Source organism: Bacillus sp. BB51/4, assembly GCF_008368845.1.
GTDB classification, from domain to species: Bacteria; Bacillota; Bacilli; order Bacillales; family Bacillaceae_G; genus Bacillus_A; species Bacillus_A wiedmannii.
Window position 1 is genome coordinate 1 of the sequence record NZ_QOSC01000005.1, and the last position, 113,402, is coordinate 113,402.

The 113,402-nt window shown below is 36.9% G+C and carries 125 protein-coding genes, 7 pseudogenes and 1 other annotated feature (1 of these 133 running past the window's edge); of the genes and pseudogenes, 83 read left to right on the forward strand and 49 right to left on the reverse strand.

Annotation, left to right across the window (positions count from 1 at the left end; genetic code table 11):
• Positions 1 to 420: hypothetical protein (locus DN392_RS02180; RefSeq protein ID WP_179955917.1), on the forward strand; the 420-nt coding region annotated here is incomplete at its 5' end.
• Between the two features lie 44 nt (positions 421 to 464).
• Here the strand turns inward: DN392_RS02180 and DN392_RS02185 are convergent.
• The 5 genes from DN392_RS02185 to DN392_RS02205 form a co-directional block, all read right to left on the reverse strand.
• Complete coding sequence (locus DN392_RS02185) at positions 465 to 887, reverse strand: pyrophosphohydrolase domain-containing protein (RefSeq protein ID WP_048565795.1); 423 nt, start codon at positions 885 to 887, stop codon at positions 465 to 467.
• Positions 888 to 1,077: 190 nt separating this feature from the next.
• Positions 1,078 to 1,263, reverse strand: a complete 186-nt coding sequence (locus DN392_RS02190) for a hypothetical protein (RefSeq protein ID WP_000038782.1) — start codon at positions 1,261 to 1,263, stop codon at positions 1,078 to 1,080.
• Positions 1,264 to 1,353: 90 nt separating this feature from the next.
• A complete protein-coding gene (locus DN392_RS02195) occupies positions 1,354 to 2,433 on the reverse strand; it encodes a Ger(x)C family spore germination protein (protein ID WP_064449033.1) in 1,080 nt (359 codons plus the stop codon).
• A complete protein-coding gene (locus DN392_RS02200) occupies positions 2,409 to 3,503 on the reverse strand; it encodes a spore germination protein (protein ID WP_048562052.1) in 1,095 nt (364 codons plus the stop codon). The genes DN392_RS02195 and DN392_RS02200 overlap by 25 nt, the downstream gene beginning before the upstream one ends.
• A 16-nt stretch (positions 3,504 to 3,519) precedes the next feature.
• A complete protein-coding gene (locus tag DN392_RS02205; protein WP_081257483.1) occupies positions 3,520 to 5,640 on the reverse strand; it encodes a spore germination protein in 2,121 nt (706 codons plus the stop codon).
• A gap of 155 nt (positions 5,641 to 5,795) precedes the next feature.
• On the opposite strand from DN392_RS02205, the gene DN392_RS02210 reads away from it, so the two are divergent.
• Complete coding sequence (locus DN392_RS02210; protein WP_001160996.1) at positions 5,796 to 6,920, forward strand: homoserine O-acetyltransferase family protein; 1,125 nt, start codon at positions 5,796 to 5,798, stop codon at positions 6,918 to 6,920.
• Positions 6,921 to 6,969: 49 nt separating this feature from the next.
• On the opposite strand, the gene DN392_RS02215 is transcribed toward DN392_RS02210, so the two are convergent.
• Positions 6,970 to 7,152 (reverse strand): hypothetical protein, encoded by a 183-nt coding sequence (locus DN392_RS02215; protein WP_000171896.1) that lies wholly within the window; start codon positions 7,150 to 7,152, stop codon positions 6,970 to 6,972.
• A gap of 199 nt (positions 7,153 to 7,351) precedes the next feature.
• Between DN392_RS02215 and DN392_RS02220 the strand changes: the two genes are divergently transcribed.
• The 6 genes from DN392_RS02220 to DN392_RS02245 all read left to right on the forward strand — a co-directional run bounded on the left by DN392_RS02220 (position 7,352) and on the right by DN392_RS02245 (position 13,507).
• Positions 7,352 to 7,657 (forward strand): rhodanese-like domain-containing protein, encoded by a 306-nt coding sequence (locus tag DN392_RS02220; protein WP_000141212.1) that lies wholly within the window; start codon positions 7,352 to 7,354, stop codon positions 7,655 to 7,657.
• A gap of 77 nt (positions 7,658 to 7,734) precedes the next feature.
• Entirely contained in the window at positions 7,735 to 7,959 is a 225-nt protein-coding gene (locus tag DN392_RS02225) for a spore germination protein (RefSeq protein WP_000512464.1), read from the forward strand.
• A gap of 20 nt (positions 7,960 to 7,979) precedes the next feature.
• Positions 7,980 to 8,303, forward strand: a complete 324-nt coding sequence (locus tag DN392_RS02230) for a hypothetical protein (protein ID WP_001110866.1) — start codon at positions 7,980 to 7,982, stop codon at positions 8,301 to 8,303.
• 122 nt (positions 8,304 to 8,425) lie between these two features.
• Positions 8,426 to 11,290 carry a BclA-related collagen-like exosporium protein gene (locus DN392_RS02235; protein WP_071742870.1) on the forward strand — a complete coding sequence of 955 codons (2,865 nt, stop codon included), beginning with the start codon at positions 8,426 to 8,428 and terminating at the stop codon, positions 11,288 to 11,290.
• A gap of 173 nt (positions 11,291 to 11,463) precedes the next feature.
• Positions 11,464 to 12,477 (forward strand): GTP 3',8-cyclase MoaA, encoded by a 1,014-nt coding sequence (gene moaA, locus DN392_RS02240; RefSeq protein ID WP_001157140.1) that lies wholly within the window; start codon positions 11,464 to 11,466, stop codon positions 12,475 to 12,477.
• Between the two features lie 16 nt (positions 12,478 to 12,493).
• Positions 12,494 to 13,507, forward strand: a complete 1,014-nt coding sequence (locus DN392_RS02245; RefSeq protein ID WP_048540776.1) for a molybdopterin-synthase adenylyltransferase MoeB — start codon at positions 12,494 to 12,496, stop codon at positions 13,505 to 13,507.
• 37 nt (positions 13,508 to 13,544) lie between these two features.
• Here DN392_RS02245 and moaC read toward each other — a convergent pair whose 3' ends face one another.
• Positions 13,545 to 14,030 carry a cyclic pyranopterin monophosphate synthase MoaC gene (moaC, locus tag DN392_RS02250; protein ID WP_000094144.1) on the reverse strand — a complete coding sequence of 162 codons (486 nt, stop codon included), beginning with the start codon at positions 14,028 to 14,030 and terminating at the stop codon, positions 13,545 to 13,547.
• Positions 14,031 to 14,113: 83 nt separating this feature from the next.
• On the opposite strand from moaC, the gene moeA reads away from it, so the two are divergent.
• From moeA to DN392_RS02285, 7 genes are all read left to right on the forward strand, one after another.
• Positions 14,114 to 15,403 (forward strand): molybdopterin molybdotransferase MoeA, encoded by a 1,290-nt coding sequence (gene moeA / locus DN392_RS02255; protein WP_064449031.1) that lies wholly within the window; start codon positions 14,114 to 14,116, stop codon positions 15,401 to 15,403.
• Positions 15,373 to 15,888: a molybdopterin-guanine dinucleotide biosynthesis protein B gene (gene mobB / locus DN392_RS02260; protein WP_048565791.1), complete on the forward strand. Its 516-nt coding sequence runs from the start codon at positions 15,373 to 15,375 to the stop codon at positions 15,886 to 15,888. The genes moeA and mobB overlap by 31 nt, the downstream gene beginning before the upstream one ends.
• Positions 15,885 to 16,349 (forward strand): molybdopterin synthase catalytic subunit MoaE, encoded by a 465-nt coding sequence (moaE, locus tag DN392_RS02265; RefSeq protein WP_000185929.1) that lies wholly within the window; start codon positions 15,885 to 15,887, stop codon positions 16,347 to 16,349. The genes mobB and moaE overlap by 4 nt, the downstream gene beginning before the upstream one ends.
• A gap of 2 nt (positions 16,350 to 16,351) precedes the next feature.
• Positions 16,352 to 16,585 carry a molybdopterin converting factor subunit 1 gene (moaD, locus tag DN392_RS02270; RefSeq protein WP_048565790.1) on the forward strand — a complete coding sequence of 78 codons (234 nt, stop codon included), beginning with the start codon at positions 16,352 to 16,354 and terminating at the stop codon, positions 16,583 to 16,585.
• Positions 16,586 to 16,677: 92 nt separating this feature from the next.
• A complete protein-coding gene (locus DN392_RS02275) occupies positions 16,678 to 17,097 on the forward strand; it encodes a DUF3888 domain-containing protein (protein ID WP_000717674.1) in 420 nt (139 codons plus the stop codon).
• Positions 17,098 to 17,133: 36 nt separating this feature from the next.
• A complete protein-coding gene (gene glcU / locus DN392_RS02280) occupies positions 17,134 to 17,991 on the forward strand; it encodes a glucose uptake protein GlcU (RefSeq protein ID WP_000353526.1) in 858 nt (285 codons plus the stop codon).
• A gap of 13 nt (positions 17,992 to 18,004) precedes the next feature.
• Positions 18,005 to 18,790, forward strand: a complete 786-nt coding sequence (locus DN392_RS02285) for a glucose 1-dehydrogenase (protein WP_048565789.1) — start codon at positions 18,005 to 18,007, stop codon at positions 18,788 to 18,790.
• A gap of 72 nt (positions 18,791 to 18,862) precedes the next feature.
• Here DN392_RS02285 and DN392_RS02290 read toward each other — a convergent pair whose 3' ends face one another.
• Positions 18,863 to 19,357: a CarD family transcriptional regulator gene (locus DN392_RS02290; protein ID WP_000451450.1), complete on the reverse strand. Its 495-nt coding sequence runs from the start codon at positions 19,355 to 19,357 to the stop codon at positions 18,863 to 18,865.
• Between the two features lie 252 nt (positions 19,358 to 19,609).
• Here DN392_RS02290 and DN392_RS02295 point away from each other — a divergent pair, with 252 nt between their 5' ends.
• The gene (locus tag DN392_RS02295; protein WP_000533808.1) at positions 19,610 to 19,846 is read left to right on the forward strand and encodes a DUF2553 family protein; all 237 of its coding nucleotides are present in this window, start codon (positions 19,610 to 19,612) and stop codon (positions 19,844 to 19,846) included.
• Position 19,847: 1 nt separating this feature from the next.
• Positions 19,848 to 20,030 (forward strand): sporulation protein Cse60, encoded by a 183-nt coding sequence (locus tag DN392_RS02300; protein ID WP_000621747.1) that lies wholly within the window; start codon positions 19,848 to 19,850, stop codon positions 20,028 to 20,030.
• Positions 20,031 to 20,055: 25 nt separating this feature from the next.
• On the opposite strand, the gene DN392_RS02305 is transcribed toward DN392_RS02300, so the two are convergent.
• Positions 20,056 to 20,283 carry a DUF3973 domain-containing protein gene (locus DN392_RS02305; RefSeq protein ID WP_000498993.1) on the reverse strand — a complete coding sequence of 76 codons (228 nt, stop codon included), beginning with the start codon at positions 20,281 to 20,283 and terminating at the stop codon, positions 20,056 to 20,058.
• A 425-nt stretch (positions 20,284 to 20,708) separates the two neighbouring features.
• On the opposite strand from DN392_RS02305, the gene DN392_RS02315 reads away from it, so the two are divergent.
• On the forward strand, positions 20,709 to 21,140 hold the full coding sequence (locus DN392_RS02315; RefSeq protein WP_000437780.1) for an SRPBCC family protein: 432 nt from the start codon (positions 20,709 to 20,711) through the stop codon (positions 21,138 to 21,140).
• Positions 21,141 to 21,464 carry an ArsR/SmtB family transcription factor gene (locus DN392_RS02320; RefSeq protein WP_000098837.1) on the forward strand — a complete coding sequence of 108 codons (324 nt, stop codon included), beginning with the start codon at positions 21,141 to 21,143 and terminating at the stop codon, positions 21,462 to 21,464.
• 32 nt (positions 21,465 to 21,496) lie between these two features.
• Here the strand turns inward: DN392_RS02320 and DN392_RS02325 are convergent, their stop codons facing one another.
• Both DN392_RS02325 and DN392_RS02330 read right to left on the reverse strand, forming a co-directional pair.
• On the reverse strand, positions 21,497 to 22,933 hold the full coding sequence (locus DN392_RS02325; protein ID WP_001227997.1) for an MDR family MFS transporter: 1,437 nt from the start codon (positions 22,931 to 22,933) through the stop codon (positions 21,497 to 21,499).
• A gap of 223 nt (positions 22,934 to 23,156) precedes the next feature.
• Positions 23,157 to 24,428, reverse strand: coding sequence for a BaiN/RdsA family NAD(P)/FAD-dependent oxidoreductase (locus tag DN392_RS02330; RefSeq protein ID WP_000558876.1), 1,272 nt, complete (start codon positions 24,426 to 24,428; stop codon positions 23,157 to 23,159).
• A gap of 294 nt (positions 24,429 to 24,722) precedes the next feature.
• Here DN392_RS02330 and DN392_RS02335 point away from each other — a divergent pair, with 294 nt between their 5' ends.
• Both DN392_RS02335 and DN392_RS02340 read left to right on the forward strand, forming a co-directional pair.
• Entirely contained in the window at positions 24,723 to 26,375 is a 1,653-nt protein-coding gene (locus tag DN392_RS02335; protein WP_001284033.1) for a putative polysaccharide biosynthesis protein, read from the forward strand.
• A gap of 41 nt (positions 26,376 to 26,416) precedes the next feature.
• Positions 26,417 to 27,145, forward strand: a complete 729-nt coding sequence (locus DN392_RS02340; RefSeq protein ID WP_001234944.1) for a pseudouridine synthase — start codon at positions 26,417 to 26,419, stop codon at positions 27,143 to 27,145.
• Between the two features lie 81 nt (positions 27,146 to 27,226).
• On the opposite strand, the gene DN392_RS02345 is transcribed toward DN392_RS02340, so the two are convergent.
• The gene (locus DN392_RS02345) at positions 27,227 to 27,448 is read right to left on the reverse strand and encodes a DeoR family transcriptional regulator (protein WP_000805512.1); all 222 of its coding nucleotides are present in this window, start codon (positions 27,446 to 27,448) and stop codon (positions 27,227 to 27,229) included.
• A 357-nt stretch (positions 27,449 to 27,805) separates the two neighbouring features.
• On the opposite strand from DN392_RS02345, the gene pepV reads away from it, so the two are divergent.
• The 4 genes from pepV (at position 27,806) to DN392_RS02365 (ending at position 33,451) form a co-directional block, all read left to right on the forward strand.
• Complete coding sequence (gene pepV, locus DN392_RS02350; protein WP_061673047.1) at positions 27,806 to 29,212, forward strand: dipeptidase PepV; 1,407 nt, start codon at positions 27,806 to 27,808, stop codon at positions 29,210 to 29,212.
• Positions 29,213 to 29,601: 389 nt separating this feature from the next.
• Positions 29,602 to 30,147 carry an RNA 2',3'-cyclic phosphodiesterase gene (thpR, locus tag DN392_RS02355; RefSeq protein WP_000433229.1) on the forward strand — a complete coding sequence of 182 codons (546 nt, stop codon included), beginning with the start codon at positions 29,602 to 29,604 and terminating at the stop codon, positions 30,145 to 30,147.
• A 137-nt stretch (positions 30,148 to 30,284) separates the two neighbouring features.
• A complete protein-coding gene (gene pulA, locus DN392_RS02360) occupies positions 30,285 to 32,426 on the forward strand; it encodes a type I pullulanase (RefSeq protein ID WP_088321489.1) in 2,142 nt (713 codons plus the stop codon).
• A 227-nt stretch (positions 32,427 to 32,653) separates the two neighbouring features.
• Positions 32,654 to 33,451 (forward strand): phosphotransferase family protein, encoded by a 798-nt coding sequence (locus DN392_RS02365; protein ID WP_002096266.1) that lies wholly within the window; start codon positions 32,654 to 32,656, stop codon positions 33,449 to 33,451.
• A gap of 3 nt (positions 33,452 to 33,454) precedes the next feature.
• On the opposite strand, the gene DN392_RS02370 is transcribed toward DN392_RS02365, so the two are convergent.
• Positions 33,455 to 33,733 (reverse strand): YtzH-like family protein, encoded by a 279-nt coding sequence (locus tag DN392_RS02370; RefSeq protein ID WP_001122236.1) that lies wholly within the window; start codon positions 33,731 to 33,733, stop codon positions 33,455 to 33,457.
• A 228-nt stretch (positions 33,734 to 33,961) separates the two neighbouring features.
• Between DN392_RS02370 and trmB the strand changes: the two genes are divergently transcribed.
• A complete protein-coding gene (trmB, locus tag DN392_RS02375) occupies positions 33,962 to 34,615 on the forward strand; it encodes a tRNA (guanosine(46)-N7)-methyltransferase TrmB (protein WP_001239384.1) in 654 nt (217 codons plus the stop codon).
• A 69-nt stretch (positions 34,616 to 34,684) separates the two neighbouring features.
• Positions 34,685 to 35,539 (forward strand): YtnP family quorum-quenching lactonase, encoded by an 855-nt coding sequence (locus tag DN392_RS02380; RefSeq protein ID WP_000436874.1) that lies wholly within the window; start codon positions 34,685 to 34,687, stop codon positions 35,537 to 35,539.
• 149 nt (positions 35,540 to 35,688) lie between these two features.
• Here DN392_RS02380 and DN392_RS02385 read toward each other — a convergent pair whose 3' ends face one another.
• Positions 35,689 to 36,000 (reverse strand): PepSY domain-containing protein, encoded by a 312-nt coding sequence (locus DN392_RS02385; protein ID WP_000118541.1) that lies wholly within the window; start codon positions 35,998 to 36,000, stop codon positions 35,689 to 35,691.
• A 148-nt stretch (positions 36,001 to 36,148) separates the two neighbouring features.
• Between DN392_RS02385 and DN392_RS02390 the strand changes: the two genes are divergently transcribed.
• The 10 genes and pseudogenes from DN392_RS02390 to murC all read left to right on the forward strand — a co-directional run bounded on the left by DN392_RS02390 (position 36,149) and on the right by murC (position 48,067).
• Entirely contained in the window at positions 36,149 to 37,222 is a 1,074-nt protein-coding gene (locus tag DN392_RS02390) for a M42 family metallopeptidase (RefSeq protein WP_001031515.1), read from the forward strand.
• A gap of 286 nt (positions 37,223 to 37,508) precedes the next feature.
• Entirely contained in the window at positions 37,509 to 38,018 is a 510-nt protein-coding gene (locus tag DN392_RS02395) for a DUF84 family protein (protein WP_000869958.1), read from the forward strand.
• Positions 38,019 to 38,101: 83 nt separating this feature from the next.
• Positions 38,102 to 38,416 (forward strand): thioredoxin family protein, encoded by a 315-nt coding sequence (locus DN392_RS02400; RefSeq protein WP_000838193.1) that lies wholly within the window; start codon positions 38,102 to 38,104, stop codon positions 38,414 to 38,416.
• Positions 38,417 to 38,494: 78 nt separating this feature from the next.
• Positions 38,495 to 39,307 (forward strand): DUF1444 domain-containing protein, encoded by an 813-nt coding sequence (locus DN392_RS02405; protein ID WP_061673045.1) that lies wholly within the window; start codon positions 38,495 to 38,497, stop codon positions 39,305 to 39,307.
• On the forward strand, positions 39,304 to 39,918 hold the full coding sequence (gene ytpR / locus DN392_RS02410; protein WP_001006767.1) for a YtpR family tRNA-binding protein: 615 nt from the start codon (positions 39,304 to 39,306) through the stop codon (positions 39,916 to 39,918). The genes DN392_RS02405 and ytpR overlap by 4 nt, the downstream gene beginning before the upstream one ends.
• A gap of 311 nt (positions 39,919 to 40,229) precedes the next feature.
• Positions 40,230 to 40,574: a hypothetical protein gene (locus DN392_RS02420; protein WP_000744398.1), complete on the forward strand. Its 345-nt coding sequence runs from the start codon at positions 40,230 to 40,232 to the stop codon at positions 40,572 to 40,574.
• 40 nt (positions 40,575 to 40,614) lie between these two features.
• Positions 40,615 to 41,571: an N-acetylmuramoyl-L-alanine amidase gene (locus tag DN392_RS02425; protein ID WP_000874062.1), complete on the forward strand. Its 957-nt coding sequence runs from the start codon at positions 40,615 to 40,617 to the stop codon at positions 41,569 to 41,571.
• Positions 41,572 to 41,726: 155 nt separating this feature from the next.
• Positions 41,727 to 45,325 (forward strand): annotated as a pseudogene (locus DN392_RS02430) (DNA translocase FtsK).
• A 61-nt stretch (positions 45,326 to 45,386) separates the two neighbouring features.
• The gene (locus tag DN392_RS02435) at positions 45,387 to 46,505 is read left to right on the forward strand and encodes a nicotinate phosphoribosyltransferase (protein ID WP_000658382.1); all 1,119 of its coding nucleotides are present in this window, start codon (positions 45,387 to 45,389) and stop codon (positions 46,503 to 46,505) included.
• A 251-nt stretch (positions 46,506 to 46,756) separates the two neighbouring features.
• Entirely contained in the window at positions 46,757 to 48,067 is a 1,311-nt protein-coding gene (gene murC, locus DN392_RS02440) for a UDP-N-acetylmuramate--L-alanine ligase (RefSeq protein WP_000219463.1), read from the forward strand.
• Between the two features lie 55 nt (positions 48,068 to 48,122).
• Here murC and DN392_RS02445 read toward each other — a convergent pair whose 3' ends face one another.
• Together DN392_RS02445 and DN392_RS02450 are read right to left on the reverse strand one after the other, a co-directional pair.
• A complete protein-coding gene (locus DN392_RS02445) occupies positions 48,123 to 48,785 on the reverse strand; it encodes an HAAS signaling domain-containing protein (protein WP_048565788.1) in 663 nt (220 codons plus the stop codon).
• Positions 48,782 to 49,126: a PadR family transcriptional regulator gene (locus tag DN392_RS02450; protein ID WP_043935380.1), complete on the reverse strand. Its 345-nt coding sequence runs from the start codon at positions 49,124 to 49,126 to the stop codon at positions 48,782 to 48,784. The genes DN392_RS02445 and DN392_RS02450 overlap by 4 nt, the downstream gene beginning before the upstream one ends.
• A gap of 145 nt (positions 49,127 to 49,271) precedes the next feature.
• On the opposite strand from DN392_RS02450, the gene DN392_RS02455 reads away from it, so the two are divergent.
• From DN392_RS02455 to DN392_RS02475, 5 genes are all read left to right on the forward strand, one after another.
• Complete coding sequence (locus DN392_RS02455; RefSeq protein ID WP_000494655.1) at positions 49,272 to 49,820, forward strand: GNAT family N-acetyltransferase; 549 nt, start codon at positions 49,272 to 49,274, stop codon at positions 49,818 to 49,820.
• The gene (locus DN392_RS02460; protein ID WP_064449025.1) at positions 49,817 to 50,308 is read left to right on the forward strand and encodes a GNAT family N-acetyltransferase; all 492 of its coding nucleotides are present in this window, start codon (positions 49,817 to 49,819) and stop codon (positions 50,306 to 50,308) included. Before DN392_RS02455 ends, DN392_RS02460 begins: the two co-directional genes overlap by 4 nt.
• 77 nt (positions 50,309 to 50,385) lie before the next feature.
• Positions 50,386 to 50,790: a PH domain-containing protein gene (locus DN392_RS02465; RefSeq protein WP_000347189.1), complete on the forward strand. Its 405-nt coding sequence runs from the start codon at positions 50,386 to 50,388 to the stop codon at positions 50,788 to 50,790.
• Positions 50,787 to 50,969, forward strand: a complete 183-nt coding sequence (locus DN392_RS02470; RefSeq protein ID WP_000878349.1) for a hypothetical protein — start codon at positions 50,787 to 50,789, stop codon at positions 50,967 to 50,969. Before DN392_RS02465 ends, DN392_RS02470 begins: the two co-directional genes overlap by 4 nt.
• A 15-nt stretch (positions 50,970 to 50,984) precedes the next feature.
• Positions 50,985 to 51,419 (forward strand): hypothetical protein, encoded by a 435-nt coding sequence (locus DN392_RS02475; RefSeq protein WP_088321490.1) that lies wholly within the window; start codon positions 50,985 to 50,987, stop codon positions 51,417 to 51,419.
• 39 nt (positions 51,420 to 51,458) lie between these two features.
• Here DN392_RS02475 and DN392_RS02480 read toward each other — a convergent pair whose 3' ends face one another.
• Positions 51,459 to 52,574, reverse strand: coding sequence for an aminopeptidase (locus DN392_RS02480; RefSeq protein WP_000654737.1), 1,116 nt, complete (start codon positions 52,572 to 52,574; stop codon positions 51,459 to 51,461).
• A 187-nt stretch (positions 52,575 to 52,761) separates the two neighbouring features.
• Here DN392_RS02480 and DN392_RS02485 point away from each other — a divergent pair, with 187 nt between their 5' ends.
• The 6 genes and pseudogenes from DN392_RS02485 to ccpA all read left to right on the forward strand — a co-directional run bounded on the left by DN392_RS02485 (position 52,762) and on the right by ccpA (position 56,930).
• Positions 52,762 to 53,274 (forward strand): DUF948 domain-containing protein, encoded by a 513-nt coding sequence (locus DN392_RS02485; RefSeq protein ID WP_001197725.1) that lies wholly within the window; start codon positions 52,762 to 52,764, stop codon positions 53,272 to 53,274.
• Positions 53,274 to 53,600 carry a bacillithiol system redox-active protein YtxJ gene (gene ytxJ, locus DN392_RS02490; RefSeq protein ID WP_061673038.1) on the forward strand — a complete coding sequence of 109 codons (327 nt, stop codon included), beginning with the start codon at positions 53,274 to 53,276 and terminating at the stop codon, positions 53,598 to 53,600. Before DN392_RS02485 ends, ytxJ begins: the two co-directional genes overlap by 1 nt.
• Positions 53,601 to 53,717: 117 nt before the next feature.
• A complete protein-coding gene (locus tag DN392_RS02495) occupies positions 53,718 to 54,734 on the forward strand; it encodes a CamS family sex pheromone protein (protein WP_000738034.1) in 1,017 nt (338 codons plus the stop codon).
• A gap of 93 nt (positions 54,735 to 54,827) precedes the next feature.
• Positions 54,828 to 55,310, forward strand: coding sequence for a DUF2247 family protein (locus DN392_RS02500; protein ID WP_088321491.1), 483 nt, complete (start codon positions 54,828 to 54,830; stop codon positions 55,308 to 55,310).
• Between the two features lie 55 nt (positions 55,311 to 55,365).
• Positions 55,366 to 55,608: pseudogene (locus DN392_RS02505) on the forward strand (hypothetical protein); the annotation flags it as partial.
• 323 nt (positions 55,609 to 55,931) lie between these two features.
• Positions 55,932 to 56,930: a catabolite control protein A gene (gene ccpA, locus DN392_RS02515; protein ID WP_001103309.1), complete on the forward strand. Its 999-nt coding sequence runs from the start codon at positions 55,932 to 55,934 to the stop codon at positions 56,928 to 56,930.
• Between the two features lie 34 nt (positions 56,931 to 56,964).
• On the opposite strand, the gene DN392_RS02520 is transcribed toward ccpA, so the two are convergent.
• The 3 genes and pseudogenes from DN392_RS02520 to dhp61 all read right to left on the reverse strand — a co-directional run bounded on the left by DN392_RS02520 (position 56,965) and on the right by dhp61 (position 57,938).
• Entirely contained in the window at positions 56,965 to 57,327 is a 363-nt protein-coding gene (locus DN392_RS02520) for a DUF4288 domain-containing protein (RefSeq protein ID WP_064472977.1), read from the reverse strand.
• A gap of 1 nt (position 57,328) precedes the next feature.
• On the reverse strand, positions 57,329 to 57,556 hold the full coding sequence (locus tag DN392_RS02525; RefSeq protein ID WP_000637889.1) for a DUF3949 domain-containing protein: 228 nt from the start codon (positions 57,554 to 57,556) through the stop codon (positions 57,329 to 57,331).
• Positions 57,557 to 57,639: 83 nt separating this feature from the next.
• Positions 57,640 to 57,938 (reverse strand): annotated as a pseudogene (dhp61, locus tag DN392_RS02530) (protein Dhp61).
• Between the two features lie 147 nt (positions 57,939 to 58,085).
• Between dhp61 and DN392_RS02535 the strand changes: the two are divergent.
• Complete coding sequence (locus DN392_RS02535; protein ID WP_000636592.1) at positions 58,086 to 58,358, forward strand: DUF3917 domain-containing protein; 273 nt, start codon at positions 58,086 to 58,088, stop codon at positions 58,356 to 58,358.
• A 48-nt stretch (positions 58,359 to 58,406) separates the two neighbouring features.
• Here the strand turns inward: DN392_RS02535 and mscL are convergent, their stop codons facing one another.
• The 3 genes from mscL to DN392_RS02550 form a co-directional block, all read right to left on the reverse strand.
• The gene (gene mscL / locus DN392_RS02540) at positions 58,407 to 58,805 is read right to left on the reverse strand and encodes a large conductance mechanosensitive channel protein MscL (protein ID WP_000267021.1); all 399 of its coding nucleotides are present in this window, start codon (positions 58,803 to 58,805) and stop codon (positions 58,407 to 58,409) included.
• Positions 58,806 to 58,933: 128 nt separating this feature from the next.
• The gene (locus DN392_RS02545; protein WP_001039876.1) at positions 58,934 to 59,860 is read right to left on the reverse strand and encodes a Gfo/Idh/MocA family protein; all 927 of its coding nucleotides are present in this window, start codon (positions 59,858 to 59,860) and stop codon (positions 58,934 to 58,936) included.
• A 79-nt stretch (positions 59,861 to 59,939) separates the two neighbouring features.
• Positions 59,940 to 60,620 (reverse strand): ankyrin repeat domain-containing protein, encoded by a 681-nt coding sequence (locus DN392_RS02550; RefSeq protein WP_061673036.1) that lies wholly within the window; start codon positions 60,618 to 60,620, stop codon positions 59,940 to 59,942.
• 149 nt (positions 60,621 to 60,769) lie between these two features.
• Here DN392_RS02550 and DN392_RS02555 point away from each other — a divergent pair, with 149 nt between their 5' ends.
• The 3 genes from DN392_RS02555 (at position 60,770) to DN392_RS02565 (ending at position 63,277) form a co-directional block, all read left to right on the forward strand.
• A complete protein-coding gene (locus DN392_RS02555) occupies positions 60,770 to 62,224 on the forward strand; it encodes a sensor histidine kinase (RefSeq protein ID WP_088321492.1) in 1,455 nt (484 codons plus the stop codon).
• A gap of 1 nt (position 62,225) precedes the next feature.
• Entirely contained in the window at positions 62,226 to 62,915 is a 690-nt protein-coding gene (locus DN392_RS02560; RefSeq protein WP_000821763.1) for a response regulator transcription factor, read from the forward strand.
• 113 nt (positions 62,916 to 63,028) lie between these two features.
• Positions 63,029 to 63,277: a hypothetical protein gene (locus tag DN392_RS02565; RefSeq protein WP_002096278.1), complete on the forward strand. Its 249-nt coding sequence runs from the start codon at positions 63,029 to 63,031 to the stop codon at positions 63,275 to 63,277.
• Positions 63,278 to 63,342: 65 nt separating this feature from the next.
• Here the strand turns inward: DN392_RS02565 and DN392_RS02570 are convergent, their stop codons facing one another.
• The 4 genes from DN392_RS02570 to acuA form a co-directional block, all read right to left on the reverse strand.
• Positions 63,343 to 64,203, reverse strand: a complete 861-nt coding sequence (locus DN392_RS02570) for an alpha/beta fold hydrolase (protein ID WP_142292466.1) — start codon at positions 64,201 to 64,203, stop codon at positions 63,343 to 63,345.
• A 142-nt stretch (positions 64,204 to 64,345) separates the two neighbouring features.
• A complete protein-coding gene (acuC, locus tag DN392_RS02575; protein WP_000092820.1) occupies positions 64,346 to 65,512 on the reverse strand; it encodes an acetoin utilization protein AcuC in 1,167 nt (388 codons plus the stop codon).
• A complete protein-coding gene (locus DN392_RS02580) occupies positions 65,509 to 66,153 on the reverse strand; it encodes an acetoin utilization AcuB family protein (RefSeq protein ID WP_000634565.1) in 645 nt (214 codons plus the stop codon). Before DN392_RS02580 ends, acuC begins: the two co-directional genes overlap by 4 nt.
• A gap of 18 nt (positions 66,154 to 66,171) precedes the next feature.
• On the reverse strand, positions 66,172 to 66,804 hold the full coding sequence (acuA, locus tag DN392_RS02585; RefSeq protein WP_000581390.1) for an acetoin utilization protein acetyltransferase AcuA: 633 nt from the start codon (positions 66,802 to 66,804) through the stop codon (positions 66,172 to 66,174).
• Positions 66,805 to 66,980: 176 nt separating this feature from the next.
• On the opposite strand from acuA, the gene acsA reads away from it, so the two are divergent.
• From acsA to tyrS, 6 genes are all read left to right on the forward strand, one after another.
• Positions 66,981 to 68,699, forward strand: a complete 1,719-nt coding sequence (gene acsA / locus DN392_RS02590) for an acetate--CoA ligase (RefSeq protein WP_061673033.1) — start codon at positions 66,981 to 66,983, stop codon at positions 68,697 to 68,699.
• An 86-nt stretch (positions 68,700 to 68,785) separates the two neighbouring features.
• Positions 68,786 to 69,346, forward strand: a complete 561-nt coding sequence (locus DN392_RS02595; protein ID WP_002107575.1) for a maltose acetyltransferase domain-containing protein — start codon at positions 68,786 to 68,788, stop codon at positions 69,344 to 69,346.
• 66 nt (positions 69,347 to 69,412) lie between these two features.
• Positions 69,413 to 69,868 (forward strand): hypothetical protein, encoded by a 456-nt coding sequence (locus DN392_RS02600; protein ID WP_000066436.1) that lies wholly within the window; start codon positions 69,413 to 69,415, stop codon positions 69,866 to 69,868.
• Positions 69,849 to 70,394, forward strand: a complete 546-nt coding sequence (locus DN392_RS02605) for an RNA polymerase sigma factor (protein WP_000057187.1) — start codon at positions 69,849 to 69,851, stop codon at positions 70,392 to 70,394. Before DN392_RS02600 ends, DN392_RS02605 begins: the two co-directional genes overlap by 20 nt.
• Positions 70,375 to 70,620: a hypothetical protein gene (locus tag DN392_RS02610; protein ID WP_001293781.1), complete on the forward strand. Its 246-nt coding sequence runs from the start codon at positions 70,375 to 70,377 to the stop codon at positions 70,618 to 70,620. The genes DN392_RS02605 and DN392_RS02610 overlap by 20 nt, the downstream gene beginning before the upstream one ends.
• 77 nt (positions 70,621 to 70,697) lie before the next feature.
• Positions 70,698 to 70,927: a binding site (T-box leader), on the forward strand.
• A gap of 70 nt (positions 70,928 to 70,997) precedes the next feature.
• The gene (gene tyrS / locus DN392_RS02615; RefSeq protein ID WP_000512081.1) at positions 70,998 to 72,254 is read left to right on the forward strand and encodes a tyrosine--tRNA ligase; all 1,257 of its coding nucleotides are present in this window, start codon (positions 70,998 to 71,000) and stop codon (positions 72,252 to 72,254) included.
• A 78-nt stretch (positions 72,255 to 72,332) separates the two neighbouring features.
• Here the strand turns inward: tyrS and DN392_RS02620 are convergent, their stop codons facing one another.
• Positions 72,333 to 72,635, reverse strand: coding sequence for a YjdJ family protein (locus tag DN392_RS02620; RefSeq protein WP_048562103.1), 303 nt, complete (start codon positions 72,633 to 72,635; stop codon positions 72,333 to 72,335).
• Between the two features lie 150 nt (positions 72,636 to 72,785).
• Between DN392_RS02620 and DN392_RS02625 the strand changes: the two genes are divergently transcribed.
• Entirely contained in the window at positions 72,786 to 72,914 is a 129-nt protein-coding gene (locus tag DN392_RS02625; protein ID WP_064056626.1) for a hypothetical protein, read from the forward strand.
• Positions 72,915 to 72,980: 66 nt separating this feature from the next.
• On the opposite strand, the gene DN392_RS02630 is transcribed toward DN392_RS02625, so the two are convergent.
• The 9 genes and pseudogenes from DN392_RS02630 to DN392_RS02675 form a co-directional block, all read right to left on the reverse strand.
• On the reverse strand, positions 72,981 to 73,445 hold the full coding sequence (locus tag DN392_RS02630) for a hypothetical protein (RefSeq protein WP_064056625.1): 465 nt from the start codon (positions 73,443 to 73,445) through the stop codon (positions 72,981 to 72,983).
• A 137-nt stretch (positions 73,446 to 73,582) separates the two neighbouring features.
• Positions 73,583 to 74,056, reverse strand: coding sequence for a hypothetical protein (locus DN392_RS02635; protein ID WP_064056624.1), 474 nt, complete (start codon positions 74,054 to 74,056; stop codon positions 73,583 to 73,585).
• A gap of 71 nt (positions 74,057 to 74,127) precedes the next feature.
• Positions 74,128 to 74,592, reverse strand: a complete 465-nt coding sequence (locus tag DN392_RS02640; RefSeq protein WP_064056623.1) for a hypothetical protein — start codon at positions 74,590 to 74,592, stop codon at positions 74,128 to 74,130.
• A 164-nt stretch (positions 74,593 to 74,756) separates the two neighbouring features.
• Positions 74,757 to 75,437 carry a hypothetical protein gene (locus DN392_RS02645; protein ID WP_064056622.1) on the reverse strand — a complete coding sequence of 227 codons (681 nt, stop codon included), beginning with the start codon at positions 75,435 to 75,437 and terminating at the stop codon, positions 74,757 to 74,759.
• 15 nt (positions 75,438 to 75,452) lie between these two features.
• A pseudogene (locus DN392_RS02650) lies at positions 75,453 to 75,563 on the reverse strand (HNH/endonuclease VII fold putative polymorphic toxin); the annotation flags it as partial.
• Between the two features lie 161 nt (positions 75,564 to 75,724).
• Positions 75,725 to 76,190 (reverse strand): annotated as a pseudogene (locus DN392_RS30650) (hypothetical protein).
• Between the two features lie 255 nt (positions 76,191 to 76,445).
• Positions 76,446 to 76,991: a hypothetical protein gene (locus DN392_RS02665; protein ID WP_000932710.1), complete on the reverse strand. Its 546-nt coding sequence runs from the start codon at positions 76,989 to 76,991 to the stop codon at positions 76,446 to 76,448.
• Positions 76,981 to 78,024: pseudogene (locus tag DN392_RS02670) on the reverse strand (T7SS effector LXG polymorphic toxin); the annotation flags it as partial. The pseudogene DN392_RS02670 and the gene DN392_RS02665, both read right to left, overlap by 11 nt.
• A gap of 413 nt (positions 78,025 to 78,437) precedes the next feature.
• On the reverse strand, positions 78,438 to 79,625 hold the full coding sequence (locus tag DN392_RS02675; RefSeq protein ID WP_003193623.1) for an MFS transporter: 1,188 nt from the start codon (positions 79,623 to 79,625) through the stop codon (positions 78,438 to 78,440).
• Between the two features lie 91 nt (positions 79,626 to 79,716).
• On the opposite strand from DN392_RS02675, the gene DN392_RS02680 reads away from it, so the two are divergent.
• Positions 79,717 to 80,586: a LysR family transcriptional regulator gene (locus tag DN392_RS02680; protein ID WP_088321495.1), complete on the forward strand. Its 870-nt coding sequence runs from the start codon at positions 79,717 to 79,719 to the stop codon at positions 80,584 to 80,586.
• Between the two features lie 577 nt (positions 80,587 to 81,163).
• Here the strand turns inward: DN392_RS02680 and DN392_RS02690 are convergent.
• Together DN392_RS02690 and rpsD are read right to left on the reverse strand one after the other, a co-directional pair.
• Positions 81,164 to 81,523 (reverse strand): annotated as a pseudogene (locus DN392_RS02690) (T7SS effector LXG polymorphic toxin); the annotation flags it as partial.
• A 477-nt stretch (positions 81,524 to 82,000) separates the two neighbouring features.
• Positions 82,001 to 82,603, reverse strand: a complete 603-nt coding sequence (gene rpsD, locus DN392_RS02695) for a 30S ribosomal protein S4 (RefSeq protein WP_000135322.1) — start codon at positions 82,601 to 82,603, stop codon at positions 82,001 to 82,003.
• Between the two features lie 399 nt (positions 82,604 to 83,002).
• On the opposite strand from rpsD, the gene megL reads away from it, so the two are divergent.
• Positions 83,003 to 84,181: a methionine gamma-lyase gene (gene megL / locus DN392_RS02700; protein WP_000726592.1), complete on the forward strand. Its 1,179-nt coding sequence runs from the start codon at positions 83,003 to 83,005 to the stop codon at positions 84,179 to 84,181.
• 62 nt (positions 84,182 to 84,243) lie between these two features.
• Here the strand turns inward: megL and DN392_RS02705 are convergent, their stop codons facing one another.
• Entirely contained in the window at positions 84,244 to 84,723 is a 480-nt protein-coding gene (locus DN392_RS02705; RefSeq protein WP_061673030.1) for a GAF domain-containing protein, read from the reverse strand.
• Between the two features lie 147 nt (positions 84,724 to 84,870).
• Between DN392_RS02705 and refZ the strand changes: the two genes are divergently transcribed.
• On the forward strand, positions 84,871 to 85,509 hold the full coding sequence (refZ, locus tag DN392_RS02710; RefSeq protein ID WP_000814937.1) for a forespore capture DNA-binding protein RefZ: 639 nt from the start codon (positions 84,871 to 84,873) through the stop codon (positions 85,507 to 85,509).
• An 11-nt stretch (positions 85,510 to 85,520) separates the two neighbouring features.
• On the opposite strand, the gene DN392_RS02715 is transcribed toward refZ, so the two are convergent.
• Positions 85,521 to 86,465: a DMT family transporter gene (locus DN392_RS02715; RefSeq protein ID WP_000358806.1), complete on the reverse strand. Its 945-nt coding sequence runs from the start codon at positions 86,463 to 86,465 to the stop codon at positions 85,521 to 85,523.
• A 124-nt stretch (positions 86,466 to 86,589) separates the two neighbouring features.
• Here DN392_RS02715 and DN392_RS02720 point away from each other — a divergent pair, with 124 nt between their 5' ends.
• From DN392_RS02720 to DN392_RS02755, 8 genes are all read left to right on the forward strand, one after another.
• Positions 86,590 to 87,432: a LysR family transcriptional regulator gene (locus DN392_RS02720; RefSeq protein ID WP_088321496.1), complete on the forward strand. Its 843-nt coding sequence runs from the start codon at positions 86,590 to 86,592 to the stop codon at positions 87,430 to 87,432.
• Positions 87,433 to 87,639: 207 nt separating this feature from the next.
• On the forward strand, positions 87,640 to 89,352 hold the full coding sequence (ezrA, locus tag DN392_RS02725; RefSeq protein ID WP_048562111.1) for a septation ring formation regulator EzrA: 1,713 nt from the start codon (positions 87,640 to 87,642) through the stop codon (positions 89,350 to 89,352).
• A gap of 227 nt (positions 89,353 to 89,579) precedes the next feature.
• Positions 89,580 to 90,722, forward strand: coding sequence for a cysteine desulfurase family protein (locus DN392_RS02730; RefSeq protein WP_048562112.1), 1,143 nt, complete (start codon positions 89,580 to 89,582; stop codon positions 90,720 to 90,722).
• 6 nt (positions 90,723 to 90,728) lie between these two features.
• Positions 90,729 to 91,943, forward strand: coding sequence for a tRNA uracil 4-sulfurtransferase ThiI (thiI, locus tag DN392_RS02735; RefSeq protein ID WP_000989273.1), 1,215 nt, complete (start codon positions 90,729 to 90,731; stop codon positions 91,941 to 91,943).
• An 80-nt stretch (positions 91,944 to 92,023) separates the two neighbouring features.
• On the forward strand, positions 92,024 to 92,221 hold the full coding sequence (locus tag DN392_RS02740) for an alpha/beta-type small acid-soluble spore protein (RefSeq protein WP_000091639.1): 198 nt from the start codon (positions 92,024 to 92,026) through the stop codon (positions 92,219 to 92,221).
• A gap of 176 nt (positions 92,222 to 92,397) precedes the next feature.
• Positions 92,398 to 93,984 carry an acyl-CoA synthetase MbcS gene (mbcS, locus tag DN392_RS02745; RefSeq protein ID WP_061673027.1) on the forward strand — a complete coding sequence of 529 codons (1,587 nt, stop codon included), beginning with the start codon at positions 92,398 to 92,400 and terminating at the stop codon, positions 93,982 to 93,984.
• Positions 93,985 to 94,086: 102 nt separating this feature from the next.
• Positions 94,087 to 94,518, forward strand: coding sequence for a VOC family protein (locus DN392_RS02750; protein WP_000600353.1), 432 nt, complete (start codon positions 94,087 to 94,089; stop codon positions 94,516 to 94,518).
• Between the two features lie 86 nt (positions 94,519 to 94,604).
• On the forward strand, positions 94,605 to 96,173 hold the full coding sequence (locus DN392_RS02755; protein ID WP_061673026.1) for an amidohydrolase: 1,569 nt from the start codon (positions 94,605 to 94,607) through the stop codon (positions 96,171 to 96,173).
• A gap of 315 nt (positions 96,174 to 96,488) precedes the next feature.
• Here the strand turns inward: DN392_RS02755 and DN392_RS02760 are convergent, their stop codons facing one another.
• A complete protein-coding gene (locus DN392_RS02760) occupies positions 96,489 to 97,292 on the reverse strand; it encodes an NAD kinase (protein ID WP_000785181.1) in 804 nt (267 codons plus the stop codon).
• 205 nt (positions 97,293 to 97,497) lie between these two features.
• Here DN392_RS02760 and DN392_RS02765 point away from each other — a divergent pair, with 205 nt between their 5' ends.
• From DN392_RS02765 to ackA, 5 genes are all read left to right on the forward strand, one after another.
• A complete protein-coding gene (locus tag DN392_RS02765; RefSeq protein ID WP_002107586.1) occupies positions 97,498 to 98,136 on the forward strand; it encodes a DUF2953 domain-containing protein in 639 nt (212 codons plus the stop codon).
• Positions 98,137 to 98,148: 12 nt separating this feature from the next.
• A complete protein-coding gene (ytfJ, locus tag DN392_RS02770) occupies positions 98,149 to 98,544 on the forward strand; it encodes a GerW family sporulation protein (protein ID WP_000350005.1) in 396 nt (131 codons plus the stop codon).
• 134 nt (positions 98,545 to 98,678) lie between these two features.
• Positions 98,679 to 99,179 (forward strand): thiol peroxidase, encoded by a 501-nt coding sequence (gene tpx, locus DN392_RS02775; RefSeq protein WP_000024522.1) that lies wholly within the window; start codon positions 98,679 to 98,681, stop codon positions 99,177 to 99,179.
• Between the two features lie 199 nt (positions 99,180 to 99,378).
• The gene (locus DN392_RS02780) at positions 99,379 to 100,365 is read left to right on the forward strand and encodes a class I SAM-dependent methyltransferase (RefSeq protein WP_000084362.1); all 987 of its coding nucleotides are present in this window, start codon (positions 99,379 to 99,381) and stop codon (positions 100,363 to 100,365) included.
• 299 nt (positions 100,366 to 100,664) lie between these two features.
• A complete protein-coding gene (gene ackA, locus DN392_RS02785) occupies positions 100,665 to 101,858 on the forward strand; it encodes an acetate kinase (RefSeq protein ID WP_000034572.1) in 1,194 nt (397 codons plus the stop codon).
• A gap of 28 nt (positions 101,859 to 101,886) precedes the next feature.
• Here the strand turns inward: ackA and DN392_RS02790 are convergent, their stop codons facing one another.
• Both DN392_RS02790 and DN392_RS02795 read right to left on the reverse strand, forming a co-directional pair.
• Positions 101,887 to 102,321: an NUDIX hydrolase gene (locus tag DN392_RS02790; protein ID WP_048565770.1), complete on the reverse strand. Its 435-nt coding sequence runs from the start codon at positions 102,319 to 102,321 to the stop codon at positions 101,887 to 101,889.
• 71 nt (positions 102,322 to 102,392) lie between these two features.
• Complete coding sequence (locus DN392_RS02795; RefSeq protein ID WP_061673025.1) at positions 102,393 to 103,028, reverse strand: DUF1796 family putative cysteine peptidase; 636 nt, start codon at positions 103,026 to 103,028, stop codon at positions 102,393 to 102,395.
• 137 nt (positions 103,029 to 103,165) lie between these two features.
• Between DN392_RS02795 and DN392_RS02800 the strand changes: the two genes are divergently transcribed.
• Positions 103,166 to 103,999, forward strand: a complete 834-nt coding sequence (locus DN392_RS02800; protein ID WP_001256866.1) for an EcsC family protein — start codon at positions 103,166 to 103,168, stop codon at positions 103,997 to 103,999.
• Positions 104,000 to 104,030: 31 nt separating this feature from the next.
• On the opposite strand, the gene DN392_RS02805 is transcribed toward DN392_RS02800, so the two are convergent.
• Positions 104,031 to 104,693, reverse strand: coding sequence for a YitT family protein (locus tag DN392_RS02805; RefSeq protein ID WP_001244522.1), 663 nt, complete (start codon positions 104,691 to 104,693; stop codon positions 104,031 to 104,033).
• 855 nt (positions 104,694 to 105,548) lie between these two features.
• On the opposite strand from DN392_RS02805, the gene DN392_RS02815 reads away from it, so the two are divergent.
• Complete coding sequence (locus tag DN392_RS02815) at positions 105,549 to 105,743, forward strand: hypothetical protein (protein WP_000910278.1); 195 nt, start codon at positions 105,549 to 105,551, stop codon at positions 105,741 to 105,743.
• A 28-nt stretch (positions 105,744 to 105,771) separates the two neighbouring features.
• On the opposite strand, the gene DN392_RS02820 is transcribed toward DN392_RS02815, so the two are convergent.
• Complete coding sequence (locus DN392_RS02820) at positions 105,772 to 106,089, reverse strand: hypothetical protein (RefSeq protein ID WP_000417209.1); 318 nt, start codon at positions 106,087 to 106,089, stop codon at positions 105,772 to 105,774.
• A gap of 166 nt (positions 106,090 to 106,255) precedes the next feature.
• Here DN392_RS02820 and DN392_RS02825 point away from each other — a divergent pair, with 166 nt between their 5' ends.
• Positions 106,256 to 107,461, forward strand: coding sequence for an argininosuccinate synthase (locus tag DN392_RS02825; RefSeq protein WP_064449018.1), 1,206 nt, complete (start codon positions 106,256 to 106,258; stop codon positions 107,459 to 107,461).
• On the forward strand, positions 107,458 to 108,849 hold the full coding sequence (gene argH, locus DN392_RS02830) for an argininosuccinate lyase (protein WP_000041249.1): 1,392 nt from the start codon (positions 107,458 to 107,460) through the stop codon (positions 108,847 to 108,849). The genes DN392_RS02825 and argH overlap by 4 nt, the downstream gene beginning before the upstream one ends.
• Before the next feature lie 77 nt (positions 108,850 to 108,926).
• Here the strand turns inward: argH and DN392_RS02835 are convergent, their stop codons facing one another.
• Positions 108,927 to 109,457: a DinB family protein gene (locus tag DN392_RS02835; protein WP_000834355.1), complete on the reverse strand. Its 531-nt coding sequence runs from the start codon at positions 109,455 to 109,457 to the stop codon at positions 108,927 to 108,929.
• 101 nt (positions 109,458 to 109,558) lie between these two features.
• Positions 109,559 to 109,738 carry a hypothetical protein gene (locus DN392_RS02840; RefSeq protein WP_000502807.1) on the reverse strand — a complete coding sequence of 60 codons (180 nt, stop codon included), beginning with the start codon at positions 109,736 to 109,738 and terminating at the stop codon, positions 109,559 to 109,561.
• A 95-nt stretch (positions 109,739 to 109,833) separates the two neighbouring features.
• Here DN392_RS02840 and DN392_RS02845 point away from each other — a divergent pair, with 95 nt between their 5' ends.
• Together DN392_RS02845 and DN392_RS02850 are read left to right on the forward strand one after the other, a co-directional pair.
• Complete coding sequence (locus DN392_RS02845; RefSeq protein WP_001252908.1) at positions 109,834 to 110,529, forward strand: hypothetical protein; 696 nt, start codon at positions 109,834 to 109,836, stop codon at positions 110,527 to 110,529.
• Positions 110,530 to 110,612: 83 nt separating this feature from the next.
• Positions 110,613 to 111,284, forward strand: coding sequence for a hypothetical protein (locus DN392_RS02850; protein WP_000522932.1), 672 nt, complete (start codon positions 110,613 to 110,615; stop codon positions 111,282 to 111,284).
• Between the two features lie 56 nt (positions 111,285 to 111,340).
• Here the strand turns inward: DN392_RS02850 and DN392_RS02855 are convergent, their stop codons facing one another.
• Positions 111,341 to 111,799, reverse strand: a complete 459-nt coding sequence (locus DN392_RS02855; RefSeq protein WP_001066681.1) for a universal stress protein — start codon at positions 111,797 to 111,799, stop codon at positions 111,341 to 111,343.
• 147 nt (positions 111,800 to 111,946) lie between these two features.
• Here DN392_RS02855 and DN392_RS02860 point away from each other — a divergent pair, with 147 nt between their 5' ends.
• Together DN392_RS02860 and ald are read left to right on the forward strand one after the other, a co-directional pair.
• Positions 111,947 to 112,738 carry an SDR family oxidoreductase gene (locus DN392_RS02860; protein ID WP_033657720.1) on the forward strand — a complete coding sequence of 264 codons (792 nt, stop codon included), beginning with the start codon at positions 111,947 to 111,949 and terminating at the stop codon, positions 112,736 to 112,738.
• Positions 112,739 to 112,951: 213 nt separating this feature from the next.
• Positions 112,952 to 113,402: the 5' portion of an alanine dehydrogenase gene (ald, locus tag DN392_RS02865; RefSeq protein WP_001219405.1), read on the forward strand. The gene runs 683 nt beyond the window's last position; 451 of the gene's 1,134 nt are visible here — the first part of the coding sequence; its start codon is at positions 112,952 to 112,954; its stop codon lies off the right edge, out of view.

Genomic DNA, 113,402 nt, shown 5'->3' on the forward strand with positions numbered 1-113,402 from the left:
CACCACCATCAAGGTCAACACGGCCATCATGGACACCATCATCACCAAGGCCAACACGGCCAACATGGTCATCAACAACAAGTACATCACTACGGTCACCACCATATTCATCCGCAAGCTGTTCTTTATCAAACGCATCAAGGTCATCAAGGTCACCAAGGCCACCACGGTCACCAAGGCCACCACGGTCATCAAGGCCACCACGGTCATCAAGGTCACCACGGTCATCAAGGGCAACACGGTCACCAAGGGCAACACGGTCACCAAGGCCAACATGGTCAACAGCACCAACAATATCAACAATACCAACAACAATCTTCTCCTTGGACAGGTGGAATTGGAGCGGGAGGAGCAGGGGCAGCGGCAGGAGCGGCTAGCATTGGTGGAGCAGCAGGGCACGCTGGACACGTGGGTCATTAATGAATTGCAGGAAAAAAGACATAATAAAAAACTGCTAGGAAATCCTAGCAGTTTTTTTCAGCTTCTTTGCGCTGGCGTTCGATTTCAGCACGAAGTTGTGGTTCTGGTGCTTGCCAGCCTTCTGGTTTTAGAATTTTGCCGTCACCTTCACGGAATCGAGGTTTTCCATCAGGGAATAGTTTTGCCATGTTTGCGTTATTTACAATTTCGAATCCTTTATCAGGACGTACGCCCATTTCCGCAAACGTGCCGAATGCAAAGTAAATAAGGTCAATTAGTGCATCATATTGATCTTCAACAGTCGTTGCTTCTAAAAATTCTTCTAGCTCTTCTTGCATAAAGCTAGCACGAATTTTTGTACGTTCTTCTGTTAATTTCGTTGGAGTATTTGTCACAGGGTGTCCGAACTCTTCATGCATTTTTGCAACAAGTTCGTATCCTTTATCTAAACCTTTTTCGTTTGTCATGTTGTTTCATCCTTTCTCGCTTTGTGCCGAATCTCATTGTAACATAAGGTGATTATGAAATGAAAAGGGACTGTTCAAAAGTTTCATCTTTTAGTTAAGTTAGTGATAGTGAAAGATTATATCGACTTAACGACAAAAACTGTTAATAAAAGAAAGCCATCCCGGAATACTTTTAGGACGGCCTTGCTCGTTATTTTTCTTCTTTTATTAAAATGGATAAAATAAGATCGATGCCAAACATACCAACGAGCAACATTGGAATAACGACAAGTAAATAACGTGTGAAGGAAACATTTTTTAAGTATGTATGAGCAAATAAAAAGACGCCGAGAAATAAAATACCATTTAAAATAGGCTTTACTAATTTTTTAGACATAAGCTCCCCCATAAATATCTTCTCTCTCTATCTAAAATAAAAACTCCTCTTTCCGTTGTATCATGCTGGAGAGAGGAGTTCAATCATTTCTCATTCAATTACACCAGAATTTGTAATATTTACGGTGTATTTTATAGTAACTGGAACATCTTTGTACATTTGTCTCCACTCTTCTAATTTGAATGGGCGATAATGTTGTCTATATTTTGCTCCAAGTCCAAGGGGATCAACATTTAGAGATTTAAACTGTTTAATTAGTTTTGTAGCTTTCGCATCTAATTGTTTTTCGACCGACTTAGCTATTTTTGTTGTATTTTTTTTGTTTTCTAAATTAAATTTTCTAGAGAGCTCCTGAATACGAGCTTCCACCTTTACATGAATATAGAAAGAAGGTTTCCCATTTTTTATGTTTACCTCGTAGGTAGGAACGGAACGAATGTTATTAATCATTGCATAGCCAGGATTGGTTTTAAATTCATGTGAGTCCAAGCGGTGCTTTTCTAGCAGTCCTTTGAAAACAAACATATCGTGGTACTTAATTGTTCCGACTAACTTATCCTTTTTCAAGAGACCGATACCAGTAATCTTTATTTTATCTCCATGTTTTTTTAGGATAGGCATATAGGAATCTTGTCCTTCACGGTAGTACCTGAAGGCGCCTAAATACAAATTGTCAGTTGGCAAAGGGCCAGTGTCCATATTATGTTCTAACATTTTTTTTATATAAATCGCAACATTGTAAGATGTACTATATTTTCCTTTAAACAGTTCAGTACCATTGCCTTCTAATAGTCCAACATACAGCGAGTTACCAATATTCACATCACGAATTAATGTGTCAAAGGAGTTGGATAATCCTTTTTTAGCAATTTTTGTTGTGAATAAGGCAACACGCATTTGACCGCTTGCGAACGGTTGCGAAGATTCTAAAGATGTATCTGCCTTTACTTGTTTTACTGCGTTTCCTGTGCCCTCATAAACTTGAACTTTATTTCCCTTTTTTTGTATGGGGCAAACGAATGTAACCTTTACTTTATTATCTTTTGCTGTATCGAAGACAGTTCCTTGAATGAGTTGAACATCATCAATAATATTTTTTTGTAAGCAACCAGTTAGACTGAAGATACTGATGCAAACAAGAAGTATTAATTTTCTTTTGGTTTTTTCCATTTTCTTTTCACCCACACAATAATAAATAGAATTGGGATGTATACATATATAAGCCAAAAACTAACTTTAGATATATTGCTAATAAAATCATTAATATCATGCCTGTTCGTTAAAAGTTGTGAAACAACTAAAGTGATAAGCATAAATGCGATCAAAATACCTCGTTGTTTCACACGAAAGATTTCATGGGTTCCTCGAGTAGCGGCCCATAAAGGTAGAATAAAGCTTGTAATAATAACGAGAGCATAACCGGAAATAGCAATATACTCAAGTCGCTCGATAAAAGGAAGCTTAATAACTTGTGTCATGGACAGCTGAGACCAAATAGTTTTGAGTAATTGTTTTTCGCTAAAGAATGTAAAAGCGAGAATGGTACTAAACAAATATAGAATATTGGAAAATAATGCCCCATATTGCGCAAATTTATGGGATTTCTCTGGTTCTTTAACAAATGGATAAATCATAAGGAAAATTTCAAATCCTGTCATGCTATAAATAGATAGTTGAGCTGCTTTCAAAATATCTGTAAAAGAATGTGAAAATATTGGAAGTAAGTTATCCCAATGTGAGAATTTCAAAATGAAAAGACTTAGAAAAAGATAACCTAGTGTTCCACCAACGGAAATAACACAAATTCCTGCAATGACGCGGAATCCTGATGAAATAATGTAATAACTTATTAAACAAATAAAGAATGTGAGCATCCAGGTGGATGCACTAGGAAACATCCATACTTGAATAATTTCGACATATGTTCTAACAACAGAAATACTTACAATAAAAAAATAAGCCATAAAAATGATATTAATACCATTTCCGATCCATTTTCCAAAAAGTTGTTTGTGTAAATCAATTAAGTTTCCCTCTACATTTTTTAATGAATAATACATCATCCAGATGAGAATATGAATGATGATTCCTGTGAGGAGAACTCCTATCCAGCCGTCGTATCCAGCAGATTTTGCAATAATCCGAGCGAAACCGAGAACCCCGGCACCAAACTGTGCACTGTGAATTAAGAAGAAAACAAAGATAGGAGATATTTGATATTTCTCTTGAACTTTACTCATCAATGCACCTCATTCCTTATTCATCAAAATCCGATCGATGTTTTGTTGAAATCCCTTTTGCTGACTTCTTAACATGCTGTGGACGTGCTTGTACATCTCTTGTATCAATCATTGTTAAGGGAAAACGAATCCAAGAATCTTTAACAGATTGTTGCCTTGTCGGATAAAACAAAGCGTACGGCTTACGTAAAGAAGTAAGTCTAAATAGATGGGTAAATAAAAAGATAAATCCAAGAGAGATGCCGAAGAGTCCTCCTATTTCTGCGAATGCTAGGAATGGGAAACGTAGTAATCGAACGGCATTACCCATTTTATAAATAGGTGTAATAAAGGAAGCGAGTGCTGATAATGCAACGATAATTAATAAAATATTACTCGTTAAACCAGCTTGTACAGATGCTTGCCCGATTACGATACCGCCTACAATACCGAGCGTTTGACCAACTTTCATCGGTAACCTCGCGCCAGCTTCTCTTAATAAGTCGATTGCAAGTTCTAAAAATAGTGCTTCAATTAAAGGTGGGAACGGTACTTGTGCCCTTGATAAAATCAAAGTTTCAAGTAAATCACTCGGAATGAGTTCATAATGATAATTTAAAACTGCAACATATAAAGGTGTAGCACAGATTGAAAATAGAACAGCGATAAGGCGTAAAATACGTGAAAATGTAGCGTATAGCCAAGAGACGTTATAGTCTTCTGGTGAAATGAAAAAATCGAAATAGGATACAGGTGTTAGTAGAACACTTGGAGAACCATCCACGAAAATAGCGATTTTCCCATCAATGAGTGCTTTTGTAACTCTATCAGTACGTTCTGTATTGATATAGAGAGGGAAAATCGACTTTTCACCCATTAGTTCTTGTATATAAGCACTATCATTAATTTGATCATATTCAAGAGCACGTAATGACTCCTCGAGAAAATCTACATTTTCTTTTTCAGCGAGGTTGTCTAAATACATCATGACAACTTTTGTTTTGGAAAACTCGCCGACAATCATTTCCTTTGTTTGTAAATCTAAAACAGGAAGACGTTTTCGAACTAAATTAATATTTGTATCAATATCCTCTACGAAACCTTCTTGAGGACCGATAACAGTCGATTCGTTTAAAGGAGGGCTTGGTGCCCGATACGTATCAATTGCAATGTTTGCAAGCATACACTTTTGGTCTTGCTGATTCAATTGAATAATCGCATGTCCCTTTAACACCATGTCCTCAATTTTTTGTAAATCGTTCGTAATTGTAATACCGCTCATTGGAATATGTTCTTTTAGCTCTTCTAGTGAAGCGTTAGGTCGTTCTAAAAGAGTAGGCATTAAATATTTTTGTAATTTCTCTCCATCAAGCGAAGGGCGATAGTAAGAAATCCAATAAGGCATCGTTTCATCGTTAGATGTGTGATAATTAACAAAATCGCTAGATTTTTTGAGTTTTTCTATTAAATCTTGTAGAGAATGAATCCGGTCTTTTTCTGGTTTCGTAAAATCATAAATACTATTATTTCCAGAGTTTTGCTGCTGATCTTGATCCGAGTTACCTTGTTTAGAATGTTGTTGCTGATTCTGATTCGAGTCGTTTTGTTTAGAGTTTTGTTGTTGGTTCTGATTCGAGTTGTCTTGTTTAGAGTTTTGTTGTTGATTCTGATTCGAGTCGTTTTGTTTAGAGTTTTGTTGTTGATTCTGATTCGAGTTGTCTTGTTTAGAATGTTGTTGTTGATTCTGATCTGAGTCGTTTTGTTTAGAATGTTGTTGATTCTGATCCGAGTCGTTTTGTTTAGAGTTTTGTTGTTGATTCTGATTCGAGTTGTCTTGTTTAGAATGTTGTTGATTCTGATCCGAGTTGTCTTGTTTAGAATGTTGTTGTTGATTCTGATCTGAGTCGTTTTGTTTAGAGTTTTGTTGTTGATTCTGATCTGAGTCGTTTTGTTTAGAATGTTGTTGCTGCTGATCCTGAGAAGGCTCTTTGTGTTCCTCTTTTTTTTGCTCGCTATTGCTATCTTTATTATGTTTCATACTTCTAGTCTGTTTTTGGTTATCATCCTCTTGATTGTTAGGTTGTTGCTCCGAATTATCTGTTTCGTTTTTCTCTGTCGTATTTGATTTTTTTTTCTTACGTAGCCAATTCCAAATCATATGTATGCCCTCTTTGATTGTGTAATATAATGCTATTTTGTGGCTAATTTTGTATATTATTCATTTATTTATGAAAAGAAGGAGGAGATTAGTTTGCATAGAAAAAATCCTTTAGTAAGCAGCAGTTCATACTATGACGGGAAGAGGGCGAGTCTGTGCAATTTGTAAAAAAGGAAAAGTTTGTTTTAAGAGAGTTTACGTTTGAAAATGGTAGGGGAATTCCTATTCAAATGGGGTATGAGACGTATGGTACTTTAAATAGAGAAAGGTCAAATGCGATTTTGGTATGCCATTATTTTAGTGCAACGAGTCACGCGGCAGGAAAATATACAGCGCATGATGAGGAGTCTGGTTGGTGGGATGGTTTAATTGGACCGGGAAAAGCAATTGATACAAATAAATACTTTGTTATATGCACTGATAATCTTTGTAATGTGCAGGTGAAGAACCCTTATGTGTTTACAACGGGACCGAAATCGATTGATCCGAAAACTGGAGATGAATATGCGATGGATTTTCCAGTTTTTACATTTCTTCATGTAGCTCGTATGCAATATGAGTTAATAAAAGATATGGGAATCGCAAGGCTACATGCTGTAATGGGACCGTCAGCTGGCGGGATGATTGCGCAGCAATGGGCTGTTCATTATCCTCATATGGTAGAGCGGATGATTGGTGTTATTACGAACCCGCAAAATCCAATTATTACGTCGGTAAATGTAGCACAAAATGCAATTGAGGCTATTCAACTGGATCCAAGTTGGAAGGGCGGAAAATATGGAGAAGAGCAGCCAATGAAGGGACTTCATTTAGCAAATAGAATGATGTTTATGAACGCATTTGATGAGCATTTTTATGAAACAACATTCCCTCGTAATAGTATAAAAGTAGAACCTTATGAAAAGCTTTCGATATTAACATCATTTGAGAAAGAAATAAATAAAGTGACATATAGAAGTATAGGGTTAGTAGATGCAAATTCGTGGATATACACTGCGAAAGCAGTTTTATTACATGATATTGCGCATGGATTTTCGTCTTTAGAAGAGGCGCTTTCTAACATAGAAGCAAATGTACTTATGATTCCGTGTAAACAAGATTTGCTTCAGCCGTCACGTTATAATTATAAAATGGTAGACATTTTGCAAAAACAAGGGAAGTATGCGGAAGTGTATGAGATAGAAAGTATAAATGGGCATATGGCAGGAGCATTTGATATTCATTTATTTGAAAAGAAAGTTTATGAATTTTTAAATCGGAAAGTATCTAGTTTGGTGTAGAAAATAAACGGTGTGAAAAAGGTGCGATGTATGTAGTAGGCACCTTTTTTTACATGATTTGTAGACGGAAAATATATGTGGCAATTGCTATACCGAAGAATGCGATACTAAGCAATAGAAATAAGAATGACATTTCTTGTGGTGATTTTATCTTTTTATTATTCTTCATACTAAGTGCAATAATTGCGGCGATTAAGAAAATGATGCCCGTAATGAAAAGAAAAAGTGTCATTTTCATTGGCTCCTTTCATAAAACAAGTATATTGAGGATACAATGCACGAGTTATGTTTGTAAAGAATAAGTTTTGCGGGGAAATTGAGAAATAAAATTTCCATTCTTTGCGTTCTTTCTTTCGCATGCTAAAATTGACTAGATATGCTTGTTTAAGGAAGAGACTAAAGGTTTTATTGTATATAAGGAGGAACGACATATGACAGAAGTTAAAACAATTACTACAGAAGAAGTGCAAGAGCGTTTAGAAAATGGAGAAACGTTATTTTTAGTAGACGTAAGGGAAGATGAAGAAGTAGCGGCAGGGAAAATTCCAGAAGCTGTACATATTAAAATGGGTGATATCCCAAATAAAGTAGATTTCTTTGATAAAGAGAATGAATATATCTTTATTTGTCGTTCGGGAATGCGCAGTGAAAATGTATGTCATTATTTAAATGAGCAAGGCTTTAAAACAGTGAACATGGTTGGCGGCATGCTTCAATATGAAGGTGAAACGAAATAAGTAGCTAAAAAAACTTGAAACGAGTCTGTTTCAAGTTTTTTTCTTTTGCATACAGTGTACAAAAGGGGGATAGGTAAATGGGGATTAACTTGCGGAAAGTAAAAATTATAAATAATACAGGGGCTGTTAATGTTGGTGACTGTTATGATATCTCACCTTTAGCTGTAGCAAAAGTATATGCGGGTGCTGGAGGATCGAGTGCGGCTATTTTTTTAAATGGGAAAAGACAGTCAGAAGCGGTGATTAGAACATCAGTGTTTCTTCCGCCATTAGCAACGAGTACACGTACATTAGGTTCATAGAGGAAAGGTAGAGTGTAATTATGCCTGCTCATATAAAAGAATTTGTTATTGTGAATAACACTGGGAATATATTTACCGGTGATAATTTGAGTGATACGTCATTTACTGCTACGAAATCGTATAGTGGTTCAATGGGGTGCACTTGGATCGACGTTGTTACAGTAATAGGGACGGAGACGAAGCTTTGTTTACAGCCAGGAGATTCTGTGACGACAACATATACAAGGGGCACTCCTGCTGGTACTGTAACAGGAACAAACATGGGGCAAAGTGTAAATACATCGGGTATAGTGCAAGCTGTCCCGAATACAGATAATATGGATTCAACTGCGGGACTCCCTTAAGGAATTAAGGGAGTTTTTATGTATTTAAAATAAAAATAGTCTTTGAGTTTGTTTTTGTAAATACATATTAAGAAGAAGAGGTTTGTTTAATGTAAAAAAGATGGTGTGCAGGTGGTGAAAGTGTGAGAGAGCGCGATAAAAAACATTCATTAAACTCTAATTTCAGAATTTCACCAAATCTTATTGGTCCTACCTTTCCACCCGTTCCAACGGGATTTACTGGCATTGGGATTACTGGCCCAACCGGTCCCCAAGGTCCGACTGGCCCTCAAGGACCAAGAGGATTACAAGGTCCGATGGGGGAGATGGGCCCGACAGGACCTCAAGGTGTGCAAGGGATACAAGGACCAGTTGGACCAATAGGTGCAACGGGACCAGAAGGACAGCAGGGGCCGCAAGGATTGAGGGGACCACAGGGAGCAACAGGAGCGACAGGCCCTCAAGGAGTGCAAGGATTACAAGGTCCGATTGGTCCAACCGGAGCGACTGGGGCACAAGGTATACAGGGGATACAGGGGGTACAAGGTCCGATTGGGGCTACTGGACCTGAGGGACCTCAAGGAATTCAAGGAGTGCAAGGGGTACCGGGTTCAACTGGTTCACAAGGTATACAAGGACCTCAAGGGATACAAGGCCCACAAGGACCGAGTGGAAATACGGGAGAAACAGGAGCAACTGGTCAAGGGGTTACAGGCCCAACTGGAATAACAGGTCCTACAGGGATAACGGGTCCATCTGGAGGACCACCAGGTCCGACGGGGGCAACTGGTGCGACAGGCCCGGGTGGTGGACCGAGTGGAAGTACAGGTGCGACGGGAGCAACGGGAAATACAGGGGTAACAGGAAGTACAGGTGTAACTGGAGTAACGGGAAATACAGGACCGACTGGAAGTACAGGAGAAACAGGAGCACAGGGATTGCAAGGAATACAAGGGGTTCAAGGGCCAATTGGACCAACAGGTCCAGAAGGTCCGCAAGGTATTCAAGGTATTCCGGGTCCGACGGGCGTAACTGGTGAACAAGGAATACAAGGAGTTCAGGGAATTCAAGGGATAACAGGATCAACAGGAGATCAAGGTCCACAAGGTATACAGGGAGCTATAGGGCCTCAAGGTGTAACAGGAGCAACAGGAGATCAAGGTCCACAAGGTATTCAAGGTATTCCGGGTCCAACAGGAGAAACGGGACCACAAGGAGTTCAAGGAATACAAGGTACGATGGGTGAGATCGGACCAACAGGACCAGAAGGCCCAGAAGGACTTCAAGGTCCGCAAGGAATACAAGGGGTGCCAGGACCAGCTGGAGCAACAGGTCCAGAGGGCCCACAAGGAATACAAGGAATACAAGGGCCAGTAGGAACAACAGGACCCGAAGGCCCACAAGGAATACAGGGAATACAAGGGATTCAAGGTGTAACAGGAGCAACAGGAGCACAAGGAGCAACTGGAATTCAAGGTGTACAAGGGAATATAGGTGCAACAGGTCCAGAGGGCCCGCAAGGAGTGCAAGGTACTCAAGGGGAAATAGGCCCAACAGGTCCAATGGGAGCACAGGGCGTGCAAGGTATTCAAGGAATTCAAGGTCCAACGGGTGCGCAAGGAGTGCAGGGGCCACAGGGAATTCAAGGGGGCCAAGGTCCAACCGGAGTAACAGGAGATACGGGTGTAACCGGAGCGACAGGGGAAGGAACTACAGGCCCGACAGGAGTAACCGGTCCAACAGGGGTAACTGGTCCTTCTGGAGGACCAGCAGGACCGAGTGGTCCAACGGGGCCATCAGGTCCGACTGGAGTGACAGGTCCATCCGGTGGACCACCTGGACCGACAGGAGCAACCGGTGTGACAGGAGCAACTGGAGATACCGGGGCGACAGGCTCAACTGGAGTGACAGGAGCGACAGGAGAAACGGGAGCAACCGGAGTTACGGGGTTGCAAGGCCCACAAGGAATTCAAGGAGTACAAGGTGATATAGGTCCAACCGGTCCGCAAGGTGTTCAAGGTCCTCAAGGGATACAAGGAGTAACGGGAGCAACGGGAGATCAAGGCTCACAAGGAATCCAAGGCCCGCAAGGAATCCAAGGCCCAACCGGTCCACAAGGAGTACAAGGGGATCAAGGCCCACAAGGGATTCAAGGTGTGACAGGAGAAACAGGAGCACAAGGTCCACAGGGAATTCAAGGAATCCAAGGAGTGCAGGGGCCGACCGGTCCACAAGGCCCAACAGGAATTCAAGGTGTTCAAGGCGACATAGGTCCAACCGGTCCGCAAGGCGTGCAAGGGTTGCAAGGTCCACAAGGCCCGACAGGGGATACTGGGGCAACCGGAGCACAAGGTCCCCAAGGTCCCCAAGGAATTCAAGGTCCCCAAGGCCCGACGGGATCAACTGGAGAAACCGGAGCGACAGGTCCTCAAGGGATTCAAGGTCCCCAAGGAATCCAAGGTCCAACGGGAGTAACAGGCTCCCAAGGCCCAACAGGGTCCACTGGTCCAACCGGTTCGCAAGGAATTCAAGGTCCAACAGGCCCAACTGGAGCGGGAGCAACCGGATCCACTGGAGCAACGGGTGTGACCGGAGTTAGTACAACTGCAACGTACTCATTTGCAAATAATACATCAGGAAGTGCTATTTCTGTTTTGTTAGGTGGTACAAATGTACCATTACCGAACAATCAAAATATTGGACCAGGAATTACGGTTAGCGGAGGAAATACGGTATTTACGGTTGCGAATGCGGGGAATTACTATATAGCTTATACAATAAATTTAACAGCCTCTTTACTTGTAAGTTCTCGTATAACTGTAAATGGCAGTCCGCTTGCAGGAACAATAAATTCACCAGCAATAGCTACAGGTTCATTTAATGCGACAATCATTGCTAATTTGCCTGCTGGAGCTGCTGTTAGTCTGCAGTTATTTGGATTAGTTGCAATAGCTACATTATCTACGACAACGCCAGGAGCTACGCTAACTATTATTAGGTTAAGTTAATAGGGAGAAAACCTTGGGGCTTTTATGCTTCAAGGTTTTTTATCCCGTTATAAGTAGGTAGTCTAATTGGTTAGGAAAGTTTCACTTTATTCACTTGAGCAAAAACATCGCAGTTCGAAAATATATTATAATAGAATGAAAAGAGAGAAATTTGACAGAAAGGGAGGGTGGCGATGCAGGAGATGGTTACAGATTTTTTTGGACGCCCACTTCAAGATTTGCGCATATCTGTCATTGATCGTTGCAATTTTAGATGTACATATTGTATGCCAGCGGAAGTTTTTGGGCCAGATTATGCTTTTTTGAAAGATGAGTTTTTACTGACGTTTGATGAAATTGAACGTTTGGCAAAACTATTTGTTAGCATCGGTGTACGAAAAATTAGGCTTACTGGTGGTGAGCCACTGCTGCGTAAAGATTTAACAAAACTTATTGCACGTCTCGTGAAAATTGAAGGGTTAGTAGATATAGGGTTAACGACAAATGCAATTCATTTAACGAAACAAGCAAAAGCATTAAAAGAAGCTGGATTACATAGAGTAAATGTTAGTTTGGATGCAATAGATGACGATGTATTTAAGGACATAAATGGCCGGAATATCAATACGAAACCTGTTATAAAGGGAATTATGGCTGCAAAAGAGGCCGGGCTTGATGTAAAGGTAAATATGGTTGTGAAAAAAGGGATGAATGACCATCAAGTACTTCCGATGGCTGCTTATTTTAAAGAGCAAGGAATCACACTTAGGTTTATTGAGTTTATGGATGTTGGTAGTACAAATGGATGGAACTTTGACCAAGTCGTTACAAAGCAAGAATTAATTGAAATGATTCATAGTGTGTATCCACTTGAGCCAGCTGAAGCGCATTATTTCGGTGAAGTTGCGAAACGATATCGTTACGTTGGGACAAATGTCGAAGTCGGTTTTATTACTTCTGTTTCAGAGTCATTTTGTTCCTCTTGTACGAGAGCAAGAATTTCGGCAGATGGAAAGTTTTATACTTGCTTATTTGCGACAGAAGGATTGGATGTAAGGGAACTTCTTAGAGGAAATCTTTCAGATGATGAGTTAGTAAGCGTTATACAAAATGTATGGATGAATAGAAAAGACAGGTATTCGGATGAACGGACAGAAGAAAGTGCAAAGAATCGTCCGAAAATTGAAATGTCTTATATAGGAGGATAAGAAAGGGGGCTATCGTATGCAGGAGCGATATTCAAGACAAATATTATTTTCTGGTGTTGGAGAAGAAGGACAGAGAAAAATTAGAGAGAAGCATGTGCTTATTATCGGCGCTGGTGCTCTCGGTGCAGCGAATGCAGAAGCAATTGTTAGAGCAGGTGTTGGCAAAATAACAATTGCGGATCGTGATTATGTAGAATGGAGTAATTTACAAAGGCAACAATTATATACAGAAGAAGATGCAAAGCAATATAAACCAAAGGCGGTAGCAGCAGCAGAGCATTTACAAGCGATTAATTCTGAGGTGAAAATAAATCCGGTTGTGACTGATGTAACAGTGCAAGAAATGGAAGAGCTAGTGAATGATGTAGATTTAATATTAGATGCGACAGATAATTTTGAAACGCGTCTTCTTATTAATGATATTTCACAAAAGTATAATATTCCGTGGATATATGGTGGTTGTGTCGGAAGCTACGGAGTAACGTATACAATTTTACCAGGAAAAACACCGTGTTTCCGCTGTTTAATGGAACATCCAGCAAGTGGGGCAACATGTGATACGGCTGGTATTATACAGCCGGCAGTACAATTAGTAGTTGCGCATCAAATAACGGAAGCGCTGAAAATATTAGTAGAAGACTATGGGGCACTTCGCGAAACGATGTTATCGTTTGATCTTTGGAATAATCAACAGATGGCATTTAAAGTGAATAGGCAGAAAAAAGACACATGTTTATCTTGCGGAAGATTACGTACATATCCGAGTTTAACATTTGAAGCACAAACGAAAACAGAAGTGTTATGTGGCCGAAATACAGTACAAATCCGTCCAGGTGTGCGGAATGAATTTAATTTAGAAGAAATTAAAAAGCGCTTACAAAGAAGTGTGGATGTAAAAGCTACTCCGTATTTATTATCATTTCCGGTGGAGGAATTTCGTTTTGTTTTATTTACAGATGGCAGGGCGTTCATTCATGGAACGAATGATATAAATATAGCAAAACGCTTATATGCAAGATATATAGGTTGAACCTAAAGGGAGCCCTTTAGGTTCAATGGAAAGAAGATTAAGACTTTCTCGTATAATCTCCACTTTTTCCACCTGTTTTTTCAAATAAGTAAGTTTCGCCAATAATCATACCTTTATCAACAGCTTTGCACATATCGTACACAGTAAGAGCTGTAGCGGAAGCGGCTGTTAAAGCTTCCATTTCAACACCGGTGCTACCTTCTGTTTTAACTTTTACTTCAATAAGTAATCGATATTGTTCTTCGGATTGTTTCCAATCGAAAGAAACGTCAACACCTTTTAATAATAAAGGATGGCACATTGGGATAATATCAGAAGTGCGTTTCGCAGCCATAATACCTGCGATTTGTGCAACTGCTAATACGTCACCTTTCCCAATTTCATTGTGAGAGATTTTATCGTAAATTTCTTTTGTAACGACAATGCTAGAGCACGCAATTGCTGTTCGGACGGTTGCTTTTTTGTCACTTATATCAACCATCTTCGCGCGTCCTTGGTCATTAAAGTGTGTGAATGAAGACATGGAATTCCTCCTTGAAGTAATTTCTATTTAATATATAAAGTTTAATCGAGATAAAAAAAATTGCAAATATGAGGTGAGAAACGATGATAGAAAAACGAATTCCAATTCAAGTTGCTGAGGCAGTAGAGAGAGTAATGGAATATGCGAAAAATGGTGAAGTAGAAGAGGTTTCTATTACGGAAAGTTACGGGAGAATTCTTGGGGAGGATGTTATCTCTGATCATGACGTTCCTCATTTCGATCGTTCTCCTTACGATGGTTTCGCGATTCGAGCAGAAGATACGAAAGAAGCAAATCAAGAGAATGCGATTGAGTTTGAAGTAATAGGAGAAATCGGGGCAGGATCTGTTTTTACAGAAGAAGTAGGACCTTTTCAGGCGGTTCGTATTATGACAGGAGCAGCTATTCCAGAGGGTTGTAATGCAGTCGTAATGCTAGAGCTGACGGAAGGTTTTGAGAAGAATGGAAAAACATATATGAAGGTAAAGCGTCCTTTTCATAGTGGTGACAATGTGTCATTTAAAGGGGAAGATATAAAACAAAATCAAGTTCTCGTTAAGAAAGGCGTTGCAATCAATCCAGGTGTTGCTGCCTTATTAGCGACGTTTGGATATAGTACTGTGAAAGTTGTAAAACAGCCTGTTGTTGGTATCGTGACGACAGGAAGTGAATTGTTAGAAGTACATGAGTCGTTACAGCCGGGGAAAATTAGAAATAGTAACTCGTATATGATTGCAGCTCAAATTATGAAAGCCGGAGGGAAAGTGCGTTATTATGGTCAACTTGCCGACGAGTTAGATGCATGTTTTGCAGCTGTTCAATCGGCGATGGATGAGGTTGATATTTTAATTACGACAGGCGGTGTGTCGGTAGGAGATTATGACTACTTGCCAGCTATTTATGAAAGATTACAGGCGAATGTACTCTTTAATAAAATAGCGATGAGACCAGGAAGTGTAACGACAGTAGCTGAAGTTGACGGAAAGTTACTTTTCGGTTTATCAGGGAATCCGTCAGCTTGTTACGTAGGATTTGAGCTATTTGTGCATCCGATTATAAAAACATACTTGTATGCAAAGGAGCCTCATGTATATAGAGCAGATGCTATTTTACAAAAAGACTTTCCGAAGCCAAATCCGTTTACTCGTTTTGTAAGAGCGAAGGTGTCAATCATGGACGGAGCATTACAAGCGATGCCGGTCGGTTTAGATAAATCGAGTGCGGTCTCTTCACTCGCCGATGCGAATGCCTTTATTGTGCTGCCTGGAGGAACGAGAGGATTTGAGGCAGGGATGAAAGTATCTGTATTATTGCTAGAGCACACCGAGGGATGTGATTGGCCATGGGCAAAGCCACTTCAATCTTACAAATAGTAGGATATCAAAATAGCGGAAAAACAACACTTGTGGAGAAAATCGTGCATACGTTAGCTGAACAGAAAATGAAAGTTGCTACAATTAAACATCACGGGCACGGAGGTTTTCCAGAAGTAGCGCAAAAAGATAGTGAAAGGCACCGAAAGGCTGGGGCTGTTGTCAGTAGTGTAGAAGGCGCTGGATTACTTTCACTGTCGTCATTAAGAGAGGAATGGTCCTTGCAAGAAATTATTCGCTTATATGAGTTTTTTGAAGTGGATACAATTTTAATAGAGGGCTATAAAAAAGAGAGCTATCCGAAAGTAGTATTACTTCGTTCTGCGGAAGACGTTGAACTTTTACATAAAGTAGAAAATATAGTAGCGGTTATTACGTGGCATGATGCACTTGCAAACTTACGAGAAGAATATAAAGTATTTCATATAACAGAAGAAGAGTTGTATATAGACTGGTTTATACAAACGGTAAGGAGTACGAAATGACAAATACGTATTATGAAGTAATTGATACAGAAATCTCGATTGAAGAGGTAGCAAAGAAGGTTATTCGCCGCGAATGCGGTGCTGTTACAACATTTATTGGAACGGTTAGGGAGTTTACGAAAGGGCGTCGTACATTATACTTAGAATATGTCGCTTATAAAACGATGGCAGAAAAGATGCTAGAGAAAATTGGCTCAGAAGTGAAAGAGAAGTGGCCAGGTACACACGTTGCGATTACACATCGCATCGGTACACTGCAAATTTCTGATATCGCGGTTGTTGTTGCTGTTTCAACACCGCATCGTAAAGCGGCCTATGAGGCGAATGAATACATTATGGAACGCATAAAACAAATTGTTCCGATTTGGAAAAAGGAGTTTTGGGAAGATGGAGACTCATGGATTGGTGATCAATTAGAAAAAACGCCATATCCGGCAGGGGAGCCTGGGAAGGAGCTGTAAGTATGATTCGAGTATTATTATTTGCGCACTTGCAAGAGGAAGCAGGAACAAGTGAATTACAAATAGAGAAAGAAAATATTACGGTTGCAGAGTTAAAAGCTGTTGTTGCTAAAGAATATAATGTACCAGTGACAGCATCAACTATGGTTGCGATTAATGAAGAATACGCAAATGAAGATGACACGATCCGAGATGGTGATGTTGTTGCACTAATCCCACCAGTGAGCGGTGGTTAATATTGGATTCATTAAAACGACTTTCCTACATAGGGAAGTCGTTTTTTTATGGAAGTTTTGCGAACACTAACTTATAGAACAAGGAGGGTGTTATGAAAAAAATATGTGTAGTTATTACAATGCTATGTGCAATCTTTTTCTCTTCTCCAAGTGATTCTTTTGCAAAAGAATCGAGGGAGCAGCTGTTAGAGAGTGCATTATCAAATAGGTACTATTCAGTTATTAGACAAGTGACAGAAGATCAGTATGAATGTGCTTCCTTTATAAATATAAAACGTCTCGGTAAGAACGGTGAGTTCGTTCCTAGATTTGAAATTACGCTACAATTTCTTACGTTCCAAGGTGCACATAATCCGCCGAATGATAAAGTTACACTTATTTTGGAAGATTATTTAGATCACGTAAAAATAAAGAAGGTGGAGCGAGAAAAGAATGTTTCTGGTGCTATTGCAGAAAAAGTTTGTGAACGGGAAAAAGAAAAAATAAAAGCTCACTCTAATGATTCAGAGTGATAACTTATGACATTTAGTAAAGAAAGGTAATGAGCGATGGACATACTTTTAGCGATTTTACCGGCTATATTTTGGGGAAGTATTGTGCTATTTAACGTGAAACTGGGCGGGGGACCGTATAGTCAAACGCTCGGTACAACGTTTGGGGCACTTATTTTCTCGATTGTTGTTTATATTTTTATGAAGCCAGTATTAACTCCTACTGTTATTGGAGTTGGAATTGTGTCAGGTTTATTTTGGGCACTTGGTCAGGCGAATCAATTAAAAAGTATTGATTTAATGGGCGTTTCGAAAACGATGCCCATTTCAACAGGACTGCAATTAGTTGCGACGACTTTATTTGGAGTCATCGTATTTCATGAGTGGTCCACGACTATATCAGTCGTCCTTGGTGTTTTGGCTCTCGTTTGTATTATTATCGGTGTTATTTTAACGTCACTTCAAAGTGAAGAAGAAAAGAATGCAGAGCAAGCAGGGAATTTTAAAAGAGGCATTATCATTTTATTAATTTCAACAGTCGGTTATTTAGTTTACGTAGTAGTGATTAGGCTATTTAACGTAGATGGTTGGTCAGCTTTATTGCCACAAGCAGTTGGTATGGTGTTAGGGGGCGTTTTGCTTACGTTTAAACATCATCCATTTAATAAATATGCACTACGAAATATTATCCCAGGATTAATTTGGGCAGCTGGAAATATGTTTTTATTCATTTCGCAGCCGCGTGTCGGAGTGGCAACAAGTTTTTCGCTATCGCAAATGGGAATTATTATTTCAACGCTTGGCGGGATTGTTATATTAGGTGAAAGAAAAACGAAACGCCAATTAACGGGGATTGTTGTCGGTATCGTTTTTATTATCGCAGCCGGAATAATGTTAGGTGTTGCAAAAAGTTAAAGGGGGTATTGAAATGTATAGTGATTTAGCGGGAAAAGTTGTCGTTATTACAGGATCAGCAACTGGTCTTGGAAGAGCGATGGGAGTACGGTTTGCTAAGGAGAAAGCAAAAGTAGTAATTAACTATCGCTCACGAGAGTCAGAAGCGCATGATGTATTAGAAGAAATTAAAAAAGTAGGCGGAGAAGCGATTGCTGTAAAAGGAGATGTCACGAGTGAATCGGATGTTGCGAATCTCATTCAATCTGCTGTAAAAGAGTTTGGTACGCTCGACGTTATGATTAATAATGCGGGAATAGAAAACGCGGTACCATCTCATGAAATGCCGCTAGAGGATTGGAATAAAGTAATTCATACAAATTTAACAGGTGCTTTTTTAGGAAGCCGTGAAGCGATTAAATATTTTGTGGAAAACGATATTAAAGGATCTGTCATTAATATGTCTAGCGTTCATGAAAAGATTCCGTGGCCCTTATTTGTGCACTATGCAGCAAGTAAGGGTGGCATTAAACTGATGACAGAAACGTTAGCGTTAGAATACGCACCGAAAGGTATTCGAGTAAATAATATTGGGCCAGGTGCAATAAATACGCCGATCAATGCAGAAAAGTTTGCTGATCCTAAAAAACGTGCTGACGTAGAAAGTATGATACCGATGGGTTACATTGGAAAACCGGAAGAAATTGCAGCAGTCGCAACGTGGCTCGCCTCATCAGAAGCGAGTTACGTAACTGGAATTACGTTATTTGCAGATGGTGGAATGACTCTATACCCGTCGTTTCAAGCAGGTCGCGGGTAATATAAAAGGACAAAGAGGTTTATCTCTTTGTCCTTTTTTCTGCAAAAAAAATAGCGGTCGGCTATTTTAAATTTAATGATTAATTGTATCTTGAAGAAATTCTGTTGCTTGATGTTCAGAAACATTTTGCACAAGTGCAACTTCGCTAATCATCATTTTGCGTGCATTATCTAGCATTTGTTTTTCGCTCGCATTTAATGCTCTCTCTTTATTACGGCGAAGTAAATCGCGAACAACTTCTGCACTATCTTGCAGATTGCCGTTTTTCATTTTTTCCATATTCATTGTATATCTCTGTTTCCAGGAAAGTGATGTGTCTGATTCCCCGTTTTGAAATTCAAGAAGTATAACATCTAACGTACCTTTATCTACGATATAACGAATACCTGATTTTTGTAATTGATCCATAGGAAGCATTATTTGCATGTCTTTACTAATGATACGTATCACACAATATTGACGTGTTGTTCCTAATATTTCTTTCTCTTCAATGGCTTCGATGACTCCTGCGCCGTTCATTGGATAAACGATTTTATCGCCAATTTGAAACAAATCATCCACCTCCATATGTGGTAACCACTTTTAATGATAGCACAAGTAAACAAAAATGTCAAATTTTATATAATACCATAATGTTAATGTTATAGTCAATAAGTAAAAGCTCTTTTATATATATTTTTTTTGCTCTTACTTATTGATGATTTTTTGAAAAATAGTACAGGCGAAGAAAGAAGGCATATCCACTTATTTTTAAGCATAAAATGTAAAATCGCTAATACAATATACCTAAATCCGTTCTTTGCAAGGGAGGGAGAGAAGGTGGGGCGCACAATAAGAATTGATATTACAAATAAAGTTGTAGCTAAATTTAGACCGGATTATTTGGAATTATATACGAGTAAATTTATGATAGGTAAGTTTTATGTCTATACTGAAGGTAAACAATATGTGTTAGAAGACGGATATATATATGAAGACGGAAAATTTTATCGCATCATAGATACGCACCGTGGCAATAATCAAGCGGCGGAGGGCTGCGATCTAGGATGGTGTTAACATGATTCGTGTGAAAGTGTTTGATGAAAGTCACGAAAAAGACTTAGAAGACGCTGTAAATGTTTTTTTGAAAAAGATTGATGATAATAATTTTGTAGATATTAAGTACCAAGTCGGTGTTTCCATTAATGATGATGAAAACCAAATTTATTGTTTTTCAGCAATGATCGTTTATAAAGCATAAAAAAGAGCTAGCTCTTTTTTATGCTTTATGTTGGGACAACATGTGTCGGTAATACGTTCATAATAGATTGAGTTGTGCCTAATTTCTTTTTCGCTAAAAGAGGCTCCTCTGTTTCATGGTTTTGGGCATCTGTACACATACCAAGGTGATAACGATCACCTAAAAATGGATCGATATAAAAACCGTTTTTGAATACTTTATCATTCGGATGTTTTTCATGGTGAATGTCAGAGCAATTAATGCAATAGAACATAGCTTTCATCCCCTTTTTATTTTTGTTTGAAAAAAGTGAGTTGGTAGTCATTTCGCTCCTAAGGAAATGTTGAGGAGAAGAGAAATAACTACCTACTCAAATGGTGGGCATATTCCTTCTGATTTTTCATATCTCGCGTAGTGTCCCTGAGGGAAGGAGGAGAGACGAAATACGCATGATATACGTAAGGCACTTCTTTCAAGATGAATGATGGAGTTTCATGTTGAGAGAAGTTTTTTATTTTTTGTTGCCTTTGTGAGTATATTATGAGGGAATGCTCAGAGGGTGTTTGTCCTGTTGAAAAAATGTTGAGAATTTCTCAACAATAAAAAATAACTAGCGTTGACATGAAACTAAAAGGCGTTATATTATCAAAGTGTAACCAAAAGGTGTTATATTTAATTGCCGAATAAAGGAGAATGAAAATGGAACAACAAAATACATTAACTGATATTAAACAAACGATCGTTTTTAACGCGTCTATTCAAAAAGTATGGAATGTAGTATCAACTGCAGAAGGGATTTCGTCATGGTTTATGCCAAATGATTTTGTATTAGAGGTAGGACATGAATTTCATGTACAATCACCATTTGGTCCATCACCATGTAAAGTGTTAGAAATTGATGAACCAAACCATCTATCTTTTTCATGGGATACAGATGGCTGGATTGTTTCATTTAATCTGAAAGACCTAGGAGATAATAAAACAGAATTTACGTTAATTCACGGCGGCTGGAAACATCCTGATGAAATTCTTCCGAAAGCGAATGCGAAGAGCTCTATTATTCGCGATAGAATGAGCGGTGGATGGGTAGCAATTGTAAATGAAAAACTGAAAAAGGTTGTCGAAGGCTAAGTGTCCTCATCAGCAGCGAAATATGATGTATTTCAAGCAATTGCTGATCCAACCCGCCGAGAAGTAATACGGTTATTAAGTGACAAAGAGTTACCGATTTCAAAAATAACGGATCATTTTCCGATGAGTCGTACTGCGGTTGTAAAGCATCTTCATATTCTTTCGGAAGCGAATTTAGTAAGCGGAAGAAAAAGCGGAAGAGAGAAAATATATCGTTTGCATCCAGAACCATTAGAGGAATTACAACAGTGGCTCTCGTATTATGAACGTTTTTGGGATAATAAATTGTCCATGCTGAAACATATTGTGGAGAATGAGGAGTAAAAAGAGGATGACCGAAATGGTCATCCTCTTTACTATTGCTCACTTGTTTGTGTAGCTGGCTTTAATAAAATCCAAGCGATAATTAATGTAAATACTGCTAATACGAAAGTACTCATATAAATGACGTGTACACTTGATGCTAATGCCTCTTGCGATTCGGTTGCTACATTTGCTGTAGTTCCGCCGTGTCCGCTAGATACAAGGTCAAGGTTTTTAATGCCGCGTGCATGAATCATCGTATTGAAGATTGTTCCAAAGATTGCAGCACCTAATGTTTGACTAAATGTATTAATAAATGTGTTTAAACCTACGGCTGTTCCGCGTGTATGTGCTGGTACGGCTGCTTGAATTGTTACCATGTAAATCGGTGTTACAAGCCCCATTCCTAATCCGAATAATCCGACTGCTACATAAATAAGGAACGATGGTGAATGTGTTGATAATGTAAATAATAAGAAGGTAGCAACTGATAAAATGCTAGCTCCAAGTAAAATGATTTGTTTCGTTTTTAATTTGCCAACTAAGTTACCAGAGAAAATAGCGCCAAATGTCCACATAACAGGAATTGGCATTAAAATAAGTCCAGCTTCAGTTGCATTTTTTCCTAATACACCTTGGCTCCAAATTGGAAGGTACATTGTAATACTAATAATCATTGCACCAGCAATAAGAGTTAGTATGTTTATCGTAGATAATGTACGATTAGAGAAAAGTGCTAGCGGAATTAATGGTTCCGGAGATTTTTTCTCGATGAATAAGAAAATAATGAATGAAACGACGGCAAAGATTAATAGACCGATAATTGTAATGTCTCCCCAGTTTTGCTTACTGCTACCTGTTAATAGTGCGTATAGTAGAGCGATCGTACTTAATGAGAAGACTGTTGCACCAAGATAGTCGATATGATGCTTAGCAGGCTTAATAGATTCTTTGTAGTAAATGCCAATCATTAAGCAAGCGATAATTCCGAATGGAACGTTTAAGAAGAAAATATAACGCCAAGATAGAGAATCAACTAAAAATCCACCTACTAACGGCCCGATAACACCAGATACACCCCAAACGGCACTCATCCAGCCCTGTGCTTTCGCGCGGTCTTTCGCTTCGCTATATAGGTCTCCAATAATCGTCATTGTGATCGGCATAACAGCACCAGCGCCTATACCTTGAAGAGCACGGAAGAAGATTAATTGTTCCATTGATGTAACGACTCCGCAAAGTGCAGAACCGATTAAGAAGATTGCTGCTCCAATGAGCAAAACTTTTTTACGGCCGAATAAATCAGCCAATTTTCCGTATATTGGAGTCGAAACAGCTGTTGCAAGCATATAAATTGCATATACCCAACTAACAAGTTCGACGCCTGACAAATCACTCGTTATACGAGGGATCGCTGTACTAACAATCGTTCCTTCTACCGCAGAAAGAAACGTCATTAGCATTAAAGACATCATGACTTTTTTTCTCATTTGTTTTCCCCTTACCCTTTTTCAATTATTCAACAATATAAAATATAAAGGTACTAAGGTATATAAAGCAACAAAAAAGCAATGGGAAGTCAGGAGGAGCGTATATTTGTCGTTCCTTGTCGGTAAGTCGATATATTTAAGAAATCGCCGATATATGTTGTAGAAACGCCGATATAATTTCATATACCTATAAAAAAAGAAACAGAAAGCCCTGTTTCTTTTTTTAATATTGCATTTTTGCATTTTCTCCAGCTGTTGTTCCGGCAATTCTACCAGTAACAAGAGCAGATGTAATGTTATAGCCGCCAGTATAACCGTGAATATCAAGAACTTCTCCGCAGAAATATACGCCGTTCGTGAATTTAGAAGACATTTCTTTCGGGTTAATTTCTTTAACGGATACACCACCGCCGGTAACGAATGCTTTTTCAATTGACTGCGTACCATTTACATTCACAGTAAATTCTTTAAAGTCTTTCACAAGCGCACGAATCTTCTCGTGAGAAACTTGTCCAGCTTGTTCGCTGCCATCAATTTCATTTTTTTCTAATAAGAATAGGAAGTAACGTTCAGGTACATAACCTTTTAAAACGTTTTTAATTCCTTTTTTCGGATCTTCTTTCATTTGTTTCAGCATGCGCTGGAATAGTTGTTCACTATTTTCTTCTGGCAATGCATCGATGCTCATTTGAATCGTGTTCGTTTTAAACTTTTTCAGTGCTTTCACGACGAATTGGCTACAACGGAGAGCGGCAGGACCAGATAGGCCGAAATGAGTGAAGAGCATGTCCATTTTGTGAGAAATGATAGCTTTTCCTTTCGGGTTTAATACGCTTAAGTTAACATCGCGTAAAGCAAGACCTTGTAAGGAGCGATCACGAATAAATGGTTCGTTTGAAAGGATTGGTACTTCTGTTGGGAATAGCTCTGTAATTGTATGCCCAGCTTTTTCAGCCCACGCGTATCCGTCTCCAGTAGAGCCAGTTTGAGGAACGGATTTTCCGCCAACAGCGATAACGACATGATTCGTTTCTAACACTTCGCCAGTTTGCAGTACGACTGCTTTCGTTTGACCGTTCTCATATTCAATTGTTTCAACGGGTGTATTCGTACGGATTTTTACACCTAAGTCTTTTAATCGTGTTAAAAGTGCGTCTACTACTGATTGTGCTTTATTTGATACAGGGAACATGCGACCATGATCTTCTTCTTTTAGTTGCACGCCAAGCTTTTCGAAGAATGTAATAATATCTTCATTATTGAAAATAGAAAAAGCGCTGTATAAGAAGCGACCATTTCCTGGTATATGTTTAACGATCTCATCAAGTGGTAGACGGTTCGTTACGTTACAACGACCACCACCAGAAATCGCAAGTTTACGCCCTAGTTTATTTCCTTTATCAAGAAGTAAGACACTTGCGCCTTCTTCTGCAGCACCGATTGCAGCCATTAGCCCAGAAGGCCCGCCGCCGATGACAATAACATCATAATGCATAATATATCGACCTCATTTTCTACATTTCCTGCCTAAAAGAATAGCATGTTTTCCCTTAAAAGAAAAATAGAGTGAAGTACTGCTTAAGGAGAGAATTGTGGTACAATACAAAAGTTAGAGTTCAGCACTATCCTGCTATTTGTGGGCAATAAGACAAAAACCTTAAGATGTAAGAGAAATAAAAAGGGAATTTGGTAGCCCATAAATGCTCGAATAGTTCAACTAATAATCAGTAGGGAAGAACACCCACACTGATTAAAGTTTCACTTTATGTAGATGTAGGAGGATTTTTGTATGTCCGATTCGAAATTTCTGCGCGGAACGCTTATTGTTACGTTAGGGACATTTTTAGTAAAGTTCTTAGGCATGATTTACGTCTTTCCGTTTCATGCATTAGTAGGTACAGAAGGCGGAACGCTCTATACATATGGATACATTCCATATACGATCTTTTTAAGTATTGCAACGGCAGGGGTGCCGCTTGCTGTTTCCAAATTTGTTTCCAAATATAATGCGCTTGGCGATTATAAAACGAGCCGGAGAATGTTCCGCTCGGGAATGGTTATGATGATAGTAACAGGAGTTCTTTCGTTCCTAGTTCTATACATGACAGCACCACTGTTTGCAGAAGCAATGCTTGGTAAACAAAGTATACACAGTAATGTAGAAGAAGTTACGACGATTATTCGTCTTGTAAGTTTTGCACTTATTGTTGTACCAGCAGCGAGTTTAATTCGTGGTTATTTCCAAGGTCACCAATCGATGGGACCGACTACTGTTTCCCAAATTATTGAACAAATTATTCGTATCGTCTTTTTATTAGCGGGTAGTTTTATCGTTATTAAAGTACTTGGCGGTACAGTTGCAACAGCAGTTGGGGTAGCGACATTTGCTGCGTTCGTTTCAGCAGTTGGAGCGCTCGGTGTACTCATTTGGTACTGGTTAAAACGTAAAAAACATTTGGATCAATATTTAATTGAACAAACTGTACCAGAATCGACAGTGAGTACGGTTCAATTATTTAAAGAATTATTTGCATATGCGATTCCTTACGTTGTAATTGGGTTAACAATTCCTTTATATCAACAAATTGATACATTGACATTTAACTCAATTATGCAAGCGATTGGTCAAGGGGATATTGCAGAGCGAGCTCTCGGTATTTTCACAATGTGGACGCATAAATTAATTATGATTCCTGTATCGCTTGCGACAGCGTTTAGTTTAACGCTTGTACCAGCGATTACAAAATCATTTACTGAAAAACAATACCGTTATTTAAAGTTACAAATTACACAAACATTCCAGGCAAATATGTTCTTAACATTGCCAGCAGTTGTCGGTATTTCAACACTTGCATATCCAATCTATACTGCGTTCTATGACTCAGATCCACTAGGTGGACAAGTATTAATGTGGTATGCACCGGTTGCGTTGTTATTCGCTTTATTTACAGTAACAGCAGCAATTCTGCAAGGAATCAATCAACAAAAACATGCGATTGTCGCGCTTATTATGGGTGTTATTTTGAAATTCGTATGTAACGTAATCTTTATTCGTTATTTCGGTACAGTTGGAGCGATTTTAGCAACTGCAGTCGGATTCTTAGCTTCCGTATGGTATACGAATCGACAAATCAAAAAACATGTACACTATTCATTTGGTGTTGTATATAAGAGAACTTTCCAAATTGCAGTATTAACACTTGTAATGGTCATTGCTGTAAAGTTATCACAATGGACTCTGTCCTTCATGATCTCACCTGATGGCCGAATGGGTGCTCTTATTACAGTTGTGGTTTGTGCAGGTATTGGTGGTCTTGTGTATGGATTGTTAGCAATTCGCACAGGAGTACTTGAACGAGTATTTGGCGGAGAAGCGTTAGAGAAAATCCAACGTAAACTTGGCAATAGATTCAAAATAAAGTTGAAATCAAAAGGGGCGTAATTACGTCCCCTTTTCTATGATAAACAAAGAAGGTGAAAAACGTGAGATTAGATAAATTATTAGCAAATATGGGATATGGAAGTAGAAAAGAAGTAAAGAAATTATTGAAAGACGGCGTTGTAAAAATTGATGGAACGCCAGTGAAAGATGCGAAGGTTCATGTAAATGTAGAAGAGCAAGAAGTTATGATTCACGGAGAAGTTGTGGAATATAAAGAGTTTGTTTATTTAATGTTGCATAAACCACAAGGCGTTATTTCAGCGACAGAAGATGATAATCATGAAACGGTAATAGATTTATTAGAGTTAGAAGATGCAATCTTTGATCCGTTCCCAGTTGGACGACTTGATATTGATACGGAAGGTTTCTTATTGATAACAAATGACGGGAAGTTATCACATCAATTGTTATCTCCGAAAAAGCATGTGCCGAAAAAATATTATGCACACGTTGCAGGAGTAGTAACAGAAGAGGATGTAAAAGAGTTTGCTAAAGGTGTTATTTTAGATGATGGTTATGAAACAAAGCCAGGTGCACTTACAATATTAAAAAGCGATGAGATTTCTGAAATCGAGCTTGTAATTACAGAAGGAAAGTTCCATCAAGTGAAGCGTATGTTTGAAGCGGTAGGGAAAAAAGTAGTCTACCTAAAGAGAACAGAGATGGGACCATTAGTATTAGATGAAGAGCTAGAACTTGGACAATACCGAGAGCTATCAGATGAAGAAGTAGAAATGTTAAAAACATATCAAGTAGATACTGAGAAATAGTGCTGTTTTTGGCGCAGAAAAGACCCCTTTCTAATGAGTTAGAAAGGGGTATGTATTTATTTACATACAATTATTTTTTCGTTATGAGGTCATTCTCACTTTCTTTCCTGTTGTTGTCCACTTACCGCGGCAAGGGCTATACACGAGTTCATTAAACTGCAACACATTTAGATCACGTTGTATCGTTCGTGGTGTGATCCCGAACTCATCTACAAGGTCTTTCGTCGTTACCGTTCCGTTTTCATTGATGTACATATAAATTGATTTAATGCGTGTTAGCATACGAGTAGTTGTAGGTTTCAAGAGAAAACCACTCCTCTACTAGTTTTTTTGACCCCATTCAGGAAAGAAGGTCGTTACTACCATTGTACTCTACATGATAAAATTCATGCTTTAATCTACTTAAATTTTACAGAAATTTAACAAATATTCATATAGAAAAATATTGGTAGTTGACATTTTATATATGGTCAGTCAACTAACACATAAAATTCTACGTAAAACGCCAAATTCCTGCAAATTTTTTTAGAAAAATAAAAGAAAAACTAATAAGAAATATCTGAAACGTTACAATTGTTAGGTATTTTAGTTTCGTATATGGCATAAGAGATTTCGGTTTGTTATGATGAAAGAAACAATATAGTGAAGGATGGATGCGTGATGTCAGCGATTAATTGGACAGAAGAAGTTGCAAAACGAAAAGATGATTTAATTCGTGATACACAACAATTTTTACAAATTAAAAGTGTATGGGAAGAAGAATCAGCGAAAGAGGGCGCACCATTCGGTGAAGGTGTAGAAAAAGCTTTATCTTTCATGTTACATAAAGGAGAAACTGAAGGTTTTGCTTCTAAAAATTTAGAAGGGTATGCAGGTCATCTTGAAATGGGACAAGGAGAAGAGTTAGTAGGTATTCTTTGTCACGTTGATGTTGTGCCAGAAGGAGATGGCTGGACGACTCCGGCATATAGTGCAGATATTCGCGATGGAAAGATTTTTGCACGTGGTGCAATTGACGATAAAGGCCCAACGATGGCAGCTTATTATGCGATGAAAATTGTGAAAGAATTAGGTTTGCCTCTTTCAAAACGCGTTCGCATGATTTTAGGAACAGATGAGGAAAGCAATTGGAAATGTGTAGATCACTACTTTAAAAACGAAGAAATGCCAACAATCGGTTTTGCGCCAGACGCAGATTTTCCAATTATTAATGCAGAAAAAGGAATTGCTGATATACAAGTTGTGCAAAGTGGTAGTGAAGAGAAGAAAGGTACATATGAACTTGTTTCATTTGAATCAGGTCGCCGTTTAAATATGGTTCCTGATTTTGCAGAAGCGATTATTACAGGAGAAGATGTAAATGCACTTACAGTAGCATATGAAGAGTATTTACAAACTGCTAAAAAAATAGGTGAAGCAATTGTAGAAGGTAATACGGTGACGTTGCAAATTAAAGGGATTTCAGCTCACGGATCTACTCCAGAGAAGGGTGAGAATGCAGGTTTATTACTGGCAAACTTCTTAACTACAGTTGCTCTTGATGGAAAAGGGGCTTCGTTTGCATCGTTTGTAACAGAAACATTTACAGGAGATATTTTAGGAGAGAAAGCTGGTATTTCTTATAAAGACGATATTAGCGGACCGTTAACTGTGAATGTTGGTCGCCTTTCTTATACGAAAGAGAATGGTGGTAATTTAGGATTAAATGTACGTTACCCGGTTACGACTAACTTTGACGAAATGATTGCAAAGTTAAAAGAATACGTTGGTAATCATGGATTTAAAGTGGCGGATTATTCAAACTCTCGCCCGCATCATGTTGATAAAGACCACGTGTTAATTCGTACGTTGCAGCGCGTATATGAAGAACAAACAGGAGAAAAGGCAGAACTATTAGCAATCGGCGGCGGTACTTACGCTCGTTCATTGAAAGCTGGCGTTGCGTTTGGTCCGTTGTTCCCTGGAAAAGAAGAACTTGCGCATCAAAAAGACGAGTACATTGAAATTGAAGACTTATTAAAAGCAACAGCAATTTACGCGCAAGCAATTCATGAATTAGCGAAGTAATGGATATATAAATAAGAAGAGGCCGTCCCAATACATATTTTGGGACGGTTTTCTGTTAAGTATAGGTTGCTTTTCTTATCGTATTTAGTTGTTAAGTCGATATCCCTTGTCGAGATTTCGATATAATTTCATTTATCCCGCATTAACGGGCAGTAAGACCCCCACTTTAAAATTTAGCGAAAGCGAAGAAGTTAGGTGGGGATCAACTGCCCGTAAAAGCCCGATTGGTGAGGGCTGATAATCAGTAGGGGATGGACAAAACCCCACTGATTAAAGTTTCACTTTATTAACGCAACCCTAACTTGGTTAGACTTGTAGGGAAGTTTGATTCTATTTAATTGAATGAGATAAGAAAGAAAAGCAACAATAGAAAGAAGGAGAAGATGTACATGGAGCCGCATTATTTTGTCGCGATTACGTTACCGAATCATATAAAAGAAGTGCTGTCTAACTATAAAGAAGAAATGCAGGAGGAATTACCATTTCGTTCATGGGTACATAAAGAAGACTACCATATTACCCTTTCATTTTTAGGTAGTGCAACAGAGGAACAATTAGAAGGAATAAAGAATGGATTACAAACAATTACAGAAATGAAAGAACTATCGTTCACATTACAAGGATTTTCTACGTTCGGTATGGAAGATAGGCCGCGTATTTTTTGGTCGAAGGTAAGCGAGAATTACGATTTGCTTCAATTACAAAAGCAAGTACACGTTATTTGTGAAGGGAATGGATTGTCTTTAGAAACGCGCCCGTATCATCCGCATATTACTGTTGCTCGTAAATGGGTAGGAGAAGAGAAGTTTGATTTAGAACATATAAAGGAAGTGCCTGAAATATCATTTCAAGCGGATACGATTACTTTATACGAATCTCATGTGAAGGAGACACCGAAGTATAAAGCGATTGCTGAAATAAAATTACAAAAATAGAATGTATGAAAACGTTTTTTATACAGGTGAATATACTATAGAGAATAATGTGTTACTGTATAGAGCCTTGCTGATAAGAAAAGCCTTATCATTTGCAGCTCGTTTCATTTAATTTTAAGAATGATGGTGATTTTTTTATGTTGAAAGTAAAACGTCCATTTGATGCCTATTTAGATGAAATGAATAAAATTACAATTTTGCTCCCACACGCGTATGGAACAAGCCGGACATTTCGTTTGCAAGAAGGAAGTAACGTGAAAGATTTACCGATTTCTCATACAATTGCGCTTCCGGATGCAACGAAGTATGAGTGCTTTATAGAAGAGCCGCTAGATGTGGGGAAGTATTATACAGTACGAGATGAACGGAATGAAGAAACAGATTTACAAATAGGTGCTGTCATAAGAACAGCGATTTTCGATGAAAAGTATTACTACGAAGGTACAGATTTAGGAGCCGTGTATCAAAAAGAAGCAACGACATTTAAAGTATGGGCTCCAACTGCGAGGCTTGCGAAAGTAAGGATTTATAAAAGTGATAAAGAATATACCGATCATGAAATGCATAGAGGAGAAAATGGGGTTTGGACTCATACATTACAAGGCGATTTAGCCGGAGCAAAGTATACATTTCTTGTTTGTATTAATTTAATATGGAATGAAGCGGTGGATCCTTACGCAAAGTCAGTGACTGTAAATGGGACGTACGGCGTTGTTATCGATTTGGAAAAGACAAATGTAACAAAACGAGAGCAATTACCACCATTACAGGCAATGACAGATGCCATATTGTATGAACTGCATATTCGTGATGCTACTATTCATCAGGGCAGTGGAGTGAGTAAAAAAGGAACATATAAAGGGCTAATGGAAGAAGGGACAATAGGGCGAAATGGGACGTTAACAGGCTTGTCTCATATAAAAGATTTGGGTGTTACACATGTTGAACTATTACCTTTATATTGTTTCGGTGGTGTAGATGAGGCGAATCCTTCCTCTGCATATAATTGGGGTTACAATCCATTATATTACGATGCGCCAACGGGATATTATGCTACAGACCTCTCTGATCCGTATAACAGGATAGTAGAGTGTAAGCAACTAATTGAAACATTTCATGAGCACGGCATTAGAGTGATTGTAGATGTTGTATATAATCATGTGTATGAAAGAGAGCTATCATCATTTGAAAAGCTTGTCCCAGGATATTATTTTCGTCATGGTGAAGATGGCATGCCTTCTAATGGGACGGGAGTCGGGAATGATATAGCATCTGAACGGAAAATGATGAGGAAATTCATTGTAGAGTCTATTTTATATTGGCTTACTGAATACAATGTTGATGGATTCCGATTCGATTTAATGGGAATTTTAGATGTTGATACATTGAATATAATAGAAAAAGAAGTGCGAAACATAAAGCGAGATGCATTGTTATTAGGAGAAGGATGGGATCTACAAACCCCACTTCCTCTAGAGGAAAAAGCAACGTTAAATAATGCAAAGAAAATGCCGCATATCGCGCAATTTAATGATCAATTTCGTGATGGGATAAAAGGGAGTACCTTTCATATAAATAAACGTGGGTTTGCACTTGGTGGGCATGTAGACTGTAATCATTTGCAGTATATAGCATCGGGAAGTCTTTTGAGTATGAAAGAAACAGGTCTGTTTCTAGAGCCTGTGCAAAGCATTAACTATGTAGAATGTCATGACAATATGACGATGTGGGATAAACTAATGCGCAGTAATGAAGAGCCAGAAGAGATTTTGAAAAAACGTCACCTTCTAGCGAGCGCAATGGTGATTCTTTCGCAAGGTATTCCTTTCTTACATGCTGGGCAAGAGTTTTATCGTACGAAGCAAGGAAATGAAAATAGTTATAATGCAAATGATGAAATTAATCAATTAGATTGGGATCAAAAAGAGAACGAGATAGAGACCGTTAACTATATAAAAGGTTTAATTGCGATTCGTAAAGAGCACGGAGCATTCCGATTACAAAACGCAGACCTTATAAAAAAGCACATGACTTTTTTGCAAACCTCTCCAGAAGTACTTGCATATCACCTAGGGCATGCAGAATCGTTTGGACCGTGGAAAGAGATTGTAGTTTTATTTAATAGCGGTTTAGAAGTTAAAACGGTGCTACTTCCGAAAGAAGAAACGTGGCATGTGTTAGTAAACGAAAAGCAAGCGAAAATAGAGCCAATTTCTTCATTTAGAGGAAAGGAACTTCAGCTGGCTCCAATTAGCACGTATATATTGACGATAATGTGACAAATCGCTACTTGACGATGAGAATGTAATAAATGTAGAATTGACAAAGGTGACGATTTTGATAAGTTGTCATTCTATGACTGGTTTTGTAAAATAAAATAGAGAGTTTTTGGCTTATGCCAAGTTTTCTTTTCATTTACAGTAAAATATATGAATCCACAACATGTGTAGAAATGTTGCGGTTTTTCTTTTCATAACTATAAAAGATAAGGATTTGTTAACGGGTAATGAATATGGAATGGTTGGAACAATTATTAGGAAAAGAGTGGAGTCTTGTACCGGCTGGTGGAGTAACGGGCGATGCGTATATTGCGCAAAACGGACAACAGAAGTTATTTTTAAAGCGGAATACATCGCCCTTTTTAGCGGTATTGTCAGCAGAAGGAATTGTTCCAAAATTACTTTGGACAAGAAGGGTAACGAACGGTGATGTAATTTCTGCTCAAAAATGGCTTCCGGGACAGAAGCTAGAGCCAGAGGATATGAAACTAGAACGTGTTGCGAAACTTTTGAAGAAAATACACTCCTCTAAAGCGCTTGTACAGATGATTCAAAGACTTGGGAAGCAACCGCTTCACGCACAAGAGTTATTACAACAACTGCAACTTGTTTTAAGAGGAGATATAAGGGATGATGAAACAATTCAGCAAGGCCTTCAATATTTAATGGATTCATTAAAAGATATTGAATACAATGAATTCGTTGTATGCCATTGTGATGTGAACCATAACAACTGGCTATTGTCGGATGAAGATGAGTTGTTTTTAATTGATTGGGATGGAGCTGTAATTGCTGACCCAGCTCTAGACCTTGGTATGTTATTATATTGGTACATTCCACGCCATGAATGGAGCGAGTGGCTCGAATATTATGATATTGAAATGGATGAATCGCTGCTTAGGCGTATGAGATGGTATGTCATAGCACAAACGATTTTGTCTATGCAATGGCACACAACAAAAAAACAGCAAGCAGAAGCTGAATATTGGCATCAATATTTACAGCAACTACTTGCTTCAGAGTAATACTTAAGAAAAATTGTCCATTCCAGCAATCCACTGAGTAAGTTGTTCTTGATTATTGGAAATGTGGTTGTCCAAATTAGAGGAAGATTTACCCGATTGACTATAAGAATATACATCGTTTAGCATTGCTTTAGCGTCACTACTTATACTATCGTTTGCGAGTAACGATTGAATGAGACGCTCTAATTGCTCGCATTCAGAAACTGTCCCGCAACAATCACTTTGGTGATTGACTAAAATATCTTTCAGCACTTCTAATTGATGTTGTTGATTAATTGGCATGAACGGATCATCCTTTCGATTGTTTTTCTCTTCAAATGTACGAGAAAAAGCTGTTTCGTCATGGAATGTTTAATGCTGTATGTAGTTTTTATCAAAATGGTACATCTTATACTTGAAAGAAACGGACCGAGTGCTCGTACGTACTTGGTTTTTTGTTTGGGAGATTGATTAAAACAGAGAGAAGGAATTATTCCTTTAAAATAGCTATGTAAAGAGAGGGAGACATCTATGCGTTTAAGACATAAACCATATGCAATGGATCGAATTAATGAGTATTCACATATCGTAATCGGAAACCCAGAGGAGCGCGCTGGTAACTGGAAAGAAGTATTTGGAAATGAACAACCAATTCATATTGAAGTAGGTACAGGTCGTGGTCGCTTTATGTATGATATGGCAAAAGCAAATCCACATATTAATTATATTGGAATTGAAAAATTCACAAGTGTTGTTGTAGATGCACTTGATAAATTAATTGAAGAAGAAGTGCCGAACTTAAAGTTAATTAATAAAGATGCTGAAGATTTAACAGTTTTCTTTGCAAAAGGTGAGATTGACCGCGTTTATTTAAACTTCTCAGATCCATGGCCGAAGAATCGTCATACGAAACGTCGTTTAACGTATAAAACATTTTTGCGCAATTATGAAGAAGTGTTAGTAGAAGGCGGAGAAATTCATTTCAAAACAGATAACCAAGGTTTATTTGAATACTCTCTAATGAGTATGGCTGAGTATGGTATGTTATTAACTTACCTGAGCCTAGATCTTCATAATAGTGATTATGAAGGAAACATTATGACAGAATACGAAGAGAAATTCTCAAGTAAAGGTCATCGTATTTACCGAGTTGAAGCGAAATATCGCACAGAGCCTATGCAGTAATGCATAGGTTTTTTGTAACTAAAATAATCGGAATTTTATGTTAATATTAAAAGGAAAGGGGGATGAAAAATGGAACAGTTACAAATTGGAGATATAAAAGTGACGTGGCTAAAAGGCGGGAACACACATTTAGATGGAGGAGCAATGTTTGGTGTTGTACCGAAAGTACTTTGGTCACGTAAATATAAACATAATGATACAAATCATATTTATTTACGAACAGATCCGTTACTTTTGCAAACGAAAGACGGTAATATGCTCATTGATTCCGGAATAGGAAACGGTAAATTGAATGAGAAGATGAAGCGAAATCAAGGTGTAACAGAAGAGTCATCGGTTTATAAATCATTAGAAAAATTAGATTTAAAACCTGAAGATATTCAGTACGTCTTAATGACACACCTGCATTTTGATCATGCATCTGGTTTAACGAAATGGGAAGGTGATCACCTTGTACCATCGTTTCCGAATGCGAAAGTTTACGTAAGCGAAATGGAATGGAATGAAATGAGGAACCCAAATATCAGGTCGCGTAATACATATTGGAAGGAAAATTGGGAGCCGATTGTAGATCAAGTTGTTATATTCCAGCAAGAAATAGAAATTACGGATGAAATAAAAATGGCGCATACAGGTGGTCATAGTGATGGACATGCAGTTATTGCTTTAGAAAGCAAAGGTGAAACGATGCTTCATTTAGCAGACCTATTGCCGACGCACGCACATCAAAATGTACTATGGGTAATGGCATACGATGATTATCCAATGACATCAATTGAAAATAAGCAAAAGTGGATGAAGTACGGCGCTGAAAACGATGCTTGGTTTACGTTTTATCATGACGCGTATTACCGTGCAGTAAAGTGGAATGAGGAAGGGCATATTGTAGAAAAAATAGAGCGGAAAACGAGTGTAGAAGCATAAAAAAGGGAAGGTTGTTCCAGCAGTCTGTTGGGGCAGTCTCCTTTTCGTTTTTTGTCGGCAAGTCGATATATTTAAAAAATCGCCCATATAATTTCAATTACTATCCACAATTAAAAAATAAGAGGTTCACCTAATGGGAACCCTCCTTTTTATGCTGCTATCACCTCTAAAACAGTACCTGTTTTAGCATCAACTAAAAATTCAAATCGTTCTTGTATATCATCTAACATCGTTGTAAGACCGCCACGATAAACTTCGTATGCGACATCATATTTTTCAAATGTCTCTGGAACCATATGTACCCAAGAGCCAGTAATTTCACCTTTATGACTTAATGCTTGTTTCACCATTTTCAATGCTTTTTCTGAAGAAATATGGGATTGTTCTTGTACTTTGTTTGCAACAAGATAACCAGCTGCGAACCCAACGCCAAGACCTGCTACTAAACCTTTCCAGCTCATATATTCACCTCAATTCTATAAAATAAAAATAGTGTACCAATAATAATTATAAAGCAAATACAGCTAAAAAAGAAGAAACTAGAAACATTTCGAAAATTTCGTTACAATAAAAGAGGTATTCTACTAAGGTTTGAAAGAAGGGGACTTCGTGAATAAAGAGACATTACAATTATTTCGTACGTTAACAGAATTACAAGGTGCATCAGGTTTCGAACATGATGTACGCCGTTTTATGAAGCAAGAATTAAGCAAATATGCGGATGAAATTGTGCAAGACGGTTTAGGTAGCGTATTTGGTCTGAAAAAAGGGGACGAAACTGGCCCACGTGTTCTTGTAGCAGGTCATATGGATGAAGTAGGTTTCATGGTTACGCAAATTACGAAAAACGGGATGCTTCGTTTTCAAACGTTAGGCGGCTGGTGGAGTCAAGTGTTATTAGCGCAACGTGTACAAGTTATGACGAAGAATGGTCCTGTTATTGGGGTTGTTGGTTCTATTCCTCCTCATTTATTAAGTGACGCGCAACGTGCAAAACCGATGGATATAAAAAATATGTTAATTGATATAGGTGCAGATAGCTACGAAGATGCGATTGAGATTGGTGTAAAACCAGGACAACAAATCGTGCCAATCTGTCCGTTTACGCCGATGGCAAATGAAAAGAAAATTATGGCGAAAGCTTGGGATAACCGTTACGGATGTGGCCTTGCAATCGAATTATTAAAAGAATTAAAAGACGAAACATTACCAAACACATTATACTCTGGTGCGACTGTACAAGAAGAAGTTGGTCTTCGCGGTGCACAAACTGCTGCGAATATGATTCAACCAGACATTTTCTATGCGCTTGATGCAAGTCCAGCAAACGATGCATCTGGTGATAAAACGCAGTTCGGTCAATTAGGAAAAGGTGCTCTTCTTCGTATTTACGACCGTACGATGGTAACACATAGAGGAATGCGCGAATTCATTTTAGATACAGCTGAAACACACAACATTCCGTACCAATACTTTATTTCACAAGGTGGTACAGATGCGGGTCGTGTACATACAAGTAACTCAGGTATCCCATCAGCAGTAATTGGTGTTTGCGCACGCTACATTCATACACATGCTTCTATTTTACATGTTGATGATTATGCGGCAGCGAAAGAACTAATTACGAAGCTTGTAAGAGCAACGGATAAAACGACGCTAGAGACAATTAAGAATAACGCGTAAGGAAGAAGGGCTGAAGAGCCTTTCTTTTTTTGGATTGAAGAGATGGCCCATCGATGTGTGGTGGCGGTCAGTGCTTATTTGGTGCTCGAATGATGTAGTAAGACCGCGGATAGGAAGAGAGAGGAAGGCTGTTTTTGAGTTCGAGGCCGGTAATGTTGTGGGAAGCGACCTTCTTTTTTAGGTAGAAGGGATTCCACTGTGGTGTGTGATAGTGGTTGGTACTTAATTTGTGCCGAAGCGGATATTGGATGGAACAAAATGATAAATTTTTATAGAGGTGAACGAAATGAAAGTAGTAGTTGGATCGAAGAATAAAACGAAAGTTGGTGCTGTGGAGAAGGTTTGGAAAGATGTTACAATTACATCTCTTTCTGTTCCTTCGGGAGTAGCAAACCAGCCGTTTACAGATGAAGAGACGATGCAAGGAGCGGTTAATAGAGCGAAGCGAGCGCTACAAGAAGGAGAAGCTCAAATTGGTATTGGATTAGAAGGTGGCGTAATGAAAACGGAGCACGGTTTATTTATGTGTAACTGGGGCGCGCTAGCAACAAGTACCGGTAAAACATTCGTTGCAGGCGGTGCACGTATTAAGTTACCAGATGATTTTTTAGCACCTCTTGAAGATGGCAAGGAGTTAAGTGAAGTGATGGAAGAATTTGTACAGAGAAAAGATATTCGTAGTCACGAAGGTGCTATCGGTATTTTTACAGATGATTATGTCGACCGCACGGAATTATTTGTACACGTTGTTAAGTTACTTGTTGGGCAATATAAGTATGACGAAAAGCAAGCATAAACCTTGCACCATGCGCGATGTATGGTAGTATAAAAGAAAGATTATAACATGAAAAAATGCACTCGTTAGAGGAGGAAATATAGATGAAATCATTAGAAAGCATGGAGCAATTCCAACAATTGAAAAATGAAGAGAATGTAGTCTTTATGTTCTCAGCAGAATGGTGCCCAGACTGCCGTTTTGTAGACCCGTTTATGCCAGAAGTAGAAGAGAAATATAGTGATTTCTCATTTTACTATGTAGATCGTGATGAGTTTATTGATCTATGCGTAAAATTAGACGTATTTGGCATTCCGAGCTTTGTAGCGTACAATAAGGGTGAAGAAACAGGTCGCTATGTAAACAAAGATCGTAAAACACAAGAACAAATCGAAGAGTTCATTGAAGGTTTAAAATAAGGCAATTTGCCAATTGAATTGTAAAACAACCTCTACCTTCGCGGGGGAGGTTATTTTTTTGGAAGGGAGGAAAAAGAGATGAAGATGACAAGTAAAAAGATGAAAGACGAGTTAATGAAGAAATTATCTCGCCCAGAATGGGACTTTCAGTATGATAGCGAGAAAGAAGTTCTACGTATAGAACAAAAAGACTCGAAAAAAGGTATTAACGTATCGCTTCCAGGAGTTGTGGCAAAATGGGAAGTGAACAAAGAAAAAGCAATTGAAGAGGTTGCTTATTACGTACAAGAAGCGTTAATTGCGATGCATAAAGAAGAAAATAGCGTAGCGAAAATTTTACCTGTTATTCGCTCTACTTCTTTCCCGAAACAAGCAGAAGAAGGAAATCCGTTTATTATGACGGATCATACGGCGGAAACACGTATTTACTACGCGTTAGATTCAAATAAAACGTATCGACTCATTGATGAGCGTCTATTACAAAAATTAGAACTTACAGAGCAACAAGTGCGTGAAATGGCATTATTCAACGCTCGCTCATTAGGTTATGAATTTAAACAAGAAATAGTAGCAGGGAATACATTCTACTTTTTAAACACAAATGATGGGTATGATGCGACGCGTATTTTAAACGAATCGTTACTACAATCGATGCGTGAAAAGATTTCTGGTGACATGGTTGTTGCTGTTCCTCACCAAGATGTATTAATTATTGCTGATATCGTCAACGAAATCGGTTATGATATTATTGCGCAAATGACAATGAAATTTTTTGCCGAAGGGCATGTTCCGATTACATCACTTTCATTCGTATATGAAGATGGAGACTTTGAGCCAATCTTTATTTTAGCGAAGAATCGGAAGAAGACAGATGGAAAAGAGAAAGGATGAACGAAGTGAACGTTTTTTACAACCTTGAAGGAATTGGTGACACTCTAATTGTTGCCTTACAAGATATTACTTTAGAGAACCGTACTTTTGATCGCAAAGGAGATGTTGCACGCGTATACGATCGTGAAAGCAATGTAACAGCAGGGTTCAACATCTTTAATGCGTCTTCTTACTTAGAAGTAAAAGAAACAGGTAACTTAACATTAACGAAAGAATTTGTAGAAAAAATCAACGGAATTTTAGCGAAGAACGGCTTTGAAGAAACAGTAGAAGCAGATCTTTCTCCAAAATTTGTTGTAGGCTATGTAGCTGAAAAAGAGAAGCATCCAAATGCTGATAAGTTAAACATTTGTAAAGTAGAAATCGGTACAGAAACATTACAAATCGTATGTGGCGCACCGAACGTTGATGCAGGACAAAAAGTTGTCGTTGCAAAAATTGGCGCTGTAATGCCAAGCGGTATGCTAATTAAACCAGCTGAACTTCGCGGTGTTCCTTCTTCTGGAATGATTTGCTCGGCACGTGAATTAGAGCTTCCAGATGCTCCACAAGAAAAAGGTATTCTTGTATTAGAAGATAGCTTTGAAGTTGGACAAGAGTTCAAATTTTAATTGATGTAAGAAAAGAGAGGTTGTCCTTTTGGACAGCCTCTCTTTTTGTTTTATCATTTTTTGCTGGTAAGTCGATATTCTGTGTCAAATCGTTGATATATTGCGAGTTGTGATAGATATATTTGAAAAATCGTTGATATATCGCGAGTTGTGATAGATATATTTGAAAAATCGTTGATATATTGCGAGTTGTGACAGATATATTCAAAAAATCGTTCATAATATAAGGATGTCACCTTTTTTCTCAAAAACTATATTGTATTTTATAAACAAACTAGTTAAAATTTAGAAAAATAGAAGGGGATAGACGTATGAAAAAACAACTAAAAATCGCAGAACTTCTGAAACGAATTGAAACTTCAAAACAGCAGGATATCGAACTAGGTTCCTATGAAATATATTTGTTTAGCGAAAATGAATTAGAAAAAGGACAAATCGGTTATCGATATGATAAACATAAAAATTCATTATTAAGTGAAGAAAGTGGAAAATGGAAAGAGGAATGGATTGTTATCGGATATGAAACAGATATGGGGGATCCTGTTTTCGTAAATGTAGTTGATGATGCTTATCTAGTCTATACCGCAGAGCGTGGTACAGAAACGTGGCAACCCGTTCATATTGGAAATATGGATGAGATTATAAAACAATTATAAGAAAAACTTTGAGACCGGTGCAAAGTGATGGGAGAAAAGTATGAAGTATATAAAGATAATGAGTATGATTGCATTCATTGGAATATATATGGGAGGTTGTTCGCAAGAAGAGCCGAAAAAAGAAGTAACATCTTCTATGCAGGAAACAAACAAAGATAACAAGGAAGACGCACCGGTAGAAAAGCAGCAAGAAGAACAAGAAAAGAAAGAAGAACCGCAAGCAGTTCAAACGAATGAGCAAGTGGAGCAGAAGCAGGAGGAAGTGCTGGCTGAAGAAAAGAAAGAGGAAGCTACGCCAGTGCAGCCAGCTGAGCAACCGCTGCAAAATAATGAACAAAAAGTAGAGAGTAATGAAAAACAAGGAAAGTTTCTTGTTGTTATTGATCCGGGGCATCAACAAAAAGCAAATTTAAATTTAGAGCCGATTGGGCCAGGAGCAACGACGCAAAAATATAAAGTGACAGATGGTACAACTGGTGTTGTGACGAAAAAAAGAGAGGCTGTTCTTGTATTAGAAATGGCTTCCGTATTAAAAGAAAAGTTAGAAGCAAAGGGAATACAAGTATTAATGACGAGAACGTCACAAGATGTGGATATAAGTAATAAAGAACGCGCGACATTTGCGAATGATCATAAGGCGGATTTGTTTTTACGTCTTCATGCAGATGGTTCTGAAAATCCGAATCAAAGTGGATTTGCTGTATTAACGCCGGCAGAAGGAAGTCCGTACACGAAAGAGATTTATGCTGAAAGTCTTCAAATCTCTCAAACGATTGTAAATAAAATGAGAGAGAATCATCAAGTGAAAGTAAATGGAATTAAATTCAGGGATGACCTTTCTGGATTTAATTGGGCAAAGGTTCCTGGCGTACTATTAGAACTTGGATTTATGTCAAATCCTGAAGAAGATAAAAAATTATCTGACCCACAGTATGTAAATTCTTTATTGCAAAGTGTAACGGATAGTGTAGAGGAATATCGGAAGAGCAAAGCTTAAACGCAGTCTTACATGTAAGGCTGCGTTTTTCCATATGAAAACACTCGTAAATTAGAATATTATGGATAAATATGACATGCTTAATTTTACCTGCACTTTTTGCCGAATGCTGATACAATAAAGGATGTTACTATTTAGTAGAAAGAGTGGTAAGCATGTTAGATTGGATGAAAAAGCTGTTTAACAAAGAGGAAGAACAAACAGCGATAAATAAAGAAGTACCAAAGCAAATCGAAAGTCAGTCGAAAATTCCTCGTGTAAACCACTATACTGAAGCAAGAGAAGCACAAATGGCAAGTAGGAATGCAGGTAAATGCCGTTTTCCATTAGTACCGGATAATGGGTTCGATGAAGAGGATGTTATAGCAACAGGGCATTTTGAAGAACAACCTGTTCAAGTTGTAACATATGAAAATCAGCCTACTCAAAGAGGAATCAAAGTGGAAAGAAGTAGACGACAGTATGTGGAACAGGTAGTTTCTACATATGAAGAGCCGGAAGTACAATATGAACCGGAGCGAGAGCCTGTCGTAAAAAAGGCATCTGCACCTTCGCAAGAAAGTAACCGTAGACCATTTCGTCCAACAGAAATGATTTCGCCAATTTACGGATATAATCGTCCTTCTGTAGAGAAAAAGGTAGAAAAGCAGGAGGAAGAAAAGGAAAGAGAAGACCTTGAAATATCTGTAGAGGGCAAATCAGTCGTTGATGCATGGCTAGAGAAAAAAGGATATACATTATCTGATTTCTCAGAAGGACAAGCAACGACTTCTTCCAGTCATGAAGGCGTTGATCAGCGAGATCAACAAAGTAAAGAGGAAGAAAAGTCAGTTGTCGATCAATGGCTAGAGAAAAACGGTTATGAAATTGAACGCCAAGAGCCTATAGTAGAAAAAGAAGTGGTTCAAGAAATTAGTGCACAGCAGGCAGTTCCAGCGGGTGAAGTACCTCATCAAACAATTGCTGAGCGTATGGAAGATGCTAAGCAAGAAAGTGATGTAGTGGCCAAAAACATTCTACAAACAGAATTAGTAGATTCTAAAGTAGAGCACGAGGATACAATATTATCAGAAGAAACTAAACGCAATACAGAAATAGAACAACCTACTATTGAAGTAGAAAAGCAAGCTCCAGAAGAATCAGTGATTGTCAAAGCAGAAGAAAAACTTGAAGAAACAATCGTCGTGGAAATACAAGAAGAAGTGGAAGTAATTGCGGAAGCAGAAGAAGTGGAAGTAATTGCGGAAACAGAAGAGCTAGAAGAAGTGGAAATAATTACAGAAACAGAAGAGCTAGAAGAAGTGGAAATAATTGCAGAAACAGAAGAGTCAGAAGAAGTGGAAGTAATTGCGGAAGCAGAAGAGTTAGAAAAAGTGGAAGTAATTACGGAAACGGAAGCGCCAGAAGAAGCAGAACCTGTAGCACTTGAGGAAACACAGCAAGAAATGGTTTTAAATGAAGCAATTGAACAAACGAATGAATTCATACATGTTGCAGAGGCTGAAGAACAAGCGAAGAAAGATGTTCAAAGCTTTGCGGATGTTTTAATTGCAGAAGAACAACGAGTTGTAGAAGAAGCACCGATTGCGGAAGAGCAGCCAGTTGTAGAAGAAGCACCGATTGCGGAAGAGCAGCCAATTGTAGAAGAAGCACCGATTAGCAGCCAATTGTAGAAGAAGCACCGATTGCGGAAGAGCAACCAGCTAGAGGTAGAAGAAGCACCGATTGCGGAAGAGCAGCCAGTTGTAGAAGAAGCACCGATTGCGGAAGAGCAGCCAGTTGTAGAAGAAGCACTGATTGCGGAAGAACAACCAATTGTACAAAAAGAAGAACCAAAACGTGAGAAAAAGCGTCATGTACCATTTAATGTTGTTATGTTGAAACAAGACAGAACGCGATTAATGGAAAGACATGCGGCTAGAGTAAATGCAATGCAATCTTCTATGAGTGAACGAGTAGAGAATAAGCCTGTCCAACAAGTAGAAGAAACACCAGTGCCACAAGTGGAAGAAAAGCACAAGTGGTAGTAGAACCACAAGTGGAAGAAAAGCCAATGCAACTAGAACCACAAGTGGAAGAAAAGCCAATGCAACAAGTGGTAGTAGAACCACAAGTGGAAGAAAAGCCAATGCAACAAGTGGTAGTAGAACCACAAGTGGAAGAACAACCAGTGCAACAAGTGGCAGTGGAACCACAAGTGGAAGAGAGATCAATGCAGCAAGTAGTGGCAGAGCAAGTACAAAAGCCGATTTCAAGTACGGAAGTACAAGAGAAAGCATATGTTGTAAATCAAAGAGAGAACGATATGCGAAATGTATTGCAAACACCACCGACATATGCAATTCCGCCATTAACATTGTTGTCAATTCCGCAGCAGGCAGCGTTAGATAATACGGAATGGTTGGATGAACAGAAAGAATTATTAGATACAACATTTAATAATTTCCACGTTGGTGCACATGTTATTAACGTATCACAAGGTCCAGCGGTAACTCGTTTTGAAGTACAGCCAGACCCAGGTGTGAAAGTAAATAAAATTACAAACTTAAGTGATGATATTAAACTGAGTTTAGCAGCGAAAGATATTCGTATTGAAGCACCGATTCCAGGGAAGAGTGCGATTGGAATCGAAGTTCCAAATAAAGAAAGTAAGCCAGTATTTCTTCGTGAAATTTTAAGAAGTCCTGTGTTTACAAAGAGCGAATCACCGCTTACAGTTGCGCTAGGACTTGATATTTCAGGCGATCCAATTGTAACGGATATTCGAAAAATGCCACATGGACTTATTGCGGGTGCAACGGGTTCTGGTAAAAGTGTGTGCATTAACGCAATTTTAACGAGCATTTTATATAAAGCGAAACCGCATGAAGTGAAGTTAATGTTAATCGATCCGAAGATGGTTGAGCTTGCACCATACAATTCTGTTCCACATCTTGTAGCACCTGTTATTACGGATGTAAAAGCAGCGACAGCTGCATTAAAGTGGGCGGTTGAAGAAATGGAGCGTCGTTATGAATTGTTTGCGCACGCTGGTGCTCGTGATTTAACTCGTTATAATACGATTGTAAGTGGGCGAGAAATTCCAGGAGAGACATTACCTTATATCGTTATTGTCATTGACGAGTTAGCCGATTTAATGATGGTAGCACCTGGTGATGTTGAGGAAGCGATTTGTCGTATTGCGCAAAAAGCACGTGCTTGTGGTATTCATTTATTAGTAGCAACGCAGCGTCCGTCTGTAGATGTTATTACAGGTTTAATTAAGTCAAACATTCCAACGCGTATTGCGTTTACTGTATCATCTCAAGTTGATTCGCGTACGATTATTGATATTGGGGGCGCGGAGAAATTACTTGGCCGTGGTGATATGCTATTTTTAGGAAACGGTACGTCTAAACCAGTTCGTGTACAAGGTGTATATGTATCGGATGATGAGATTGAGAAAACAGTTGATCATGTGAGAAAGCAAATGAAGCCGAATTACTTATTTAAGCAAGAGGATTTATTAGCGAAAACAGAACAAGCTGAGTCGGAAGACGAATTGTTCTTTGATGCATGTCAATTTGTTGTAGAACAAGGGGGAGCGTCCACATCTTCTGTACAGCGAAAATTCCGCATCGGTTATAATCGCGCGGCACGTCTCATTGAAGAGATGGAATCGCAAGGGATTATTTCTGAAGGAAGAGGAACGAAACCGAGAGATGTCCTTATTTCTGAGGATGAATTCGCTGCTATGCAGGAAACAAATGTATAGTAAACGGTTTTGCTGTATACTAATAGAAAATGTTGGATAGTAAAGTAGGGAGTAAAGCGACATGAAAGAAATTGAATTAAAATTAAAAGGTGAAATAAATAGACTAACAAATAGAACATTTAAATTTGACGAACGTGTTGGAGAAGGTTGGTTCTCTGCCGTTTACTTTTTAAAGACTAGAGAAATCATTGAAGAATTTCGCCCGAAAAGTGTTGTGACGATGCAATTTTTCCAAAAGGAAAATGCAGTTCTTTGCGGAACAGATGAAGTGATTGCGTTGCTACAAACATTCGCCAAAAATCCTGAGGAACTTGAGATTAACTCTTTAAAAGATGGCGATAATATTAGTCCGTTTGAAACAGTGTTAACAATTCATGGTCCTTATGAAAATTTCGGATTTTTAGAAGGTGTCATTGATGGGATTTTAGCCCGTCGTACATCAGTTGCGACAAACGTATATAACGTTGTCCAAGCTGCGCGTAGCGTAGATAAAGAAAAACCAGTTATTTTCATGGGAGATCGTGACGATCATTATACGCAACAAGCTGGTGACGGTTATGCAGCATACATCGGAGGTATGAGCGCACAAGCGACGCATGCGATGAATGAATGGTGGGGCAGAAGTGGTATGGGGACAATGCCTCACGCATTAATTCAAATGTTTAATGGTGATGTTGTGGAAGCGGCAAAAGCATATCATAAGAAATTCCCAGAAGATGAATTAGTTGTATTAATTGATTACAACAATGATGTCATTACAGATGCACTTCGCGTAGCGCGTGAATTTGGATCAACATTAAAAGGTGTACGTGTAGATACGTCGCGCACGATGATTGATCAATACTTCATTCGCCACCCAGAAGTACTTGGAACATTCGATCCACGTGGTGTAAACCCATCGCTTGTATTCGCACTTCGTAAAGCACTTGATGAAGAAGGATTCCAGCATGTAGACATCGTTGTAACTGGTGGATTTGATGAGAAGCGTATTCGTGAATTTGAAGCTCAAAACGTACCTGTTGATATATACGGAGTAGGAAGTAGCTTATTAAAAATGAATATTGGCTTTACTGGTGATAACGTAGAATTAAATGGAAAACCAGAAGCGAAAGCTGGTCGTAAATATCGTCCAAACCCACGTTTAGAGAGTGTTCAATTAGAAAAAAGAGAAGATATGTAAAACAGAAAAACTGATAGGTGATTGACCCTATCAGTTTTTCTGTTATCATAGTATAGCGGCTTCTTTTTTGCTATAATGGATTTGTTATGGACATAAAAAAGAAGTACGTACGAGTTTATCCTGATAAGTGAAGGGAAAGAATAACTTCACTACATCAAAAATGTATGATGATTACCAAAATAAGAAAAGATTCATATACTGTCTTATAGATAGGCCGTTGTATTAGTTCGAAATGTTGGAGGTTCTTTAAGATGACAGTTTACCATTTTGTAGGAATTAAAGGAACAGGAATGAGTTCATTAGCTCAAATTCTTCATGACATGAAGCATACTGTTCAAGGGTCTGATTATGAAAAGCGTTTCTTTACACAAACAGCGTTGGAAAAGCGTAATATCTCGATCCTTCCTTTTGATAAAAATAATGTAAAAGAAGGACAAGTGATTATTGCAGGAAATGCATTTCCTGATACGCATGAAGAAATCGTAGCAGCAAAAGAATTAAACATCCCAGTACATCGTTACCATCACTTCTTAGGTGATCTTATGAACCAATACACAAGTGTTGCTGTAACTGGTGCGCATGGAAAAACATCAACAACTGGTTTGTTAGCCCATGTAATGCAAGGTGCATACCCTACATCTTACCTCATTGGAGATGGAACAGGGCATGGGGTAGAAAATAGTAAGTATTTTGTATTTGAAGCTTGTGAGTATCGTCGTCATTTCTTGTCTTACAATCCAGACTATGCAATTATGACAAACATTGATTTTGATCATCCAGATTATTTCTCAGATATCAATGATGTATTCAATGCATTCCAAGAGATGGCATTGCAAGTGAAAAAAGGTATTATTGCATGTGGAGATGATGAAGAACTTCAAAAAATTCAAGCGAAAGTACCTGTTATTTTCTATGGATTTGGAGAAGATAATGATTTCCAAGCACGTAACATTCAAAAGAGAACAGATGGTACTATTTTCGATGTATTCGTTCGTAATACGTACTATGACACGTTCAAAATTACAGGATACGGCAACCACAGCGTATTAAATGCATTAGCAGTAATCGCGCTTTGCCATTATGAAAACGTTGATGTAGAAGCAGTTAAGCATCAGTTAACAACTTTTGAAGGCGTAAAACGTCGCTTTAATGAAAAGCCAATGGGAGAGCAAGTTATTATCGATGACTACGCACACCATCCGACAGAAATTAATGCAACGATTGAAGCAGCTCGTCAAAAACATCCAGAGCGTGAAGTTGTCGCTGTATTCCAGCCGCATACATTCTCACGTACAGAAAAGTTCTTAGATGAGTTTGCTGAAAGCTTAAGCAAAGCTGACCAAGTATACTTATGTGATATTTTCGGATCAGCGCGCGAAAACAAAGGTGAATTAACAATCGAAGATCTGCAAAAGCGTATTGACGGTGCAGAACTAATTACAGATACAACAACGGATGTATTAAAGAAACATAAAAACGGCGTTCTAATTTTCATGGGCGCAGGAGACATACAAAAATTCGAAGCAGCTTACGTAAAAGAAGTTCAAGTTGCAGAGAAGTAATAGAAAAGACGCATAGCTGTGGCTGTGCGTCTTTTTTTGTTGTGTTCGATATATTTTAAAAAGCGTTAATCTGTTGATATTGTTTATTCTTTTTGTATAGTTGTTTTAATAAAAAGATATATAGTGAACTAAAAAGTACATATCCGATTAAATAATAGAATGAAAACATATCGAATTGTTTTGTTATCATAATTCGAATCGCGAAGAATGCAAATGGAAGTGCAATTAAAACGCTAGTACTAAAGAAAATCATTGTTTTTAAAAATTTTAATTGCTTTGTATTCCAATGGTTTTCTCTACAGATGAACCAAATATTGCTTACGATAAAGGCTAATAAAAATGGTAAATTAGCTGAAATATTTATAAAGCCAAGTGCGATAGGTACTGATAAAGCAACGAGTGGAGCAACAGATAGCCCTGTAAAGTATTTAATAAATGTATTTGTAGATTGCTGTGCATCTTGAATAACGTCTGTATATTCTCCGGCAATTTCCTTTGCTAATTCTTTTGGAGGAAGAAATTCTTCAATCACTTGTGAAGGGATGATTTCTAATGGTATCCCTTCACTTTCTTTACTTAATGCATTTTCATATAAATCCGATTTGATCTCTAGCACATGTTGTTCTCTTGTTGACGTAGGTAGGTTCATTAAACCTTTATGAAGATCGTGTAAGAAAGAAGTAATGAGTTCATTTGAAAAGAATTGTTCTTTATTCATTTTTTATCCTCTCCTTTAGCTAGTAACATTAGAGCATGATACACTGCATCATAATCATGTAAGCGACTATTTAAAATTTCTCTCCCTTCGTCTGTAATTCGATAGTATTTTCTTTTTGGGCCATCACCGGACTCTTCCCAATAGGAAATAGCCCAATTGTTTTTCGTGATTCGATTTAATATGGGGTAAATCGAACCGTTTGGGATATGAAACACAGGGATATCTTGTAATGCACTTGTAATTTCGTATCCGTACATAGGTTGTTTACTTATTAAAGACAAAATAGCGAGATCAAAAACACCTTTACGTAATTGAATTATAAAATTATCATTTTTTTCCATACTTTAACTATATATGATTCATATCTAGATATCAATCATATATAGTGGTTGTTCATATATAAAATTCAAAAGAAAGTGTGAATATTTAACAATTTATATCTGTAAGTGTTAGAATAATAAGAAAACTGAAAGGGAGCTAAAAAACATGTTCACACTTCGAGTAGACGATGAAATCGAATTACAGTTATTAGAGAAGCATCATAAAGAGGAACTATATCAATTAATAGACCAAAACCGTAATCATTTACGAAGATGGCTTCCTTGGGTAGATGGGATGAAATCAGCTGGTGCGTATGATGAGATTTGTCCGATGTGGTTAAAGAAGTTTGCAGAGGGAGACGGTTTTGAAAGTGGCATACGTTATAAAGGAAAGCTCGTTGGGATGGTAGGCATTCATCCGGTAAGTTGGGGGAAGAAAGCGGCCAGTCTCGGATATTACCTGGCAGAAGATGCTGGCGGGAAAGGTATTATGACGCGTAGCGTGAAAGCTGTACTTCACTATGCATTTGAGGATTTAAAATTAAATAAAGTGGAAATTCGGTGCGGTGTTGATAATGTGAAAAGCCGAGCTATTCCAGAGCGTTTAGGTTTTAAGTTAGATGGTATTTTAAGAGATGAAGAATGGTTATATGATCATTTTCATGATATCGCTGTATATAGTTTACTAGCTTCAGAGTGGAAGGAGATCCGATGAACGAGAAGATACGCATTATTCCGTATGAAAGTACGTTTCAAGATGAAGTAGTAGATCTTATCGTTCATATTCAGCGAAAAGAGTACAATGTTCCCATTACGAAAGAAGAGCAGCCAGACTTACTTGAAATAGAAACCTTCTATCAAAGGGATTATGGAAACTTTTGGGTAGCAATTTATGATGATAAAGTAGTTGGAACAGTAGCTTTATTAGATATTGAGAATCAGCAAGTAGCGCTAAGAAAAATGTTCGTAAAAAAAGAATTTCGTGGAAAAGGGTGGGGCGCGTCACATAAGTTGCTCCAAACAGCAATTTCGTGGGCTGAGAATAAAAAGCTGAAAGATATTTACTTAGGAACGACAGTGAAGTTTTTAGCAGCGCATCGCTTTTATGAAAAGAATAATTTCCAAATTGTGAGTATAGACGAGTTGCCAAAAAGTTTTCCAGTGTTACAGGTAGATAAGAAATTCTATAGGTACATTGTTTGAAAAGGTCATTCAGAAATGGCCTTTTTTTATAACCAAAATGGAAAAAGTGGTATAATTTAGGTTGGGGGGGTGTAGGTATGGACTTTCCGATTCAAAGAAGTAAGTCAGTAGTAATTTTCGTTTGTCTCACGTTAGTTTTTATGTTCGTATATCCACTTGTCATGATTATCTCAAATAAAGAGCAGTGGATGTCAGCGTTAATTGGAATGGGTTTATGCTTCCTTGTAAATGTGCCACTTGTTTGGGAAGTATTTATTAAAAAGCATAAAGTAGAAAATGGTGTATTAAAGTACGGCATTTTAAATGACGATATCGTATTGAAAGAGATAAGAATCATTCGTCAAGTTGGGAAATATCTTGAAATTACGACGAATGCATACAAAGTACATATGGTTGCGATGCCGCAACATATGAATGAATTTTTGGCGCTTATCAAGAAAGAGAACCCAAATGTGAAAATAGAAATGGTAGGTAAGAAATGAAATATGTAAAACCTTTATTCTGTTTAGAAATTTTGTTTGTGCTTGTTGGTTGCACTAGAGTATATATGAAATGGGATCTTCCCTTATATGAACCAATATTAATAGGTACTATCGCAGTGGCGCTGTTATATTATTTTCATTTTCAGCAAACAAAAAACGAAAAAAGTAGCTCTATGTAGTTAGGGGGATTAGAAATGAAAAAAGTCCTTATGTTATTTTTACTTCTGCTAACCGCATCCGTTCTTTTAATAGGATGTAGTACGAAGAAGGAAAAGGCAGATCTGAACTTAGAAAAGGCACAAAAAGTTGAAATTGAATCACTTACAGATTCAAGTGATAAAAAAGTAATTACCGATAAGAAAGAAATTGAAAAGCTGTTTGAAGTTATGAAAATGGAGAAGTGGGAAATGCAGTCGGCTCCTTTAGATACTCCGCAAGGGAAAACATTTAAAATGTACCAAGGGGATACAAAAAAATTATCGGAGTCGAGTAATGATAAAAAAGAGTTACATGAAATTGGTACTATGACAGTATATAAAGATGTCCCTTATGTCGAAGTTGAAATGAAAAATAAGAAAATGAGTTTTAAAGTGCCAGAGGATGTGGCGAAAGATTTATTACAATATTAATAAAAAAACGCTCGGAGAACATTCCGAGCGTTTTTATTATTATTTTAAGTTCTCTGGGTTTAAAGCTTCTAGTTCAGATACAACGAAGCGTCCGTCTTTACGGATTAGTACGTCGTCGAAGTAAATTTCGCCGCCGCCGTATTCAGGGCGCTGGATGCATACTAAATCCCAGTGAATGTTCGAGTTGTTGCCGTTCCATGCATCGTCGTAAGCTTGTCCAGGAGTGAAGTGGAAGCTGCCATCGATTTTTTCATCGAATAGGATGTCTCCCATTGGATGTAAGATGTATGGGTTTACGCCAATTGCGAACTCACCAACGAAGCGTGCACCTTCGTCTGTATCGAAGATTTTGTTAATGCGCTCTGTATCGTTTGCAGTTGCTTCAACGATTTGACCGTTCTCAAATTTAAGTTGTACATTTTCAAATGTATAACCGTTGTAAGGAGATGGTGTGTTGTAAGAAACTGTACCGTTAACAGAATCGCGAACTGGTGCAGAATATACTTCACCGTCTGGAATATTTAAATGACCAGAGCATTTAATAGCTGGAATGTCTTTAATAGAGAATGTTAAGTCAGTTCCAGGACCAGTTAAACGAACTTTGTCTGTTTTATTCATTAATGTAACAAGGCTATCCATTGCCTTATCCATTTTACCGTAGTCTAAGTTACAAACTTCGAAGTAGAAGTCTTCGAAAGCTTCTGTGCTCATTTTAGCAAGCTGCGCCATAGAAGCATTTGGGTAGCGAAGAACAACCCAGCGTGTTTTCGGAACGCGGATGTCTCTATGAACTTTCTTACCAACTGTTTGGCCGTGAATTTGCATTCTTTCACTTGGTACATCAGCTTGTTCGTTAATGTTATCGCCAGAGCGAAGACCGATATAAGCGTCCATATCTTTCATTACGCTTGCTTCATATGCAGCGATTTGTTCAAAATGTTCTTCAGTAGCACCCATTAATAAAGAGCGATCTACTTGATGATCTTTTAAAGAAACGAATGGGAAACCACCAGCTGCATATGCTTCTTTTACAAGTGCAGTTACAAGTTCTTTTTGTAAGCCAAAGTTTTCAATTAATACTTTTTCGCCTTTTTGTAAGCGGATAGAGTAGTTAATTAAATTGTATGCTAACTTTTCAATGCGTGGATCTTTCATATGTAAAGCCTCCCTACTAATTATGTATCCTCTCCTATTGTAACCTACTTAGTGGAATTTGTTGAATCATTTATGTTAAAGTTAACGAATAAGTATGAAAATTCTAATGAAAAGATAGGGATTAGAACGAAACGGAAAATGATTGTATAATAGGGTAAAGTATGAAAAAGATAAAGGAAGTGATGAAATGCAAGTTCTTTTATATGTAAGTGCGGCTATTATCGCGGTTGCTTTCGCTGTATTAGTAGTGTATGTATGCAGAACGTTGTTATCGGTTCAGAAGACGTTAGAAAACGTTGCAAGCACGTTAGAAGGTTTAGAAAAGCAAATGCAAGGGATTAGCGTAGAGACGGAGCAATTATTACATAAAACAAATGCGTTAGCTGATGACATTCAACAGAAGTCACAATCATTAAATAAAGTAGTATCGGGTGTAGATGGAATTGGAACGACAATCCATTCTTTAAATACGAAACTTCGTAATGTATCAGATTCTGTTACAGATGAAATTGAAAACAATGCAGATAAAGTAGCGCAAGTTGTACAGTGGAGTAGCGCAGCAATTGAAGTATACAATCATTATCGTGCGACGAGACAAGAGAAAAAAGTTGAAAAAGAAGAGCGTAAATTAGAAAGACTTGAGAAAAAAGCTGAAAAGAAAGAAAAGCGCTCTAGACTTCGTATGAGAGGTGAATCGTGATGAATATGACAAAAATTGAAGCAATTGAAGAGCTTGAAGTATTAGTAGAAAAAAACGAGCCGTATATTCTTTTTAAACATAGTACGACATGCCCGATCAGTCACGGTGCATATACAGAATTTCAAGCGTATTGTAATGAAGAAAGAGCAGTACCAGCGTATTACTTATACGTACAAGATGCGCGAGATGTTTCGAATCTTATTGCAGAACAGTACAGCATTAAACATGAATCTCCGCAAGTGTTATACATAAAAGATGGGATGGTAGTATGGAATACGTCTCATTGGAACATCAAAAAAGACGCTTTAGAAGAGAATATTAAGTAAAAAGAAGCAAGCGAAAGGTGCTTGCTTCTTTTTTTTGTTTTTGTTGAAATATATTTAATGGTACACTGTTAATAGTTCAAATTAAATAACTAGATTGTTGAAAGTAGGTTTTAAGTAATGAAGAAAATGGCATTATCCTTCGCGGTCGTAAGTTTATTACTAGGAGCTTGTAGTAATAATACGATTAGTAAGAAGGATGAAGTTATACAGAAGGATACGAAAGAAAAAAGTATGATTCCGAGAACAGCTGTTTCGAAAGATTATTATAGAACTGTAATTCCTTTAAAGGAACAAAAGGTTATAAATACAGCTAATATAAAAACAAATTCTAAATTAGATTTAGCAGAGTATGAAAATGGTTTAATGAATATTGCAAAAGAGCAATTTGATACAGAAAATCATGTACTACAATTAAATCAGTATATTCCGGAGAAGTTAGTTGATGAACTAGTCGCAAAAGTAGAAGCACCCGTTTTGACGAATATTATAGAACAAGACTATTTCGGAAAACAGAATTCAAACGAACTAAGTTTATCTGGTGTAGTGATTGGGTTAGCAATGTCTTCAAGTGTATCGAATGAAGAAGCAATGTCTAAAGGTACTGAAGTTGCCAAGCAACTTATTGAAGCGATTAATAAAAATGACAAGTATAATAAGTCTCCAATTACGTTTGCTATCTTTAAGCAAGAAAGTACAAGTTCTTTAAAAAATGGTACGTATATTGCTAGTGCTACCGTTCAAAAGAATGATATGAACCTTGGAAATTGGAGTACGATCGATGAACAAGCGTATTCATATCCTTCTGATGAATTTAAACAAGCGCATGGAGAAGATAATACAAAAATAACTGAATTTGCTAAGGCAATAAAAGATTTTTCTCCGGCAGATTTTATCCCAGTCAATGCTAAAGTTTCTTACAAGAAAAACCAGATGGATACATTAAATATGAATATCGTTATTAAATATAACGGTAAAACAGAATTAATGGCTCTTACTCAAATGGCTGCTCAAAGTATGTTAGAAAAATTACCTAAAGATGCGAAAGTACAATTGCAGATAAAGTCCGAGAGTAAAATCGAGGCAATTATTATAAAAGAGAAAAACAGCGAAAAACCGTTTGTTTCCTTCTTATAAAAAAAGACAGTGTTTAAACTGTCTTTTTTTTATTGAAAATGGTGTTATGGCGGGTGAACCAAATCAAATTCCAAAAAGTAAGGGGGAAGTCATATGAACTTAAAAGACTTAAAAAATAAACATATTAAGTATGATTGGAAAACTATTTTTGTAGGCGTCCAAGGGAATTATTTTAGTAAAGACGTTATTTCTGATTATGCAGTAGAATTGATGGGGATTGGTGATGAAAGTGAGTTTGTTAGTGAACTGTCATGGGGAGTCGCTAATGAAAATTTAGGTAAGGTGATGTTAGAAATAAAAACTAATTATTTTCCTCAATTAGATGAAGAAAGCACAGTGTTAGTAGAGGAGAAGAGAAAACTAAGATTTGTTTGTTTATCTGAGATAAAAGAAAGATGTACAGAAGAAAATGAGTTATTAAATGAAATTGCAAAGTTTTATGGAAATCATCACTATCCAGAAGATATGGTGAGTTTTGTTAATTATATGCCTCAAGAAGTTCCCACTACGAAAAAAGATTTGGTAAATGGATTTAGGAAATTTTTGAAATTAGAGGAATCGAGATTTAAATGCTAATATATATAAACTACCAATAAATAGGTAGTGATTTACAATTAGTTTCTGAAGTAATGAAAGATCGATGCGTAATACGCTTCATGTTTCCGCTGTGCCGATTTTAAAGAAAGAAATACATTTACCTGTTGTTGTCGATATAACGTATTCTACAGGACGATGTGACCTTCTATTGCCAGCCCAGATCCAGGCACAACGAATGAATATTCCGCAGTTCAATGAATTGATGAACGAATTAAAAGTATTTGGAACTGCTGCCTCTTATTGTATAGCGACTTTCATTGTCGATTTTTGTTGGTAAGTCGATATATTTACAAAATCGCTGATATAAATTTCATTTACTAACGTACGGCTTAATATACAGTTTCCACTCATGGAATATCTATTTTTTTACAAAAAATGCCCTTTTTTTCATAAAAAATACGAAAATACGAGAAAAGAAGCGAATTTTTTCGAAACTTTTGCGGGAAAATATTGTATGAGCCTGCGTTTTTATCGTATCATTAGTAAAAGGAAGAACTCGGGACGATTGGTGGCATCTGCAAATAGAGTTGATGTCTTTTTTTCATTCAAGTAACCGATACATAAAAATAGATAACAAAAATAGAAGGAGTGTGCGATGAGATGAACGTAACAATATATGATGTAGCGCGCGAAGCGAACGTTTCAATGGCTACCGTATCTCGTGTAGTGAACGGTAACCCAAATGTAAAGCCTACAACAAGAAAGAAAGTATTAGAAGCAATCGATCGTTTAGGATACCGCCCAAATGCGGTAGCACGTGGACTAGCAAGTAAGAAGACAACTACAGTAGGTGTTATTATTCCTGATATCTCAAATACGTTTTATGCAGAACTTGCTCGTGGAATTGAAGATATCGCAACAATGTACAAATATAACATCATTTTAAGTAACTCTGACCAAAACAAAGAGAAAGAGTTCCATTTATTAAATACGATGCTTGGAAAACAAGTGGACGGAATTGTTTTCATGGGTGAAGATATTACAGACATTCACATTGAAGAATTCAAAAAGTCTCCAGTACCAATCGTATTAGCAGCGTCATTTGATGAGCAAAATGAAACGCCATCAGTAAATATTGATTATACACAAGCAGCTTACGATGCAATGAAGCACTTTATTGAGCAAGGACATACGCGTATCGGTTTCGTCTCTGGTCCTTTCATTAATAAAGCGGGAAGCGCGAAGAAGTTACAAGGTTATAAAAAAGCTTTAGAAGAAGCAGGTATTTCATATGATGAAAATCTTATAATCGATGGAGATTACACATATGATTCAGGTATCGAAGCATTCGAAAAGCTTTGGAGCAGTGATGAAAAGCCAACAGCAATCTTCGTATCTTCTGACGAAATGGCACTAGGTGTAATCCATGCAGCACAAGACGCTGGATTAAACGTACCAACTGATGTAGAAGTACTTGGTTTCGATAATACACGCCTTGCATTAATGGTTCGTCCACAACTTTCAACAGTTGTACAACCAATGTATGATATCGGTGCAGTAGCAATGCGTCTATTAACAAAGTATATGAACAAAGAAAAAGTGGAAGATCACACTGTTATCTTACCTCACCGCATCCAATTTAGAGATTCAACGAAATAAGTATAAAAAAGCTCACAGCATTTGCTGTGAGCTTTTATTCGTATTCAGGATAGTATGCTTTTACTACGGTATCTACCTTTTCATTTTTCTTAACGTGTAAAAATCTTGCGTACAATTCTTTTCCCGTTTCAAATGATGTATCGTCTAATTCAAACACATGCAATACTTTTCGAAACGTCCACGTCACTTGCTCATCGTACATATTATCGTACGATTCTTCAGAGAGTATAGCTATCTTTTCACCTAATTCGTGAGCTTCCTCTACACTGTTTGCCTTAACAAGAATAATACTTTCTTCAAAAAGTGTATTGTGACTTTCTTCATAATGCTCATCAATTTTCGTAGGATCAGGCTCACCAGAATGAACAGATTCAAACAATAATTTTACAGCGTACATATTATGCTGCATGTTTCACCTTATAAATAATACTTGCGACAAGCGAAGCAGGTATTGTAAATACGTTACTTTGATAATGATAATGTATTTGGGATTCTTCATAAGACATGTTGTCATATAGTTCATTTTGTGACACGTTCTGTTTTGTCTTTAATATCTTAATATAGTTATACTGTATTGGGACGAGAATGATGAAATAGGCTAATACGATTAGTGAAATCCAAATCATTATGAACACTCCCTTATAAAGAATATTTGTATATGATAATTATATCAATTAATAGAAAAAATAACCATTTTTAATTGGGGGGATTAATTCTCTTTCCAAAATGCAAAAAGTTCTTCAGGACTTCGTAAATTATGTTCCAGGCATGTTTGTGTGCAGTGCGTTTAAAACTTTGTATTAATTGTTCTAACCGAGAAGGATTATATTGTTTTACATTGCCAGCAATAATAGTTTCATCTTTGTCTAAGTTAAGTGATAATTTTAGCAAAGTTATATTTGTTTCTAATTGTACAACTTAGACATAAAAAAACTTTTTGTCTAAGTCGATTGTAATATAATCGAATCGCTCTACTTGTTTAAAGTATCCTACAATATCATCTTCCAATTGAAATCCTCCCGAGTATATGGCCTATTGGTGACTTCGCTACAGTTGGGGTTATTCCTTGTTATATGTCACATAAGTGCAAATTTAACTATTATAGGGCAATGTCATGTATAATAGAAAGAAAAGGCTTGTGAGGGGGGAGAAGAGATGATCGTTCTTTGGATAATTACGCTTTGTATGACTGCTATTTTTGCATATATGACGTTAAAACAAAATGGCTTAAAGCGATTTGTTCCAGGAAGTATTCTTGCAGGAATTGCCCTTATCACGTATGTAATTTCTATTTTTATTGAAAGTGTATCAGTGGACATGAGCACAAGTTTAATGTTCATGGGTATTACACTATTTGCAGGTAGTATTATGGTACTTATGGTTGCAGGTATTATTTTATTTATTCATATGAATTCGGAAACGTTATAGCATATAGAAAAGGCATGTCCCGAGGGGCATGCCTTTTTATCCGTTCAATTATGCTCTATCTTTAGAAGAATTTTGTTGTTTTAATAAGTCGCGAATTTCGCTAAGAAGAACTTCTTCTTTTGTTGGTTCTGGAATTTCTTCTGTCTTTTCAGCTTCTCTTTTTAAAGTCATTTTGTTAAAGACTTTAACGAAAATGAAGATTGCAAATGCAACGATTAGGAAGTCGAAAATTGTTTGGATAAAGTTACCGTATTTAACAGAGGCCTCGCCGACTGTAAATTTTAATCCTGTGAAGTTAATTCCTCCCATTAATAAACCAATTAATGGTGTAATGATATCTTTTACTAAAGAACTAACGATTTTACCGAATGCAGCACCGATTACAACCCCGACAGCTAGATCAATTACGTTTCCCTTTAAAGCGAACTTTTTAAACTCGTTCCACATGTGTTAATCCCATCCTTTCCACGATTCAATATGAAATTTATAATTCCTATCAACATATTCTATAGAAATTTGCGAGAGAAATAAAGAGGAAATGGGAATGAAAGTAAATTCTGAAAAATGTATCCGTTTTAATTTTTGTTTACATTCTCCAGTAGAGATTGCAACAGTTGCTGCGTTTTTAATCCTTCTAATCCATCTACAACAGGCTTTGTATCGCCGTGTACACATTCGATAAAATGATGAACAGCATCTTCAAAACCACGTTGTTTTAACGTTGTATCCCATGATGGTGAACCAATCTGAGAAACTGCATTTTCCTGCTCAACTTCAAATGTGTTCATATTTTTTACGCGAATGATTTTACCTGTCGTTACAAGTTCAATTTGTTCTAAATTTGTACCGGCGTGGCGATGCATCGCGGTAGAAAGTAACAGTCCACTTGGAGTTGTATATGTATGATGTCCGTAAAGAAGTTCATTCTTTTCATTGATTTGCATCATATTATGAACGACGTTAAGGTCATCATTAGCTAACCAGCGAGCAGTATCTACAATATGTAAGTAATCATCTAACATAGTAAAGTCATATGTATATGGCCCGACTTTATTTGTGCGATGCTTTTCAATTCGAACCCATGAAATATTATGAGCTTGCTCTTTTGCAGCAACATACATAGGAACGAATCGGCGATTAAATCCGACCATTAACTTTCGGTTATGCTTTTCGCTCAACTCGACTAGTTGCTCAGCTTGTTCCACTGTAGCTGCTAGCGGCTTATCAACATAAACATCGATTCCTTTTTGCAGAAGTTCAGAAACGATTTCATAATGCGATGCAGTTGAACTATGAACGAAGATTGCATCACATTCCGAGGCTAACGTTTCAATAGAATGGAAGTCTTGAATACGGTATTGCTGGCAAACTTGTTTCCTTTTCTCTGCGTTAGGTGTAAACGCTCCTACAAAATTCCAATCTGTTTCTTTTGTAAGTGTTGGAAGATAGGCTTTTTGTGCAATACTTCCAAGTCCAATCATCCCAATGTTAGGCTTATTCATTTGTATTCCCACCCTATTAATATTAATGTAACGGGTTAAATGTAGCATAGGGCGGGGGAGGAAGGCAAAAATTAGCTTTTTACTTACGTCCTTCTAACAAAATCTTCTCTATCTCTTCAAAGTTATGAGCGCGAGCGTGCTCTAACGGGGTAACACCATCGTTGTCTGGAATATTTACATCTGCACCGTGTTCAATAAGAAGCTGAATGACTTGTTGCTGTGTTTCGTTTCCGTTACTTAATACGATGGCTTCCATTAAAGCGGTCCACCCGAGATTATTTACATGGTTAACATCAATAGTTGTTCGCGTAAGGAGTTCTTTAATAACATCAATATAGCCATGTTCTGAGGCGGGGATAAGAGCTGTTCCGCCGTAACGATTTGTAAGCGATGGATCTGCACCGGCATCAATTGTTAGTTTTAAAATATCGAAGTAACCTTCTGCACCGGCGTATAGAAAGGGATTGTTTTTCATATCATCTTGGATATTTACGTTAGCACCTGCTTCAATAAGCGCTTTTGCGGTTTTTACATCATTTTTGTATGTAGCAATCATAAGAGGGGTACGTCCTTTATTGTCTGTTATATTTATGTCAGCCCCTTTTTTGAGTAACGATATAACGGTATTCGTTTCTTGTTTTTCAGTAGCTGCTAGTAGCGCTGTCTCCATGTTTGTCATCTCCTTTTTAACTCCTTGTTCTTGTGAGCAACCTTGCAAAAAAATTACGCAACAGATCATGCTTAATGTTTTTTTGAACATGGAATTTCAACCTCCTCATTTCAACTGTAAAATAAGAACATTAAATTTTTATAAACTGACGCTAAAATTACTATAAAATCGCTTGAGTATTTGAACATATATTTTTATGCTTATGAGTAATAAGGTTTGGTAAAGTGAGGATGTAACATATGTCTATTAAAACAAGATTTTTATTCTCTTATATTGCTGTTATTCTCGTTTCCATTACGCTCATATTAGTCGCGGGATTTTTAATTGTTTTTTCCATAACAGGAGACTTGGAATCAGTGAAAAATTTCTATAAAAGTTCCTATATTCAAAAGCCGCTTACGCCAGAAGAAGAGAATACGTATATTGAATTGAAATTAGCGGCAAAGAAAAATCAATCTCAACTATTAGATGAATCGTTCGTTTCAACACTTGAAAAAGAAGGTGTGAAAATAGTTGTAAGAAAGGGAGAAACCATTTCTTATGCTACAAAAATATTTGAAAGTGTATCTTTAAAAGAAGCCCTTCCAAAATTTGAATCAGCAAATATTAATAGTCGTGGTACAACGGAACTAGGCGATACATTTTATCGGTATGTAAAATTTGATTTTTATTTTCCTGGAGATGAAGAAGGGAGTATATTTGTACTAAAAAGGCAAAGTTCATTTGTCGATCTTACACAAAAGTTATTTCCGATTTTGTTCGGAGCGCTTTTACTGTTAGCCATTTTACTCATAGGGCTATTAAGTTATTTCGTCTCAAGAAGTGTGATAAAACCAATTTTTGTACTGAAAGATGCGACTGGGAGAATTAAAGAAGGGGATTTAGATTTTCAAATGCCAGTTACATCCCATGATGAGATTGGGCAATTAAATCAAGGATTTGAGGAAATGAGGAAGAGATTAAAAGAGTCGATTGAAGTACAAACGCAGTATGAAGAAAATCGAAAAGAGCTCATTTCAAACATATCTCATGATTTAAAAACACCGATTACATCTATTATCGGATATGTAGAAGGCATAAAAGACGGGGTCGCAAATACGCCAAAAAAAATGGATAAGTATTTAACGACCATTCATACGAAGGCGAAGCATATGGATACACTCATTGATGAGCTCTTTTTGTTTTCGAAGCTTGATTTGAATCGAGTTCCTTTTCAGTTTGAAACGATAGAATTAAACATGTTTATGCAAGAATTATTAGAAGAGATGCAGATGGATTTAAGTGAGGAAGGTATAGAAGTTTATTTACAATTACATTCATCACCACTATATGTAACGGCCGATTGCGAAAAGATAAATAGAGTGATATCAAATTTAATTCATAATAGTGTGAAATACATGGATAAAGAAGCGAAGAAAATTACTGTAACAGTATTAAATGATAACAATACAGTCATTGTAAAAGTGGTGGACAATGGATCAGGTATAGAAGCTGATACGCTGCCGTATATATTTGAGCGGTTTTATCGTGCAGAGCAATCGCGAAATTCTAGCACAGGTGGAAGTGGACTTGGCTTAGCGATAGCGAAGCAAATTGTTGAAGAACATGGCGGAGAAATTTGGGCGGAAAGTAAGCTTGGGGAAGGTACAAGTATTTTCTTCTCATTGAAAAAAGTACAGGAATGTGGTGAGTAGAATGAAGAGAATTTTACTAGTAGAAGATGAAATAAGTATTGCAGAATTACAGCGAGATTATTTAGAAATTAGTGATTTTCAAGTCGATGTAGAGCATTCAGGAGAAATAGGTCTACAAATGGCTCTTCAGGAAGACTACGATTTAATTATTTTAGATATTATGCTTCCAAAAATGAATGGATTTGAAATTTGTAAGCAAATTCGAGCTATAAAAGATATTCCGATTTTACTTGTTTCAGCAAAGAAGGAAGATATAGATAAAATTCGCGGACTCGGTTTAGGAGCAGATGATTATATAACGAAACCGTTTAGCCCGAGTGAATTAGTCGCAAGGGTAAAAGCTCATATTTCTCGTTATGAAAGATTATCAGGAAATGTGAGTAAGCAACGCGATACGCTATACATTCACGGAATTTCTATTGACCAGCGAGCGAGAAAAGTTTGTATAAACAATGAAGAAATCGCGTTTACAACGAAGGAATTTGATTTATTAACATTCTTTGTAACGCATCCAAACCAAGTATTAAATAAAGAACAGTTATTTGAACGTATTTGGGGACTAGACTCAGCTGGCGATTTAGCCACTGTCGTTGTTCACATTAGAAAGCTACGTGAAAAAATTGAAAGAGATCCCGCCCACCCGCAATATATTGAAACAGTATGGGGAGCTGGTTATCGCTTTAACGTGTAATGTACCTGCCGAGTAATGGGCAGGTTTTTTATGTTATTTGAACGAAAAGGGAATAATAGGTAATTTATGTTAAAATATAAAGAGAGATAAAACATAGGAGAGCATGAGAGGGCGTGCTACATAACAAGGCTTTAAAGATTGGAACGAATATCGTACTTATTTTATTAATTATTGGTGCAATACAAATGTTTTATGATGAAGATTCTACGAATGATCATTTCGGTGGGTTATTTATGATGTTCTTTTTTGGAATTAAAATAATTTCTAGTTTTATGATAAGTTTAAAAGAAGGAGATCAAAAGGCAGTATTACTTGATGTAGGTTTAATGATTTTTTTGTTCTTCTTGTTGTTTCTAGTGTGAAATATTTCTTTTAAAAAAGCTCATAGTCTTATAGAGACTGTGAGCTTTCCTTAATAATAGCGGTACTAGTGTAACGATTTATAAAATGTTTGAGTAGTAGAAGTAAACTGAGCAGATTCTTCTAAAAAAGGATAATGGTTACTCTCCTCAAATGTCACAAAGATAGAATTACGTATACCATCATGCATCTCGATAGAATATTGGATCGGGCACTGTACATCGTGTCTTCCGCAAATAATTAGCGTTTTTATATTGATAGAAGGTAAGTACTTTCTTAAATCAAATGAAGGATATTCGTGAGAGAAAGCGTTCATCCGGCTAGCAGACATTGTTTTTTTGATTGGTTTACAAAAATAAGAGTTGTAGTTTTCAGGTTTATACAATGATAATTTTGTCCTCTTAGTAGATAGTTCTTTCCGTTCTTCACTTGTAAGGTGAGGGCTTTTTAAGTTTTCGACGAGCTGTTGCATATAATGAAACTGAGGATGTGCTGGGTGATAAATGCAAAATGGTGTTTCGGTATAATTACTTGCTGCAGCTCCGGCCACGACTAATGATTGTAAGGAATTTGGATATGTAATTGCATATAAAAGTCCAAGCATACCACCTGTTGAATGACCGGCGAAATGCCATGTTGGGAGTTGTAAAGCTTCTCGTATTGCTTCTAAGTCGTGAACTGTTTCAATCATACTTAATTCTTTTTCTGAATTGGCTTTTGCTGAGTTACCAGCATCTCTTAAATTAATGAGGAATACACGATGCGTAGAAGTAAAAACATCTGCAAAGTAATCACCAGTTTCATTAAATTGTGAATAGTGATGTGTAATGCAAAGCGGTTCGCCATTTCCTTTTGTAAAAAGTTCAAATGTGCCACGTTTCGTGTTGATTATTTGTTGTGTCCACATAATATCACTACCTTTTCTTATAAAAATTGGACCGGCTAATTCTTAAATAAAATATATCGGCGATTATTAGAATATATCAGCGAATCTAAAAATATATCGACTTACCGACAAAAGTCGTCAATAAATAAAAGGAGGCCATTAAAAAAACGAGCCTCCTTTTCGTTTAGTACAAAGATTTTGTCATATTATTCCGAATAATTTCAAGGGATTTCGCTACAGTTAATGCGTTTTTTTCTTCAATTTCTGGTTTACGGGGGATCGGTTTATACATGTTGTCTGGATCTTCCCATGTGAGGGGAAGTTCTGTTTCAGCTTGTCCTTTCCAAGCGTCAATCCATTCTGGGGGGAGATAACCTGAGATGTTTTGGATGTTGTTCATTTCGAGCCAAATGAGTGCCCAAGCTCTTGGGACGACGCGCCAGTGGTCATAGCCACCGCCGCCGACAGCGATCCAGCGACCTTCGCAATATTCGTTAGCGATTTCGCGAGCGAGCTTCGGTATTTCACGATAAATATTCATCGTTGCGCAAAGGTGTGTAAGTGGATCGTAATAATGTGCGTCAGCGCCATTTTGCGTTAAAATAATATCCGGTTTAAAGTATGCGGCAACTTCTTTTACGACAGTTCGATAGGAATCTAAGAACGATTCGTCTTCTGTAAATGCATCAAGTGGAACGTTAAAAGAATAACTATAGCCATTACCTTGTCCACGTTCATTTACAGCGCCAGTTCCAGGGAATAAATAACGCCCAGTTTCATGTAGTGAAATGGTGCATACGTTAGGGTCGTCGTAAAAAGACCATTGTACACCATCACCATGATGAGCATCTGTATCAATATATAGGACGCGTAAACCGTATTTCTTCTGAATATATTTCATTGCGATGGAACTATCGTTATAAATGCAAAATCCAGATGCCTTGCCGCGGAAGCCGTGATGTAAGCCGCCGCCTAAATTAAGCGCGTGTTTTACTTTCCCAGAAAGAACAGCATCAACAGCTGTTAATGTTCCACCAACAAGTAATGCACTTGCCTCGTGCATATTTGGAAACATCGGTGTATCTTCTGTACCGAGTCCATATGTCATCGCAATTGATTTTTCTAACTTACCTTCTCCAGCACGTTTTACCGCATTTATGTACTCCTCTGTATGAACGTAGGCGATCTCTTCATCTGTAGCCATCCTTGGTGAGATGATTTGGGAAGGAGAGATGAAACCACCCTTTTGTAATAAGTCATACGTAAGTGTGACGCGAAGTTGGTTAAAAGGATGATCAGGGCTAAACGAATAGCCCCGAAAATCATCCGAATAAATAAACGCGCTACTCATGCTTGCATCCCCATAATGTTCGGCCATAATACGCGGTAGCCCTCTGCTTCAAGTGCATCAATCACTTTTAGCGGATTCATCGTTTGAATGCGGAAAACGAGTACTTTATCATTCTCATCTTTTGCTGGGTAGACGAGAACGCTCACGATATTTATTTGCAAATCACTAAAAATAGCAACGACTTTTCCAAGAATACCAGGTTCATTTTTTACTTGAATTTCAATTTGTGAACTTGGTTGATGTGCTCCTGTTAATTTCACTAACGTGTGCAGTACAGTGGATTCAGAAATGATGCCAACTAACTTTCCAGCCTTTGTCACAGGAAGGCACCCTATTTTATTTTCAAAAAATAAGGTAGCAATTTCCTCAACGAAATCAAGAGGATGGCAAGTCATAACAGGTTGTTTCATAATAAGGTCGAGCGGTTGTTTCAGCATAGCGAGTGGAACTTGTTCATCAAGAATTGATGGACTTGCATCTCTTACATCCCGATCAGAAATAATGCCTACGACATGATTATTTTGATCGACAATTGGAATGTGCCGAATGCCTTTCGTGCGTATCGTTCGGATTGCTGTTTCGATTGTATCGTTTGGGTGTAGTGTCACCACATCTTGATTCATAATTTCTTCTACAATCATTCCAGTTGCCCCCTTTATTTAGTACATAAAACGATTGTGAAAACGTAGACGATCAAATGCTTGAATAGACTCCGTATCAACGCGTTTACCGATGCGGACCATTAAACAGTTAGCGGGATGCGAGCAAATTTCAGGATCATCTGTAGCCATCCATTGTAAGCCACCAGCATTCATCATCTTTTCCATTACTTTTCGATATTCCCAAACATTTAAGCCTGTTTGTTTTAAATCCCAGTGCCAATAATATTCAGTCGTCAATATAATGTAATCTTCCATATGATCGTCCATCATTGAAACTTCTAATAAGTTCTTTCCGACAGAGCAACCGCGGAAGGTGGGGACAACTTCAATTGCCCCGAGTTCAATTAAGTTTTCAATCTTTCCTTCTGACCATCGTTCGAGTGGATCAGGATACAAGTATGTAACATATCCAACGATCGTTCGGTCATGTCTAGCAATAATGAGACGAGCTTCTGGTAATTTAGAAATTTCGACAATTGCTTTATATTGCTGCTCGGCAGGACGAAACGCAATTAAGTCTGGATGAAATTCATACATTTCTAAGTTATGTGTAGAGACAGGACCTTCAATAATTAAAGTGCCTTTCGCTGTTTTTAAGTTTCTGGCATTGTATATTTTTTTATGGATCAATGTATTGCTCACCACCTTGAGGGTTTGTGAATCTATTAATATCGTACTTTATAATATATGCGATGTGAATCGAATTTTGTCATTAAAAATTTGTCTAAAAATCAACAAATATACTGAAAATTTTAAATAATATCATTATAATAGATAATAGAATACATAGGAGGGGGATGTAAAGTATGAAAGTAGAAACGCTTCCTGTCATTAAAGGAGAAAATAATTTGCCGAATTATGATGAGGCATACGCGAATTTTAACTGGGAAGAGGTTAATAAAAATTTTACTTGGAATGAAACAGGTCGAGTAAATATGGCGTATGAGGCAATTGATAAGCATGTGAAATCCGATCGAAAGAATAAAGTAGCCCTTTATTATCAAGATGGATCGCGAAAAGAGAAATATACATTTAAGGAAATGAAGGATTTTTCTAATAAAGCAGGAAACGTCCTGAAAAATTATGGCGATGTAGAAAAAGGCGATCGCGTTTTTATTTTTATGCCGCGTTCCCCAGAGTTATATTTTGCACTTTTAGGTGCAGTGAAATTGGGAGCAATCGTTGGTCCGCTATTTGAAGCATTTATGGAAGGCGCAGTTCGCGATCGTTTAGAAGATAGCGAAGCAAAAGTGTTAATTACAACACCTGAATTGTTAGAGCGAGTACCATTAAATGATTTACCTGCTTTAAAAACAGTATTCCTTGTTGGAGATAATGTAGAAGAAGGCGGTAAAACGGTAGCGTTCAATCCTTTATTTGAACAAGCTTCAAAAGAATTACATATCGAATGGCTAGGCCGTGAAGACGGTTTAATTCTACATTACACATCTGGTTCTACTGGGAAGCCAAAAGGTGTGCTACATGCGCAAAACGCAATGGTGCAGCACTATCAAACGGCGAAGTGGGTATTAGATTTAAAAGAGGACGATGTATATTGGTGCACAGCTGACCCAGGCTGGGTAACAGGAACGGCTTACGGTATTTTCGCGCCGTGGTTAGTTGGGGCATCAAATGTTGTTTTAGGTGGCCGCTTTAGTCCAGAAGCGTGGTATGAAGCACTGCAAGATTACGGTGTAACAGTTTGGTACAGCGCGCCAACAGCATTCCGTATGTTAATGGGAGCTGGACAAGACGCAATTAAAAAATATGATTTATCACAAGTTCGTCACGTATTAAGCGTTGGTGAACCGTTAAATCCAGAAGTAATTCGCTGGGGTATGAATGCATTTGGACTTCGTATTCATGATACGTGGTGGATGACAGAAACAGGTGGACAAGTTATTTGTAACTACCCTTGTATGGAAATCCGTCCAGGTTCAATGGGTAAACCAATTCCAGGTGTGAAAGCAGCGATTGTTGATAATGAAGGAAATGAAGTTCCTCCATACACAATGGGTAACTTAGCAATTGGTAAAGGTTGGCCAGCGATGATGCGTGGAATCTGGAATAACCAGCAAAAGTATGAATCTTACTTTATGCCGGGAGATTGGTACGTATCAGGTGACTCTGCTTATATGGATGAAGATGGATACTTCTGGTTCCAAGGACGTATTGACGATGTTATTATGACGTCAGGTGAGCGCGTTGGTCCGTTTGAAGTAGAAAGCAAATTAATCGAGCATGCTGCTGTTGCAGAGGCTGGTGTAATTGGTATTCCTGATCCAGTGCGCGGAGAAATCATTAAAGCATTTATCGCGCTTCGAGCAGGATACGAACCATCTGATGAATTAAAAGAAGAGATTCGTCAATTTGTAAAGAAAGGCCTAGCAGCTCATGCAGCGCCAAGACAAATTGAATTTAGAGATAAATTACCGAAAACGAGAAGTGGTAAAATTATGCGCCGCGTATTAAAAGCGTGGGAATTAAACTTACCAACAGGTGACTTATCAACGATGGAAGATTAAGAGAGAAAGGTCTGAACGAAATAACGTTCAGACCTTTCTTTTTTATGATATCATCAACTTATATATATAAGTTGAAAGGGGATAGTATGATGAAAACAGAAAAGAAAAAGATGATACTAGGAGAAATGTACATACCGGCTGATCCAGTTTTAGTACAAGAGAGGGAGCAAGCTCGTATATTAACGAGAAAATTAAATGATACGCCAGAAGTACAATTAAAAGAGCGTAGCGAAATCGTAAAAGAATTATTCGGAACGACTGGGGATAACATTCATCTTGAATCTTCTTTTAGATGTGATTACGGCTATAACATTCACGTTGGCGAAAATTTTTACGCGAACTTTGATTGTACAATTTTAGACGTATGCCCAGTAACAATTGGAGTGAACTGTATGTTAGCTCCAGGTGTTCACATTTATACAGCAACGCACCCGCTTGATCCAGTAGAGCGCATAAGCGGATCAGAATACGGAAAACCAGTTACAATTGGCGATAACGTATGGATTGGCGGAAGAGCGATTATTAATCCTGGTGTCACAATTGGAGACAATGCGGTGATCGCATCTGGCGCTGTTGTAACGAAAGATGTGCCAGATAACGTAGTAGTTGGCGGGAATCCTGCAAAGATTATTAAAAAAATAAAATAATATTTGAACGAAGTGCCTTCCTCGTCTGTATGCATTTGTGAAAGAATAGATGAGGGAGGCTTTTTTATGTCTAATAAATTACTTCTTGGTTTTGCTGTAATTGGAATTATAGTCGTATTTTCTTGTGGTTTGTTATTACCGATGCCAATCGGATTTAAAGTTTCAATGATTACAGCTGGGGTCATGATGATTGTTATGTTTTCAATCATCATTCCATTTGATAGAAAACATATAGTACGGAAAAATGGATATAAAATTGATTTTACAAAAACAAAAGTGTATTTTCGCTGGAATGTATTTGATACGATTTCGGCTTGTCTTGCAGTGTATGCATGCATTTGTGTGCAAGCATTAAATATTTTAGTTTCAACCGGACAGACAATTCAAAACCCGTATGTTCAATTTTTTACGAATCAATCGCAAGTATGGATTATTGTCGCAAGTTGCTATTTAATTTCCCGTATTTCATTAACGTTAAAAGGAATAAAGGAGATCAAAAATCATGGCGCAGATTGGGATTGAGGAGGAGCTCATGCTTGCGTATCAAAGTGGAGATAAGCAGGCTGGGGAAAAACTATACGTTTTAATCAAACCAGCGCTATACACATTTTTGTATCGATTTAACCGAGATGAGCAATTAAGTATCGACCTTGTGCAAGATACGTTTTTGACGCTAGAGCGTAAGAAACATATGTATGAACTTGAAAAAGGAAAAATAAAAACGTATTTATTTCAAATCGGTTATCGTCTTATGATTAATAAATTAAATAGGAGAAAAAAGTGGCGTACACTTTTGCCATTTTTAGTGCCAATTCAGGAAAAAGAATTTTCTCACGAAGATCGGCTCACAGTAAGAGAAGCAATTTTGAAAGTTCCAGAAGAGCAAAGAGCGGTCCTAATCCTTTCTTATTATCATGACATGCAGCAAAAAGAAATTGCAGAGATATTAAACATTCCAATTGGAACAGTGAAATCGAGACTTCATAACGGGATAAAGAAATTGAAACAATTGCTGGAGGTGGATGAAATTGAGCGAAAATCCCTTTAAGAGTGAATATAAGTTAAAACAGCATTTAGATAGTGACCATGTAGAAATACCAGACTTTCCAAAAACGGTAAGTCGCTTCGATCGATTAATCGGATTTCTTGGTTCTCCGGCAAAAGATCCTGTGGAGGCGACCATTGGGAATGATTTATCGGTTGTGTTTCATGTATCGTTATTAGTTGGGGTTCCAATTCTTTCTCTTATTACGATACTCTTTGCGACGTTGTAGAGGATTGGCAAGGAGAGAAACTCGACCTCTATTTGACACGCCTATATAAATGATGGTATAAAGAAAAGTATATGAATAATTGAGCGTGGAAAGGGAGAAGTAGTGATCATTTCCCTGTTTTAGAGAGCTGATGGCCGGTGAAAATCAGCACATAGATGATCGCGAATTACGCCCCTAGAGCATCTTTTTTCGATTGAATTGTATTCAAAAGGGAAAAGACGGTGCTAAGCCGTTATGTAAATAAGGTGGTAGGCTTTTTTTTGCCTGCAACTAGGGTGGTAACGCGATAATCAAAATCGTCCCTTATTTAAAGGGGCGATTTTTTTATGTTTTCAACCTTCACGCCAGTAATGAACTTAAAGGAGAGTATGTAGGATATGGGTATTTTACAAGATCTTGAATTTCGCGGTCTAATTAATCAGCAAACAGATGCTGAGGGGCTTGAGCAATTATTAGAAAAAGAAAGCGTTAAATTATACTGTGGTTTCGACCCGACAGCGGATAGCTTACACATTGGTCATATGTTACCAGTATTAATGTTACGTCGTTTCCAATTAGCTGGTCATCAACCAATCGCACTAGTTGGCGGAGGTACTGGTATGATCGGTGACCCAAGTGGTAAAAAAGCAGAGCGTACATTAAATACGAAAGATACAGTTGCTTACTACACAGAAAGCATTAAAAACCAACTTTCAAACTTCTTAGAGTTCGAAAACGTGGACAACCCAGCAACAATGGCTAATAACTATGACTGGCTTGGTAACTTAGATGTAATTTCATTCTTACGCGATATCGGTAAAAACTTCGGTTTAAACTATATGTTAGCAAAAGATACAGTAGCGTCTCGTTTAGAGACTGGTATTTCATTCACTGAGTTCAGTTACATGATTTTACAATCATACGACTTCTTAAACTTATACCAACACCATAATTGCCGCCTGCAAATCGGTGGTAGTGACCAATGGGGTAACATTACAGCTGGTCTTGAATTAATCCGTAAATCAGAAGAAGATGCGAAAGCATTCGGTTTAACAATTCCACTAGTTACAAAATCTGACGGTACGAAGTTTGGTAAAACAGAAGGCGGCGCAATTTGGTTAGACCCAGAAAAAACAACTCCTTACGAGTTCTACCAATTCTGGATCAACACAGATGACCGCGATGTTGTTAAATACTTAAAATACTTCACATTCTTATCTCATGAAGAAATTCTTGAGCTTGAAAAGCAAGTAGCTGAAGCACCAGAAAAACGTGCAGCACAAAAAGCATTAGGTTCTGAAATGACAAAACTTGTTCATGGCGAAGAAGCATTAGAGCAAGCGATTAAAATTTCAGCTGCATTATTCAGCGGTTCTGTAGCAGAACTGACTGCAAGCGAAATCGAACAAGGATTCAAAGACGTACCATCTGTAGAACGTACTGCAGAAGATACAGTATTAATCGACTTACTTGTAGAAAGCAAAATCTCTCCATCAAAACGTCAAGCACGTGAAGATGTAACGAACGGCGCAATCTACGTAAACGGTGAGCGTACACAAGCATTAGACTACGTTGTAACAGAAAACGACCGCATCGAAGGTAAATTCACAATCATTCGCCGCGGTAAGAAGAAATATTTCTTAATTCGTTACTAATCAGAAACGAATATAAAACAAATAGTACCCCGAATTGTAGGCTGAAAAGTCTATGATTCGGGGTTTTTATGTATGAATTTAGATTGCCTGATCTTTTCTTGTAAATAAAATATGAAGAATTAATATGAGCATATAAAGTAAGCTAATGAGCATAAGAACAAATGCTGTTGGATAAAATTTTGCTGCATATATAAAGAAGTCGATTTGATAAATATCTTCGTAATTTGAAACGGTGCCTTTAAAGTAATTTGTAAACTTAGCGCTATATTTCCATTCATCAGGATAATCTATCAAATTACTCCCCTGATACCAATTAATAAGTGCGGAAGTAATAAACAGCATACATGCACTACCCAATTGAACCATTTGGTTTATTGTCAAAATGAATCAACCTCCTATTTTATGGTTATTATAGCGTGCATTCATATTCCTGTAACCCTTTTGTTGTAATCTCCTTTTCGAGTTCATACGGAAATCACATGTAAGCGGTATGATAAACGTATAACAAATAGAAAGGAGTGGTAAAACGAAATGTCACTAGAAGCGCTCATTATTTTTTCTTTGCTAAATGCGGGTCAGCTTGCAGAGAATTCGAAGGTGGATGTACATAAAGAGCAGAAAGATGCTTATGTATATGTTCAGAGAGAGGAAAATAAATAACTTTAATATATATAAATAAAAGCTACTCGGAGTAACTGTTTTAGTTGTCTTCGGTAGCTTTTTACATTATGAATAAATAGGAATTAATTCTCGCTTGAAATCTTCGTACATTTCAAAGGCAATTTTCATGATTTCTTTGAGTTCTTCGTAACTGTGGAAATATAGCACGGGTACTTTTTCCGTGTCATTTGATAACAATCGTATAAATATGTCCCAGGGGTCTCCAGCTCTAACTTCACCGTTATGACATGCCTCCCAAATCAATTCAGCAACACCATATTTTAAGCTGATGTTGAATCTAAAGGTGTAGACATCTTTGTTTTTTACTTCTCCTACAATAAAAAAGTCTTCTTTTTTATTGTAACGAGCTTTATAGCCAAGAGACTCGAATACTTCAATAGCTTTTTCATTTTCATAGTTTTTAAATGTATTTTCTCTATCAGAAAATTTTTCTGATAATGCTTTATATCTCTTAATAAAATCAATTTTTGTAAGGCAGGCTTGTATTTCAGGTTGTAATGAATAAGGCAATAATTACTCCTCCCTAATTTTTAATATTAGATCAAATAAAACAGTATACATGTTAGATACATGAAGAAATCCGGCTCTTGTGAGTCGGATTTTCTTTTTTTATATATAAGATAAGATTGCCTTTCTTATATATAAAATTATGAATAGATAGGAATTAATTCTTGTTTAAAATCTTCATACATACCTAAAGCAATTTTTAAAATTTTTTCTAAGCTGTCATAATCGCTAAATAGTACGGGCTTAATTCTAGTATCTGGAGAAATTAAAAGTCTTGAATATAGACTCCATGGACTACCTAATCGTAATTCATCATTATGACAAACTACCCAAGTAAAATCCAGAACGTTTATTTTAATACCAATATTAAAATAAAATAAAATTTCTTTTTTATCACCTAGTTCTCCAACTTTTAAAAACTGTTCTTTTTTATCATAAACTGATTTATAACCTAGCTTTTCAAGTATTTGTTGAATTTCTTCAATATTGGGATTAGGAATGATTTCTTCGGCATCATAATTTTCTCTCGAAAAAGAAGAAAGTTCTGTGTATCTATTAACAAAGTTAATTTTTTTTAGTGCTGTTTCTATTTCAGGTTTTAATTTTAAGTTCATAATTAATTCTCCTAAAACCTTAAGTCTGTCCTTGTTTTTTAGTCATTACTTCATGTATTTTTAAGGTGAAATTATGAATAAATAGGAATTAATTCTCGCTTGAAATCTTCGTACATTTCAAAGGCAATTTTCATGATTTCTTTGAGTTCTTCGTAACTGTGGAAGCATACTGCCGGCAATCTTTCAGAACCATTGGATAATACTTTTACAAACATATCCCATGAATTTCCAACCCTTACTTCACCATTATGCCTTGCAGACCAAATGAACTCAACAAGCCCATATTTTAAGCTGATATTGAATCTGAAAGTATAGATATCCTTGTTCTTTACTTCACCCACAATAAAAAAGTTTTCTTTTTTCATAAAACGAGCTTTATAACCAAGGGATTCAAATATTTCAATCGCTTTTTCGTTTTCATAGTTTTCAAATGTATTTTCTCTATCAGAAAATTGTTTTGATAAGGATTTGTATTTCTTAATAAAATCAATTTTTGCAAGACTGGCTTGTATTTCAGGTTTTAATGAATACGCCAATAATTACTCCTCCCTAATTTTTAATAGTAGATCAAATAAAACAGTATACATTTTAGATACATGAAGAAATCCGCCTTTTGTGAGTCGGATTTTTCTTAGTTTAATTCTATGAAAATATTATAATTGTTAATTGAAATGTAGTTATTTTTAGAAAGGTTTTGCAGTTAGCTATTTAAAAGTGTAAGTATATCTCCTTTAAATATAGCAGCTATTTCCGCTTCCTCTAATGAATCTCCCCATCTAAAAACTATATCATCTTTTGGGCAGAGATGAATGGAAAGGTTAAAATAATCTATTTCATCTTTCCATTTGTTATATTCATTAAATGCTTTTCTGAAGATTTTTCTAACATTTTCTTCCATAATTATATCACTATTTTTACTTGCAATGATTGTAAATCTTTTAGGATTACTAGAAATTATTTCAATGGCAGCTGGAAGTTTCTCGAGACAAAACTCTGCAATACTTGAGTAGAAAGTTGTTCCTCCAACTTCCATTTCAACTTCTGGACCCTTATTAAATCCCTCAAGTTTCCATTTGGTTCGAAGAGCTTTCCATACCTTTCGATATTTTTCAATTTTAGAGTTTTTGTCTTTGATTTCAATAGCTGCAAGCAAGTAGAATTTGTAGACATTAGTTAAATCATGTTTCATAAATACTTGCTTGATTTTAGTTCCACATACTTCTTTGAATTTCTTTTTCTCATCTGGGCTAAATAACATGGAGCCATTAACGCTGAATAAACTTAAATTTGGTAAATTACCGACTCTTTTAATTGCTTCATCTTTACTAAACCATTCGTAGTATGAGAATGCATCTTTTTCTACTTCATTCCAACACTTCATTTTACCACCTCAATTTTAATAGTCATAATGATTCCCATGTACATCATTGAAATGTGATCCTCTATTTTGGGATGGATCATCTGGATAAGTATGACCGCCTGAATGCTCTCTTATAATCTTATTATCCTTGAAATGATAACTCTAATGTTGTGTCAACATTGGAAAAATACTAACATTAGATTGAATAAAACAGTATAAAGTTTTAGATAAATGAAGAAATCCGACTCTTATAAGTCGGATTTGCTCTTTTTACATTTAAGACAAAATTACCTTTCTTAAATATAAAATCATGAATAAATAGGAATTAATTCTCGCTTGAAATCTTCGTACATTTCAAAGGAAATTTTCATGATTTCTTTGAGTTCATCGTAACTGTGGAAGCATGGACGAAGTATTTTTTCTGTATCATTTGATAATATTGCTACAAACATAGCCCCTGGATCTCCAGCTCTTATTGCACCATTATGTCGTGCAGACCAAATAAACTCAACAAGGCCATGTTTTAAACTAATATTAAATCTAAAAGTATAGATGTTTTTATTCTTGACCTCTCCAACAATAAAAATAGTTTTCTTTTTTCATAAAACGAGCTTTATAGCCAAGAGACTCAAATACTGCAATTACTTTTTCGTTTTCATAGTTTTCAAATGTATTTGTTCTATCGGGAAATTTTTCTGATAAGGATTTATATCTTTCTACAAAATCAATTTTCTCAAGTACCTCTTTTATTTCAAGTTCTAAATCATATGCCATCAATTATTCCTCCCTAAACCTAATCTCAATAGCATATTTACCTTTCATTTCTTTCAAATACGTCTCAAAATTTTTCCTGAATTTGTTCTTTTTTCGTACGTAAAATTGAAGTCTTTGCAAATGTATAATTCGCTTGATACAGTTCATTTTGAAGTATCTTAGTTATGATATTTTCACCAGTAAAAGCAAATATGCCTTTTCTATGATATTTGATTTGAAACAAAGGAAAAGCTAACGTAAACGTTAGTTTAAATATCAATCAGGTGTTACATCGAGTACATCCCTAAATAGAATGTCATCAACAGTTACATCGGGACCAAATAGTGCGACATCGTCTGCAAATTTTATTCCTTCTATTTTTCGGCTACTCTCTGTGTAACCAATTCTTTCATATCCGCTTGCTTTTAGAGTTGTTTCAATAACTGATATTAATTGAGATTGTAATCTAGTATATTCTTGCTCTGAATCTCCAGTTAAAGTAGGCATCATGCCATTGACATCTTTATTTACAATTTCAAAGGAATTAAGGATAGAATATACATTAGCTAGTTTAGAAATGATAAGATATGTAGTATATTCAACTTCAAACTCGCCTTTTACATAACTTGGTAAAGTAATATACCAATCATTTGAAGGAAATACTATGTCGCTATCTCCTTTAATTTTAATATTATTTTTATTACAAAAATCAATTATTTGTTTAGGGAGAGTTAGTTTGATAGAAGACTTTTGTAAATATTCTTCTATATTTTTTTTTACGTAGTATTTTCTTTTTACTTCTTCAATTTTTTTATTTAACATTTATGTCATGCCCTCCTGACTTATCTGGTCCTTTAGTTCCTTTCAAATCAAAATCAATTTCACCTAAATGTTTACCTCTTTTATTGAGTTCTTCAAATCTTCCATGTTGAGTATCTACTGAGTAATGTTTTTTAGTTTTAGGGTCAGTATAAATAGTTCGTCCTTTATTCTTTTTTTCTAATGATTTATTTCTTTCCCATCCATTGTTTTTTGCGATTTCTTCCGCTTTCTTATTTACTTTTGGAATACGTTCTTCCTTAGGTAACTTGCTAATTTCTTTTTCAAAATCAGCTGTAATTCTACTAGAAGATTGGAATTTTTGAAGAGTATCAATACTATTTTGAATCGTATTATACCATACAAATGTACCATGTGTAGCAACACCTGCTCCAGCGGTTGTAAGAGCTAAATCAGCTGGGATAACAATTGGTGATGCTGCCCCGAAAGTTACTCCTTCTAACAATACGGTTCCAACATTTGATCCTGTTACAATAGCTATACCGCCCAAAATTTCAAAAATAGCTCCTACCCCTGATACAAAATTCCCCACAAGATTTCCGGCTTGAAAGGTTGTTTTGTTTTCTAATTCATTGCCCATTGGTAATTCTACGCCTGTAAAGTTTTCAGCAGCTGAATTACAAATTCCTTGGAAGAATTCCCAAGCGCCAATAGCTGTTTTTTGGTACCACGGTCTATTAGCTTCTTGTTCCTGCAAAGCCATTTTTTCTTCAATTTCTTTTTTTATTTCGGCTTCTTGAACTCTTTCCTCTGCAATTTTTTGAATAGAGGCTATCCATTCCATATTCAACCCTTGTGTACTAAATGTACCACTGGCGGGACTAAAACCTTTTCCGCTTTGTACTTCAGCTAAACCTGTCGCAATACTAGCAGCTAATTGAATCGCTGTATTATAGTTATCGCTAGATGTTTGATTAAATTCATATAGATGTTCTAACTTTTCTTGCAGTTTACGCCTCATGACAGCAAATAGATTTACTATAGCGTCCATGCCCGAAATTGGCATAGTGTGGCTTTAAAATAGTGTTTGATCAAAATTACCTTTCAAACTCGTATTTTACGTTAAATAAAAGGAATCCGTTTTGAAAAAAGATTGATCAAAACGGATTCTTCTCTTGTGAATTAGTATAGATCTTTTATAAAAAAGTTTAATTATTTTATGCCTGTGATCTTCCACAATCGCGCACTTTAATGGAATAACTAAAATATTTATCAAATCCTATACTCATTAGTCATACTCTAATGAAAGTTTCCTTGTTCTCTTCTTCAATACAAAAGCCGTTAAATGCACAGCGAACTTGATATTCGGTACGTTCGTTCTAATATACATTTCCTCTCCCTTCACAACTGCAAAGGTGGGTGATGATTTCCCCTTTCAAAACCTTCAACAAGTTTTTGAAATGCTGGTATTGGAAAGTATTTTTATCCTTAAAATTGGTGATTCTTCATAAAATTTCTATTTAAATAGAAAGAATATCTGATAAAAATAAGTGCAAGTATACCGAATAATCCTCCAATCCAGCTTAAATTCACTATATTTGTATACTGAATAATGATTCCTCCTAATGCAGAACCTAGCATCATTCCAACATTCATTAAGGCGGTATTAAAACTGAGTACGGTTTCAGAGGATTGTGGTTTTAGTGAAATCAGATAAAACTGCTTTGCTGGTGTCGTTGTCCAAGTTGCTACTCCCCAACAAGCTAGTGTGACAAATACACCGACTGCCCTATACTGTGTAAATGTTAGTACAAATAAAGAGATGATATGAACACATAAACTTAATGAAATCGTTCGATTAGGTCCCCATCTGTCTACCGCATATCCTCCAAAGCGTGAGCCAATAAAAGCAAAAGTGCCTAAAACAAATAAAGCGATACTTGTCATTTCTATAGAAAAACCAGCAGTATGACTTAATAATGGAGCAATGTACGCGAACACCATCGTATATCCTAAAATCCAAAAGATCGTTGTCATTAAACCAGTAAGGACTCGTTTATCTTTCATAATTTGTAGCTGTTGTGTAAATGGCAGCGGTTGGTTTCCTTTTATTGATGGTAATAATTTGTAAAGTCCTATTATTAAAAAAACTGTGCCAAGCGCAATAATTAAGAAAATATAGTGCCAATCAAAATGTCCAGCTAAAAATGTTCCGATAGGTACTCCAAGTACTAATGAAACAGTGAAACCTGTAATGACTGTTGCCATAGCACTACCTCTTTTTTCTGGAACTGCAATTTGCGCAGCATAATTGGTGGCAACAACAATGTATAACCCTCCACTCATCGCCATAATGACTCTAGATAACATAAGAAAGACAAAATTATAGCTAAAAAATGCAACTAGATTCCCTAGAATAAATATAGAGATAGCATATAAAAGTACTTTTTTACGATCCAATTTAGACGTTAGCATGACCAAGATCAAAGCTCCAATAGCATAAGATAAAGAATAAATCGTAATCAACTGACCAGCCATTGAAATTGAAATATCTAATTCAAAAGAAATCAGTTCTAAAATTCCAGAAACAACAAACTCTGCTGTTCCTGTTACAAAAGCCCCTAAAGCTAAAAGTATGATGATTAGTTGATTCATATTATTTTTCAATTTGTACATCTCCTTATATTTGAACTACTGTTTTTATTTTATGTTCCATGTTAACATAAGTAAAATTGATGTTTTTAATAAAGGAGATGAGTAATTACTCATGACTATTGTGCGCTACGAAATCATTGCAAAAGTGGTTGAGCTAGGAAGCTTTACAGAAACTGCTGAAACATTAAATATGACCCAATCTGCCGTGAGTCATGCAGTTGCGAGTTTAGAATCTGAATGGGGAGTTTCTTTATTAATTCGTGATCGAAAAAAAGGAATAACACTTACAGATATAGGACAAAAAATTCTGCCGCATATTAGAGAAATATTGAAAAGAGTGGAAGTCATTAATCAAGAAATTGCGCTTATGACAAGCTTGGAAACGGGTATTATTCGTATCGGCACTTTTGCAAGTGCTTCTTCCTGCTTATTGCCTAAATTACTTGCAAAATTCCGGAAAAAGCATCCTAAAATAGAATTTAAATTTTACGAAGGAACCTATGAAGAGATTACGGAATGGTTAGGTTCAGGCATTATTGACATTGGATTTGTAGTAAAAGGAAAATCAAACCCAAATTTCGATTTGGTTCCTTTGATTAAAGACAAGATGGTAGTCGCTTATTACCCTGATCATCAATTTCATTCTAAAGAAATAGTAGAAATGAATGATTTAATGTATGAATCCTTTATTATGCCAACAGGGATGTACCAATCACATGTTGAGGAATTATTTGCAGAAGCGCAAATTAAACCATCTATTCTTTTTGAAGTACACGACTGTACAACCATCGCTAATATGGTACAGGAAGGACTTGGCGTTACGATAGGTCCAGAATTATTTTTAAAGACACAGCAAAACATAAAAATCAGCAAACTAAATATTGAAAACAGCCGTGAAGTAGCACTTGCCTGTCAATCAATTGCAAATGCTTCTCCTGCGGTTAAGGAATTTCTTCATGTGGCAAAAAATAGGAATTATTAATAAAACATTAAACTACTCCCCATAGTAAGCCAATCCTATTCATGGTTTGCGACGCTTTGAACGCCCAAACCATGGCAGGACTGGCCCTTTAGTTTAATAAGATATCCTACAATTCTTAAAGAATAGAAAACGAGAATACTGAGTACTAAAAAGATTTGAATGATAATTCCCACCACACTACAAATTAAACCGGAAGTTGCTAATCCACTACCACTTTGGTTTTTTTCTAAAATTTCTTTTGTCGCTTTTCTAGCAACTACAACTCCTAAACCACCAAAAAAAACCGATAAATGGTATTAGGATCTAAATAATACCAAGGTTTAAAGAAATTACCGAATTACTGTTTGTTTGAGCATTTTCAACCATTTAGATTTCCCCCTTTACAACCCTTTAGTTTAAGGGAAAATCTTCACAATTTTTTTGCTCCATAATTATTTTCATTAAAGTGTTACTCAAGAAAATGGCTCGTTTGTGGAACAAGAAAAAATCCTGCATATCAACACAGGATTTTTAATCAAACTTTATTATAAATTATCGATCTTTATTATAAATAATCAGACTTTTTTCAAAAGCTACACATAGTTTGATGGAGTGCTTCTGTACTTGCTATCATTCGGTCAATTTCTCGAATTTGTTCTAATATTTCTTGTTCAATTACATCTGTAGAAGCTACCTGTGATTGAAAGTCTCTTGGAAAGGCATCATTTTGACGAATTAATTCTTCGCATAAGTAAATGATTCCTTGTGCTAACGGACGAAAGGTTTGTAAGAAATATGCTTTTGCACTGCTATATGTTTGTCCTTGTAGAACAGTATCTAATGCAAAAGCGTCAATAGAATGAATAATTTGTTCCATTCCTTGAATAGTAGCGTTACAGAAAGCGTTCATACTTTCTGTTTGAGCTTGTACTTCACCGAGATACATATTTAAAGACATGAACTTTCCCTCCCCTACAAGAAGATAATACCAATTTAAGGAAGTGGTTGTAAATGTAATATTCTAATTATTCAGCAAAAAAGGTGCTTGTTCATTAAGTTTTTTAATCTCATTCGGATGCTCTGGTGATGAAGAGGTTTTTAAGGTTGAATGTAAATAAAAAAGGGAAGGTAGATCATGTAAAAATAATATTAACAAAAGGAGAGTATAGGAAAGAAAAATGAGTTATGGGATAGAGCGTAGTATGTTTCCGGTGTTAGAAGAAGAGGGGGGATTTTTATTAATGTGAATAAAAAATTGATGAAATTCTAGAGAGAGGGTTAATTTTTATTAACTATAGACTTGCAGTTCTTTTTTATTTTGTTACATTGTTCTGTTTCTATACATATACCGGCTATATTCAATAAAAAAAGCCCAGGCCCCTTGATAAACAAGGTTCCTAAGGCTTTTAATACTACTCTTTTCAGAGTACCGAGATTAACGAGAGTAGAACTCTACGATTAATGCTTCGTTGATTTCAGCTGCTAACTCAGAACGCTCAGCGTGACGAGTGTAAGTAGCTTCTAATTTATCAGCATCGAAAGTTAAGTATTCTGGTACGAAGTTGTTAACTTCGATCGCTTCTTTAACAACAACAAGGCTGTTAGATTTTTCGCGAACGCTGATTGTTTGACCAGGTTTTACACGGTAAGATGGGATATCTACGCGAGATCCATCAACTGTGATGTGGCCGTGGTTTACTAATTGGCGAGCTGCACGACGAGTGCGAGCTAAGCCCATACGGTAAACTAGGTTGTCAAGACGAGCTTCAAGAAGGATCATGAAGTTTTCGCCGTGCTTACCAGGCATTTTACCTGCTTGGTCAAATGTGCGACGGAATTGACGCTCAGTCATGCCGTACATGTGACGAAGTTTTTGTTTCTCTTGTAATTGTAAACCGTATTCTGAAAGTTTCTTACGTTGGTTAGGACCGTGAGGACCTGGTGCGTAAGGGCGTTTTTCTAATTCTTTTCCTGTGCCGCTTAGAGAGATTCCAAGACGACGAGACAGTTTCCAAGCTGGACCTGTATAACGAGCCATAGTTGACTCCTCCTTTAAAAATGTTTTTATTTACGTAAAATAAAAACAGACGTAATCGATATTTACGGGCATTTTGTTTTCATGTACCTTCGCTCCAGCAGCAGGGAGTTACGAGATACACCTCCGTAGAGGAACAAAATACAAACGATAAACTCACATTACAAGGCTGCCTTTTTATTTTACACAAACGCTATTATATCTTTTACCCAGAGTTTCGTCAAGCGAGTACGTTTTTGTTTTATGCATATAAATTTTGGAAATTAATATAAGAAGGAATTTAAAACAATATAAAAGAAGAGATAGAAACACAAATAAAACGCTTACATAAAATGTAGTAAAAACGTTCATCAATTTTTACTGGTGAATATGCGGCAATAAAAACATAAAGGGGATGTTTTTATGAAAAAGAAACATATGGAGACAGCGTTAATTCATCACGGGTATACATCTGAGGAACATAAAGGAAGTTTAACACCACCGTTATTTCAAACGTCTACATTTACATTTGAGACTGCGCAGCAAGGAGAGGCGAGTTTTGCGGGAGTAGATCCGTCTTATATTTACTCAAGACTTGGAAATCCAACTGTAAAATTATTTGAAGAACGTATGGCGGTGTTAGAAGGAGGAGAAGAAGCACTTGCTTTCGGATCCGGTATGGCAGCTATTTCAGCAACTTTAATTGGTTTTCTAAAGGCTGGAGATCATATTATTTGTTCAAATGGATTATACGGATGCACGTACGGTTTTTTAGAAGTGTTAGAAGAAAAATTTATGATTACGCATTCGTTTTGTGATATGGAGACAGAGGATGATATTGAAAATAAAATCCGCCCAAATACAAAGCTTATTTTCGTTGAAACACCGATTAATCCGACAATGAAATTAATTGATTTAAAACAAGTGATTCGGGTTGCGAAGCGAAATGGCTTACTTGTTATTGTTGATAATACGTTTTGTTCACCTTATTTACAAAGACCACTTGAGCTGGGCTGTGACGCGGTTGTTCATAGTGCGACAAAATATATCGGTGGTCACGGTGATGTTGTGGCAGGTGTAACGATTTGTAAAACGAAAGCGTTAGCAGAACAAATTCGCCCGATGCGAAAAGATATCGGCGGTATTATGGCGCCGTTTGATGCATGGTTATTGTTACGCGGATTAAAGACGTTAGCGGTAAGAATGGACCGCCATTGTGATAATGCAGAAAAAATTGTATCGTTCCTCAAAAATCATGATGCGGTAGAAGGTGTTTGGTATCCAGAAGGGGAGTTAGCATCTCGCCAAATGAAACGGGGCGGCGGTGTGATTTCTTTTTCAGTAAAAGGCGGAAAAGAAGAGACGCAAGCGTTTATCAATGACCTTCACTTTATTACAATTGCCGTAAGTTTAGGGGATACAGAAACGTTAATTCAGCATCCGGCAACGATGACGCACGCTGCGATTCCAGCTGAGCTAAGACAAGAAATGGGTATTTACGATAATTTAATACGTTTATCTGTCGGTTTAGAATCATGGGAGGATATCGTTTTTGATTTAGAACAGGCACTAAAGAAAATATCTACTGTTAGTAATCAATAAAAAAGAGTGAGCTATCGGTTTCGTACGTGATGTACGCAATCGATAACTCGCTCTTTTCTTTTTTAAATATGTTTTAGGAGTGTTTCCACAAACTTTTCTAAATAGCGCTGATCTACTTCATCAAAACGATTTTTTTCAGGGCTATCAATATCAAGTACTCCAACGACAGTTCCTTCTTTCACGATTGGTACAACGATTTCTGAATTCGAAGCACTGTCGCAAGCGATATGTCCTGGGAATTGGTGAACGTCTGCTACAAGCTGCGTTGTTTTTGTTTCAGCTGCAACGCCGCAAACGCCTCGTCCAAATGGAATGCGCACGCAAGCAGGCATTCCTTGGAAAGGTCCAAGAACAAGCTGATTTCCTTCTGTTACATAAAAGCCAACCCAATTCACACGATCTAAAAATTGATTTAATAATGCGGACGCATTTGATAAGTTTGCGACTACGTTCGGTTCGCCAGTTAATAATGCATCCAGTTGTTTAATTACTGTCTCGTATTGTTCTTCACGAGAACCTGCATAACTTTCTTTTGTAAACATGGAAACAACTCCCTTTTTATCGAGATGTGTAAAATATTAGCAAAATACGATGTATTTCACATGACTTTGTCGATAGAAAATTAAAGGAATTTGTCTTAAAAGTCAAGAAATTTAAACTATAGCTGTTCAGTGAGAGGAAGTGAGCGCATGAAACAGACGAAACAAAAAGTAATTGATGCGGCAATATCGTTGTTTAACACGAAAGGTTATGATGGAACGTCGGTGCGAGAAATTGCAAAGCGAGCGGATGTGAATGTAGCGAATATTTCATATTATTTTGCTGGAAAGCAAGGTTTATTAGAACAGCTTATTACTGACTTTTTAGAAGGATATATTCATGTGATTGAAATGTCGTTCGAACAGAGGGAATATTTGTCGGCTAAAGATGTGATGGTACAAATGGTGCGCGGAATTTTACGATATCAATTTGAAAATAGGGAGCTGACACGTTTCTTCTACCGAGAGCTTTCACTTGATACGACATTAATTCGCGAAGTGATGACCATTTACTTTTCTAAAGAAAGATATTATATAGAGCAAATGATTAGACAGGGACAAATAAAGCAGGAATTTAAAAAGGTATCTTTTACAATGTTTATGACGCAATTAAAAGGCATGATGAATATGCCGTTTTTATATCCGCAATATATATCAGAAGTGCTGCATTCTTTTCCGTCTGAGACATTTTTCATAGAAATGTACACGAAAGAAATTGAGCAATGGATGGAGCAAACATTATGTATAACGAATATGTACTATGAATTGCCAAGAGCTGTTCATATGTGAAAAATCCCCACCTAACGAAATGAGGTGGGGATTTTTGTGCTTTCTTTCCTTTGCCATACATTGTTGCATAAGAGCGCGATAATTGTTAGTGAGGCTCCGGCAATTTCAATTTTGTCGACTGTATAACCTCGAAAGATGGAACCGATAAGTGCAAGTACAGGAACTAAATTCATAAATAATATGCCGTTAATAGATGAAATATAGCGATTTCCTGTGTTCCAGCAAAATACAGCGATAACACCTGCAACAATCGACATATACAAGAGTTCAAAACGAACGCTCATAATGGTACGAAGTGACGGCATAGTAACGATGTTTGTGTAAGTGAAGAAAGTGACGATAACGATGAGTGAAACTGAGCCGAATAAACAAGTTAACGTCGTATACCTGAGTGGTGACCAAGATTGAAAACGAGCACCACCGTTCGTATAAATGACCCAGCAAGTAACGCCGCATAGCATAAGTATATTTGTTGAGAGGTGACTGGCAGCTCCAAATAATAAGTGAATATTTCCTTTTGAAATGACAAGCATAACACCGAGCAATGCAACGAACATACAAAGGAATGTGTAGTTTTGTGGGCGTTTGTTTTTTGTTATCCACTGCAATAATAAAGCGATGAGCGGCATAAGAGATTGAATCATCGCAGCATGGATGGCCCCAGAAGGCCCGGCAAGTTGTTGGCCGTAAAAAATGAGAAAACCATATCCAGCGAAACCGACTGTTCCGTAAAAGAATAACGAAAGTGTTCTTTTTTCTAAGTGGAGTGAAGTTTTTCCTTCAGTAATGAATAGCAAAATAAGAAAAATAATAGCTGCTGATCCGTATCGGATAGTTGTGAAGAAGAACGGATCGATAAACTGCAGAGCATTTGCCATGACAGGAAACATAAATCCCCAAGCCGTTACGGCAAGTAAGCATAGGAGGGATCCGAGTAGCATTTGTTTTTTGTCCAAGAGTATCTTTCCCCTTTTCATTTCGTTATAGTAAGTTGATGAAATAAGTATAAAGAGTAATTGTTTATAGAAGGAAATATCGATTTTTTATGACAGTTATAACTTTTTGTTAGAGGTGTGTACGATGGATTTGGAGGCAGTACGATCGTTTATTGAAGTGAAGAATACGCGCAGTTTATCAAAGGCGAGTAAGCTTTTACATATTTCTCAACCGGCGCTTAGTAAGCAAATTCAAAGGTTAGAAGCGGATTTAGAGGTTACTTTACTCAAGCGTTCCGCGCAAGGAGTGGAATTAACAGAAGCTGGAGAGTTATTTATAACAAGGATGTTACCGATTTTGGAACACATATATGAAGTGAAAGCTGAAATGAAGACTTTTCAGGAGAAGCGGAAAATTTCTATAGGCATATTGCCAAGTTTAGCAGCTCATTACATATCAAAATGTAAAGATGTATTAGGTGAAGGATTCGAAGTAGAATGGAAAATTGAGCATACGAAAGTACTAATGGGACTCTTTAAAGAACGGAAGATTGAAGCGATGTTCGTCGATTCAATAGTAGAAGGCGCTACGTGTATAAAAGAAATGCGAGAAGAAAAAATTGTTTGTGTCGTTTCAAATGATCATCTTTATAAAGAGAAAACAGTGATCCGAATGGAAGATTTGCAAAATGAAAAGTTAATCGTATACCCAGAAATCTGTGATGTAAGGAAAATGATTACGAATATGTTTCAGGGGATAGGTGCGAAACCAATCATTGCATTTGAAACTTCTTATGCAGAACCGATGCTTGCAATGGTCGGAGCTGGACTTGGTATTACGTTACTTCCAGAAATGGTAGTAGAGCAAGCGGTAAAGCAAGGGAATGTATATGCAATTTCTATTGAACCACCACTTGTGCGCAAAATTTATTTCGTATCTCATATGAAAGAGAACCTGTTATTACAATCATTTGATGATGGGAGATAATCCAAACAGAAGATTGAGAAAGATTACAATTGCATTGAAAGAAACATGAAATTTTAAAAAAAACTAGGTCAAAAACAAGCCATTACATGGTATGATTAGTACATTGTTAGTTGTTAAATATAGGGGAATTCCCTTTTTATACATAATGCCTTCCATTTCATAAACGGAACGGACAAAAAAAGAGATATAACTAGGAGGCTTTTTTGCATGGATTCTATCCTGACGATCGTTATCATTGTAGTAAGCTCTATTCTAGTGCTGCTCATGATAGAGCTTGTGATAAGAAATCGTTCATATAAAGATATTGAAGCACTGGAGCAGTGGAAACAAGAGATAAAAGATAAGCCTGTGGCAGATGAACTAAAACGGGTGAAAGACTTAAATATGACAGGTCAAACAGAAGAACTGTTTGGTAAATGGCGTGAAGAATGGGATGAGATTGTATCAACAACCCTTCCGAAAGCAGACAAAGATTTAGCGCAAGCGCGAAAATTCGCCTCGCAATTCTCCTTCCGAAAAGCAAAGCATGCGATGAATGAATCCATAAGTGGTTTAGATGACGCTGATAATCGTATTACAGACATTTTAAATGAATTACAGCAATTGTTAGAAAGCCATGAAAAAAATAGCTCGGAAATTGAAGGGTTACGTGATACATATCGTAGTATGAAGAAGAGTGTTCTTGCTCATAGACATATGTATGGAGCAGCAGAACAGAAAATCGAAGAAATGCTAGACGTTGAATCTAATAAGTTTAAAAGCTTTGAAGAGGCAACAGATAATGGCGACTATTTAAAAGCGAGAGAAATTGTTATTAGTTTGGAAGAAGGTTTGGCAAACTTAGAAATCATTATTCACCAAATTCCAGATTTATTGGTAGAGTGTCAAGCGACGTTACCAGTTCAGCTGGAAGATTTATTACACGGACATAATGATATGGTAAGACAAGGTTATGTATTAGAGTATTTGGAAGTCCCTAAAGAAGTTCGTGATATGACGACACAACTACACACATGTTTAATGGATATACAGGAGCTTCATATAACGGAAGCAGCTGAAAAAGTAGAAAACTTAAAAACGCGTTTAGACGGCTTCTATGATCAATTAGAACAAGAAGTACATGCGAGACATTATGTGGAGCAAAAAACACTTTCTGTTTATGAAGACTTAGAAGAAATTCGCATTGAAACGATTGAAACAAAAGCAGAAACACAACTTGTGAAACAAAGTTATCAGTTACAAGATAAGGACATTGAGTCTCAAAAAGTAATTGAAAAGCAAATGCACATTTTAATGAAACGTTTTGAAATGCTGCAATTACGCGTTGCGGAACAAGATATTGCCTTCTCTATTATTCGTGAGGAACTAGAAGAGGTTTATGAGCAATGTGAAACGTTAAAAGTACTTCATGCAGAATATAAAGAAATGCTGCAAACGATGCGTAAAGAAGAATTTGAAGCGCGTGAGAAGTTACAAGAAATGCGAAATATCATTTTTGAAACGAAACGTTTTATGCAAAAGTCGAATTTGCCAGGTCTTCCAGAAAGCATTATGGAAGATTTACAAAGAGGACAAATGGCAATGCAAGCTGTATATGAACAGTTAGAAGTGAAACCGTTAAATATGAACGCTGTAAATAGCAGTTTAGAAGAAGCGTACACAACTGTTAATGGTGTAGCTGAAATGACAGAAGAGTTAATTGGACAAGCGTATTTAGTTGAAAAATTAATTCAATACGGTAATCGTTACCGCAGTCATGATGAGAACCTTGCAGAGAGCTTAAATTATGCGGAGAAATTATTCCGTGAATATCAATACGATGCAGCTTTAGAACAAGCGGCTTCTGTACTAGAGCAACTTGAACCTGGCGTTGTTCAAAAAATAGCTGAATATGTAGACAATGAACAAACCCTTTCATAAGGGTTTGTTTTTTTGTGTAATTTTGGGGACGATGTTGCTATAATGAATAGCGGAATACAGTAAGGTTATTCGTTTTAAAATATAGTGAAACTGTAGTCAGTAGGGCATCCTGACGAATTATCGGCCTTCACAATCGGGATAAAATGGAACCTTTGAGTAGTCTTAGCGTAATTACACGTATTTGTGATATGATTATATGATGTGATAGCGCTGAAAGGGGAAGAACGATGATCTATTTTGATAATAGTGCGACGACGAAGCCATATCCAGAGGCCCTTCAATCGTACGTAACGGTTGCTGGGAAATATTTTGGAAACCCTTCTTCTATTCATTCGCTTGGGGGAGAGGCAGAGCGTCTATTAACACAATCAAGAACGATTGCAGCGCAGCTTCTTCACGTTAAACCTTCTGAGGTTATTTTCACATCAGGTGGAACGGAAGGGAATAACCTTGCGATTAAAGGAATAGCGATGAGGAATCGTTCGCGCGGTAAACATATCATTACAACAAATATTGAACACGCGTCTGTGTTTGAAGCATATAAACAATTAGAAGATCTCGGTTTTGATGTAACATATTTACCGGTTAATGAGCATGGTGTTGTATCGGTAGAGGATGTAAAACGAGCACTTCGTGAAGATACGATTCTTGTGTCAATTATTCACGTGAACAACGAGACTGGAGCAATTCAGCCTGTTGCTGAAATTGGAACGTTATTATCGAACTATCCGAAAATAAGATTCCATGTGGACCATGTACAAGGGATAGGAAAAGTACCGCTTGATTTATATGCTTCTCATATTGATCTTTGCTCAATATCTGGACATAAATTCCACAGTGTAAAAGGAACGGGTCTTCTTTATGTACGTGATGGCGTAAGGTTAGATCCAATTTTATCAGGTGGTCAACAAGAGCTTAAGTATCGCTCTGGTACAGAAAACTTACCTGGCATTGTAGCGATGGTGAAAGCACTTCGCATGACAATGGAACAAGTGAAAGAAAAGATAGCTCATTTGCACAATTTACAAACAGAGCTTGTCCGTTTTTTGAAAGAGATGGAAGATGTAACAATCAATACGTCGCTTGCATATGCAGCACCGCACATTTTAAATGTGTCATTTGTTGGTTTAAAACCAGAAGTGGTCGTTCATGCTTTAGAAGAGCACGGTGTATATGTATCGACGAAGTCTGCTTGTTCTTCAAAAGCAAATGAAGTGAGCAGAGTGTTAGTGTCAATGGGAGTACCCCATGCCGCTGCTGCAAGTGCTATTCGTATTAGTTTGGCACCAGAAAACACGATGGAAGAAGTAAAACAATTTGAAGGTATTGTGAAAGAGACGATGCCAAAATTATATGAAGTGATGAGGTAAAGGAATATGATGACATATGAATATATTTTAGTTCGTTATGGAGAGATGACGACTAAAGGTAAAAACCGCTCTAAATTTGTAAGCACATTGAAAGATAACGTAAAGTTCAAACTGAAAAAGTTCCCAAATATTAAAATCGATGCAACGCATGACCGTATGTACATTCAATTAAATGGCGAAGACCATGAAGCAATTTCTGAAAGATTGAAAGATGTATTCGGTATTCATAAGTTTAACTTAGCGATGAAAGTACCATCAGAATTAGAAGATATTAAAAAGGGTGCATTAGCAGCTTTCTTACAAGTAAAAGATGATGTGAAAACATTTAAAATTACAGTGCACCGTTCTGATAAGCGCTTCCCAATGAAGACGATGGAGTTACTTCCAGAAATCGGTGGACACATTTTAGAAAATACAGAGGATATCACAGTAGATGTTCATAATCCAGATGTGAATGTACGTATAGAAATTCGCAGTGGTTACAGCTATATTATGTGTGGTGAGCATATGGGAGCTGGCGGTTTACCAGTTGGCGTTGGCGGAAAAGTAATGGTACTTCTTTCTGGTGGTATCGATAGCCCAGTAGCAACGTACTTAACGATGAAACGCGGCGTGTCTGTGGAAGCAGTTCATTTCCATAGCCCACCTTTCACAAGCGAGCGTGCAAAACAAAAAGTAATCGATTTAGCACAAGAGTTAACGAAGTACTGTAAACGTGTAACGCTTCACCTTGTTCCATTTACAGAAGTGCAAAAAACGATTAATAAAGAAATTCCATCTAGCTATTCAATGACAGTTATGCGCCGTATGATGATGCGTATTACAGAGCGTATTGCAGAGGAACGTAATGCACTTGCAATCACGACTGGTGAAAGTCTTGGACAAGTAGCAAGCCAAACGTTAGATAGTATGCATACAATTAACGAAGTAACAAACTATCCGGTTATTCGTCCACTTATTACGATGGATAAATTAGAAATTATTAAAATTGCTGAAGAAATCGGCACATATGATATTTCAATTCGTCCGTACGAAGATTGCTGTACAGTATTCACACCAGCAAGCCCAGCGACGAAGCCGAAGCGTGAAAAAGCGAATCGTTTTGAAGCGAAATACGATTTCACACCATTAATCGATGAAGCTGTAGCGAACAAAGAAACAATGGTATTACAAACGGTAGAAGTAGTGGCGGAAGAAGAAAAATTCGAAGAACTTTTCTAAAACCATAAATTACCAAATATAAAACGTGTATGAAGTCATGTTATTTATCACACTCTATACTCACAAGGAGGTGATATAACATGTCACGTAGCACAAATAAATTAGCGGTTCCTGGTGCTGAATCAGCATTAGACCAAATGAAATACGAAATCGCTCAAGAGTTTGGTGTTCAACTTGGAGCAGATGCAACAGCTCGCGCTAACGGTTCTGTTGGTGGTGAAATCACTAAACGTCTAGTTTCACTAGCTGAGCAACAATTAGGCGGTTTCCAAAAATAATCCCATATATGATGGCTTAGAAAGAGCGGGTTCTCCCGCTCTTTCTTTTTGTTGTTTGCACAGTTATACATTCATTTCGACATAGATATAAAAAATTTGTCAAAAGAAGAGGGTTCAAAATTGACTGAAAATTCTTTATTATATAAGGGAGGCATAGAAATGGAGGAGGATATTGTATGAAGAGAGAAGAATTGTTGGCGCCAGCGTCTTATAATTTAGTTTCTGAAATAGAGAAATATACAAGTGATAAAGAGAAGCTTGCTTTAATTTGGCAAGATGATAAAGGGTATAGACGAGAAGTTACATACGCTGAGTTAATGAAAGGCGCGAATAAAATTGGAAACGCTTTTATAAAGAGTGGTTTGCAAAAAGGGGACAAGCTCCTCATTATGATGCCACGTTTAATTGAAGCGTACATGACGTATATCGCTGCGATTAAAGCAGGATTTGTCGTAATTCCGAGTTCGGAAATGTTACGCAAGAAGGATATCGAATATCGCATTGGGCACGGGGAAGTAAAAGCAATCGTAAGTTATGAGCCGTACATTGGGCAGTTTGATGATATAGAAGCGATGGAATCTCTTCAAAAATTCGTTCTGAGCGAGCAGTCAGTAGATGGATGGATTAATTTAAAAACAGCGTTAGAAACAGAAAGTGACCTGTTAGAAATGGCGAAGACAGATAAAGAAGATATGGTCTTTTTATCTTACACGTCAGGGACGACAGGAAATCCAAAAGGTGTTGTTCATACGCATGCATGGGCATACGCTCATTTACGTACGAGCGCTCCAAATTGGCTCGGGATTGAAGAGAATGATGTTGTATGGGCGACGGCTAGTCCAGGTTGGCAAAAGTGGATTTGGAGCCCGTTTGTAGCAACTCTCGGTTCAGGTGCAACAGGATTTGTATACCACGGTAAGTTTGAGCCAAAAACGTATTTAAACTTATTAGGTGATAATAAGGTGAATGTGCTTTGTTGTACGCCAACTGAGTATAGATTAATGGCAAAGGTAGAAGACTTAAGCCAGTACAATTTAGAAGCGTTACATAGCGCTGTATCCGCAGGTGAGCCGTTAAATAGAGAAGTCATTGAAACGTTCCAAAAGCACTTTAATATTACAGTAAGAGACGGCTATGGGCAAACGGAAAACACATTACTTGTTGGTGTAATGAAAGGAATGGATATTAGACCAGGATCAATGGGAAAACCAACGCCAGGCAACCACGTTGATATTGTAGATGAGGAAGGTATTCCGGTAAAGGTAGGAGAAGTTGGTGATATCGCAGTTCACATTGAAACACCAGCCCTCTTTAAACAATATTATAAAGACGATGAGCGCACAGCGATGCAATTCCGCGGTGATTATTATATTACCGGTGATAAAGCGAAGAAAGATGAAGAAGGCTATTTCTGGTTTGAAGGGCGCGGTGATGATATTATTATTAGCTCTGGTTATACAATTGGGCCGTTTGAAGTAGAAGATGCACTCGTAAAACATCCTTATGTAAGAGAGTGTGCGGTTGTCGCAAGCCCTGATGAAATTCGCGGAAGTGTCGTGAAGGCATTTATCGTATTAAGAGAGAATTTAGACAAGAACGAAGAAACATTAATTCCAGTACTCCAACAACACGTCAAAGAACTTACTGCACCATATAAATACCCTCGCAAAATTGAATTTGTAGATGAACTACCAAAAACGATTTCCGGAAAAATTCGCCGTATTGAACTTAGAAAACAAGAGATGGAGATTCCGTCAAAATAATTTTGAAAACAGTGAAGGAAATAGTTGAATGAAATGGCAAACAATGATAATATAAAAACGAACACAAGTTCGATTTTATAAACTTAAAAAAGAGGTGTCCGTATGATTTTAGGTATTAATCCGTACTTAGTTTTAGATGGTAGTGGGCAAGAGGCTGTACAGTTTTATAAAGAGGCGTTAGACGCAAAAGTAGAAGTCATGCAAACTTTTGGTGACATGCCTGAAAATCCAGAATACCCGATTCCAGCTGAAGCAAAAGAGCGCGTTTTACATGCTACTTTAAAAGTTGGTAATACGGACCTTATGATTTCTGATACATTCCCAGGTCAAGGGCATGCAATCGGATCTCAAGTAACAATTGCAATTCAAATTAGTAATGCAGAAAAAGCAAAAGAAGTATTCGAAAAGTTACAAGAGGGTGGAGAAGTTATTATGCCACTTCAAGAAACATTCTGGAGCCCAGCATACGGACAACTAAAAGATAAATTTAGCATTGAATGGCAAATTACAACGAATCCTACTGAACAAAATTAATTTTTGGAAAAGCACCATTTTTAATCGGAATGGTGCTTTTTTTATACGGATTAATTTCGTAGACTTAAGGAAAAGGGGATGAGTATATGGGAGAGATTTGGTATGGCGGCACCATTTACACGATGCGAGAAGAGAATGAAAAAGTAGAAGCTATTTATGTTGAAAAGGGTATGATCGTTGATGCCGGGAGTAAGGAAGAACTAGAAAGCAAATATTCAGACGTGAAGTTGTGCGACTTAAAAGGGAAAACGATGATTCCAGGTCTCGTTGATAGTCATATGCATCTTATTGGTCATGGAGAGAGATTACTTCGTTTAGATTTATCAAACTGTACATCTTATAGCGAAGTGCTGACTCTTGTGCGGGAGCGAGTGGAAGAAGCTCCAAAGGGCTCTTGGATTATTGGAGAAGGCTGGAATGAAAATAACTTTACAGATACAAAACAAGTTCATGTACGTGATTTAGATGAAATTTCTACAGAACATCCAATTTTATTAAAGCGGGTTTGTCGCCACGTTACATGGGTGAATTCATACATATTGCAAGAAGCGAACATAACAGAAACGACGCAAGACCCGAAAGGAGGAAAAGTCGGCCGGGACGCATTGAATAATGTAACAGGGCTTTTATATGAACAAGGACAAGAACTAATAAAACATGTTCAGCCTGAAATTGATGAAGCCTACTTACAAAGAGCTCTGCAAACAGCGATAAAAGACTGTTGGCAATATGGACTCGTTGGTGGGCATACGGAAGATTTAAATTATTACGGTGGTTTTAGAAAAACGCATAATGCGTTTTCTCATGTTATAAAAGAAATGCCATTTAAAGCGCACTTGCTCGTTCACCATGAAGTGGCACATGAGCGAAAAGGATATGAAAATGAGCATTATATTGAATTTGGTGCGATGAAAATTTTTTCTGATGGCTCTTTTGGCGGAAGAACAGCTTTATTAAGTGAACCGTATGAAGATGCGCAGGAAACAAATGGAGTTGCAATCTTCTCACGTGAAGAGCTTGCGGAGTTAGTGAAAAAAGCACGTGATTTCCATATGCCAGTTGCGATTCATACAATCGGTGATTTATCGCTTGAATATGTCATTGATGCACTTGAATTATATCCACCAGTAGAAGGATTACGCGACCGCATTATTCATTGTCAGTTAGCTCGTGAAGAGTTGATTGAGAGAATGCAACACTTGACGGCTATTATCGATATTCAGCCCGTCTTTGTGTCATCGGACTTCCCATCGGTCATTGAAAAACTAGGCGAGCATCGTCTTCGTTATGCATACGCTTGGAAGACGTTACTGGAAGCAGGATTACACTGCAACGGTGGGTCTGACGCACCAATTGAACAAGTGAATCCGTTTTTAGGCATATATAGCGCTGTTACACGTAGAAGTTTTATTGACGGTTTATGCTATATGCCAGAGGAAAGATTAACGGTATATGAGGCTGTCTCTTTATTTACGACAGGAAGTGCCTATGCAATTGGAAAAGAAGCGAAGAGAGGACAAATTACAAAAGGATATGAAGCGGACTTTACGATATTAGCCCGCAATATTTTTGAAATAGAAGCAGAAGAAATAAAAGAATTACAAGCAGAAATGACTGTAATTGATGGGGAGATTGTTTATAGGAAAGATGTCTAAAAGTTTGAGGAAACGGCCTGAAAATACATTTTGGTGTTGCTTCCTCTTTTTAGATAGGTTGATGATATTGTTAATTTTTGTCGGTAAATTGATATTTTGGTTAAAATCGTTGATATATTTTGACTTGTGATAGATATATTCGAAAAATCGTTGATATATTTTGAGTTACGATAGATATATTTGAAAAGTCGTTGATATAATTTCATATACTGTTGTCCTGTTCCAAAATATTTTGTGAAACAGCGTTAAGTTGCATGTGATAAATAAATAACCCTCGAATTATGGAAATCCCATAATTCGAGGGTTATTTGATTACTATAAAAACGTTCTCTGTACTTTTTCCCAGAAGGAATTGTTTTTTAATTTAACTGTTTTAATTTGTTTATCGCTTAAGCGTACAACAGCTTTTTCCACTTGTTTAATGCTAAGCGCTTCATTATCCAGACCGATAACAGGATAATCGTTACCGTCTGGTTTTAGTTTTAAAGTTAATGTGCGTTCGTGATTTAAAATGAACGGTGAACCGAGCGTACGGTATGTGTTGTTATTTAATGATGCTAGTTCGCTTACTTGGAAGCACGGAATAAGTGGGTCAACAACCGCGCCATGTAATGATTTATTGTAAGCTGTACTTCCTGTTGGGGTGGAAACAACTAAACCGTCCCCTCTAAATGTTTCGAAATATAGATCATCAACGTGAACATCTACAACGAATGTTTTAATGATACTAGAACGTAATGAGAACTCATTTAAACAATAGAAAGATGTACTGTGATCTACATCTACCTGAATTGTTGGATATTTTCGCACTTCAATTTCATTTTTTGTAATTTCTTGAAGGGCTGTATCAACGTGATCAATATGGAAATCGCAGTAGAACGAAATTTCATCTTTCGTAGAAATCCCTGCGTATAAGCAATCTTCTCTAAAACCAGTTTTACGAACGGCTTGTAAGAAAGTTGCATCATCTCCAACACTGACGATAGCGTTTGCATTTTTTGGATGATCTAATATGGTGAATCCATTCTCTTCTAAAATACGATAGATTGGTTTCATTTTTTCAACGAGCGTTGCTTTGTCATCACCATAAAAGAAAAATAAATTGCGACGATCTGCCATTATGTATCCCTCCACTGCAGTTAAATTTTCTGTTCTTCGTGCTACATATCATCCAAATACGTTCCCCGACGATATGTTCAAATAATATATTTCGATATAAAATGTCAAAATCCTTTTTTATTTTTAGAAAAATTTTTATATTCAATCTTAAAGGATTCTGTTTAATGATGAATAAACTTGTCGATAATGGGTACGGAGTGAAAGGATGATACGTATGAAGTGGCTCGTGATTGGAATAATAATTCTTCTCCTTTTTATTTTGCTTATACTATTGTCGAAAATAAAGCTTAAAGTGACATTTTTATATTCAGAAATGGAAAAGCAATGTTTGTTTCAAGTGAAAATATGGATGATTCGATATACGTTTGATGTATTGGAAAGAATTGAAAAACAACAGAAAAAGACAGGGCAGAAAATCGAAAAAGCTGAAAAAGACGGTGGATTAGATAATAAAATTATGGCGCAACTTGATAGTATGGGGGAGCTGATAAAAAAGCTACAAGAAGTTCATACTATTGTTAAAGATTTTCTCAAACGAGTGAAAATCAATGGGTGGAAATGGCATACGCAAATTGGAGCAGGCGACGCAGCTAGCACTGGAATTGTCACTGGATATGCATGGGGGACAAAAGGAATGGCTGCTGGAGTTGTAGGACAATATATGCATATTGTAGACGTACCAGAATTTGAAATTACTCCTGTTTTTCAAGGGAAAGGATTTGCATCAAGATGTGAGTTAACGGCATCTTTTCGCATATTTCGTGCTATAAGAACAGGGATCAAATTACTCGTATTTATGAGAAGACAAAGATCTGGTACGACTGAAAAATCTGTTCAAGCATAGGGGGGATATAGAATGGACCATCCAATTCAAGGTTTAATGACAACCGCAATGCAGCATTTAAAACAAATGACTGATGTAAATACAATTGTTGGTGATCCGATTAAAGCGGCAGATGGAAGTGTAATTCTTACCGTTTCGAAAGTTAGTTTCGGATTCGCCGCCGGTGGAAGTGAATTTGGTAAAGTAGAACATTCAGGCCGTCATCCATTTGGCGGGGGAAGTGGTGGAGGAGTTTCTATTAATCCTGTTGCTTTTCTTGTTATAAATGGAGAAGGTGTAAAAGTGTTGCATTTAGATAAGCAAACACACGTCATCGATAAAATAATTGAATTAGCGCCACAAGCTGTTGATAAAGTGAAGGAAATGATGGATAAACGAAAAGAAGACGATCCTGAATTTCAAATTTAACAAATAAAGAAGCTAATCAATGGATTAGCTTCTTTAATTTTTTTGTAAATAAAGCGATTTTATTTGCATTATCGATAGGGACAAACTATCATTTACAGTGTACATATTTTGTTTAAATAAGGGAGGATTTTCAAGTGGCAAACGTAACTTTTAAAGGTAACCCAATGACTTTAGTTGGAACAGAAGTTAAAGTTGGCGATCAAGCGCCAAAATTCCAAGTATTAGCAAATGACTTATCTCCAGTAAGTTTAGAAACATACAAAGGCGAAGTAAAATTAATTAGTGTTGTACCTTCAATCGACACAGGTGTGTGTGATGCACAAACACGTCGTTTTAACCAAGATGCAGCAGGTATTGAAAACGCGAAAGTATTAACAATTAGCGCTGACCTACCATTCGCTCAAAAACGTTGGTGTGCAGCAAACGGTTTAGAAAATGTTGTAACACTTTCTGACCACCGTGACCTTTCATTCGGTGAAGCTTACGGCTTAGTAATGAAAGAGCTTCGTTTACTTGCTCGTGCAGTATTCGTAGTAGATAGCAACGACAAAGTAGTTTACGCAGAATACGTAAGCGAAGGTACAAGCCATCCAAACTATGAAGCAGCATTAGAAGCAGCTAAAGCGGCAAAATAATGTGAAAGAAATGACCTCTTATAAAGAGGTCGTTTTTTCTCATGTATTGCTGCGTAATGGTACCAATATATGAGAAAAAACGTTATATCATATATAACTTAAAGGGGAGCTCTTTGCAGGAGGTCGCTTTTTCTTTTTGGAAAAAAACACTTTGTGGTATGATATAAGTTATGTGTAAAAGAGAGAAGGAGGAATGTACGTGAGTCAGACAGTAGAAACATTATTTTCTATTTTTGATTCTTCTGCGGTAGTTTTACGTAAAGAATTAGATGTAACATATTTAGAGGCGCTTGTAGAAACAGGTGATAACTTGTTTGAAGGAGCAATTTTACAAGAGGAATTATCCGAATCAGCAATTGAAAGGCTGAATCGTGAATATAGTACGTTTAATGAAGAAACATATAAAGGGGAAGAAATTCGTAAAGCATTTCAGTTAGCCATTTTAAAAGGAATGAAAGAAGGCGTACAAGCGAATCACGAAATGACGCCTGATGCAGTTGGAATGTTCATGAGCTACTTATTCCATAAATTTATGCAAGGGCAAAACGAAATTACTGTTTTAGATCCTGCAATTGGAACAGGTAACTTAATGACTACAGTATTTAATAGCGCCAAAGAAGGACTAGCAATGAGTGGATTTGGTGTAGAAGTGGATGAAGTGCTAATTAAACTTGCTTTAGTAAATGCAAATTTACAAAAGCATGCAATCGAATTCTTCCATCAAGATGGACTAGCGCCACTTTATATCGATCCGGTTGATGCAGTCGTTTCAGACTTACCGATTGGTTACTATCCAAATGAAATCGGTGCAAGTGAATATAAGTTAAAAGCAGATGAAGGAATGTCGTATGCCCATCACCTATTTATTGAACAAAGTGTGAAACATACGAAAGAAGGCGGGTACTTATTCTTCCTAGTACCAAACTTCATTTTTGAAAGTGATCAAGCACCCAAATTACATGCATTTATTAAAGAAACATGTTTTATTCAAGGGCTATTACAGCTACCTGTTTCCATGTTTAAAAACGAGAAAAATGCAAAAAGTATATTTGTTCTCCAAAAGAAAGGTCCTAGTGTAACAATGCCAAAACAGGCGTTATTAGTGGAGTTACCTAAATTCTCCAACATGAAGGCGATGGAGAACATTATGGATCAATTAAATACTTGGTTTGCAACCCACAAATAAGGTAAGGTATATGTAACAGGGTTAGTAATTCATGTAGTACAGTTTTATATGATATGTCATATTTTTAAATATATACTAGATTAAACTGAATTTTTTTGAAATCTGTAATATATATTTTTTCTTGGTGTTACAATTTTTTCACTTGAAATATATGTCGGACGATGTTTAAATTAAAATCGTGAGTATAAAATTCACTAATGATGAAACGTTTTCATATTTAGTGAATTTGATCAGATAAAATCGAGCGGTTTGTGGACATATCCACACAACTACCAAGAGAAAAAGGGGCGAAAGACTAGATGTCAAAAATCATCGCGATTAACGCAGGAAGCTCTTCCTTAAAATTCCAATTATTTGAAATGCCAAGTGAAACAGTATTAACAAAAGGTTTAGTAGAACGTATCGGTTTAGAAGATAGTATCTTCACTATTACTGTAGATGGCGAAAAACAAAAAGAAATTACAAATATTCCAGATCATGCAGTAGCAGTAAATATGCTTCTTAAAAAATTAACTGAAAACGGAATCGTTAAGTCTCTAGATGAGATTGGCGGTATCGGTCACCGTGTTGTTCACGGCGGCGAAAAATTTGCTGACTCTGTTTTAATTACTGATGAAGTATTAGCTGATATCGAAGAGTTAAGCGATTTAGCACCACTTCATAACCCAGCAAACCTTGTTGGTATTAAAGCATTCCAAGAAGTATTACCAAACGTACCAGCAGTAGCAGTATTCGATACAGCATTCCACCAAACAATGCCGGAATCTGCATTCTTATACAGCCTACCATATGAGTACTATGAAAAATTCGGTATCCGTAAATACGGTTTCCACGGAACTTCTCATAAATACGTAACTGAGCGTGCGGCTGAATTATTAGGTCGTCCACTTGAAAGCTTAAGCTTACTTTCTTGTCACTTAGGTAACGGTGCAAGTATCGCAGCAGTAGAAGGCGGTAAATCTATCGATACTTCTATGGGCTTCACTCCACTTGCTGGTGTAACAATGGGTACACGTTCTGGTAACCTTGACCCTGCGTTAATTCCATACATCATGGAAAAAACAGGCCAAACAGTAGAAGAAGTAGTTAACGTATTAAACAAGAAGAGTGGTATGTTAGGTCTTACTGGTTACTCTAGTGACCTACGTGACATCATTGCGAAAGAAGAAGAAGGCGACCACCGTGCGAAAGTAGCACTTGATGTATTCGTAAGCCGTATCCACAAATACATCGGTTCTTACACTGCTCGTATGAAAGGTGTAGACGCAATCATCTTCACAGCTGGTGTAGGTGAAAACAGTGCAATTATTCGTGAGCGCGTATTAGAAGGCCTTGAGTACATGGGCGTATACTTCGACGTAAAACGTAATAACGTATTTGGTGAAGAAGCATTCATCAGCTTCCCACACTCTCCAGTAAAAATTATCGTAATTCCAACTGACGAAGAAGTTATGATTGCTCGTGACGTACTACGTCTTGGAGATATTGGTTAATATACTATATGAAAAGAAAGACGAGATCCTATAGGATTTCGTCTTTTTTCTTTTGTATATAATTTAAAATTCCATCTGGATATAGTACTTTCTTCTTCTGAATGAATACTGTAACGGGAATCCATTTCGCATACGATACTGTTTGCTCATCTTGTATATTCATTTTTTCCATTTCATATAGTGATGTGTCTAATAAGCGTAAAGAATATAGCTGAATGATTTCATGACCAATTCCCTCATCTAGCTGAAAGATGTTTTCTAAGCAGCCTAAATAATTGGTGATTTCCACTTCTGTATGAAGCTCTTCTTTAAATTCACGAATAACGGTATGTGCTGATTTTTCACCAAGTTCAATTGAGCCGCCAAGAGGTCGGTAATACGTTTCATCGCCTGTATGATATTCTTGTACGAGAAGGCGACCTTGATGTGTAGCAAGACCAAAAGCCTTTGCACGTAGATACATATATAATCACTCCTTATTTCTTTTGTATAAGGATGATTATAAGGCAGTGTGTAATAAAAAGTATCGTGTATTTAAGCCTGCGGTCTAATCGTAATCCCATCAAATAAGTCATGCCAAAATGCTTCATTGTACTGGTATACATCCATAATAGGGCATTTTATAACGCAAATATTTTGTAATCCCCAATCTTCTTGGGCAACAGTTGGTACATCTGCAGGAAGTAGTAATAGGACAGAGAATTTATGTTTAACTATTTGAGATAAAATTTGTTCCAGAGATCGTGCTTCTTCGTATGTTCCTCCAGTTCGAATAAACAATATGGATTTTTCCATTTCAATTGTAGTTAGAAAACGAGTAATTCGATGCTCATAATTTAGCTTGATTTCTGAATAAGAAGGCCAAGAAGTTGGTGTGTTTACATCTGTTTTAAAGTCGTGACAGGAGTCGATTTCATATAGGTTGTCCCTTAGTCTTAATTTCGCATCATCATCCCAAAATGAGATAAAGGATAAGTTTTCGAAATGTAAAAAACGGTCAAATCGATTTTGTAATAATAAGTTCACTTTTCCTAATGAAGGGCTTAGCATAAAATCAATAACGCCAAAAAATGGTGATAGTCCGAATTGATATAAGGCCCAAGCAGGCCAACAGTTTTGTCCTAAGCTGAATACGGCATTATATTCTTTTTTTATATTGGATAGATTCATGTGATTCATCTCATCCTTTTTGTTAATATTTTATGCCATAAAAAAATGGTATGTGAATGAATATAGACAAGCATATTTGCAAAGAAGAAGCAGAAATATGTTACAATAGAAAAAAATCGAACGAGGTGGTTGTTACGATGCGATCGAAGCGAGAACAAGCCATTTTAGACAATATAAAAGAATGGGAATCGCAATTAGTGGAGCAAGAAGCGACCGATTTTCAAAAAATCTTTGATAAATGGGTACATACGACAATTGCGAAATTGCCTGAGAAAAAACGAAAAGATTTCTTTACGAAAGCAGATGGATGGCTCTTTCATTTGCATGCATTGATTCAAAGTTCACAATCACAGCTAGATGCGCGTAATCGTATTTTAGGAACGTCGAGATTGTTTGATGAATCGATTGAGCAACTAGAAGATTTGAAAGCATTATCTATTGATCAGTTAACATACATAGCAGAGCAGCAAACAGCACGTCATCGCCTATATTCATTCGTACAAGGCGGAGCAACGGGTGCCGGAGGTTTATTATTATTAACGGCTGATTTTCCGGTTATGATTGCGTTAAATGTGAAGGCTGTCCAACTTATTGCAACATCATTTGGGCATGATGTGAACAAGCCTTATGAAATGATGCTTGCATTAAAGGTATTTCATGCGTCATTACTACCAGGAAGACTTCAGCAATACGCATGGTACAATTTATTGCAAGAGCTAGAGCAAGAAGATTCGTTCTTCTACGAAGGAGACGAAACGGTGTTACAACCAGCTTCTACTGAAGTTGTGTTAAAACAAATTTTGAAAACATTTTCGATTTATGCTCTTCGTCGTAAATTATTCCAAGGTATTCCGGTAATTGGAATGGCAATCGGGTCTACAGTGAACTATCGTTTAACAAGAAACGTTACTGAATTTGCAAATAGATTTTATCAAGTGCGCCACATAGTTGAAAAAGAAAAGAGAGCGTAAAAAAAGCGAGAGGCCGAAGCCTTTCGCTTTTTTAATTTGTTGCATGTTTTTTTGGCATTGGAACAGATACTGGTTGCTTTTCCGCTTTTTTTTCTGCTTTTGGATAATAAATTAAATCCAATGTTTTTGCTTGTACGGCAATCGAAAGAATAGTGAAAGCAATTTCTGTCCAATTTAAATAATATAATGAAAGCGCAAGAACAATCGCGTCAAAGACGAAGAAAATTTGCCCAATTGTAAAGCGAGTTCGTTTACTTAATACAATTGTTAAAATATCGTCTCCACCGGTTGCACCGCCAAATCGCAATATAAAACCGAGTCCAATACCAGCTAACGCACCGCCAACTATTGCAGCTACAAATAAATTATTTGATAAATCTACCGTAAATGGAGAATAATTTTCCATAAGAGAATAAAATACTCCGAATGAAATCGAACCTAGGAATGAATAACCAACCATTTTTCTACCTAAAAATGAAGCACACAGTAAAATAATTGGGATATCCATAATTACAGTTGAAATAGATGGTGAAATATCATAAAAATTTTGGATGAATAGTGCAATACCTACAAAGCCACCTTCTGTTAAGTGGTTTTGGAAGTGAATGTGATATAGCGCTGCTGCTAAAATAAATGAACCGATTAAAACCATAAAAACTTCTTTAATAATTTGTCGACTTTGGATGTTCCTCATCGTTATTCCTTCTTTCCGTAGTTAGTAGTCCTTTTTGTGTTGTAAACTAACTACGAGCTCACATGTAGCTTCAGTTAGTTTACTAAAAAAACTAACTACGCTATATGTCGCTGAAGAAATAACGAATAATCCTCTCGTCCATCAATTCTCCCTACCTTCGTTTTAGTTTAAGTCTTAAAACGACTAAACAAAACGTGAAGTAGGATTCTTCATTTAGCAATCCTGCTCTTCTTTGTTTTGTTTAGCTAGTAACAATTAAGTCCTAAACAAAACGCTATGTGTAAGAAGAGTCTTTTTTTTGCCAAATTATCCTTCGGGCAATCATAATTTCCCCACTCTCGTATTTTTTTCGCTAGACTAAAGTATCTAAGCTGAAAAATACGCTACGTGTATGATTCGTCAATACGATGCCACATGCTCCTTCGAGCGATCATGATATCAAAATCCCTTCCTTCAAGATTTATATTATTATATCATACTTTCAAAAAATGTATGCGGATGGAAACCGACAATAAACGGAGGGAATCTACAAAAATTGTTATGTTTAAATATTTTTGTAGAAAAGCCTAAGTTATTTTGCAGAATTGGACAGTTTTTAACGGTTTGTCCAATAAGTAAGAAAGAGATGGTGTTTATTCAGTTGTATCTTTCTGGTCACCTTTATCTTTAAAAAACGCATCCCAGCTAATCACACTTAAAAAAGTTAAAGCAATAATAACGAAAGCGCGCATAAATTTTAGACCTCCTTTTGTACATAGTATATGAATCGTTCACTTTGGAATGTGTCATTTTTTTACAAGTCTTAACTATTATGAGAGTATATTAATATAGATAGATGAGAGGGAGAGTGAAGATATGCTAAAAGACATGTTCAAAAGAAAAGAATTAATATGTGTTTCATGTCAGAAAAAGATTCAATATGAAGAAGAGCTAGTTGCTTTTGTAAAGTTGCCGAAAGAAAGAAGTATATTAGTTGGTCCGTTTGATGTGTGTTTGGCAAAAACAGCACAAGAAATATATTGTAAATCGTGTTACGACAAAAAAGCATGACCCAAAGTAATTGAGGGGCATGCTTTTTTCATTGGTGTGCTTTCCCCTCAGATACATTTTGAGTGAGTCGATACCAAAGCCAAAGGTCATTAATGATGGAAGCGAGATCGGCAATTTCTGAATTAAGTTTGCAAGAAATTTCGAAGTTTTCTTCGTTATTTAAATGATGCTGTTTTGCATTAATAGAGTGCTCGAGTTCTTTTATACGATCAGGAATCTTTCCGCGAACTTGTTCCCATTTTAATAAAATAGCATGCTGTATTTTTTCGGGGATATTTTCCCAATCTTCTTGTAAATACGGAATTTCAATTCCTAGATGATCGTCGTATAAGAAATACTTTTCCATAGGTTCACCTCCGTTTTCCTGCTTATATTGTACATGAAAACAGAAAGAAGCTCGACGAAATTGTTTGAAAAAATTTGAAAATGACTCTTGATACATTTTGTGAAAGGTGTTAAAGTGTGTATTATTATAAAAGAAAATGAATATTTATTCTTTAGGGGGATGCAAAATGGAGAAGAAAAAAGTGGTATTAGCATATTCCGGAGGTCTTGATACTTCCGTTGCAATTAAATGGTTACAAGAGAAGAATTATGATATTATCGCGCTTTGTTTAGACTTAGGGGAAGGTAAAGACTTAGCATTCGTAAAAGAAAAGGCACTTTCAGTAGGTGCAATTAAATCATATATGATCGATGTTCAAGAAGAATTTGCAAATGAATATGCATTGATGGCTATGCAAGCACACACGTTATACGAAGGGAAATACCCTCTCGTTTCTGCATTATCTCGTCCACTTATCGCTAAGAAATTAGTAGAAATTGCAGAACAAGAAGGGGCGACTGCAGTTGCACACGGATGTACAGGGAAAGGGAATGATCAAGTTCGTTTTGAAGTTTCTATTCAAGCGTTAAATCCTTACTTAGAAGTGATTGCGCCTGTACGTGAATGGAAATGGTCACGTGAAGAAGAAATTGCATATGCAAAAGAAAACGATGTTCCAATTCCTATTAATTTAGATAGCCCATTTTCAATCGATCAAAATTTATGGGGACGCAGCAACGAATGTGGAATTTTAGAGGATCCATGGGCAGCGCCGCCAGAAGATGCATATGAGATGACATTGGTATTAGAAGATACACCGAATAAGCCAGAGTTTGTAGAAATCGGCTTTGAAGCAGGCGTACCGACTACTTTAAATGGCACTGCATATTCACTTTCAGAATTAATTAAAACGTTAAATGCCCTTGCTGGAAAACATGGCGTTGGACGTATCGATCACGTAGAAAATCGTCTTGTTGGTATTAAATCGCGTGAAGTATACGAATGTCCAGCGGCAATGACGTTAATCACAGCACATAAAGAGCTGGAAGATCTAACGCACGTAAAAGAAGTGGCACATTTTAAACCGGTGATTGAGCAGAAAATAACAGAACTTATTTATAACGGTTTATGGTTCTCTCCTTTAAAACAAGCGCTTCATGCTTTCTTACAAGAAACGCAAAAGAATGTAACAGGTACAGTGCGTGTGAAATTATTTAAAGGCCATGCGATTGTAGAAGGACGTAAATCTGAGTACTCTTTATATGACGAAAAATTAGCAACATATACTGCTCAGGACGAATTTAATCATGATGCAGCAGTTGGATTCATTTCATTATTCGGTTTACCGACGAAAGTATACAGCCAAGTGAATCAAAAGAAGGTGGAAGCGTGAGCAAACTTTGGGGCGGACGTTTTACAGAAGAAGCGGAAGCGTGGGTTGAAGAGTTTGGAGCATCCATCTCCTTCGATCAACAATTAGTAAATCAAGATATAAAGGGAAGTATTGCACACGTAACGATGCTAGCAAAGCAAGGTATCGTTACGAAAGAAGAAGCAGAGAAAATAAAGGTAGGGCTTCAGTATTTATTAAAAGAAGCAAAAGAGAGTAAGCTTCAATTCTCAGTAGAAGCAGAAGATATTCATTTAAACATTGAAAAAATGTTAATTGAACAAATCGGTGAAGTAGGAGGGAAACTTCATACAGGACGAAGCCGTAACGATCAAGTAGCGACTGATATGCATTTATATTTGAAAGAAAAAGTAGAACATATTATAAAAGCTACAAAACAATTGCAAACGGTTCTTGTTCATCAAGCAGAAAATAATATTGAAACCATTATGCCTGGTTATACGCATTTGCAGCGTGCGCAGCCAATTTCATTTGCTCATCATATTCTCGCTTACTTTTGGATGTTAGAGCGTGATGTGAATCGTTATGAAGATTCATTAAAGCGCATTAACATTTCACCATTAGGAGCAGGAGCATTAGCTGGGACAACATTCCCGATTGATCGAGAATATAGTGCGGAGCTTCTTGGATTTAATGGAATCTATGAAAATAGTTTAGATGCAGTAAGCGATCGTGATTTCATACTGGAGTTCCTAAGTAACTCATCTATGCTCATGATGCACTTATCACGCTTTTGCGAAGAACTTATTTTATGGAGTAGCCAAGAGTTTCAATTTATTGAAATGAGCGATCAATACGCAACGGGAAGCAGCATTATGCCGCAAAAGAAAAATCCGGATATGGCGGAATTAATTCGTGGTAAAACAGGCAGAGTGTACGGTAATTTATTTAGTTTACTTACAGTAATGAAAGGATTACCGCTCGCTTACAATAAAGACTTACAAGAAGATAAAGAAGGAATGTTTGATACAGTAAAAACAGTAGAAGGATGCCTTCATATTATGGCAGGCATGCTAGAAACGATGACTGTCAACAAAGAAAAGATGGGGCAAGCTGTAACCCAAGATTTCTCAAACGCAACAGAAATTGCCGACTATTTAGCAAGCAAGGGACTGCCATTCCGTCAAGCTCATGAAATTGTCGGGAAACTAGTTCTTCATTGTACGCAAAAAGGAATTTATTTATTAGATGTACCACTTGAAACATACAAAGAAATGAGCTCATTATTTGAAGAAGATTTATATGAAGTTCTTTCATCATATGCAGCTGTAAAGCGTCGTAATAGTGCTGGCGGGACAGGGTTTGAGCAAATTGAAAAAGCTTTGGAGAAGGCGAAAGCGTTAGTTGGAGAGTTTGTAGGAATTAAATGATGTATGAGAGAGAAGGTAAGGTGCTTTTTTAGAAAGCACCTTACTTTTTTTGTGTTTAGATTTTTAGGGGGGATCTATCATTTCATAATCATAAAATGATGTTTCTCATGTATCGCTAATAGTTGGATAGATTGAATCAGGTTAGGATAGTGAGCGATTGGATCTAAAAATACGATATGTCCGGCGATATTTTCTTCTATATTTTGAACAAGTTTTTTTATTTCATCTGTTTCACGGGAAAGTAATTCTTCTAATTCAGTTACATTCATAGAGTGATAGATTTTTTTTGAGGGGATTAAAATCCAAGGTGCTTTCATTCCTTTACCATGCTTTTCTTTATATTCGGCATAAATGTCGTGTATTTCAGTTTCAAATGGGGTATTTTTTCTTAGCTTTGCATAAGGGATAAGAGTGAGAGAGAATTTAATCGCTACTTTGAGCATCCTTGTAATTAAATATAAGTGATAAAAGTGTTCACCAGTAGACCATTTTTTGTCCTCTTTCCTATACCATAGTTGTTCTTGTGATAATGAATGGAGATGAGGAAGGAACTCGTTCCTTTGTACATGTAATGTGTGAAAATGTTTTGAGATATTTTCAGATTTCATAGTAGAGCATCCTCCATACTTGTTTTTTCCTAATTATAACATTTTTCGTGAGGAGGTAAGTAAGCCTAGAGCATTTTGCTCTAGGCTTAAAGTTTCATCGATTAATCATACTTATGTCGATCTTCCGTAATTCGAATATACTCAATATCCATCAAATCTCTAAGTAATGCACCATTACTTAGTTCCACGCCATGCTTATCTTTAAAATGAGTACGAATCGTATCTAGCATTTCAATTTCTTTCCCATTCACATCTAAAATAATGCGTTCGGAATCACCCATGCAGCATCCTCCTTTTTTAAACACATATATTTTGTCCATCTATTTCTAAAAAATGTATGTTAACCTAAAGTTAGAAAATAAGAAAGGAATGGAAAATGAGGCGTATTTATTTTATAGGGTTAATTTTGTACACGCTAATTGTATTACACGTTGCATTCCCAAATATCTTTTCATTTAAGGATGTAGAAACAGTACACGTTGGGATATTTATCTTTATTCTATTTGTAGTAGATTGCTGTATTTCAATATGGCTTTCGAAAAGAAAACATGTACAAGATAAAAAAGAAATCGAACGGAAAAAGAGAAAACGTTCATTTTGGATGATGACGTACTGTTTGTCTTTAGTACTTACTGCTGTTTTCTTTAGTGAGCATATTCCATTAGAAAGATTAAATATTGGATTTGGAGCGTTCGTATTTGCATACTATTTTTTCGTGCACTTTCTTCCGTATATGAAAGAAAAGCGAGGAGAAGAGGAAGATCCGTTTGTAGAAGAAGCGAGAGAACAAGAGCATAAGAGAATAGAAGAAGATATAAAGAAACTCGGAGAACAAAAATGGTATTTAAAATCTAAAGTCATATATGTTCTGTGCTTCATTACGCCGCCAATCGGTTATTTGTATGTGTTCTTGCTTCGTAAAAAAATGACAGAAGATGCAAAGCAAACGTATTTAACGATTGCGACGATTATGATGGCACTGTGGTCTATGAAGTTCTTACCATCTTATGTGTTGGCAATCGTCATTGTTGTGGTGGTTTGTCTTGTATTTATAGTGAAGTATGTGAAATAAGTTGTAGTTATATAGGCTACAACTATATAATTATAATTGTAATAATATTATATAATGATTTATAGAGAAAAAGGGGATGCGGTATGGGTTTAATAAAATCAATAACTGGAGCAGTGGCCAAAGTTACAGCTGAAGTAGTGGGTGGTGCGATAGAAGCGGTAGGAGAAGTTACGAATAGTAATTTCATAAAAGATGTTGGAAAAGGCGTTAATAAAGCTACTGTGAAAACTGGGGAAATTGTTGGAAATCTTGCTGATGGTACATATGATGCTATAGGTGGGCTTATTACAGACGATAAACAGCAAGCGAAGCGAGGGTACGAAGAAATACTTGGAACGGTTCAAGATACGGCAACGACAATTGGAAAAGGTATTGTACATGTTTCAGAAAAGGGAGTTGAAACGGTGCAAGCGATACGAGAGGGAGATACTGATAAAGCGATAGAGGCAGGAAAAGAATTAGCAAAGGTTGCGGCTGTAGGTGTTTTCTCGGTTGGAGTTATAGATATAGTTGATGGTGTAGATGGAATTGCTGAGGGAGTAGGAAGTGATAGCATAGCACAAGCAGTACATCCAGATGCAACTGACGTAGAATATACGACGGAGGAAAATCCAAATGCTCATCATGTAACACCCCATGAAAGAGTTTTACCTGACGGGAGAACAATATGGGTAGATGGTGATGGTGATACGAGTGTAGATACACAAGGTGGCTGGGAACAACATAATCCGGATTACAGAATTCCTAAAGTATAAATGAAAATAGGGTAGATAAGAGAAAGCCTCTTATCTACCCTATTTATTTTTATGAATTAAAGCTCACCTTGCTCCTCATCACCACGAACAACAAGGACATCGCATTTCGCATAGCGAATAATATGTTCAGAGACGCTACCAATTAGGAAACGCTCAACAGCATTTAAACCAGTTGCACCACACATAATTAAATCTACTTTATGGTTTGGAGCGATTTCTTTTGAAATTTTAGATTTAGGATTACCAAATTCTAATACAGTTTCAATTTTTTCAAGGCCAGCTTCAAGCGCAGTTTTTTTGTAGTCTTCTAATAAGTCTTCTGCAAATAGATTTGCACGTTCAGCAATTGCGCGGCTATAAGCTTCTACTGCTGAGTATGCTTTTACATCAACGATATGAGCAATTGTTAATGTTGCATTGTTGCGTTTTGCGACTTGAATTGCTTTTTTAAAAGCTCTTTCTGCTTCTTTAGAACCATCCACCGCGATTAAAATATTTGTATATGTATTATTCATAGTAAATTCCTCCCAATCATTTTTATTACCGTTTACAACTTTATTATAAAACAAATTTTGGTAATGTGCTTGTCGGAAACGTTACAGAATTTTGAAAACTTTGCTTTAATTCATTTTAGTTGTAATTGGGGCGAGAACTTGTTACATATGAAGTATAGCAATTTAAAAGGAGGCATGTTTGTGAGACACGCGCTCATTACAGCCGGTACGAAAGGTTTAGGAAAGCAAGTAACAGAAAAGTTATTGGCTAAAGGGTATTCAGTAACAGTAACATATCATAGCGATATAACTGCTATGGAAACGATGAAAGAAACATATAAAAATATGGAAGAGCGTCTACAATTCGTGCAAGCGGATGTCACGAAAAAGGAAGATTTACATAAAATAGTAGAAGAAGCGATAAGCCGTTTTGGCAAAATTGATTTTTTAATTAATAATGCTGGTCCATATGTGTTTGAACGAAAAAAGTTAGTCGATTATGAAGAAGACGAATGGAATGAAATGATTCAGGGTAATTTAACAGCGGTGTTTCATTTGTTGAAACTTGTCGTTCCGATTATGAGAAAACAGAACTTTGGCCGTATTATTAATTACGGATTCCAAGGGGCAGATAGCGCACCAGGATGGATTTATCGTTCAGCTTTTGCAGCAGCGAAAGTAGGACTTGTTTCATTAACTAAAACAGTTGCTTATGAAGAAGCAGAATATGGTATTACTGCGAACATGGTATGTCCTGGTGATATTATTGGTGAAATGAAAGAAGCGACAATTCAAGAAGCACGTCAGTTGAAAGAACGTAACACACCAATTGGTAGATCTGGAACAGGTGAAGATATCGCAAGAACGATTTCGTTTTTATGTGAGGAAGATTCCGATATGATTACCGGTACAATTATTGAAGTAACTGGTGCAGTAGATGTTATTCATAGACATCGATAGAGCGAAATAAATTGAAGTTTCGTATAATTGGACAGTTTATCCTGTATGCTGAGAGGTGTGGATAATACTGTCCTTTCATGTAAGATTAAATCCATCGGAAAACTTGTATTATTTTTTGTCAAATATTGAGATATTATGTTAAAATATAAGAGCGTAGAAAGCGCTTTAAAAAATGATTCAGGGGTCATTTCATAACTCAAGGGGGAACTAATAATGCGTATCGGTATTCCAACAGAAATTAAAAACAATGAAAACCGCGTGGCAATGACGCCAGCGGGAGCAGTACACTTAGTACAAAATGGTCATGAAGTTTTTGTTCAAAAAGGAGCAGGTTTAGGATCTGGCTTTACAGATGAAGAATACGTACAAGCTGGTGCAAAACTTGTTGAAACTGCTGAAGAAGCATGGAATCAAGATATGGTTATGAAGGTAAAAGAGCCAGTTGCAAGTGAGTACGGTTATTTCCGCGAAGGTTTAATTTTATTCACATACTTACACTTAGCTCCAGAACCAGAATTAACGAAAGCATTAATTGATAACAAAGTTGTATCAATTGCATACGAAACAGTACAGTTAGACAATCGTTCTTTACCATTACTTGCACCTATGAGTGAAGTAGCTGGTCGTATGTCTGCACAAATCGGTGCACAATTCCTTGAGAAAA

What these genes read in the sequence shown, in the direction of transcription:
- DN392_RS02645 (WP_064056622.1), bottom strand. Translation starts at nt 75,437, where the DNA reads ATGAAGTGTTGGAATGAAGTAGAAAAAGATGCATTCTCATACTACGAA.
- tyrS (WP_000512081.1), top strand. Translation starts at nt 70,998, where the DNA reads ATGGGTATTTTACAAGATCTTGAATTTCGCGGTCTAATTAATCAGCAA.
- DN392_RS02845 (WP_001252908.1), top strand. Translation starts at nt 109,834, where the DNA reads ATGAGGCGTATTTATTTTATAGGGTTAATTTTGTACACGCTAATTGTA.
- DN392_RS02755 (WP_061673026.1), top strand. Translation starts at nt 94,605, where the DNA reads ATGGGAGAGATTTGGTATGGCGGCACCATTTACACGATGCGAGAAGAG.
- DN392_RS02425 (WP_000874062.1), top strand. Translation starts at nt 40,615, where the DNA reads ATGAAGTATATAAAGATAATGAGTATGATTGCATTCATTGGAATATAT.
- DN392_RS02535 (WP_000636592.1), top strand. Translation starts at nt 58,086, where the DNA reads ATGATCGTTCTTTGGATAATTACGCTTTGTATGACTGCTATTTTTGCA.
- DN392_RS02760 (WP_000785181.1), bottom strand. Translation starts at nt 97,292, where the DNA reads ATGGCAGATCGTCGCAATTTATTTTTCTTTTATGGTGATGACAAAGCA.
- DN392_RS02290 (WP_000451450.1), bottom strand. Translation starts at nt 19,357, where the DNA reads ATGGAGGTGGATGATTTGTTTCAAATTGGCGATAAAATCGTTTATCCA.
- DN392_RS02625 (WP_064056626.1), top strand. Translation starts at nt 72,786, where the DNA reads ATGTCACTAGAAGCGCTCATTATTTTTTCTTTGCTAAATGCGGGTCAG.
- DN392_RS02605 (WP_000057187.1), top strand. Translation starts at nt 69,849, where the DNA reads ATGGCGCAGATTGGGATTGAGGAGGAGCTCATGCTTGCGTATCAAAGT.
- moeA (WP_064449031.1), top strand. Translation starts at nt 14,114, where the DNA reads ATGATAGAAAAACGAATTCCAATTCAAGTTGCTGAGGCAGTAGAGAGA.
- DN392_RS02600 (WP_000066436.1), top strand. Translation starts at nt 69,413, where the DNA reads ATGTCTAATAAATTACTTCTTGGTTTTGCTGTAATTGGAATTATAGTC.
- pulA (WP_088321489.1), top strand. Translation starts at nt 30,285, where the DNA reads ATGTTGAAAGTAAAACGTCCATTTGATGCCTATTTAGATGAAATGAAT.
- DN392_RS02205 (WP_081257483.1), bottom strand. Translation starts at nt 5,640, where the DNA reads ATGATTTGGAATTGGCTACGTAAGAAAAAAAAATCAAATACGACAGAG.
- DN392_RS02385 (WP_000118541.1), bottom strand. Translation starts at nt 36,000, where the DNA reads ATGAGCTGGAAAGGTTTAGTAGCAGGTCTTGGCGTTGGGTTCGCAGCT.
- DN392_RS02285 (WP_048565789.1), top strand. Translation starts at nt 18,005, where the DNA reads ATGTATAGTGATTTAGCGGGAAAAGTTGTCGTTATTACAGGATCAGCA.
- DN392_RS02455 (WP_000494655.1), top strand. Translation starts at nt 49,272, where the DNA reads ATGTTCACACTTCGAGTAGACGATGAAATCGAATTACAGTTATTAGAG.
- DN392_RS02825 (WP_064449018.1), top strand. Translation starts at nt 106,256, where the DNA reads ATGGAGAAGAAAAAAGTGGTATTAGCATATTCCGGAGGTCTTGATACT.
- trmB (WP_001239384.1), top strand. Translation starts at nt 33,962, where the DNA reads ATGCGTTTAAGACATAAACCATATGCAATGGATCGAATTAATGAGTAT.
- DN392_RS02800 (WP_001256866.1), top strand. Translation starts at nt 103,166, where the DNA reads ATGCGATCGAAGCGAGAACAAGCCATTTTAGACAATATAAAAGAATGG.
- moaD (WP_048565790.1), top strand. Translation starts at nt 16,352, where the DNA reads ATGATTCGAGTATTATTATTTGCGCACTTGCAAGAGGAAGCAGGAACA.
- DN392_RS02395 (WP_000869958.1), top strand. Translation starts at nt 37,509, where the DNA reads ATGAAAGTAGTAGTTGGATCGAAGAATAAAACGAAAGTTGGTGCTGTG.
- rpsD (WP_000135322.1), bottom strand. Translation starts at nt 82,603, where the DNA reads ATGGCTCGTTATACAGGTCCAGCTTGGAAACTGTCTCGTCGTCTTGGA.
- DN392_RS02195 (WP_064449033.1), bottom strand. Translation starts at nt 2,433, where the DNA reads ATGGAAAAAACCAAAAGAAAATTAATACTTCTTGTTTGCATCAGTATC.
- DN392_RS02820 (WP_000417209.1), bottom strand. Translation starts at nt 106,089, where the DNA reads ATGGAAAAGTATTTCTTATACGACGATCATCTAGGAATTGAAATTCCG.
- moaE (WP_000185929.1), top strand. Translation starts at nt 15,885, where the DNA reads ATGACAAATACGTATTATGAAGTAATTGATACAGAAATCTCGATTGAA.
- DN392_RS02805 (WP_001244522.1), bottom strand. Translation starts at nt 104,693, where the DNA reads ATGAGGAACATCCAAAGTCGACAAATTATTAAAGAAGTTTTTATGGTT.
- glcU (WP_000353526.1), top strand. Translation starts at nt 17,134, where the DNA reads ATGGACATACTTTTAGCGATTTTACCGGCTATATTTTGGGGAAGTATT.
- DN392_RS02185 (WP_048565795.1), bottom strand. Translation starts at nt 887, where the DNA reads ATGACAAACGAAAAAGGTTTAGATAAAGGATACGAACTTGTTGCAAAA.
- DN392_RS02215 (WP_000171896.1), bottom strand. Translation starts at nt 7,152, where the DNA reads ATGACACTTTTTCTTTTCATTACGGGCATCATTTTCTTAATCGCCGCA.
- DN392_RS02765 (WP_002107586.1), top strand. Translation starts at nt 97,498, where the DNA reads ATGATACGTATGAAGTGGCTCGTGATTGGAATAATAATTCTTCTCCTT.
- DN392_RS02740 (WP_000091639.1), top strand. Translation starts at nt 92,024, where the DNA reads ATGTCACGTAGCACAAATAAATTAGCGGTTCCTGGTGCTGAATCAGCA.
- DN392_RS02420 (WP_000744398.1), top strand. Translation starts at nt 40,230, where the DNA reads ATGAAAAAACAACTAAAAATCGCAGAACTTCTGAAACGAATTGAAACT.
- DN392_RS02860 (WP_033657720.1), top strand. Translation starts at nt 111,947, where the DNA reads ATGAAGTATAGCAATTTAAAAGGAGGCATGTTTGTGAGACACGCGCTC.
- megL (WP_000726592.1), top strand. Translation starts at nt 83,003, where the DNA reads ATGAAAAAGAAACATATGGAGACAGCGTTAATTCATCACGGGTATACA.
- DN392_RS02665 (WP_000932710.1), bottom strand. Translation starts at nt 76,991, where the DNA reads ATGTTAAATAAAAAAATTGAAGAAGTAAAAAGAAAATACTACGTAAAA.
- DN392_RS02465 (WP_000347189.1), top strand. Translation starts at nt 50,386, where the DNA reads ATGGACTTTCCGATTCAAAGAAGTAAGTCAGTAGTAATTTTCGTTTGT.
- DN392_RS02300 (WP_000621747.1), top strand. Translation starts at nt 19,848, where the DNA reads ATGATTCGTGTGAAAGTGTTTGATGAAAGTCACGAAAAAGACTTAGAA.
- DN392_RS02470 (WP_000878349.1), top strand. Translation starts at nt 50,787, where the DNA reads ATGAAATATGTAAAACCTTTATTCTGTTTAGAAATTTTGTTTGTGCTT.
- DN392_RS02840 (WP_000502807.1), bottom strand. Translation starts at nt 109,738, where the DNA reads ATGGGTGATTCCGAACGCATTATTTTAGATGTGAATGGGAAAGAAATT.
- ytfJ (WP_000350005.1), top strand. Translation starts at nt 98,149, where the DNA reads ATGGACCATCCAATTCAAGGTTTAATGACAACCGCAATGCAGCATTTA.
- thiI (WP_000989273.1), top strand. Translation starts at nt 90,729, where the DNA reads ATGATGACATATGAATATATTTTAGTTCGTTATGGAGAGATGACGACT.
- DN392_RS02325 (WP_001227997.1), bottom strand. Translation starts at nt 22,933, where the DNA reads ATGAGAAAAAAAGTCATGATGTCTTTAATGCTAATGACGTTTCTTTCT.
- ccpA (WP_001103309.1), top strand. Translation starts at nt 55,932, where the DNA reads ATGAACGTAACAATATATGATGTAGCGCGCGAAGCGAACGTTTCAATG.
- DN392_RS02835 (WP_000834355.1), bottom strand. Translation starts at nt 109,457, where the DNA reads ATGAAATCTGAAAATATCTCAAAACATTTTCACACATTACATGTACAA.
- DN392_RS02595 (WP_002107575.1), top strand. Translation starts at nt 68,786, where the DNA reads ATGATGAAAACAGAAAAGAAAAAGATGATACTAGGAGAAATGTACATA.
- ackA (WP_000034572.1), top strand. Translation starts at nt 100,665, where the DNA reads ATGTCAAAAATCATCGCGATTAACGCAGGAAGCTCTTCCTTAAAATTC.
- ytxJ (WP_061673038.1), top strand. Translation starts at nt 53,274, where the DNA reads ATGAATATGACAAAAATTGAAGCAATTGAAGAGCTTGAAGTATTAGTA.
- DN392_RS02485 (WP_001197725.1), top strand. Translation starts at nt 52,762, where the DNA reads ATGCAAGTTCTTTTATATGTAAGTGCGGCTATTATCGCGGTTGCTTTC.
- DN392_RS02400 (WP_000838193.1), top strand. Translation starts at nt 38,102, where the DNA reads ATGAAATCATTAGAAAGCATGGAGCAATTCCAACAATTGAAAAATGAA.
- DN392_RS02305 (WP_000498993.1), bottom strand. Translation starts at nt 20,283, where the DNA reads ATGTTCTATTGCATTAATTGCTCTGACATTCACCATGAAAAACATCCG.
- DN392_RS02435 (WP_000658382.1), top strand. Translation starts at nt 45,387, where the DNA reads ATGAAAGAAATTGAATTAAAATTAAAAGGTGAAATAAATAGACTAACA.
- DN392_RS02330 (WP_000558876.1), bottom strand. Translation starts at nt 24,428, where the DNA reads ATGCATTATGATGTTATTGTCATCGGCGGCGGGCCTTCTGGGCTAATG.
- DN392_RS02580 (WP_000634565.1), bottom strand. Translation starts at nt 66,153, where the DNA reads ATGATTGTAGAAGAAATTATGAATCAAGATGTGGTGACACTACACCCA.
- DN392_RS02200 (WP_048562052.1), bottom strand. Translation starts at nt 3,503, where the DNA reads ATGAGTAAAGTTCAAGAGAAATATCAAATATCTCCTATCTTTGTTTTC.
- DN392_RS02720 (WP_088321496.1), top strand. Translation starts at nt 86,590, where the DNA reads ATGGATTTGGAGGCAGTACGATCGTTTATTGAAGTGAAGAATACGCGC.
- moaA (WP_001157140.1), top strand. Translation starts at nt 11,464, where the DNA reads ATGCAGGAGATGGTTACAGATTTTTTTGGACGCCCACTTCAAGATTTG.
- DN392_RS02855 (WP_001066681.1), bottom strand. Translation starts at nt 111,799, where the DNA reads ATGAATAATACATATACAAATATTTTAATCGCGGTGGATGGTTCTAAA.
- DN392_RS02635 (WP_064056624.1), bottom strand. Translation starts at nt 74,056, where the DNA reads ATGAACTTAAAATTAAAACCTGAAATAGAAACAGCACTAAAAAAAATT.
- DN392_RS02370 (WP_001122236.1), bottom strand. Translation starts at nt 33,733, where the DNA reads ATGCCAATTAATCAACAACATCAATTAGAAGTGCTGAAAGATATTTTA.
- DN392_RS02750 (WP_000600353.1), top strand. Translation starts at nt 94,087, where the DNA reads ATGATTTTAGGTATTAATCCGTACTTAGTTTTAGATGGTAGTGGGCAA.
- DN392_RS02230 (WP_001110866.1), top strand. Translation starts at nt 7,980, where the DNA reads ATGCCTGCTCATATAAAAGAATTTGTTATTGTGAATAACACTGGGAAT.
- acuC (WP_000092820.1), bottom strand. Translation starts at nt 65,512, where the DNA reads ATGAGTAGCGCGTTTATTTATTCGGATGATTTTCGGGGCTATTCGTTT.
- DN392_RS02275 (WP_000717674.1), top strand. Translation starts at nt 16,678, where the DNA reads ATGAAAAAAATATGTGTAGTTATTACAATGCTATGTGCAATCTTTTTC.
- ytpR (WP_001006767.1), top strand. Translation starts at nt 39,304, where the DNA reads ATGAACGAAGTGAACGTTTTTTACAACCTTGAAGGAATTGGTGACACT.
- DN392_RS02450 (WP_043935380.1), bottom strand. Translation starts at nt 49,126, where the DNA reads ATGGAAAAAAATGATAATTTTATAATTCAATTACGTAAAGGTGTTTTT.
- acsA (WP_061673033.1), top strand. Translation starts at nt 66,981, where the DNA reads ATGAAAGTAGAAACGCTTCCTGTCATTAAAGGAGAAAATAATTTGCCG.
- DN392_RS02500 (WP_088321491.1), top strand. Translation starts at nt 54,828, where the DNA reads ATGAACTTAAAAGACTTAAAAAATAAACATATTAAGTATGATTGGAAA.
- DN392_RS02480 (WP_000654737.1), bottom strand. Translation starts at nt 52,574, where the DNA reads ATGAAAGATCCACGCATTGAAAAGTTAGCATACAATTTAATTAACTAC.
- DN392_RS02405 (WP_061673045.1), top strand. Translation starts at nt 38,495, where the DNA reads ATGAAGATGACAAGTAAAAAGATGAAAGACGAGTTAATGAAGAAATTA.
- DN392_RS02560 (WP_000821763.1), top strand. Translation starts at nt 62,226, where the DNA reads ATGAAGAGAATTTTACTAGTAGAAGATGAAATAAGTATTGCAGAATTA.
- DN392_RS02555 (WP_088321492.1), top strand. Translation starts at nt 60,770, where the DNA reads ATGTCTATTAAAACAAGATTTTTATTCTCTTATATTGCTGTTATTCTC.
- pepV (WP_061673047.1), top strand. Translation starts at nt 27,806, where the DNA reads ATGTCAGCGATTAATTGGACAGAAGAAGTTGCAAAACGAAAAGATGAT.
- mscL (WP_000267021.1), bottom strand. Translation starts at nt 58,805, where the DNA reads ATGTGGAACGAGTTTAAAAAGTTCGCTTTAAAGGGAAACGTAATTGAT.
- DN392_RS02225 (WP_000512464.1), top strand. Translation starts at nt 7,735, where the DNA reads ATGGGGATTAACTTGCGGAAAGTAAAAATTATAAATAATACAGGGGCT.
- DN392_RS02675 (WP_003193623.1), bottom strand. Translation starts at nt 79,625, where the DNA reads ATGTACAAATTGAAAAATAATATGAATCAACTAATCATCATACTTTTA.
- mobB (WP_048565791.1), top strand. Translation starts at nt 15,373, where the DNA reads ATGGGCAAAGCCACTTCAATCTTACAAATAGTAGGATATCAAAATAGC.
- mbcS (WP_061673027.1), top strand. Translation starts at nt 92,398, where the DNA reads ATGAAGAGAGAAGAATTGTTGGCGCCAGCGTCTTATAATTTAGTTTCT.
- DN392_RS02730 (WP_048562112.1), top strand. Translation starts at nt 89,580, where the DNA reads ATGATCTATTTTGATAATAGTGCGACGACGAAGCCATATCCAGAGGCC.
- DN392_RS02795 (WP_061673025.1), bottom strand. Translation starts at nt 103,028, where the DNA reads ATGAATCTATCCAATATAAAAAAAGAATATAATGCCGTATTCAGCTTA.
- refZ (WP_000814937.1), top strand. Translation starts at nt 84,871, where the DNA reads ATGAAACAGACGAAACAAAAAGTAATTGATGCGGCAATATCGTTGTTT.
- DN392_RS02475 (WP_088321490.1), top strand. Translation starts at nt 50,985, where the DNA reads ATGAAAAAAGTCCTTATGTTATTTTTACTTCTGCTAACCGCATCCGTT.
- thpR (WP_000433229.1), top strand. Translation starts at nt 29,602, where the DNA reads ATGGAGCCGCATTATTTTGTCGCGATTACGTTACCGAATCATATAAAA.
- DN392_RS02445 (WP_048565788.1), bottom strand. Translation starts at nt 48,785, where the DNA reads ATGAATAAAGAACAATTCTTTTCAAATGAACTCATTACTTCTTTCTTA.
- DN392_RS02545 (WP_001039876.1), bottom strand. Translation starts at nt 59,860, where the DNA reads ATGAATAAGCCTAACATTGGGATGATTGGACTTGGAAGTATTGCACAA.
- DN392_RS02220 (WP_000141212.1), top strand. Translation starts at nt 7,352, where the DNA reads ATGACAGAAGTTAAAACAATTACTACAGAAGAAGTGCAAGAGCGTTTA.
- DN392_RS02680 (WP_088321495.1), top strand. Translation starts at nt 79,717, where the DNA reads ATGACTATTGTGCGCTACGAAATCATTGCAAAAGTGGTTGAGCTAGGA.
- moaC (WP_000094144.1), bottom strand. Translation starts at nt 14,030, where the DNA reads ATGTCTTCATTCACACACTTTAATGACCAAGGACGCGCGAAGATGGTT.
- DN392_RS02245 (WP_048540776.1), top strand. Translation starts at nt 12,494, where the DNA reads ATGCAGGAGCGATATTCAAGACAAATATTATTTTCTGGTGTTGGAGAA.
- DN392_RS02335 (WP_001284033.1), top strand. Translation starts at nt 24,723, where the DNA reads ATGTCCGATTCGAAATTTCTGCGCGGAACGCTTATTGTTACGTTAGGG.
- DN392_RS02315 (WP_000437780.1), top strand. Translation starts at nt 20,709, where the DNA reads ATGGAACAACAAAATACATTAACTGATATTAAACAAACGATCGTTTTT.
- DN392_RS02520 (WP_064472977.1), bottom strand. Translation starts at nt 57,327, where the DNA reads ATGTACGCTGTAAAATTATTGTTTGAATCTGTTCATTCTGGTGAGCCT.
- DN392_RS02380 (WP_000436874.1), top strand. Translation starts at nt 34,685, where the DNA reads ATGGAACAGTTACAAATTGGAGATATAAAAGTGACGTGGCTAAAAGGC.
- DN392_RS02190 (WP_000038782.1), bottom strand. Translation starts at nt 1,263, where the DNA reads ATGTCTAAAAAATTAGTAAAGCCTATTTTAAATGGTATTTTATTTCTC.
- DN392_RS02365 (WP_002096266.1), top strand. Translation starts at nt 32,654, where the DNA reads ATGAATATGGAATGGTTGGAACAATTATTAGGAAAAGAGTGGAGTCTT.
- DN392_RS02525 (WP_000637889.1), bottom strand. Translation starts at nt 57,556, where the DNA reads ATGATTTGGATTTCACTAATCGTATTAGCCTATTTCATCATTCTCGTC.
- DN392_RS02705 (WP_061673030.1), bottom strand. Translation starts at nt 84,723, where the DNA reads ATGTTTACAAAAGAAAGTTATGCAGGTTCTCGTGAAGAACAATACGAG.
- DN392_RS02460 (WP_064449025.1), top strand. Translation starts at nt 49,817, where the DNA reads ATGAACGAGAAGATACGCATTATTCCGTATGAAAGTACGTTTCAAGAT.
- DN392_RS02790 (WP_048565770.1), bottom strand. Translation starts at nt 102,321, where the DNA reads ATGTATCTACGTGCAAAGGCTTTTGGTCTTGCTACACATCAAGGTCGC.
- DN392_RS02550 (WP_061673036.1), bottom strand. Translation starts at nt 60,620, where the DNA reads ATGTTCAAAAAAACATTAAGCATGATCTGTTGCGTAATTTTTTTGCAA.
- DN392_RS02495 (WP_000738034.1), top strand. Translation starts at nt 53,718, where the DNA reads ATGAAGAAAATGGCATTATCCTTCGCGGTCGTAAGTTTATTACTAGGA.
- DN392_RS02815 (WP_000910278.1), top strand. Translation starts at nt 105,549, where the DNA reads ATGCTAAAAGACATGTTCAAAAGAAAAGAATTAATATGTGTTTCATGT.
- ezrA (WP_048562111.1), top strand. Translation starts at nt 87,640, where the DNA reads ATGGATTCTATCCTGACGATCGTTATCATTGTAGTAAGCTCTATTCTA.
- DN392_RS02850 (WP_000522932.1), top strand. Translation starts at nt 110,613, where the DNA reads ATGGGTTTAATAAAATCAATAACTGGAGCAGTGGCCAAAGTTACAGCT.
- murC (WP_000219463.1), top strand. Translation starts at nt 46,757, where the DNA reads ATGACAGTTTACCATTTTGTAGGAATTAAAGGAACAGGAATGAGTTCA.